This window comes from Paenibacillus sp. FSL H7-0690 (assembly GCF_037980415.1).
Classification (GTDB): Bacteria; Bacillota; Bacilli; order Paenibacillales; family Paenibacillaceae; genus Paenibacillus_AQ; species Paenibacillus_AQ odorifer.
The window spans coordinates 1,153,432-1,268,774 of sequence record NZ_CP150281.1; the positions used below are offsets into that span (position 1 = coordinate 1,153,432).

Annotated in this window: 102 protein-coding genes, 2 pseudogenes, 1 riboswitch and 2 other annotated features (2 of these 107 only partly in view); of the genes and pseudogenes, 63 read left to right on the top strand and 41 right to left on the bottom strand. The window is 45.2% G+C overall.

Annotated elements, in window-relative coordinates; translation table 11 throughout:
* The 6 genes from MHI32_RS05060 to MHI32_RS05085 form a co-directional block, all read left to right on the top strand.
* Positions 1-462: the 3' end of a glycosyltransferase gene (locus MHI32_RS05060; RefSeq protein ID WP_036676592.1), read on the top strand. It extends 639 nt beyond the left edge of the window; 462 of the gene's 1,101 nt are visible here — the last part of the coding sequence; the start codon falls outside the window, past its left edge; its stop codon occupies positions 460-462.
* Between the two features lie 4 nt (positions 463-466).
* On the top strand, positions 467-1,807 hold the full coding sequence (locus MHI32_RS05065) for a UDP-glucose/GDP-mannose dehydrogenase family protein (RefSeq protein ID WP_076129263.1): 1,341 nt from the start codon (positions 467-469) through the stop codon (positions 1,805-1,807).
* Between the two features lie 735 nt (positions 1,808-2,542).
* The gene (locus MHI32_RS05070; RefSeq protein WP_076129262.1) at positions 2,543-3,916 is read left to right on the top strand and encodes a sugar phosphate nucleotidyltransferase; all 1,374 of its coding nucleotides are present in this window, start codon (positions 2,543-2,545) and stop codon (positions 3,914-3,916) included.
* 136 nt (positions 3,917-4,052) lie between these two features.
* A riboswitch (cyclic di-GMP riboswitch) is annotated at positions 4,053-4,132 on the top strand.
* 12 nt (positions 4,133-4,144) lie between these two features.
* Positions 4,145-5,695: a glycosyl hydrolase gene (locus MHI32_RS05075; RefSeq protein ID WP_081387268.1), complete on the top strand. Its 1,551-nt coding sequence runs from the start codon at positions 4,145-4,147 to the stop codon at positions 5,693-5,695.
* A gap of 151 nt (positions 5,696-5,846) precedes the next feature.
* Positions 5,847-7,367 (top strand): glycosyl hydrolase, encoded by a 1,521-nt coding sequence (locus tag MHI32_RS05080; protein WP_340011986.1) that lies wholly within the window; start codon positions 5,847-5,849, stop codon positions 7,365-7,367.
* 51 nt (positions 7,368-7,418) lie between these two features.
* Entirely contained in the window at positions 7,419-10,124 is a 2,706-nt protein-coding gene (locus MHI32_RS05085; protein WP_340011987.1) for a discoidin domain-containing protein, read from the top strand.
* 87 nt (positions 10,125-10,211) lie between these two features.
* Here the strand turns inward: MHI32_RS05085 and MHI32_RS05090 are convergent, their stop codons facing one another.
* Complete coding sequence (locus MHI32_RS05090; RefSeq protein ID WP_340011988.1) at positions 10,212-11,276, bottom strand: GNAT family N-acetyltransferase; 1,065 nt, start codon at positions 11,274-11,276, stop codon at positions 10,212-10,214.
* Positions 11,277-11,470: 194 nt separating this feature from the next.
* Between MHI32_RS05090 and MHI32_RS05095 the strand changes: the two genes are divergently transcribed.
* Together MHI32_RS05095 and MHI32_RS05100 are read left to right on the top strand one after the other, a co-directional pair.
* Positions 11,471-12,949, top strand: coding sequence for a potassium/proton antiporter (locus tag MHI32_RS05095; RefSeq protein WP_076279908.1), 1,479 nt, complete (start codon positions 11,471-11,473; stop codon positions 12,947-12,949).
* A 187-nt stretch (positions 12,950-13,136) separates the two neighbouring features.
* Positions 13,137-13,592, top strand: a complete 456-nt coding sequence (locus tag MHI32_RS05100) for a Dps family protein (RefSeq protein WP_076129259.1) — start codon at positions 13,137-13,139, stop codon at positions 13,590-13,592.
* Between the two features lie 94 nt (positions 13,593-13,686).
* On the opposite strand, the gene MHI32_RS05105 is transcribed toward MHI32_RS05100, so the two are convergent.
* The gene (locus MHI32_RS05105) at positions 13,687-14,391 is read right to left on the bottom strand and encodes an AIM24 family protein (RefSeq protein ID WP_076129258.1); all 705 of its coding nucleotides are present in this window, start codon (positions 14,389-14,391) and stop codon (positions 13,687-13,689) included.
* A 49-nt stretch (positions 14,392-14,440) separates the two neighbouring features.
* Positions 14,441-14,908 (bottom strand): hypothetical protein, encoded by a 468-nt coding sequence (locus MHI32_RS05110; protein ID WP_076129257.1) that lies wholly within the window; start codon positions 14,906-14,908, stop codon positions 14,441-14,443.
* Positions 14,909-15,133: 225 nt separating this feature from the next.
* Here MHI32_RS05110 and MHI32_RS05115 point away from each other — a divergent pair, with 225 nt between their 5' ends.
* The 5 genes from MHI32_RS05115 (at position 15,134) to modB (ending at position 19,862) form a co-directional block, all read left to right on the top strand.
* Positions 15,134-15,820, top strand: coding sequence for a M50 family metallopeptidase (locus tag MHI32_RS05115; protein WP_076194197.1), 687 nt, complete (start codon positions 15,134-15,136; stop codon positions 15,818-15,820).
* A gap of 190 nt (positions 15,821-16,010) precedes the next feature.
* On the top strand, positions 16,011-16,697 hold the full coding sequence (locus MHI32_RS05120) for a hypothetical protein (RefSeq protein WP_076185039.1): 687 nt from the start codon (positions 16,011-16,013) through the stop codon (positions 16,695-16,697).
* A 199-nt stretch (positions 16,698-16,896) separates the two neighbouring features.
* Positions 16,897-17,862: a WYL domain-containing protein gene (locus MHI32_RS05125; RefSeq protein WP_340011989.1), complete on the top strand. Its 966-nt coding sequence runs from the start codon at positions 16,897-16,899 to the stop codon at positions 17,860-17,862.
* Between the two features lie 514 nt (positions 17,863-18,376).
* Positions 18,377-19,165: a molybdate ABC transporter substrate-binding protein gene (gene modA, locus MHI32_RS05130; protein ID WP_076279906.1), complete on the top strand. Its 789-nt coding sequence runs from the start codon at positions 18,377-18,379 to the stop codon at positions 19,163-19,165.
* A 40-nt stretch (positions 19,166-19,205) separates the two neighbouring features.
* The gene (gene modB / locus MHI32_RS05135; RefSeq protein WP_172628881.1) at positions 19,206-19,862 is read left to right on the top strand and encodes a molybdate ABC transporter permease subunit; all 657 of its coding nucleotides are present in this window, start codon (positions 19,206-19,208) and stop codon (positions 19,860-19,862) included.
* 377 nt (positions 19,863-20,239) lie between these two features.
* Here the strand turns inward: modB and MHI32_RS05140 are convergent, their stop codons facing one another.
* Positions 20,240-21,238 carry a helix-turn-helix transcriptional regulator gene (locus MHI32_RS05140; protein ID WP_076279905.1) on the bottom strand — a complete coding sequence of 333 codons (999 nt, stop codon included), beginning with the start codon at positions 21,236-21,238 and terminating at the stop codon, positions 20,240-20,242.
* Positions 21,239-21,304: 66 nt separating this feature from the next.
* Positions 21,305-22,057 carry a polysaccharide deacetylase family protein gene (locus tag MHI32_RS05145; RefSeq protein WP_340011990.1) on the bottom strand — a complete coding sequence of 251 codons (753 nt, stop codon included), beginning with the start codon at positions 22,055-22,057 and terminating at the stop codon, positions 21,305-21,307.
* A gap of 274 nt (positions 22,058-22,331) precedes the next feature.
* Here MHI32_RS05145 and dgt point away from each other — a divergent pair, with 274 nt between their 5' ends.
* Positions 22,332-23,741, top strand: coding sequence for a dGTP triphosphohydrolase (gene dgt / locus MHI32_RS05150; RefSeq protein ID WP_038568916.1), 1,410 nt, complete (start codon positions 22,332-22,334; stop codon positions 23,739-23,741).
* 158 nt (positions 23,742-23,899) lie between these two features.
* Here the strand turns inward: dgt and MHI32_RS05155 are convergent, their stop codons facing one another.
* Both MHI32_RS05155 and MHI32_RS05160 read right to left on the bottom strand, forming a co-directional pair.
* Positions 23,900-24,331, bottom strand: coding sequence for a GrpB family protein (locus tag MHI32_RS05155; RefSeq protein ID WP_340011991.1), 432 nt, complete (start codon positions 24,329-24,331; stop codon positions 23,900-23,902).
* A 78-nt stretch (positions 24,332-24,409) separates the two neighbouring features.
* A complete protein-coding gene (locus MHI32_RS05160; RefSeq protein ID WP_340011992.1) occupies positions 24,410-25,366 on the bottom strand; it encodes a D-2-hydroxyacid dehydrogenase in 957 nt (318 codons plus the stop codon).
* Positions 25,367-25,455: 89 nt separating this feature from the next.
* Between MHI32_RS05160 and thpR the strand changes: the two genes are divergently transcribed.
* The 3 genes from thpR (at position 25,456) to MHI32_RS05175 (ending at position 27,820) form a co-directional block, all read left to right on the top strand.
* Positions 25,456-26,058 (top strand): RNA 2',3'-cyclic phosphodiesterase, encoded by a 603-nt coding sequence (gene thpR, locus MHI32_RS05165; protein ID WP_076194205.1) that lies wholly within the window; start codon positions 25,456-25,458, stop codon positions 26,056-26,058.
* A gap of 77 nt (positions 26,059-26,135) precedes the next feature.
* Positions 26,136-27,062 carry a cell wall hydrolase gene (locus MHI32_RS05170; protein ID WP_340011993.1) on the top strand — a complete coding sequence of 309 codons (927 nt, stop codon included), beginning with the start codon at positions 26,136-26,138 and terminating at the stop codon, positions 27,060-27,062.
* Between the two features lie 74 nt (positions 27,063-27,136).
* Positions 27,137-27,820, top strand: coding sequence for a metal-dependent hydrolase (locus MHI32_RS05175; protein ID WP_076129245.1), 684 nt, complete (start codon positions 27,137-27,139; stop codon positions 27,818-27,820).
* A gap of 66 nt (positions 27,821-27,886) precedes the next feature.
* Here MHI32_RS05175 and MHI32_RS05180 read toward each other — a convergent pair whose 3' ends face one another.
* Entirely contained in the window at positions 27,887-29,074 is a 1,188-nt protein-coding gene (locus MHI32_RS05180) for a glycosyltransferase (protein WP_076129244.1), read from the bottom strand.
* 265 nt (positions 29,075-29,339) lie between these two features.
* On the opposite strand from MHI32_RS05180, the gene MHI32_RS05185 reads away from it, so the two are divergent.
* The 5 genes from MHI32_RS05185 (at position 29,340) to MHI32_RS05205 (ending at position 39,331) form a co-directional block, all read left to right on the top strand.
* The gene (locus tag MHI32_RS05185; RefSeq protein WP_076129243.1) at positions 29,340-29,915 is read left to right on the top strand and encodes a TetR/AcrR family transcriptional regulator; all 576 of its coding nucleotides are present in this window, start codon (positions 29,340-29,342) and stop codon (positions 29,913-29,915) included.
* Positions 29,916-30,127: 212 nt separating this feature from the next.
* Positions 30,128-32,482, top strand: coding sequence for a YhgE/Pip domain-containing protein (locus MHI32_RS05190; protein WP_076129242.1), 2,355 nt, complete (start codon positions 30,128-30,130; stop codon positions 32,480-32,482).
* Positions 32,483-32,858: 376 nt separating this feature from the next.
* Complete coding sequence (gene gltB / locus MHI32_RS05195; RefSeq protein ID WP_076129241.1) at positions 32,859-37,454, top strand: glutamate synthase large subunit; 4,596 nt, start codon at positions 32,859-32,861, stop codon at positions 37,452-37,454.
* A 169-nt stretch (positions 37,455-37,623) separates the two neighbouring features.
* Positions 37,624-38,550 (top strand): ABC transporter ATP-binding protein, encoded by a 927-nt coding sequence (locus tag MHI32_RS05200; protein ID WP_232061156.1) that lies wholly within the window; start codon positions 37,624-37,626, stop codon positions 38,548-38,550.
* Positions 38,543-39,331: an ABC transporter permease gene (locus MHI32_RS05205; RefSeq protein ID WP_076185050.1), complete on the top strand. Its 789-nt coding sequence runs from the start codon at positions 38,543-38,545 to the stop codon at positions 39,329-39,331. The genes MHI32_RS05200 and MHI32_RS05205 overlap by 8 nt, the downstream gene beginning before the upstream one ends.
* 8 nt (positions 39,332-39,339) lie before the next feature.
* On the opposite strand, the gene MHI32_RS05210 is transcribed toward MHI32_RS05205, so the two are convergent.
* Together MHI32_RS05210 and MHI32_RS05215 are read right to left on the bottom strand one after the other, a co-directional pair.
* On the bottom strand, positions 39,340-39,789 hold the full coding sequence (locus MHI32_RS05210; RefSeq protein WP_340011994.1) for a polymer-forming cytoskeletal protein: 450 nt from the start codon (positions 39,787-39,789) through the stop codon (positions 39,340-39,342).
* Positions 39,790-39,827: 38 nt separating this feature from the next.
* Positions 39,828-41,108 (bottom strand): M23 family metallopeptidase, encoded by a 1,281-nt coding sequence (locus MHI32_RS05215; protein WP_076185051.1) that lies wholly within the window; start codon positions 41,106-41,108, stop codon positions 39,828-39,830.
* Positions 41,109-41,269: 161 nt separating this feature from the next.
* On the opposite strand from MHI32_RS05215, the gene cls reads away from it, so the two are divergent.
* The gene (gene cls / locus MHI32_RS05220) at positions 41,270-42,700 is read left to right on the top strand and encodes a cardiolipin synthase (protein ID WP_076129238.1); all 1,431 of its coding nucleotides are present in this window, start codon (positions 41,270-41,272) and stop codon (positions 42,698-42,700) included.
* A gap of 240 nt (positions 42,701-42,940) precedes the next feature.
* On the top strand, positions 42,941-43,780 hold the full coding sequence (locus MHI32_RS05225; RefSeq protein WP_248547977.1) for a YitT family protein: 840 nt from the start codon (positions 42,941-42,943) through the stop codon (positions 43,778-43,780).
* 204 nt (positions 43,781-43,984) lie between these two features.
* On the opposite strand, the gene ligD is transcribed toward MHI32_RS05225, so the two are convergent.
* The gene (gene ligD, locus MHI32_RS05230; RefSeq protein ID WP_076276844.1) at positions 43,985-44,869 is read right to left on the bottom strand and encodes a non-homologous end-joining DNA ligase; all 885 of its coding nucleotides are present in this window, start codon (positions 44,867-44,869) and stop codon (positions 43,985-43,987) included.
* 123 nt (positions 44,870-44,992) lie between these two features.
* Here ligD and MHI32_RS05235 point away from each other — a divergent pair, with 123 nt between their 5' ends.
* The 4 genes from MHI32_RS05235 (at position 44,993) to MHI32_RS05250 (ending at position 49,096) form a co-directional block, all read left to right on the top strand.
* Positions 44,993-45,595 carry a sigma-70 family RNA polymerase sigma factor gene (locus MHI32_RS05235; RefSeq protein WP_254847714.1) on the top strand — a complete coding sequence of 201 codons (603 nt, stop codon included), beginning with the start codon at positions 44,993-44,995 and terminating at the stop codon, positions 45,593-45,595.
* Entirely contained in the window at positions 45,559-46,743 is a 1,185-nt protein-coding gene (locus MHI32_RS05240) for a hypothetical protein (RefSeq protein WP_340011995.1), read from the top strand. The genes MHI32_RS05235 and MHI32_RS05240 overlap by 37 nt, the downstream gene beginning before the upstream one ends.
* A gap of 704 nt (positions 46,744-47,447) precedes the next feature.
* Positions 47,448-48,263, top strand: a complete 816-nt coding sequence (locus MHI32_RS05245) for a hypothetical protein (RefSeq protein WP_076302847.1) — start codon at positions 47,448-47,450, stop codon at positions 48,261-48,263.
* Positions 48,264-48,292: 29 nt separating this feature from the next.
* Positions 48,293-49,096, top strand: a complete 804-nt coding sequence (locus MHI32_RS05250) for a hypothetical protein (RefSeq protein ID WP_340011996.1) — start codon at positions 48,293-48,295, stop codon at positions 49,094-49,096.
* Between the two features lie 37 nt (positions 49,097-49,133).
* Here the strand turns inward: MHI32_RS05250 and MHI32_RS05255 are convergent, their stop codons facing one another.
* Entirely contained in the window at positions 49,134-50,081 is a 948-nt protein-coding gene (locus MHI32_RS05255) for an RNA ligase family protein (protein WP_076279895.1), read from the bottom strand.
* A 12-nt stretch (positions 50,082-50,093) separates the two neighbouring features.
* Positions 50,094-51,065 (bottom strand): Ku protein, encoded by a 972-nt coding sequence (locus MHI32_RS05260; RefSeq protein WP_076185058.1) that lies wholly within the window; start codon positions 51,063-51,065, stop codon positions 50,094-50,096.
* A gap of 139 nt (positions 51,066-51,204) precedes the next feature.
* Between MHI32_RS05260 and MHI32_RS05265 the strand changes: the two genes are divergently transcribed.
* From MHI32_RS05265 to MHI32_RS05300, 8 genes and pseudogenes are all read left to right on the top strand, one after another.
* Positions 51,205-51,375 carry a hypothetical protein gene (locus MHI32_RS05265; RefSeq protein ID WP_175617343.1) on the top strand — a complete coding sequence of 57 codons (171 nt, stop codon included), beginning with the start codon at positions 51,205-51,207 and terminating at the stop codon, positions 51,373-51,375.
* A 31-nt stretch (positions 51,376-51,406) separates the two neighbouring features.
* Positions 51,407-51,592, top strand: a complete 186-nt coding sequence (locus tag MHI32_RS05270; RefSeq protein ID WP_036676525.1) for an H-type small acid-soluble spore protein — start codon at positions 51,407-51,409, stop codon at positions 51,590-51,592.
* Between the two features lie 148 nt (positions 51,593-51,740).
* A pseudogene (locus MHI32_RS05275) lies at positions 51,741-51,869 on the top strand (multidrug resistance efflux transporter family protein); the annotation flags it as partial.
* Positions 51,870-52,059: 190 nt separating this feature from the next.
* Positions 52,060-52,521 (top strand): tRNA (adenosine(37)-N6)-threonylcarbamoyltransferase complex ATPase subunit type 1 TsaE, encoded by a 462-nt coding sequence (gene tsaE / locus MHI32_RS05280; protein ID WP_254849004.1) that lies wholly within the window; start codon positions 52,060-52,062, stop codon positions 52,519-52,521.
* Between the two features lie 5 nt (positions 52,522-52,526).
* The gene (gene tsaB, locus MHI32_RS05285) at positions 52,527-53,357 is read left to right on the top strand and encodes a tRNA (adenosine(37)-N6)-threonylcarbamoyltransferase complex dimerization subunit type 1 TsaB (protein ID WP_076129228.1); all 831 of its coding nucleotides are present in this window, start codon (positions 52,527-52,529) and stop codon (positions 53,355-53,357) included.
* Positions 53,354-53,878: a ribosomal protein S18-alanine N-acetyltransferase gene (gene rimI, locus MHI32_RS05290; RefSeq protein WP_036676521.1), complete on the top strand. Its 525-nt coding sequence runs from the start codon at positions 53,354-53,356 to the stop codon at positions 53,876-53,878. The genes tsaB and rimI overlap by 4 nt, the downstream gene beginning before the upstream one ends.
* Entirely contained in the window at positions 53,875-54,924 is a 1,050-nt protein-coding gene (gene tsaD, locus MHI32_RS05295) for a tRNA (adenosine(37)-N6)-threonylcarbamoyltransferase complex transferase subunit TsaD (protein WP_076099403.1), read from the top strand. Before rimI ends, tsaD begins: the two co-directional genes overlap by 4 nt.
* Before the next feature lie 43 nt (positions 54,925-54,967).
* Positions 54,968-55,261 (top strand) — a binding site (T-box leader).
* A gap of 52 nt (positions 55,262-55,313) precedes the next feature.
* Positions 55,314-55,594: a binding site (T-box leader), on the top strand.
* Between the two features lie 236 nt (positions 55,595-55,830).
* A complete protein-coding gene (locus MHI32_RS05300) occupies positions 55,831-57,366 on the top strand; it encodes a 2-isopropylmalate synthase (protein ID WP_036676518.1) in 1,536 nt (511 codons plus the stop codon).
* 406 nt (positions 57,367-57,772) lie between these two features.
* Here MHI32_RS05300 and abc-f read toward each other — a convergent pair whose 3' ends face one another.
* Positions 57,773-59,713, bottom strand: coding sequence for an ABC-F type ribosomal protection protein (gene abc-f, locus MHI32_RS05305; RefSeq protein WP_339189725.1), 1,941 nt, complete (start codon positions 59,711-59,713; stop codon positions 57,773-57,775).
* Between the two features lie 244 nt (positions 59,714-59,957).
* On the opposite strand from abc-f, the gene MHI32_RS05310 reads away from it, so the two are divergent.
* The 7 genes from MHI32_RS05310 to groL all read left to right on the top strand — a co-directional run bounded on the left by MHI32_RS05310 (position 59,958) and on the right by groL (position 65,435).
* Entirely contained in the window at positions 59,958-60,593 is a 636-nt protein-coding gene (locus MHI32_RS05310) for a 5-formyltetrahydrofolate cyclo-ligase (RefSeq protein ID WP_076129225.1), read from the top strand.
* A 3-nt stretch (positions 60,594-60,596) separates the two neighbouring features.
* Positions 60,597-61,067, top strand: a complete 471-nt coding sequence (gene moaC, locus MHI32_RS05315; RefSeq protein ID WP_076129224.1) for a cyclic pyranopterin monophosphate synthase MoaC — start codon at positions 60,597-60,599, stop codon at positions 61,065-61,067.
* A gap of 85 nt (positions 61,068-61,152) precedes the next feature.
* On the top strand, positions 61,153-61,638 hold the full coding sequence (locus MHI32_RS05320) for a MogA/MoaB family molybdenum cofactor biosynthesis protein (protein ID WP_036676512.1): 486 nt from the start codon (positions 61,153-61,155) through the stop codon (positions 61,636-61,638).
* 139 nt (positions 61,639-61,777) lie between these two features.
* Positions 61,778-62,020: a twin-arginine translocase TatA/TatE family subunit gene (locus MHI32_RS05325; RefSeq protein ID WP_036676510.1), complete on the top strand. Its 243-nt coding sequence runs from the start codon at positions 61,778-61,780 to the stop codon at positions 62,018-62,020.
* Between the two features lie 143 nt (positions 62,021-62,163).
* Positions 62,164-62,931 carry a twin-arginine translocase subunit TatC gene (gene tatC / locus MHI32_RS05330; RefSeq protein WP_076129223.1) on the top strand — a complete coding sequence of 256 codons (768 nt, stop codon included), beginning with the start codon at positions 62,164-62,166 and terminating at the stop codon, positions 62,929-62,931.
* 512 nt (positions 62,932-63,443) lie between these two features.
* Entirely contained in the window at positions 63,444-63,725 is a 282-nt protein-coding gene (groES, locus tag MHI32_RS05335) for a co-chaperone GroES (protein WP_036676506.1), read from the top strand.
* A 78-nt stretch (positions 63,726-63,803) separates the two neighbouring features.
* The gene (gene groL, locus MHI32_RS05340) at positions 63,804-65,435 is read left to right on the top strand and encodes a chaperonin GroEL (protein ID WP_076129222.1); all 1,632 of its coding nucleotides are present in this window, start codon (positions 63,804-63,806) and stop codon (positions 65,433-65,435) included.
* A gap of 137 nt (positions 65,436-65,572) precedes the next feature.
* On the opposite strand, the gene MHI32_RS05345 is transcribed toward groL, so the two are convergent.
* On the bottom strand, positions 65,573-66,550 hold the full coding sequence (locus MHI32_RS05345) for a tRNA-dihydrouridine synthase (RefSeq protein ID WP_076129221.1): 978 nt from the start codon (positions 66,548-66,550) through the stop codon (positions 65,573-65,575).
* A 264-nt stretch (positions 66,551-66,814) separates the two neighbouring features.
* Here MHI32_RS05345 and MHI32_RS05350 point away from each other — a divergent pair, with 264 nt between their 5' ends.
* The 4 genes from MHI32_RS05350 (at position 66,815) to MHI32_RS05365 (ending at position 72,292) form a co-directional block, all read left to right on the top strand.
* Entirely contained in the window at positions 66,815-69,043 is a 2,229-nt protein-coding gene (locus MHI32_RS05350; RefSeq protein ID WP_340011997.1) for an S-layer homology domain-containing protein, read from the top strand.
* Between the two features lie 141 nt (positions 69,044-69,184).
* Positions 69,185-70,393: an MFS transporter gene (locus MHI32_RS05355; RefSeq protein WP_036676501.1), complete on the top strand. Its 1,209-nt coding sequence runs from the start codon at positions 69,185-69,187 to the stop codon at positions 70,391-70,393.
* A 298-nt stretch (positions 70,394-70,691) separates the two neighbouring features.
* Positions 70,692-71,669, top strand: a complete 978-nt coding sequence (locus MHI32_RS05360) for a ring-cleaving dioxygenase (RefSeq protein WP_076280468.1) — start codon at positions 70,692-70,694, stop codon at positions 71,667-71,669.
* Positions 71,670-71,686: 17 nt separating this feature from the next.
* Positions 71,687-72,292 (top strand): flavin reductase family protein, encoded by a 606-nt coding sequence (locus tag MHI32_RS05365; RefSeq protein ID WP_038568951.1) that lies wholly within the window; start codon positions 71,687-71,689, stop codon positions 72,290-72,292.
* 67 nt (positions 72,293-72,359) lie between these two features.
* Here MHI32_RS05365 and MHI32_RS05370 read toward each other — a convergent pair whose 3' ends face one another.
* Both MHI32_RS05370 and MHI32_RS05375 read right to left on the bottom strand, forming a co-directional pair.
* Positions 72,360-73,268 carry a DMT family transporter gene (locus MHI32_RS05370; protein ID WP_340011998.1) on the bottom strand — a complete coding sequence of 303 codons (909 nt, stop codon included), beginning with the start codon at positions 73,266-73,268 and terminating at the stop codon, positions 72,360-72,362.
* Positions 73,269-73,454: 186 nt separating this feature from the next.
* On the bottom strand, positions 73,455-73,994 hold the full coding sequence (locus tag MHI32_RS05375; protein ID WP_036676495.1) for an NADPH-dependent FMN reductase: 540 nt from the start codon (positions 73,992-73,994) through the stop codon (positions 73,455-73,457).
* Between the two features lie 281 nt (positions 73,995-74,275).
* Here MHI32_RS05375 and MHI32_RS05380 point away from each other — a divergent pair, with 281 nt between their 5' ends.
* The 3 genes from MHI32_RS05380 to MHI32_RS05390 all read left to right on the top strand — a co-directional run bounded on the left by MHI32_RS05380 (position 74,276) and on the right by MHI32_RS05390 (position 77,945).
* Positions 74,276-74,728 (top strand): MarR family transcriptional regulator, encoded by a 453-nt coding sequence (locus tag MHI32_RS05380; RefSeq protein ID WP_036676493.1) that lies wholly within the window; start codon positions 74,276-74,278, stop codon positions 74,726-74,728.
* Between the two features lie 11 nt (positions 74,729-74,739).
* Positions 74,740-75,951: an MFS transporter gene (locus MHI32_RS05385; protein ID WP_076130619.1), complete on the top strand. Its 1,212-nt coding sequence runs from the start codon at positions 74,740-74,742 to the stop codon at positions 75,949-75,951.
* A gap of 224 nt (positions 75,952-76,175) precedes the next feature.
* Positions 76,176-77,945, top strand: a complete 1,770-nt coding sequence (locus tag MHI32_RS05390) for a M3 family oligoendopeptidase (protein WP_340011999.1) — start codon at positions 76,176-76,178, stop codon at positions 77,943-77,945.
* Here MHI32_RS05390 and MHI32_RS05395 read toward each other — a convergent pair.
* The gene (locus MHI32_RS05395) at positions 77,942-79,516 is read right to left on the bottom strand and encodes a bifunctional UDP-sugar hydrolase/5'-nucleotidase (protein WP_076309560.1); all 1,575 of its coding nucleotides are present in this window, start codon (positions 79,514-79,516) and stop codon (positions 77,942-77,944) included. The genes MHI32_RS05390 and MHI32_RS05395 overlap by 4 nt on opposite strands.
* A 177-nt stretch (positions 79,517-79,693) precedes the next feature.
* Here MHI32_RS05395 and MHI32_RS05400 point away from each other — a divergent pair, with 177 nt between their 5' ends.
* The 5 genes from MHI32_RS05400 (at position 79,694) to MHI32_RS05420 (ending at position 84,089) form a co-directional block, all read left to right on the top strand.
* Positions 79,694-80,671, top strand: a complete 978-nt coding sequence (locus MHI32_RS05400; protein ID WP_038568963.1) for a phosphate/phosphite/phosphonate ABC transporter substrate-binding protein — start codon at positions 79,694-79,696, stop codon at positions 80,669-80,671.
* Between the two features lie 129 nt (positions 80,672-80,800).
* Complete coding sequence (gene phnC, locus MHI32_RS05405; RefSeq protein WP_038568965.1) at positions 80,801-81,583, top strand: phosphonate ABC transporter ATP-binding protein; 783 nt, start codon at positions 80,801-80,803, stop codon at positions 81,581-81,583.
* 1 nt (position 81,584) lies between these two features.
* Complete coding sequence (phnE, locus tag MHI32_RS05410) at positions 81,585-82,376, top strand: phosphonate ABC transporter, permease protein PhnE (protein WP_340012000.1); 792 nt, start codon at positions 81,585-81,587, stop codon at positions 82,374-82,376.
* A complete protein-coding gene (gene phnE / locus MHI32_RS05415; protein WP_036676480.1) occupies positions 82,373-83,176 on the top strand; it encodes a phosphonate ABC transporter, permease protein PhnE in 804 nt (267 codons plus the stop codon). The genes phnE (MHI32_RS05410) and phnE (MHI32_RS05415) overlap by 4 nt, the downstream gene beginning before the upstream one ends.
* Positions 83,177-83,357: 181 nt before the next feature.
* Positions 83,358-84,089 (top strand): ZIP family metal transporter, encoded by a 732-nt coding sequence (locus MHI32_RS05420; protein ID WP_036676473.1) that lies wholly within the window; start codon positions 83,358-83,360, stop codon positions 84,087-84,089.
* A 100-nt stretch (positions 84,090-84,189) separates the two neighbouring features.
* Here MHI32_RS05420 and MHI32_RS05425 read toward each other — a convergent pair whose 3' ends face one another.
* Positions 84,190-85,182 carry an aldo/keto reductase gene (locus tag MHI32_RS05425; RefSeq protein ID WP_076130623.1) on the bottom strand — a complete coding sequence of 331 codons (993 nt, stop codon included), beginning with the start codon at positions 85,180-85,182 and terminating at the stop codon, positions 84,190-84,192.
* Between the two features lie 91 nt (positions 85,183-85,273).
* Positions 85,274-86,122, bottom strand: a complete 849-nt coding sequence (locus tag MHI32_RS05430; RefSeq protein WP_076130624.1) for an AraC family transcriptional regulator — start codon at positions 86,120-86,122, stop codon at positions 85,274-85,276.
* Positions 86,123-86,322: 200 nt separating this feature from the next.
* Here MHI32_RS05430 and MHI32_RS05435 point away from each other — a divergent pair, with 200 nt between their 5' ends.
* Entirely contained in the window at positions 86,323-86,874 is a 552-nt protein-coding gene (locus MHI32_RS05435) for a general stress protein (protein WP_038568969.1), read from the top strand.
* Between the two features lie 89 nt (positions 86,875-86,963).
* Here MHI32_RS05435 and glpX read toward each other — a convergent pair whose 3' ends face one another.
* From glpX to MHI32_RS05455, 4 genes are all read right to left on the bottom strand, one after another.
* Positions 86,964-87,959, bottom strand: coding sequence for a class II fructose-bisphosphatase (glpX, locus tag MHI32_RS05440; protein WP_340012001.1), 996 nt, complete (start codon positions 87,957-87,959; stop codon positions 86,964-86,966).
* Positions 87,960-88,003: 44 nt separating this feature from the next.
* Positions 88,004-88,804 (bottom strand): pyruvate, water dikinase regulatory protein, encoded by an 801-nt coding sequence (locus MHI32_RS05445; RefSeq protein ID WP_080742671.1) that lies wholly within the window; start codon positions 88,802-88,804, stop codon positions 88,004-88,006.
* Between the two features lie 18 nt (positions 88,805-88,822).
* Positions 88,823-89,467 (bottom strand): helix-turn-helix transcriptional regulator, encoded by a 645-nt coding sequence (locus MHI32_RS05450; RefSeq protein WP_081383827.1) that lies wholly within the window; start codon positions 89,465-89,467, stop codon positions 88,823-88,825.
* Positions 89,468-89,622: 155 nt separating this feature from the next.
* Positions 89,623-90,555 carry an EamA family transporter gene (locus MHI32_RS05455; protein WP_076130627.1) on the bottom strand — a complete coding sequence of 311 codons (933 nt, stop codon included), beginning with the start codon at positions 90,553-90,555 and terminating at the stop codon, positions 89,623-89,625.
* A gap of 168 nt (positions 90,556-90,723) precedes the next feature.
* Here MHI32_RS05455 and MHI32_RS05460 point away from each other — a divergent pair, with 168 nt between their 5' ends.
* The gene (locus tag MHI32_RS05460; protein ID WP_076130628.1) at positions 90,724-92,133 is read left to right on the top strand and encodes a PLP-dependent aminotransferase family protein; all 1,410 of its coding nucleotides are present in this window, start codon (positions 90,724-90,726) and stop codon (positions 92,131-92,133) included.
* A 138-nt stretch (positions 92,134-92,271) separates the two neighbouring features.
* Entirely contained in the window at positions 92,272-92,967 is a 696-nt protein-coding gene (locus MHI32_RS05465; protein WP_076280461.1) for a hypothetical protein, read from the top strand.
* A gap of 871 nt (positions 92,968-93,838) precedes the next feature.
* Here MHI32_RS05465 and MHI32_RS05470 read toward each other — a convergent pair.
* The 8 genes and pseudogenes from MHI32_RS05470 to MHI32_RS05505 form a co-directional block, all read right to left on the bottom strand.
* Entirely contained in the window at positions 93,839-95,248 is a 1,410-nt protein-coding gene (locus tag MHI32_RS05470; RefSeq protein ID WP_076220490.1) for a nucleoside recognition domain-containing protein, read from the bottom strand.
* The gene (locus tag MHI32_RS05475) at positions 95,226-95,957 is read right to left on the bottom strand and encodes a FeoB small GTPase domain-containing protein (RefSeq protein WP_076130631.1); all 732 of its coding nucleotides are present in this window, start codon (positions 95,955-95,957) and stop codon (positions 95,226-95,228) included. Before MHI32_RS05475 ends, MHI32_RS05470 begins: the two co-directional genes overlap by 23 nt.
* Positions 95,954-96,208 carry a FeoA family protein gene (locus MHI32_RS05480; protein WP_036679839.1) on the bottom strand — a complete coding sequence of 85 codons (255 nt, stop codon included), beginning with the start codon at positions 96,206-96,208 and terminating at the stop codon, positions 95,954-95,956. Before MHI32_RS05480 ends, MHI32_RS05475 begins: the two co-directional genes overlap by 4 nt.
* Positions 96,209-96,434: 226 nt before the next feature.
* Positions 96,435-96,893, bottom strand: a complete 459-nt coding sequence (locus MHI32_RS05485; protein WP_340012002.1) for an SRPBCC domain-containing protein — start codon at positions 96,891-96,893, stop codon at positions 96,435-96,437.
* 105 nt (positions 96,894-96,998) lie between these two features.
* Positions 96,999-97,955 (bottom strand): YafY family protein, encoded by a 957-nt coding sequence (locus MHI32_RS05490; RefSeq protein ID WP_076280460.1) that lies wholly within the window; start codon positions 97,953-97,955, stop codon positions 96,999-97,001.
* 147 nt (positions 97,956-98,102) lie between these two features.
* Positions 98,103-98,888, bottom strand: coding sequence for a hypothetical protein (locus tag MHI32_RS05495; RefSeq protein ID WP_340012003.1), 786 nt, complete (start codon positions 98,886-98,888; stop codon positions 98,103-98,105).
* A 14-nt stretch (positions 98,889-98,902) separates the two neighbouring features.
* Positions 98,903-99,364 (bottom strand): annotated as a pseudogene (locus MHI32_RS05500) (response regulator transcription factor); the annotation flags it as partial.
* A 152-nt stretch (positions 99,365-99,516) separates the two neighbouring features.
* Complete coding sequence (locus tag MHI32_RS05505; protein ID WP_340012004.1) at positions 99,517-99,648, bottom strand: hypothetical protein; 132 nt, start codon at positions 99,646-99,648, stop codon at positions 99,517-99,519.
* Positions 99,649-100,846: 1,198 nt separating this feature from the next.
* Between MHI32_RS05505 and MHI32_RS05510 the strand changes: the two genes are divergently transcribed.
* The gene (locus tag MHI32_RS05510; protein WP_340012005.1) at positions 100,847-101,752 is read left to right on the top strand and encodes a GNAT family N-acetyltransferase; all 906 of its coding nucleotides are present in this window, start codon (positions 100,847-100,849) and stop codon (positions 101,750-101,752) included.
* Positions 101,753-102,116: 364 nt separating this feature from the next.
* Here the strand turns inward: MHI32_RS05510 and MHI32_RS05515 are convergent, their stop codons facing one another.
* Positions 102,117-103,271 carry a phosphodiester glycosidase family protein gene (locus tag MHI32_RS05515; RefSeq protein ID WP_076219736.1) on the bottom strand — a complete coding sequence of 385 codons (1,155 nt, stop codon included), beginning with the start codon at positions 103,269-103,271 and terminating at the stop codon, positions 102,117-102,119.
* Between the two features lie 235 nt (positions 103,272-103,506).
* Between MHI32_RS05515 and MHI32_RS05520 the strand changes: the two genes are divergently transcribed.
* The gene (locus tag MHI32_RS05520; RefSeq protein ID WP_038568983.1) at positions 103,507-104,094 is read left to right on the top strand and encodes a histidine phosphatase family protein; all 588 of its coding nucleotides are present in this window, start codon (positions 103,507-103,509) and stop codon (positions 104,092-104,094) included.
* Between the two features lie 77 nt (positions 104,095-104,171).
* Positions 104,172-104,990, top strand: coding sequence for a GGDEF domain-containing protein (locus MHI32_RS05525; RefSeq protein WP_081383526.1), 819 nt, complete (start codon positions 104,172-104,174; stop codon positions 104,988-104,990).
* A 67-nt stretch (positions 104,991-105,057) separates the two neighbouring features.
* Here the strand turns inward: MHI32_RS05525 and MHI32_RS05530 are convergent, their stop codons facing one another.
* The 7 genes from MHI32_RS05530 to MHI32_RS05560 form a co-directional block, all read right to left on the bottom strand.
* Positions 105,058-106,290, bottom strand: coding sequence for an SLC45 family MFS transporter (locus MHI32_RS05530; protein WP_340012006.1), 1,233 nt, complete (start codon positions 106,288-106,290; stop codon positions 105,058-105,060).
* Between the two features lie 4 nt (positions 106,291-106,294).
* Positions 106,295-107,032, bottom strand: coding sequence for a glycerophosphodiester phosphodiesterase (locus MHI32_RS05535; RefSeq protein WP_340012007.1), 738 nt, complete (start codon positions 107,030-107,032; stop codon positions 106,295-106,297).
* A gap of 102 nt (positions 107,033-107,134) precedes the next feature.
* Positions 107,135-108,001, bottom strand: coding sequence for an STM4011 family radical SAM protein (locus tag MHI32_RS05540; RefSeq protein ID WP_076195184.1), 867 nt, complete (start codon positions 107,999-108,001; stop codon positions 107,135-107,137).
* Positions 107,998-109,347 carry an STM4012 family radical SAM protein gene (locus MHI32_RS05545; RefSeq protein WP_076129568.1) on the bottom strand — a complete coding sequence of 450 codons (1,350 nt, stop codon included), beginning with the start codon at positions 109,345-109,347 and terminating at the stop codon, positions 107,998-108,000. The genes MHI32_RS05540 and MHI32_RS05545 overlap by 4 nt, the downstream gene beginning before the upstream one ends.
* Positions 109,348-109,379: 32 nt before the next feature.
* Positions 109,380-110,162 carry an STM4013/SEN3800 family hydrolase gene (locus MHI32_RS05550; protein ID WP_076129567.1) on the bottom strand — a complete coding sequence of 261 codons (783 nt, stop codon included), beginning with the start codon at positions 110,160-110,162 and terminating at the stop codon, positions 109,380-109,382.
* Positions 110,162-111,451 carry an STM4014 family protein gene (locus MHI32_RS05555; protein ID WP_340012008.1) on the bottom strand — a complete coding sequence of 430 codons (1,290 nt, stop codon included), beginning with the start codon at positions 111,449-111,451 and terminating at the stop codon, positions 110,162-110,164. Before MHI32_RS05555 ends, MHI32_RS05550 begins: the two co-directional genes overlap by 1 nt.
* A 7-nt stretch (positions 111,452-111,458) precedes the next feature.
* Complete coding sequence (locus MHI32_RS05560) at positions 111,459-112,304, bottom strand: STM4015 family protein (RefSeq protein ID WP_076129565.1); 846 nt, start codon at positions 112,302-112,304, stop codon at positions 111,459-111,461.
* Positions 112,305-112,473: 169 nt separating this feature from the next.
* On the opposite strand from MHI32_RS05560, the gene MHI32_RS05565 reads away from it, so the two are divergent.
* Both MHI32_RS05565 and MHI32_RS05570 read left to right on the top strand, forming a co-directional pair.
* Positions 112,474-113,949 (top strand): amidase family protein, encoded by a 1,476-nt coding sequence (locus MHI32_RS05565; protein WP_340012009.1) that lies wholly within the window; start codon positions 112,474-112,476, stop codon positions 113,947-113,949.
* Positions 113,950-113,985: 36 nt separating this feature from the next.
* On the top strand, positions 113,986-114,516 hold the full coding sequence (locus MHI32_RS05570) for an NUDIX domain-containing protein (protein ID WP_340012010.1): 531 nt from the start codon (positions 113,986-113,988) through the stop codon (positions 114,514-114,516).
* Between the two features lie 48 nt (positions 114,517-114,564).
* Here the strand turns inward: MHI32_RS05570 and MHI32_RS05575 are convergent, their stop codons facing one another.
* Positions 114,565-115,343: the 3' end of an alpha-glucosidase gene (locus tag MHI32_RS05575; RefSeq protein ID WP_076219686.1), read on the bottom strand. The gene runs 910 nt beyond the window's last position; 779 of the gene's 1,689 nt are visible here — the last part of the coding sequence; its start codon lies beyond the right edge, outside the window; it ends in the stop codon at positions 114,565-114,567.

Consider the following 115,343-nt stretch of genomic DNA (forward strand, 5'->3'; position numbering starts at 1 on the left):
CTGGCAGTAGAGGCTTTCAATCGTAACGGTCTTAAGCTTTATATCGTAGGGGATGGACCGGATCGCAAGCGTCTCGAAGGCATGGCTAAGGATAATGTATCGTTTCTGGGCCGGCTAGAAGATGAACAAGTAACTGGAATGATGGCACAGTGTAGAGCATTTATTTTTCCAGGAGAAGAGGACTTTGGAATTACACCGCTGGAAGCGAACGCTGCAGGAAGACCGGTAATTGCTTATCAAGCAGGTGGGGCACTAGATACTATTATTCCTTATGTAAATGGTGTGTTCTTTCAGCATCAAGAAGTGGAGGATCTACTTAAGGCTATTTATGAGGTAGAGTCCTACGCTTGGGATATCGATCAAATTATGGAGCATGCACGTAAATTCGATGAGCAGGCGTTTATGGTTAAGTTCAAGCAGTATGTTGAGCAGGCGTACGTCAATTTTCTAAAAGGAGGATGATTATATGAAGCTGACAGTAATCGGTACTGGGTATGTGGGTCTTGTATCTGGCGTGTGCTTTGCACTGGGCGGACATCATGTCATCTGTGTGGATAAGGACGAGGAAAAGATTAAGAAGCTGAAACAGATGGAATCGCCCATCTATGAGCCGGGAATCGAGGAACTGATTGAACTGAATCTTCGTGAGGAACGGTTATCTTTTTCTGCAGATCTTCAAGCGTCGGTGCGCCGTTCAGATATTATCATTCTTGCTGTAGGTACGCCATCATTGCCTAACGGTGAAGCAGACTTAACCTACATTGAGGGTGCAGCCGCTGAAATCGCCAAAGCGATGGAAGGGCACAAAATTATAATGACTAAATCTACAGTTCCAGTAGGAACAAATGAAAAAATCTCTCAAATGATCTCTAAGTATACCCAACATTCTTTTGATATCGTGTCTGCACCTGAGTTTTTACGTGAAGGGTCAGCGATTCGCGATACCCTCCATCCTGATAGAATTATCATTGGCCTTGATAATCCAGAGCTGGAACCAACAATGCGCGAGCTTCATAAGGGTTTCACAGAAAATGTATTTGTAACAGATATACGCAGTGCTGAAATGATCAAATATGCTTCGAATGCATTTTTGGCCACGAAGATTTCCTTTATTAATGAGATCGCCAATATTTGTGAAAAAGTGGGAGCTGATGTAACCGAGGTAGCACAAGGAATGGGGATGGACCAAAGAATCGGGTCATCCTTCCTGCAGGCTGGTATCGGTTATGGAGGCTCCTGTTTCCCGAAAGACACTAATGCGCTCATTCAAATTGCGGGCAACGTCGATTACGAATTCAAATTATTGAAATCTGTAGTCGAAGTGAACAAGGGACAACGGTTTATGATCATCTCCAAGCTGCATGAATCACTTGGCAGCCTGCGCGGTTCGACGATTGGGATATGGGGGCTTGCCTTTAAGCCTAATACTGATGATGTCCGCGAAGCTCCCGCCAGAGAGATTGTTGAGGCACTGGTGGCTGAAGGGGCAACAGTCAAACTATATGATCCAATCGCAGCTACAAATTTCAGGCAGCAATATGATCATCCGCAGCTTCGCTGGTGCAATCTGCCTGAGGAAGCGGCTGAGGGCAGCGATGCCGTATGCCTCTTGACCGATTGGAGCCTACTCAAGGATATTGATCTGCATCAGCTGGCGAAAAGCATGCGCAATGGGGTGCTGATCGATGGACGCAATGTGTATTCCAAGGAGCAAATTGAGGGTACCGGCCTCGTTTATCATTCTGTCGGTCGCCCGCAGATGGGTGGATTGAGCGGTTATTCTGCTAGTGTGGCTGGAGCGGTTTAATCTAAGTTATATTGATTGAACTTGTGTTTTTTCTATTTAGGGATGAGCCGTGACTCCAGAGAATGTTTGGACTTCCAGCCGCTGTTGTCTGCAGATTTCCTGATTTTACCGCTGATAGCGGTAGAAATCCGCAGACAAAGGCGGACGCTATCGCTCTTACAGTTCCAAAATTCCCCTCCGTCACTCCATTCCCTTATCTTAAGTTTCTAAGCAATTTATAAAGTTAGGTACTCTGATTATATACCGCAGTAGCAGTAGCATTTGTAGTTGTCATTGTCTCTGTGGTGGCAACTAGTCTTGCTCTTGTAGTTGCAGTTGTTCTTACAGTTGTTGCAGTTGCAGCTGCCTCCCCCGGAGCAGAAACAAATCTATAGAAAAACGTGCTTGCTTCCGGCTGGTACAGCCCGGTACGCACGGATCAAGTATTAAGAAGAAGTTGGTTAGGTTAAGAACGGAAAGGGAATTTGGAACTGTAGAAACGGAGTGTTCGCCCGAAAGATTTCCGTAGGAAAGCTAGCTTCGAAAGCATATGCTATCCTCGGATTTCTACCGCGAGAAGCGGTTCAATCAGGAAATCTGAGGATAACAGCGATCGGAAGTCCAAAATCCCTTGGAGTGGTTTCTACCTAACAAATTTTTTTAGTGCATCCGCTCGAAATAAGGCTAAGTGGAAGCTGACGTTTTGATAACAATTCAAATATGCTCGATTTCCATAATTCAAGGAGGGTTCATTCTATGAAAATGGTACTTCTATCAGGCGGTTCAGGTAAACGGTTATGGCCGTTGTCCAACGACTCACGTTCAAAGCAATTTCTAAAGGTACTTGAAAGCCCTCAAGGTGAACCAGAATCCATGGTACAACGTGTCTGGAGACAGCTGGAGGAAGCAGGGATGGCAGAATCATCTTATCTGGCCACCGGCCGTGGCCAAGTAGAAATGATACAAAGCCAACTGGGAAGTCATGTACCGATTATCGTTGAACCGGAGCGTCGGGATACTTTTCCGGCTATCGCCTTAACAGCTACCTATCTTTATTCAGTGGCAGGTGTTTCTCCAGCGGAGACGGTAGCAATATTGCCTGTTGACCCTTATGTAGAAGCATCTTTTTTCGATACCATAGCTATGCTTGAGGGGACCATGCTGGAAAGTGGAGCAAATCTGGCTCTAATGGGTGTTGTTCCTGAACATGCCTCAGAGAAATACGGATATATTATTCCTACCACCGAAGAGGCGGGGGAAAATGGTTTTATGAAGGTGAGTCACTTTCAAGAGAAACCTGACCGCATACAAGCAGAACAGCTCATCGAGCAAAATGCCTTGTGGAATTGCGGAGTGTTTGCCTTCCGCTTAGGGTACTTGTTAGATATTTTGCAGCGTAAAGGGTTGCCTTTAGGATATGAAGAATTGCAGAAGCAGTATAAGCTATTGTCATCCATCAGTTTTGATTATGAAGTGGTGGAGAAAGAAGAACATATTGTGGTGCAGCCGTATGATGGATTCTGGAAGGATCTTGGAACGTGGAATACGCTGACAGAGGAAATGAGCAGCAAGCATGTAGGAAAAGGTTTTGTGACGGCGGATTCTGAGGGGACTTGCTTGATTAATGAGCTGGACATTCCGATTACGGTAATTGGTGCGAAGGATCTGATCATTGCGGCTAGCCCGGATGGGATTCTAGTTACCCATAAAGCTGAGAGCCCACGGATTAAAGAAGTGCTGAAGACCTTTGAACAAAGACCGATGTACGAGGAACGCCGTTGGGGTCATTACAAAGTTATTGATTATGTGAAATATGATGAAGGCAATGAAGTGCTGACCAAACGGATTTTTATATCCGAGGGGAATAATATCAGCTATCAATTACATCGCAAGCGTAGTGAAATTTGGACAATCGTCAGCGGCGAAGCAAGTATTGTGCTGAATGAGAAAAAACATAATGTGAAGGCTGGGGACGTGGTACGTATACCGGAAGGAACGAAGCACGCGATCCTTGCTTTGACGGATGTTGAGTTTATAGAGGTACAGACGGGGTCTGAATTAGTAGAAGAAGATAACATACGTATTACTTTAGACTGGAATGATATAGAACTACAACAATTCATTTCATAGGTCTAACCTATCTATTTAACCAATTCAAAATTTCTTGAAACAGGTAAATTGACTCAATTATCAAAAAAAGTCATAAAAACACTAAATATATCATTAATTGTCGTCGATACTTACGGTAAGAGAGATTATTTCTCTTAAATTGAAAAGGCAAACCTATCGAAAGGTAGGGACGCAAAGCTATAGGGCCTTCGAAAGAGTGGCAGCCTGGCTACCGAAAGGGAGATTATTTTGAAAGCTTACCGTACGTATCGATTGTTTGGTGCATTTCTGTCACTCGTCCTGTTTCTGACTGCACTTCCGCTTGCTGTTGGAATTTCGCCGTCTGTTGTCATAGCTGCTTCAAATTCTGGAACGCCAGTTACCCCAGGTGCCTCACCTGAAGCCGTAAAGCTGCTTAACTATTTTTACTCGATCTCAGGAAAAGGTATTATTGCCGGTCAACATGACTATTTAGAAAGTCCAGATGAAATTAACAATATGCTGAAGGGAACCAGCGGACAATATGCGGCTCTTCACGGTTATGAAATGGGTGCGATCAGTGGCCAGTCCGAAGCAACGATGGCTTGGCAACGTCAAAATGTGGTGAACAGCGCCATCAACTGGAATAAAGCGGGCGGGATCGTAGCTATGACTTTTCATGCTAACCTGCCGGGCACCTCTTATGACTGGGATAATGTGAAAAAAACACTTAGCCAGAGTGAGTTCGATAGTTACGTTACACCGGGTACCAAGCAATATAACAATCTGATCGCTGAGCTTGATAAGGTGGCCGTCTCTTTAAAAAGCTTGCGCGATGCCAACGTTCCGGTGCTTTGGAGACCCTATCATGAAATGAACGGGAACTGGTTCTGGTGGGGGAAGAAAAATAACTTTTCTAAACTATGGAATATTATGTATGACCGTTTTGTTAACGTTCATAAATTAAATAATTTGTTATGGGTATGGAGTCCGAATGCTCCCAATGTTTGGTCAGATCCTTATGCGCTAACTTATCCAGGTGCTGATAAAGTAGATATTCTGGCAGCAGATATATACGAAAATGATTACCAGCAAAAATACTATGACAGCTTATTGAGTCTAGCCGCAGGCAAACCGATTGCGATCGGGGAGAATGGTGAAATGCCTAATCTGGAGAAGCTTCAGCAATCGCAAAGTAAATGGACGTATATGATGAGCTGGGGAAAAATGCTCTACGAGAATAACAGTGCAGACACAATCAAAACATTTATGAATAGCAACTATACCCTGACCAGAGATAAATTAAATACTGGTCTGGCACCGACACCTAGCGCCGCACCAGCGCCGGCACCTTCTGAAGAAGAGGGGGAGGCAGCAATTCCTCTCGCGAAGGGGCTTGCAGGAGAGTATTACAACAACATGCAATTGTCGGGAGCAGCAGCTCTTAACAGAACTGATGCAATAATCGATTTCAATTGGCGGCAAGGCTCCCCGGATGCCGCCCTCGGGATTGATCGGTTCTCCATACGTTGGAGCGGTAAAATTAAGCCATTATATAATGAGCAATATACATTTTACACTACCTCAGATGATGGTATCCGTGTCTGGGTGAATGGGGAATCCGTGATTGATAGTTGGACTAAGCAAAGTGGTACTGAGCGTAAGGGCACTATAACGCTGAAGGCTGGCCAGCTATATGATATCAAGGTGGAGTATTACGAGAATGAAGGCGATGCGAGAGTCCGCTTGATGTGGGAAAGTGCTAGTCAAGCTAAAGAGACAGTTCCAGCAAGTGCACTTTTTCTTCCGGATGTCTCCTGATTGATGAAAATTAAAGGTCGATCCTTAGTGGCTCTGCGTTATTGCAGAGCTACTAAGCTATAGTCCTCATTAGGTCAGAAGACGATTGTCCGATAACAGGTATGTTTTTAACACCTGTGGAGGCAGTACAGCTACCGAAAGGAGGATTTATTTGCGTAAATATTATAAGAAAAACAGATTGTTGTTTACTATGTTACCGGTCTTTATTATTTTTTCCTTGCTGCCTTGGGGAGAGGTTAAAAGTCTTCCGAAGGCTATGAGTGTATCTTCCTCCCTACCTCCGGCTATACCAAGTAATCCTTCGGCTTCTGAAGAAGCCAAGCAACTGCTAAGTAATTTGGTAAATCTACGTGGCAAAGGGCTCTTGTCCGGCCAGCATGATTATCTAGAAAGTCCAGATGAACTGGTTCATAAGCTGAAGAATACTTCGGGACAAAATGCTGTTCTACATGGTTATGAATTAGGGGCGATTAATAATCAATCCGAAGAGACGATCGCAGAACAGCGGCAAGCTGTTATAGACAGTGCAATTGAATGGCATCAAGAGGGTGGCATTGTAGCGATGACCTTCCATCAGAGCTTACCGGGAACCTCTCCAGAGTGGTCCAATGTAAACAGAAGTCTCAGTCAAGAGAAATTTAATGCTTATGTTACACCTGGGACAGCTCAGTATAAGAGGCTAATCTCAGATCTAGACGAGGTTGCTGGATATTTGGGTCAGCTGCGTGATGCCGGAGTTCCGGTCTTATGGCGACCTTACCATGAAATGAATGGTGGTTGGTTTTGGTGGGGGAAAAAGGACAATTTTTCAGAGCTGTGGAGTATTGTCTATGATCGTTTTGTAAACACACACAAGCTAAATAATCTACTGTGGGTGTGGAATCCGAATGCGCCGAATGAATGGTCAGATCCATATGCTGCATATTATCCCGGTGGGGATAAACTCGATGTTCTGGCTGCGGATATCTACAATAACGATTATAAACAGTCTTACTATGAGGATCTGCTCGCATTGGCCGAGGGTAAACCTATCGGAATCGGGGAGAGTGGGCAACTGCCGAACCCGGATGTATTAACTGAGAAACAAAATAAATGGGTCTATATGATGACCTGGGGAAAATTACTGACAGAAAATAATACGCTACAGTCAATTAAAAGCTTTATGAAAGACTCGTTTATAGTATCAAGAGAGGACTATGTTCTCACAACAGGAGATCCTTCGATAGCACCCGTAACTCCGGTAACCCTAACGGGTTTAACTGGAGAATACTATAACAATACTGATTTAGAGGGAGAAGCGGTACTTATCCGCAATGACCGTAAGATTGATTTTAATTGGCATGGCGGGTCTCCTGCCTCAGAGATAAATGAAGATCACTTTTCTGTACGCTGGAAAGGGAAACTCAAACCCAAATTCAGTGAAAAATATACGATTTCGGCATCCTCTGATGATGGAGTCCGTGTCTGGATTGACGGAAAGCTGATCATCGACAATTGGAAAAATCAAAGTGCAACCCTTCATAAAGGAAGTATCCCACTCACAGCCGGAACGCTTTATGATATCCAAATTGAATATTATGAGAATGAAGGAGATGCCAATCTTCGTTTGCTATGGGAGAGTTCCCGCCAGAAGCAGCAGGTAATTCCACAAGGGGCATTGTTCCTTCCTTAATCTAATGAAATGATAGGGTAAGACATTCCGGAAGAAAGAGAGGACCTATGGATGGGAATAACGAGGAGAATATCTAATAGAAAAAATAAGATATCTGCAAACAAACCATTACTGTTATTACTAAAATTCGCCGCATTAACCGTCTTGTTTCTGTTGTCTGTCTCTGTCTTCGGAACGAATAGGACAAACGATTATAAGGTAGGTGCCAATATACCGAGACTATCTGCAGGAACTGATGCTGCAGCAGAAATACCGGATGGTACTGTGATCTGGAATCTGGGACAACATGATGGCTCAGCAGCTGAATTCGCTGCGAGTGGCACTTCTGGCAGCAAGAAGGAATTTAATGTTACTTCTTCGGTACTCAAATCATCGGCTCTTCAGAGCTTGCCTGCAGGCTTGAATGGAAAGACCCAGCCGGAATTAACGATCACCTATCAGCTAAATAAGATCCCGGAGAATGGGGTCTTATTTAGCGTAGGTATTCTGGATGCTTATAAATCCGTGCCGCAAATGAGTGTGTTCTCCAATCATCAATTGTCGGGAATCATTCAAATTGCGGGCGTTGCTGGCACAGAAAGCGAATATAACTTTCAAAAGACCTATGAATTATATATTCCCAAGGAGCAATTGAAGATAGGAACGAATGAATTGAAGCTGCAAACGTTTCGCTGTTTATATTGCAGTGACAAAGAAGACGAATATTCCTGGTGGACTTGGGATAATCTCCGTTTAGAATCTCTTAACGCTCCAATTTCTGAGCCTATCCATGGCAGCTATACACTGACGGGAACAGTAGTGAATAATAAACAATTTTATTTCGATGAAGGTGCAGTTACGCACTTGCCTTATGTTATCAAATGGCTAGGGATGGCTTATAGCGGGAATGTGATGCGTACTAGCTGTGCCAGTGATGTCGGGAGATCCTGCTCGGATATGATGGAATATTACAAGGTATTACAGGATTACAACATGCAGGCGGTTGCTTTGTATTTGCATACTGGTGATATTAAGCTTAAGGCAGATGGATCGTTGCCTGCTGACGCGGAGAAAAAGCTGACAGATTATTTTGAGCAATATAGCCCCTATTTTCAATATTATGAGGTAGATAATGAGCCGGGATTATTCAATCGTTCTAAGGCAGTGAACCTGGCGATTGCGGACTGGCTGAATAAAAAGGGCAAGCAAATCGCGCCCCATTTACAAACTGTTGCTCCGGGCTGGGCATATTGGCCGAGCTACAGTGAGGATTCTTGCGGTAATCAGAAGGGAACTGGGAAGGAATGTGGAGATCCGGATGGCTGGGAACGTGATCCAGAGCAACGTATGGAGCTGGAGAAGGTTACGGATTTGACCAATGGACATTCCTACGGCGACTCTTATATTTTTAGTAATGGAGGAAGCTTTACTGAGAATTTGAAGACCTTCACTGGCGCAGACAATGGACTCGGCAAAAAAATGCTGACCACTGAATTTGGTACCTCGGACAGTCATGTGGATGCCTATCAATACGGGGCAACGGAGCGGACAGCGGCTGTATTCGACCGGATCATGCGTGCACATATTGGTTATGCGGATATGTTTGTGCAGCATGCTGCTTTTTTTAAGGATTTCAGTTTATTCAAATACGGGTTTAATTTAGAAGAGCATGATCCGGCGACCACAGAGATTTATTATACAAAAGAAAATGAGGATTCACGTGTCAGCATCATGAGAAGGCTCAGTCTTGCCTATGCTACACATGGAGCTCCGCTAACTTATCAAATTGCCAACAAAGATGTGTTAGCCGACAAGCTGGTATATGTTCGGGCCGTGGATACTTCTACATTGAAGCCTCTTGCGGGAAGCGGAGCGACCTCAAATAAGGTGCTGGTTAATTTCGTTAACTTTGAATCTACTCCACAAACTGTGAGTGTAAATGTGACTATGCCGAAAAACGGGGTGTATGAAGGGGAACGTTTTGGAAACGGGGATACGTATGAAAAAGCAAGAAGTTATGTAACAGGTAAAAAGGCTACTCCTACGTTAACCTTTACGGAGACCCTTGCTCCAGGAGAGGCTGTGCAGTATATTTTGCAGCCTTCCTCTGAAGTAAAGCCGTCGGCACCTAAAGGATTCAAAGCCGCAGCAACAAAAGGTTTAGCTGTAAAATTAAATTGGTTGGAGGCACCAGGAGCAAGCTATGAGCTGCTTCGCGCTGAAGGTAGCGGCGGGGAAATGAAGGTGGTGGCCACCGATGTGAAGCTTACAGAATATACGGATCATAATTTACGTGAAGGGACGTTATATACCTACGCGGTAAGGGTATCCGGCTCTAATTTACTGTCCGATAAAGTTCAGATTACAGCCACTGGACTGGTTCCTCTGGATCGTACTAAATGGAAGGTATCCTCAAATGTGAATACGGCAGCATCAGCTCCTAGTCTGGCTATCGATGGGGATCGGCGCACGCGCTGGGATACGGGGAAACATCAGGTATCCGGAGAGTATTTTCAGATTGATCTGGGTGAAGCACATGAAATTGAAAGAATAGATTTGGATAGCACGTTATCACCGTTTGATTATCCAAGAGACTATGTAGTCTATATTTCTGACGATGCTCAAAACTGGAAAAAACTCACGTCTGGAAAAGGTACGAAAGAGCTTACTAAGATATCCTTTTCTAAAGTGAAGACGAGGTATGTCAAAATTGTACAGAACGGAGCCGGCGGGAATTATTGGTCTATTCAAGAGCTACAGGTGTACTCCAGAGAATAAGCAATTATTTGAATTTATATAACTGTTAATAGAGCATACTAAATAACCTCAGCGGGATCCTTCTCCCGCTGAGGTTATTTTTGTGCTTTAAATAAAATGGAGGCCTGACATATAAGGTAAAGGAATTGCCTCTGATTCCTCCAAGGAATCAGAGGTGCGAAGCGGGCTCGCTGGATCAAACAGCAGCGAGATCAGCTCCTTGTCGTCCACGGACGACAAGTCGAGGCTACGCTTGCGGCATACTTCCGTCTGCCGCAAAAGCGCTTCCCGGTCTGCGATGCAGACCGTCCCGCTGTTCGCGCCGGCGCTTAAGGAGGCGCCGGCGTCCCGCAGAAGCGCGAGCAGGCTGCGCTCCTGCCACGGCACAGGCACTTGCAGCGTGCCAACGCCGCTGCACATAGCCGCCTTGGCCAGCAACGCCGCTACCGCTTGCGGCTGGCCGGCCCATTCCACCGCCGTCGCTGGGCTCGGCGCCGGCACATCCGCCGCGGGCACAGCCATCGCGGCGAACCCCTCGATGCTGCCGTCCCGCACGGCTACGAGTGTGCGCTGGGACAAGCCCAGCACACCCGCGTAAGCCTCGGCACCCAGCAGCAGCGCCAGCTCACCCGGACTGTACACCTGTCCGGCTTCGCGTTCATTCAGCAGCCGGTTGACGGCGAAGAAGTCGCCCGGCTGCATTGGCCGCAGCGTCCATTCTTCCCCTGCTGCGGCAGCAAGTGCGTGAGCCGAGCTTGCGTTCAGCTCGGCCAATTGCGTACCGCCGAACGGTACGCATCCCGCTCGGGTATACAGCGAGCGGTCACCCGAGACAAAGATAAGCGATGCGCCGGCATTCGCAGCATGGGTCTGGCATAGCTGTAGAAGCTGACCGGCTAGTCCCTGTCCGCGATAAGCAGGATCTGTGCAAACTGCGCCGATGGAGAACACGTTCAGGAGAGCTTCTCCAGTGCGGATCGTGGAGGGCACTAATCCCATAAAAGCAGCGATGTTACCGTCCTCGGCAACGGCTGCATAAGAGTGAGTGTAACCAGGGCTAAAAATCAGCGGAAACAGCTCTTTCATAGAAGTGTCGCCAGCTTTACGAAAGATGGAATGGGCTAGAAGAGCGGCTTGCTCCAGCTCCGCAGGTTTAATTAATCTCAATTGCATATACAGTCAGCCTCCTTATATGTAAATACGAGTAGGGTAGAAAGGAATTATTTTAAGTATAAGCCCCAGCGGATGAAATCTTCAATCTTGCTTATATTATTCAATGTCTCAAAAGGAGGTGGATAAGGGTAATAACGTACATAAATAAGGAAGCTTATATTTTAAGCTAGAAGCGAAAGGGAAGTGAATAAACGGTGACCCAACTTGCAGATAATATCATATTATTGCTGGCAGCTCTCTTACTTGTAGGTGTGTTTTCCACCAAATTCTCCACTAAATTTGGAATGCCAGCTCTAGTGCTTTTCCTTGCTGCGGGGATGGTACTGAGTCAATTTATCTTTTTTAACAATGCTTCCTTAACACAAATGGCTGGGATTTTTGCGCTGGTTGTTATCTTGTTCGAAGGTGGGATGCAGACCAGTATTAAGGATATCAAGCCTATTATTCGGCCGGCATTATCCTTATCCACGGTAGGCGTATTGTTAACGACAGCTATCGTTGGGGTGTTCGCTAAGCTGATTCTTGAGGTGTCATGGGCAGAAAGTTTTTTGTTCGGAGCTATCGTGGGTTCGACTGATGCGGCTGCGGTCTTTTCGGTATTAGGCGGTAAGAATATTGACAAACGACTGACCTCGACACTCGAAGCGGAATCAGGCAGCAACGATCCTATGGCGGTATTTTTGACAGTATCGCTGATCGAATGGATTCAGCATCCGGATATGGCGATATGGGGACTTGTGCTGTCCTTTATATGGGAGATGGCAGTTGGTTTGGTGATAGGGATTGTACTTGGTAAAGTCGCAGTATATCTTATCAATCGAATTAACCTGGATTCTACGGGACTTTACCCGGTATTGGCAATTGGATTTGCTGTCCTAACCTACGGCTTATCTGCACTCGTTCATAGCAGCGGCTTGCTGGCTGTCTATGTAATGGGTCTTACCCTTGGCAATTCCGAGCTGATGTATCATCGAACCATTATGAATTTTAGTCATGGCTTTGCTTGGATGATGCAAATATTTATGTTTATATTGCTGGGTCTACTGGTATTTCCACAGGAGCTGGCAGAGGTGGCTTGGCAAGGTATATTGCTGTCCGTCATTCTGATGGTTGTGGCAAGGCCAATAGGAGTGTTTATAAGCTTGCTCTTTTCCAGATTCTCTATTCGTGAAAAAACACTAATTTCTTGGGCCGGCCTGCGCGGAGCCGTTCCAATTGTGCTGGCAACCTATCCGCTGCTAGCTAATCTTCCCCACGGCCGACTGTTCTTCAATGTGGTATTCTTCGTCGTGCTGACCTCAGCAGTGATTCAAGGAACAAGCATTTCACCGCTGGCTTCCCGGTTGAAGCTGGTGGGGCAAGAGGATTCAGCACAGCCATCCCTGATGGAGCTGGTCGCCCTTGGCAAGACGGATTCCGAGTTCAACCACATAGGAATTGAACCTTACATGCCCATTGCCGGGCAGAAAATCTCCGATATCGGACTGCCAGATGATATCTTATTTACTGCTATTATCCGGAATAAAAGCATTGTCACCCCCCATGGCAGTACCGTCATTAAGCCAGGGGATACTGTATATGTCTTAAGTCCAAAGAGCAAACGCGATGAGATGAGGGCTTTTTTCCGGAGTCAGAAAGGGAAGACGGCGGAGGAAAATATATCTTTGATTTAAGTCTAGAAAGAGGACGTTATCCAGAGTGTGACAGAGATAATAGGCGTTATAACAAAAGTTATGCTAGAATCGGCAACATGCAAATCTTCAGAGTGGTTGCAAAAAGCAAAAGGATGTGTTAAATTGTATATAGATTTAGAACGAGTCTAAATACAATATAATAAATTAACCATAGGAGGTTTTATTAATGACTACACAACTAAAGAGCCAAACTGAACTGCACGCTGCTTTGAACCGCCAGACCGCGAACTGGTTCCTGCTTGGGGTAAAGCTTCATCATTATCACTGGTATGTTAGCGGATCCCAATTCTTCACGCTGCATGAGAAGTTTGAAGAACTCTACAATGAAGCTGCTGGTTATGCAGATGATTTGGCTGAGCGCCTGCTTGCTATTGGTGGACAACCTGCCTCCTCTATGAAACAATATCTGGAGCTTTCCGATTTACAGGAAGCTCGTGGCGGCGAAGATGCCAAGGGTATGGTAATGGAGCTGGTTAGAGACTTTACAACTGTTTCTAAAGAACTGCAGGCTGCGATTGCTACTGCAGAAGAACTGGCTGATCAACCCACTGCGGATCTGCTGATTGGTATTAGAAGCAGCATTGAGAAACATGCTTGGATGTTGAATGCTTTTATCGCCTAAGACAACATTCTTATAAAGGATAGAACCACAAAGAGCGCCTGCGTATAGGATACGCATGGCGCTCTTTGTTTTGTTGTTTTACTGCTGAACACAACTATTTAATAAACACACCCCCGAAGGGAACTACCTCGCGTAGAAATCGTTTAACAATTCCATCATCGTTGTTATCTCTTTCGAATCGGCGGTTCTGACGTCCTGCCTGAAACAGCACAGGCCCGTGACCTGTCATCTTCCAGTGATAGCTCATATGCTGGCTAGCCAAATGGTTGCCGTAAACGGTGAGCTCCAGCTTGGCATTCTCAGGGTAGGCAATAATGCTGCCTGCATCGACATAAAGGGGGTTGGTCGGGTGCAGTACAGCTTCACAGACCGTACCCTCCGTCAGTATGCCAATCATGCCATTGCCCGAGAATTTCACTTTTACAATGTCCCGTGTAACGAGCACATTCTTCATGCTTAGCACTCGGGTCTCCAGTGAAATACCTATACTGTAGAAGAAGAGATGCTTAAAGTCGTACAGCAGATCGCTTTTGCCATCGAGCTGCAGGATTTTTATGCGATAGCCTGGTGGAAGGGCGGCGACGAAATGGCAAGGACCTGCCATATCGGAACGAATCAACTTTCGCTTGCGGTATATGCCCTTCACATCCATAAATCTGTCCGCTCGTCCTGAGGAAGGACCTTGATAAGCGATAATTTGTTGTGGATGGAGTACATGAACCTCTTCCTTCTCCTCAAGGGAGAAGGCTACGGCTTGTCCGCTTCCACTGTCGCTTTCATCTTGGATATCGATGTTCATAGTTCATCTCCCTCATGCTGTGACTGTGATCTTCAATGAATACGTAAGACTAACGCAGACGGTCGCCTTTTCGCGAACGGTAAAGCATGCTGAAACGAATAAAACGGATCAGTATAAAATAACCTAGGATTAGTCCAATCCCTGTAAAAATAGTCACTTTGATTTTATGATAATATTCTTCGCGTGCCGTCCGGTCATTTTTTAATTCATCAACCATCTGCGTTAGTTGGCGATTCTGCTCTTGTAGGCTTTCGTTCTGTATCCGGTAAGCTTCTATCTCCTGCGTGGTATTCGCGAGCTTATCCTTTGCCTGCTGAAGCTCTTCAGCGGTTTGCTGAAAACCTTCCTTTAATTCATTCACTTCGTTTGGCAGCTCGGAGAAATTTTTAACTCCATTATAGATATCACTGAATATATTAGCTTTTGCTACAGGAGCTGGCAGGCATACAGTAAGCGTCAGCAAGAACAGGAGCGAATATAACAGCTGTAGATATGCTCGGGATTTATGTTGCTTCATCTATATAATCACCACCCAATTTAGGCTTGTAGTTCTTTTATTTTAACACAGCTTGACAGCTTCTGACAGCGTACGCCATGGGACTGGTAATGCTTATAATGAAAGTAATTTTTACCTCCTTAAGGTTTTCGTTTACTCATTATTAAACACGATCAGTCCGTGATTATCTCGATTGAGAAGAGGTACTATTTATCGTATACTTTGGACGAAAGGGGCTGCTGTCGATTGAACAAATGGCTTAAAACAATATTGCTTCTGATCGGATCTGCTTTTTTGACTAGATTGATCCCATTTTCATCTTTGTTTCGGAATTTAGACACGATGATTCATGAATTTGGTCATGCTCTGATGACCTTACTACTGTCGGGTAGTGTGCTGAGGATTGAATTATACGCAGATCATAGCGGTGTAACCTATTCAGCTATTCAAGAAGGGGGCAAGGCAATATTAGTTTCCCTCTCGGGTTATTTGCTAGCCTCCTTATTTGCACTTCTGCTCTTCTATTTATACAGTAAGGGACGCCATGATTGGGGCCTTATCTTAGCTACGGGTGTGGCGTTGATTATGCTCCTGCTATACGTGCGAGGAAGCTTTGGCATGATGTGGTTGGGCGGATTTATTGCGCTAAATATTCTAATGCTGGTGGTTTGGAAGAAGGCCAGCAAATATTATTATTTGTTATTGGCCTTTTTAACCTTGGAGGAGTCTGTAATGGGAAGTTTATTTCTGGTATACGCGGCTGCTGTATCACCGTCCCGTGCAGGAGATGCCAGCAATCTGGCAAGAATGACTCCCATACCCGCTATATTTTGGGCTACACTGTTTTTTATATTTTCTCTGTTGTGTGCCAAATGGGCACTGGGACTATTTTTCAAGCGAGAGCGAATGCAGACTAAATTAGGGAGTCGATGAGAAAAAAACATAAAATTTTCGTCATAAATAGACAAAAGGAGTTGTTTTTACAAGAGTCAGTCTACTAAGCATGTAGAATGACTCTTTTTTTGTCGATAATATAGAACCGAACATACATTCCATGACATGGAGTTGTCCGCCATTATTGGTACATTAATAGAAGACCCAAAAAAAGAAAGAGGTGGAAATAATGATAGAAAGTATTCATCCCGTATTCACATGGAGTCAAAATCGTATTTTTGCAGGCGGCAATCGTAAGGTTATTTTGCTTGTCGAATGGAAAGGGAATATACCTGCAGAGCACAGCAGACCCAGCAGTTATAAAGTGGTTGCGCGTGAAATTGAGCTGCGAGTTTGGCTTGAACCCCATGTAACTTTTAAGCGTTCGTATGGGTGTGAGTTTGAAGTCGGTGAGGGCAGATCGCTACTTCTTAAGCTTGGCAAAATAAAAACGGGGCAACGAAAGTTTATTGCTTTGGAATTCAATATCTCTACTACTATTGCAGGTAGATATGAAGCTCTTTCCTTACAGTGGAAATATAAAAAGCCAACCGTAGAGCGTGTTCAAGAGCTTCCAGTAAAGGTTCTTGAGCTAGAATACACCCATCATACTCAGGTTCTGAGTGAAACCTGCTGCTTTCACGTAGAGAAACATCTGGAATTGTTAAAAACAGCTGAAACGATTGAGGAGGCAACCACGTTGCAAAATGAAGGACAACATAGTCAAGCTCATGAAATGCTTTGCCGTCACGCAGATAAATTACTATTACTAGCCGTGCGTTCTGGAGATCCTTTACTACTTAAAGAGGCCGAAATGTTGTATAAACAGATTGGATTCGAGTATCAGAAGCGGGGGAAAACTGCTACTGGAAATTGATATAGGACATACAACTAGAAGATGCATATTGACGAAAAAAGACCTATACATAAATTTGTTTTGTCAGCGGGTTCGGCGGAAAATAATCAGAAGAATTGTAATATAAAATGTGGTAACATAGTAAAAAAGTTCTATCACACTATTACTTTTTTTCATAAAATAATGGGTCTATTTAACCATAAATCAAGGGGAACTGAATATGACAGACCGATTAATCCGACTGATGCGCATTATTACACTTGTTCAAGCCAAGCCAGGGATATTAGCCCGTGAATTGGCGGAACGCTGCGGCAACAGCGAGAGAACGATATACCGGGATATGGACGCGCTTAGCGCCATGCATATTCCTATAACCCACCTTGGACATGGAAAAGGCTATGCTTTTATTGGCAATTTTGCACTTTATCCTTTGGATTGGTCGGAAGAAGAGGCGTCTGCGTTTTCGCAACTACGCTATATTATGGAAGATATTAAACCCGTTCTGCCTATCGATTTTGAAGGCGCTTATGAAAAAGTAGTTGCAGCTGAATACAAGCGAAAGGCGGAGCGGGAAGAAACGATAGAACGTGCAAGAAGAGAAGCAGGTACAAGCTGGTTGGAAAGAAGCGGTGCACAGATGGAGCATCAATCTTTTTTAACACCTATATTGGAGGCTTTATTAAAGCAGAGGAGTATTCAAGCGAATTATTGTGAGAATGCAGTGGAGGAGAAAGAAATAACCATTGATCCTTATTGTTTAGTCCCACTGGAAAATCGTTATCATCTCATTGGATTTTGCCATCATCAGGGTGTTATTCGTACATATCATATCAACGATTTTTCAAACGTGAAGCCACTAAACCGCTGCTTCTCAAAGGAATCATTTGATTTGCAAGCTTTTATGAAGCAAAAATGGTCACTTGACCGCGACAGTTTGCAGGTAGAGTTTAAAGTGAAATTTTCGGAGCGAATCATGGAAGGGCTTAAGAGAGAGGATATGCCCTATAAGCCGAATAAAGTAGACCGTCAAGCTCGGTGTTGTTATTTTAAAGTCGCGTTGGAACAAGATATTGCGTTTGTCCGCTGGATTAAGAGATTCGAAGAGGATGCTGAAATCATAGAGCCGTTATATTATCGTGAAGTGCTCAGGCAGCAGTTGGAGAAATGGATATCACAATATAAATAAGATGGATTCTCACCTTCAAATGAAATATTCGTTTACATATATTGTTGCAAATCAAAAATTATAGAATATTTCTCTTGTTTGGTGAGTCTTTTTATAATATCATCATACATTAAATAACATAATTATAATTTACAGGGTTATTTTTATCCTCGAATTTGACCTTTGTTCAATTTTATATAGAAGAAAAGTATTCTCAAGATTCATTTGATTCTTAAAAATGAATATATTAATCCGGGTGAGGTTCCTGGGGGAGTGGATTATCCATTATGTTGAATGTACTGGGCTTTAACGTGAAGAATTAATATCATTCGTGTTAGGTGTCTTTGCAGCCCTATTTAGGGGTGTCAGAGGCATCTTTTTTGTGTGCAAAAAGCCAAAATCATCGTTGTATATTGTCTAATTATAACAATATATAACTAAACATATACAAACACAACTGTACTTATAGAAAAACGAAAAACTGTATGCTAGAATAGCATCTAAATATATACATACGAAATTGGGAGGAATGGAAATGTTTAAGAAATGGGCACTCTCCGTGATGGGGATATTGGCAATCCTTCTGGTTGTGAATTTATCTGCAGGTTCAGGTGTAGAGGTGCAAGCAGCCACCAAGAAGACCGAAATTATTGTTTCCGCAGCGGCTAGTTTGCAAGACAGCCTGGATAAGATTGCTCTCCTTTATGAAAAGAAACATCCCGATATTGATTTGGTTTTTAATTATGCAGCATCCGGCACTCTGCAAAAGCAGATTGAGCAAGGGGCCCCGGCGGACCTGTTCTTCTCTGCAGGTGATAAACAGATGAATGCACTGGTGGAAGGTGGACTTATCTCCGATCATAAGGTTCTGCTTAAGAATCAATTGGTTGTAGTTGTACCCTCAGATTCAAAGGTCAAATTAACTACGATTACTCAGCTTACGGATAAAGCTTTTAAGAAGGTGGCAGTGGGACAGCCTGAATCTGTGCCGGCGGGTCAATATGCTCAGCAATCGCTGGCAGCGAAAAAGGTATGGGATCCGCTGCAAAGTAAACTCGTATTCGCCAAGGATGTGCGTCAGGTTCTCTCTTATGTAGAAACAGGAAATGCCGATGCCGGTTTTGTCTATAAGACAGATGCGCTTACTTCAAAGAAAACTAAAATCGCTTTGACGGTCGGTCCACATGTACACAAAGTCATTAATTATCCGGCAGGCATCGTGAAGAGCTCGAAGAATCAAAAGGCAGCTAAGGAGTTGTATAGTTACCTTCAGAGCAAGGAAGCTAATGATATCTTTGTAAGTTATGGCTTCCTGCTTCCTTAAATAGAAATTAAGAGTAGAAGCGGGTGGAATAAGGTTGGAAATAAACTGGACTGATTTCTTCGCCCCGGTATGGCTTTCCGTAAAAATATCTGTGATTACCAGCATTATTGTATTCATTTTGGCAACAGCTGCTGCGAAGGCCATGGCAGGCCGGAAGTTTCCCGGCCACAGCTTGGTAGAGACTATAATGCTGCTTCCGCTCGTTTTGCCGCCGACGGTCGTAGGATTTGTGCTTTTAGTTATTTTAGGCCGACGAAGCTGGATCGGCAGATGGTATGAACAGATGACGGAGCAGACGATCCTGTTCACATGGGGGGCAGCGGTTATCGCTGCTGTAGTTGTAGCTTTTCCACTCGTATATCGCACAGTGAAGGCGGGTTTCGAAGGGATAGAAGCAGATCTTGAAGATGCAGCGCGGGCACAAGGGGCAAGTGAACTGCAGGTACTGCGCTATGTCACGCTGCCGCTTGCGGGCCGGTCGCTGGCAGCTGGTTATGTTCTTGGCTTTGCCCGCGGTCTTGGGGAGTTTGGCGCTACCATCATGGTAGCTGGCAATATTCCGGGCCGTACGCAAACCTTACCCACAGCGATCTATGTTGCGGTAGATGGAGGCAATATGACGCTCGCGTGGATGTGGGTATGCTCAATTATTGTTATTTCAGCCGCTATGCTGATGTTTGTGAATCGGCGTTCTTAAAAAACACCAGACAGCGATTCTCCGGTTATGGGAGAGTTGCTGTCTGGTGTTTTGGGTTTGAAGCGGGCGGTGGAGCAGATGCTGAGCAAGTGGAAACCCGGCGACTTTGATGCAGCTTTTAGCGCCGCCAAATTTTGATGGAGTCTGTGAGTTAACTGCATTCTATACAGTTATTCGGTCTGCATAAGGGAACGTTCTAACTTTAATTGTATTCTATACAACTAAAACGCGAAAAATCACCTATGAGGTAGTAAATCAAAAGAAATAGGTGTACCAAATACAGTTATATCTAATTTGCTAGTTGTTCGAAGTAATATAGTTGTACGAAATACAGTTAAACGCTTCTGCAGATTGCTTCCTTCTTCTGTCTGCGACCATTAAGTCTCATAAATAATCGTCCCAGTTTCCGTGAGATCATATCCGTGAATGGATCCAAGCTCACTCTGGAAGGCTGGTGAACGCAAAATATCAATCACGGCAGCGATCCATTGCTCATGCTCCGGTTTTTTTATCATCACCAGGTCGTAGCACTCCTGAATCATAGGAATAAAATCAACGCCGTCGACAATCTTGGCGGCTTTCTCGGTGCCGATGGCTACATCAGCTTCTCTCCGGGCCACTTTACCGGCAACTGCCAAATGGCTGTTCTCCTCGTTCATATAGCCTGATAGGCTGGCTGCTGGAATGCCATGCAATCGAAGCTGTTCATCCAATAATACGCGTGCACCTGAGCCTCGTTCTCTATTGATCAGCGTGAGTCCATCCTGCTCTAAGTGAGACCATTCCTGAATACCTCTGGGATTCCCTTTTTGTACGTATAAACCAGCACTTCGGGTTAGCAGGCGAACTACAACATAAGAACATCCGACGAGTATTTTACGGATATAGGGTAGGTTGTATTCTCCAGTATCCCCGTCGAGTAAATGTGTGCTGACAATGTCCGATTCCCCTTTATACATGGCAATCAGGCTGTCTAGACTTCCGGCATAAGAACGAAGAGGACGTTCAGTAGGCAGAGCCCGTTCTAAATAGGTAGCTAGAATATCCAGTGACATATCCTGACCTGTAATCACCAAGCTGTGTCCTACAGCTTTAAGGTGAGGAGATTGTGCTGGCATTTGAGCTGGATTTGTACCGGAAAAGGCCAAGGGGATTGCTGGTGGAGTCTGGCCCATTATAGTAGTAGGGTTAGCGGTAGACACCCCACTCCGTGTATTTTGTTTGTAGGCTTCTAAATCGGATTGATCCACGCGCATTTGTTTTCCTACACGGTAGGAGGGGAGCTCCCCTTTTTTTATTAGATCATATACTTTTAATTTTGATATTTTTAATAAGCGGGCAATTTCCTCTGTCGTATAGGATGTATTATCGGACATCACAAAAGCCTCCAGAACTTCATATTAGGACAAGACTACCCTATTTTGAAGTCCTGTGCAATTAGGCTATTGTTGTTTCCCAGCCTGCTGTGTACTGGATAATTTTATCAACTCAGAGACAGTGACAAATCGAAAGCCTTTCTTTTCTAATTCGGGCAAAATAATTTTAAGCGCTTCTCTAGTTTGTGACTGCCCGTGCACATGATCATGAAACAGAACGATGTCTCCATTACGTGCATTTCGAATGACCTTGTTCGAAATACTGTATACCCCTGGGCGATTCCAGTCACGTGTATCTTGATGCCAGGACCATAATATTGGCTTCAAGCCCATATTGTTAGACAGATCTACTAAGGTCTCGTCATACATGCCGCCTGGTGGTCTGAAGAGTGAACTATGTTTACCGGAGACTTTTATAATCTCTTCTTCGGTCAATTTTAGCTCCTGCTCAAATTGGGCTTCATTAATAGGTCTTTTAAAATAAACGTGATTGTAGGTATGGTTAGCTAATTCATGCCCCTCAGCAATCACTCGTTTCGCTACCTCTGGATAGGCTGCAATTCTTTTTCCTATCGCAAAAAAGGTGCATTTCGCATGGTATTGATTCAATACCTTTAAGATTTGATCGGTTTCAGTAGGGTCAGGACCGTCATCGAACGTCAATGCAATCACTTTTTGGTTAGTATGTACTTCCCAAATCATGTCTCCTCTTTTTTCGTAGTAGTCGCGGTTTTTGCTTGGACTGCCTAGAGCAGAGGTCGTGAAGCATAAAAAGAGTGTAAGGGTGATCATCATAATTTTGCTGCGAGTTTTCATCATTTCACCTGTTTTTTTTATTTTAGAGTGCTCCTTTTGGGGGTCGGTATATTCATAGTTTAAGTTTTGTATAGACAACCAGTCTTTTTTGGTGCTCTTTCTTCTTTCTACTATCCTTCATGTACAGGTTATGAGATTCATTTTGGCTTCTGATGATTACATAGTTATCGACATGCCCGTTTATAATTAAATTAGCTTTGTATTTTGATGTGAAAATAGTTATGAAAATGCCTTATAATGAAGTACTATATACAGACATTTGGTTAGGGGTGGGAATATGACACTTATTGAAAAAAGAGAACACCGGCAATATCCGGAGATTACCCGCCTTGAAACGTCGAGAGCTGCTTATGAGCGTGATTATTCACGCCTGATTCATTCGCCTACTTTCCGTAGGCTACAAGGTAAATCACAAGTATTCGGAGCAGGGACGGGTGATTATTACCGTACGCGTCTGACTCACTCACTTGAAGTTGCGCAGATTGCCCGTGAGGCGGCGAAAAGTCTGCTGCGATCGTATCCAGAAGTGGAAACCACTAAGGCGGAGAATCCGGGTCTTGTTATCGATCCAGAGGTAGTGGAATGCGCAGCTATCGCTCATGATTTTGGCCATCCTCCCTTTGGACATAAAGGGGAAGAAGTGCTGGATAATATTTTGGAACAGCTTATTGAAAAGAAAACTAACGAAGCTGCGCTGCAATCAGGCGCAACGGGTGTGGATCGGCTGCTGATCCATGAGCAGATGAAGCAACGTTATGAGCATTTCGAAGGCAATGCCCACAATTATCGGCTGATTATGTTTCTGGAGAAGCGTGAAAATATTGATGGCCTAAATCTGTCGGATGCTGTGCTGCTAGGCATAAATAAGTATCCTTTTCCCGGCACCTCGCTGAAGAAGGGGATGTACCTGCACGAATGGGGATATATTTCGGAGATCCGCAAAGAGTGGGGAATACCAGCAGGTAAGAAAACGTTGGAGGCTCAGCTTATGGACCTTTGTGACGATATCGCTTATTCTGCACATGATCTGGAGGATGGGATTAAAGCCGGAAAGATTGAAGTGCATGAACACTTTATGCATGATTCTTATATCCAACGGTTAATCGTGGAGAAAATCACCACGCTCGAGGATTTCTTCTGGAAGGGCTGGGAAGAGGAAGGCATTCGCGCGAAGGTCGAGGAAGTGCTCAGTTCATTTCTTCGGGTTTGGAAGGAAAAAATGCCAACCTGTGAAAACGACTATTCCCGCACTCGACGTGAAGTTAAGGCTTATTGGGTAAGTACCTTTGTCGCAAGCTTGGGAGTGATCCAAGATGGAGACTGGAAGAAGGTCACCTTTATAAAGGAAGGAAAAGAAGATGAAGATATGCTGCGGACCGTCAGTGTGTTGAAAAGCTTCGCATGGGTCACTATGATCCGTGATTTGCGTGTGCAGCGGCTGCAGAAACGTAGTGAGTGGATTTTGCGCCGACTATGGGGAGCATTTCTGGATCCACAGACCTCTAAAGCCATTATTCCATCGGATTGGCTGCAGCGCTTTGAGAAAGATCAGAAGCAGGCAAAGCCGATTTGGACTTGGGAGCATATGGTGATTGATTATATCGCAGGGATGACTGATGCTTTTGCAGAGAAAATATATAATGAGCTGTACGGACTGAAAGTCGGCTCGATTTATGATTTGGATTAGAGGCTCTTAGACAAGTAGTCCCTGCTGTTCATTTAGATCATCTAAATGAACAGCAGGGGCTATTTTTATAAGGATTATTGATTTAAATACCACTCATATGCAGTTTTTTCAAGATTAACCACAAATTCTTCTTTCCCGTCTATATAAGCTCCAATATCCTATGGGAATTGTTTGGCAAGAGTATCTTTTAAATCTCCGTACTGTTTAACCGCCTCCGGATATGATCGAAGGTAGTCTCTTACAGCCAGATGACGACCGATATCTATCTTATTATCCATTTGGAAGACATGAACATGATGGGTTCTGCTATTTCCGCCTTTTCTGAAATATCTTCTGCCACTGATACCGAACTCACCCATACATTCATAACCAAGTGCTGTCATTTGCTGGTTGAACTCATCTACAGCTTCGATATTTCGTACTACTGGCATTATATCTATGATTGGTTTCGCTTTGAGTCCGGAAACAGAAGTGCTGCCAATGTGGTGAATATCAACGAGGGCATCAGCAAAGATATCTTTAATCTTCTGAGCTTCTTCGTTGAACATTAGACTCCATTGTTCGTTAAATTCTGTGACCGTGACCTTCATTGCACTAACCCTCTCTTTATGGATAACTTTGGATTTTCTTATTATAGAACGGATGTTCCTGTTTTGTAAAGCTTATTATTAATATTGCCGGTCATAATGAACAAGATTTAGAGAAGGTGTGCCTGATGATAAGTAAGACTTCACATTTTCGGTAAAAATATTAACGATCCGGTCAGCGTATTGATCTGTAATTCCAGCGGAGTGTGGAGTGATAATAACCTGCTCCATAGACCAAAGCGGATGATCCTGCGGAAGGGGTTCGGTCTCAAAAACATCCAACCCAGCACCACGGAGTTGTCCGCGATTCAATGCGTCGATCAGCGCCTCTGTATCGGTAGTTGCGCCCCGGCCAATGTTAATGTAATAGGAGCCTTCTTTAAACGCGGAGAAGCTGGTGGCATTAAATAAATGCTTGGTCTCATCGGTAATAGGAAGGGTATTGATGATGAAATCGCCTTGACTTACAGCTTCGGATAAACGATCTGTTGTATAGATTTGATCAAAGTCTGCGACTGGCTTACCGGAACGGCTGACACCGATAGTCTTCATCCGGAAGGCTTTAGCAATTCTGGCGGTTTCACTGCCGATCGCTCCAGTTCCAGCTATTACGGCTGTTTTACCGAACAGCTCGCTTTCACTGCCATCAGATTTCCAAATCCGGTTCTGCTGATTGCGTACAGCTGTATGCAAATTACGGGTGAAGAGAAGAATGAACCCGAAGATTACCGCAGAAATAGGTTCGGCATGAACTCCGCTCCCACTGGTGAGCAGGATTCCTTGTTGCTTAAGACGATCGAGAGGAAGCTTCTCAATACCAGCAGACCAGGACTGAACCCAGCGAAGGGAGGACTCAGGGCGAAGGAGTGTATCCGAAATACCTTTTGCCCAGCCAATTACAATTTCTGCTTCTGCAAGCAGCTGCAAATCCGGATTTTTTGCGTCTCCTTGTGTAAATGTATAGCCTGGGGCAGCCGCTTTGATCCTTTCCTGCTGCTGAGATGTAAGTGGTTGTAGACATACTATAGACTTAGTCATGATGTGTTCCTCCTACTTTGTGGTTTAATGGATATGGATCATGTTATAGGTTAAGAATACCAAATCTATTGGAGAAGGTGAAATTGACCATGGATGCTAAAGCATCAGAGAACGAATCAGAACGGCTTTTTTTAGCTGTGAAATTACCTTCTGAGCTGCAAGAAATAGTGGCGCAGGCATGTTCAAAGCTATCTGAAAATTTTGATTTTGCTAAATGGACAAATCCGCAAGATTATCATATTACCCTGCAATTTTTAGGAGATACCCCAAAGGCCAAAATTCCAGATTTAGTGAAATCCTTGAGGAAGACTGCGGGTCAAGGCAGACCCTTCAATCTCTCTTTGGACAAATGGGACACATTTGGTCTTCCAGCTTCCCCAAGAGTCCTGTGGATAGGGGTTTCCGGCGAAATAGAGGCATTAAATCAATTAGCTGCCAGAGTGCATTCAGCGACGTTTCCACTAGGTTTTTCAGGCGAATCCAGGGCCTATAAACCGCATCTTACCGTGGCTCGAAAGTACCGGGGAAAAAATTCATATGATGATAAATTGCTGGAAAATTTACTGAAATTGGATGATGATTGGAACCTAAAAAACTATCAGAGAGACTGGACGATTGATAGTTTTGTGTTGTATGCTACCAGAATGTATGCCATTCCTATGTATGAAATTATTGAAAAGTTTACAGTTTAAAATCGATAATAAAGTTTTCAAAGCTTCCGTTTTCGGTTACATACAATAGGAATGTGCCGTGAAATAGGAGGAATATCATGTTAATTTTTAAACAAAACCGCTATATTGCGTTGCTCGTTGGCGTTATACTAGTGTGTTTCTCTGCCATAAGCTTATTGCAACCCGAACAAGTTGCGGAAGGGAAGATGGACAGGGTGCAGATGGATAAGTTGCAATCCACTAGCCGTGCATCCGTACTTTCTCTTTTGCAAGATGAATCGAAGTCTAGTATAACGAGTAGAATTACGAGGGGCATTACTGAAGTTACACAAGCCAATAAGCTTAATAACACATTCAGTCTTTTAAGTTCCGCTTGGAAACCGGCGAAGGGTGTGGAATGGCTTAGTGTAAAAAAATTAAAACAAAAAAACACAAAAAACACATCGAACGTTTCCATTATTCGGGTGAAGGCTGATGTAGTACAATCCAAGCCAGCTGCGCAAAAAGCGTCGCAATTGGCGGAAACAGCAACAAAGAGTAGTCAGGCGACAGCGAAGACAGTCTCGGCTTCTCAGAAACATCCCCTCACAACATTGTACTTCTCTCGGACAGAGCTATTAAGCCAGGAGCAGCAAAGTAAAGCAACCCGGCGCTACGCTGTATCCGAAGAAGAACTGCTTCTGCTACAAAAAATTGTAATGGCAGAGGCGGAAGGTGAACCGTACAAGGGCAAGGTGGCAGTTGCCAACGTTGTTCTGAATAGGCTGCGGTCAGCCAATTTCCCCGACACGATATATAAGGTTATTTATCAGAAGAGCCAGTTCAGCCCTGTAGCTAACGGGCGTCTTAACCGTGTGAAGCCTAACGATGATAGTATAAAAGCGGTGAATGCTGCACTCTCCGGAGTAAAGGAAGTTCCCGATAATACTTACTTTTTCTTGTCGCTAAAACTTGCACAGGATCTGACCGTACATCATACACAGACTTATGTTAAAACCATTGGCAATCATACTTTTTATAAATAAATTTGGTGGATCTGTGAACCTCAGCGCTATATAGGGTAAACTAAACTATATGAATCTGGAGGTGGAAGATAACCATGAAAATCACTTATTATGGACATTCAGCTTTGCTGGTAGAGACGGAGAACGTGAAGGTTATTATTGACCCTTTTTTGTCAGGCAATCCGAACTCCGGTATTTCACCTGCCAATATTTCAGTTGATGCCGTTCTGCTTACTCACGGCCACTCTGACCATTTTGGAGATGCTGTCGAAATTGCCAAGCAGAATGATTGTCCGATCTTTGCGGTGTTTGAGCTTGCCGAATATTGCCGGATGAAAGGTGCACAAGTAAAGCACATGAATATAGGTGGTAGTCATACCTATGCCGGGATGACTGTGAAATTTACGCAGGCATTTCATTCCTCATCCATTCAGGAGGGCGACTCTTGGATTTATGCTGGACAACCCGCGGGGATTTTGTTGACGATTGAGGGCAAGACGATTTTCCATGCGGGGGATACCGCGCTATTCAGCGATCTGCGCCTCATTGGAGAAAGGAACGCGATTGCCCTGGCAGCTCTGCCTATAGGCGATATGCTAACCATGGGACCGGATGACGCCTTGCTGGCCGCACGCTGGCTGCGGGCGGATAAGGTGATCCCGCTACATTACAATACATTTCCGGATATTGCTCAGGATGGAGCTGATTTCTGCGATCGCCTGCATCAAGAGGGAGTGGAAGGTTTCCCGCTTAAAGCTGGTGAGAGTGTAGAAATTTAAACCAATCCGATTTATATTAAAAAAAGCAGGTAGCCGGGGGAAATTCCCTGACTACCTGCTTATTCTTTAAGGTGTAATACATACAGGTTCTTCATTACGTGCTTGCGCTCTAGAGCCTCTGATTTCAGTTGCCTCGCTTACGGGGTTACCTAACATCTTCAGAACAGTAGTCGCACAGCTTTGCGGTTGATGTTTATCTGGAGCGAGACGTCGTCTGCGTTGCTCTTCCAGAACTGAATATTCACGAAGCATCATAGTGAACCATTTGTTCACTACTTCCGAGTCGAGCACCTCTGCCAGCCCAAGCTCTACGAAATATTGGCAGTTTTTCTCTTCCTGACCTGGAATAGCTTTATAGAAAAGCATCGGAATTCCTTTGGCCTGACCTTCTGTGCAGGTCATCCCTCCAGGCTTCGTGATCAGCAGGTCTGAGGCATCCATCAATTTATTGATTTCACTGCTATATCCCAGAATTTTAACATTGGGATGATTAAGCAGTGGATTGGACTTCATTTTGGCGATTAGCTTCTCATTGCTGCCCATACAGAAGACGAGCTGAATATCATCCATTCTGGCGGTGAGGGAATGCATAATCTCTTTGCCGAACATTAACCCCCAGCCTCCACCCATAATGAGTACGGTTGGGATATCAGCCAATCCCAGTTCCTTGCGCAGCAGCGTCTTGTTGGAGCGTTCCCAGAACTTTGGATGCACTGGGATGCCAGTGACGGTTACTAGCTCTGGAGCGATCCCACGGCCTGTCAGAATGGATTTGACGCGTGGGGTAGATACGAGATAACGATTGACCTCGGAATTTACCCAGCTCCCATGTGCATCATAATCTGTAATTAATGTATACAGAGGCACATTTAATCCACGACGCTTTAGTCTGGAAATGACCGCAGCCGGAATGGGATGAGTGCAGATAATCAAATCAGGCTTTAGCTGTTCGATCACCTGTGAAGCATGTGTATAAAAAATCCGGTGAAGCGCCATTTTAGTCAACGGGTTCAATGATTTATGATATTGTGTCTTATACATCATGCCGACCAGCTTAGGCTGGCTGCTAACTGTTTTGCGGTAAGCGGAAAGAATCCAAGGGGCGACCGTCGGGTTAAGAAATTTCCCCAGCTCGATGACTCGGCACTGGACATCCGGATTCAGCAGCTTTATTCCTTCGGCCAGAGCATAGGCTGCTCCTGTGTGGCCCGTACCGAAGCCTTCCGAAAACAGCAGTACTCTTTTCTTTCGCATAAGTTCACCTGCTACTTTCCTTTTCTATAGAAATGCTTTCCTTCTTCTAATTATACTAGGAAATCTATACTATACTCACATTATACAAGTAAGACGTAAATAGAAAGTTAAAACCCTGCAATAAATAAAAAAATAAAAGGTTCGCCCAAAGTATTGCAAACTAGAAAACAACATGATAAAGTAGTGAATGACCAATTGACCGGATTAGTAAAGTGGTCAGAAGTCAGCGGGAACGATATTTTCTGGAGAAAGGAAGTGTGCACAGGTGGCAGTGGTGGATCGAAGACAGCAGGTGCTTCAGGCCGCAGCGAAATCTTTTTCATTATTTGGCTATAAGGCAACTACAATGGATCAGGTTGCTAAGATTGCAAATGTCGGTAAGGGAACCATCTACACCTTTTTTACAAACAAAGAGCAATTGTTTGACGAGATCCTGCGCGATATGATGATGGAAATGAAGACGATAGCTGAACGGGAGATCAGGCGAGACAGACCTTTCTTTGATAACTTGCATCGTGTGCTGGATGCTCTGCTTGAGTTTCGAAGTGAGCAGGAGCTATTCATAAAACTTTCCCAGGAGAATCGCGAATTCGGTACGCCGCAGGCTGGAGAAGGACTCGAGAAGATCGAGAACGTAGTTTTAGAATATTTAGAACGGGAGGTGCAACAAGCGCTCCAACAGGGAGAAATCAAACCTTGCGATCCCAAAATCGTCTCGGTAGTCATGTTCAGATTATATATTGTATTGACTGCTGAACTGAATAAAACACATACTCCCTTGGACAAGGAACAGATCAAGATGTATTTTCATTTGTTTCTCGCCGAAGGATTGGCACAGTAAGGGTTGATTCAGGATAGGGATGGCGTTCTCAGCATCACTCGATTCGCTTTCCCTTAACAATTCTCAAGATGATTAGGCATTGAAGAAGAGCCGCAAGGCATTTTTTTATACCCTGAATTGACCGAATGGGGAAAACAGTCACTTAGTGTTACGTAATATTTCGCAAACAAAGCATTTTAAAGAGAGCATAAGCTCATAAGGAGAGAACCAGAATGAAATCATTATCCGTATTTACCAAGGATCTTGGCGCAGCCCTTAGAAATCCGAAGGTGCTGATTCCAATGATTGCTATCCTATTTATTCCGGTGATGTACAGCGGATTCTTCCTGAAGGCATTCTGGGATCCGTATGGCAAGATGAATGAACTTCCGGTTGCTGTGGTCAACCAGGATGTCGGCGCTAATTATGAAGGCAAGCAACTACAAGCCGGTAATGATCTTATAGAAGAGTTGAAGGTAACCGACGGCTTCCAGTGGAACTTCGTTTCCCTTGAAGAAGCGGAAGCAGGAATGAAGGACAATACTTATTATATGTCGATCATTGTTCCGGAAGACTTTTCTGCCAAAGCTACTACTCTTATGGATGATGAACCACAGCCGGCAAAAATTATTTATGAGCCAAATGAAGGTTATAACTTCTTGGCTGGTCAGATCGGTGGTACGGCTGTAGCAGAAATTAAAAATAAAGTATCTGCTAAAGTAACAGAAGCTTATGTGGAGTCTGTATTCAATCAGATTACAGAAGTATCTGATGGATTGGGCGAAGCCGGAGATGGTGCTTCCAAGATCGCTGATGGCGCTGGTAAGCTAGATGACGGAGCCTTGAAGCTGAAAGATAATCTACTTGTACTGACAGATGGTACAGGTAAACTTCAAAATGGTGTAGAACCCCTTACACAAGGCGTGACTGATTTGAATGCAGGTGCTACGGCGCTTAAAACAGGATCAACCACGTTGGCAAGCGGATTGCAACAATTGTCTACTGCACATACGCAACTTCAAGACGGTGTTGCCCAAAGTTCTGCCGGCAGTAAACAGCTTAGTGACGGCTTGAAACAAGCTGTAACCGGTGCTACACAGCTTCAGGCGGGAACACAGTCTGCTGTGGATGGTACTTCTAAACTACAAGCAGGAACACAATCTTTAGTTGATGGCAGCGCGAAGCTGGAAGCGGGCTTAACTTCTTCCGTAGATGGCAGCGCGAAACTGGAAGCGGGTTTGCAAGCTTCCGCCGCAGGCAGCACGAAGGTAACTGAGGGTGCTAAAGCGGTAGCTCAAGGATTGGAGCAATTGGCACAGGCTAGTCCTGAGCTGGCACAAAATCCAGCGGTACAGAAGCTGCTGGCAGCTAGTGCAGCCGTGGCACAAGGCAGTGAGCAACTGCAACAAAGCCAAGAGCAGCTGGCACAGGGTGCTACTGCACTCCACAGTGGGCAAGAGCAACTGGCACAAGGTGCAACTCAACTGCACTCGGGGTCACAGCAGTTAGCTGCTGGTGTAACTCAGTTGCATGATGGAGCTAAGCAATTAAATGCTGGTAGCACACAGCTGTTGACAGGACAACAAAAACTGGCACAAGGCGCATCTGCACTTGTAGCTGGTGGCGATAAGCTGAATGCAGGAATGCAACAATTTGGTGCGAAGCTTAAAGAAGCTGCAGCTGGAGGCAGCAAGCTGGCTGAAGGCGGTAAAGCACTTGGTGATGGTACCTCAAAACTGCTTAGCGGTGTAGGCGAACTAGGTTCCGGTATCAGTGCGGTAGCAGATGGTTCGAAAAAACTGGCTGATGGCGCAGGCGAGCTGAAAGATGGTATGGATGATCTGAAATCTGGATCAACAGAACTGGCAACTAAGCTTGGCGATGCTGCTGAAAAAACAGGCAGCGTGAACAAAACAGATGCAATGATGGAAATGTTCGCACAACCAGTTGTGGTTGAGGATAAAGTTGTGAATCATGTTCCGAACTATGGTACAGGTTTTGCTCCTTACTTCCTATCCCTTGGATTGTTTGTAGGTGCTTTGATTTCAACAATTGTTATTCCAATGCGTGATTCGGCTGTCCTTGGTGCTAGCCGTATGAACCGTTTCATCAGCCGTACGCTTACCTTCACAATCATGAGCTTCATCCAGTCTATGCTGGCTGCTGTGGTTGTATTGTACGGACTTGGACTGGAAGTACAAAGTAAACCGCTATTCTTCGTATTTACATTCTTAACAAGCTTAGTTTACACATGGGTAGTTCAAGCGATTGTTACTTGGATGGATCAACCGGGACGTTTCGTTGTTATCGTTATTCTGATTTTCCAATTAACAACTAGTGCCGGAACATTCCCACTTGAATTGATCCCTGACTGGATGAAATTCTTTAATCCACTGCTTCCAATGACTTACACAGTTAGTGGTCTCAAAGCAGTAATTTCTACAGGTGATTTCAGTGCAATGTGGGGAGATGTAGGTATCCTGGCAATCTTTGGTCTTGGATTCCTTGCTCTTACCTTCGCTTACTTCATGACACGTAGCCGTGAGAATGAAGTTGGAGTGAATAGTGAACAAGTTTTGACTGTATAAACTGATAAATTTTTTGAAAAAAAAGTATAAAAAAGCGTCTCCTCTGGGAGACGCTTTTTTTGATTTAAAATCATAAAAACCCTTTTTCTTGCAAACATATTAGAAGGAGTGAAAAATCTTGTAACGCTTTCATTGCATATGCACTTATGCGTTATTTATGTATAATTATGCAACATGAAGTTTTTTTAAACTTTTACTCGCTAAAGCTGTGATGCAAAAACAATTGTTAATCAGCATCATAAAAAAGTTTAAATTGCGCTGATGATACCTCGGTGATAAAATAATAGCACTAATCTGGATTGAATAATTATTAAGATTTTCATGTGAAAAATTTTCCTAACACATTGCATACTTTATAATAGAAAGGTTGCGTTCGATGAAACACACTGAACTGCCCGTAAAACAGGGCCTGTATGATCCCCAGTTCGAAAAAGATGCTTGCGGCATGGGATTTGTAGCTCATATTAAAGGCACACCGTCTCACAATATCGTAAGTAATGCTTTGACAATGCTCTTTAATATGGAGCATCGGGGAGGCCAAGGTAGCGAACCCAACTCTGGTGACGGAGCAGGTATCATGCTTCAAATTCCGCACCGTTTCTTTGCAAGCGAAGCTCAGAAGCTAGGCTTTGCTTTGCCGGAACAAGGCCATTATGGCGTGGGCATGATCTTTTTATCTCATAACGAAGAAGTTCGGGCGCAGCATGAAGCTCTCTTAAGCAATATTATTGCTGAAGAAGGTCAAATAGTACTCGGCTATCGTGATGTGCCTACCTATGATGAAATGCTTGGCAAGACAGCGAAAGCTGCTAAGCCTTTTGTGCGTCAAGTATTTATCGGCCGCTCGGCTTCGGTCACGAATGAGTTGTCTTTTGAACGTAAGCTTTATGTAATCCGCAAACGTGCAGAGCTTGCCATTCGTTACGGTGGTGCAGAAGAGGATGAATCCTTCTATATTCCAAGCTTGTCGTGCCGTAAGATTGTATACAAAGGCATGCTGACTACAGAACAAGTCGGACAATTCTACCTGGATTTGCAGAACGAAGAGCTGGAATCAGCGATCGCGTTAGTTCACTCCCGTTTCAGTACGAACACCTTCCCAAGCTGGGAACGTGCGCATCCCTACCGCTTTATGATCCACAACGGTGAGATCAATACCTTGCGTGGTAATGTGAACTGGATGCATGCGCGCCAGTCATTGTTTAAGAGCGAAGTGTTTGGTGAAGATCTGAACAAGATCAAGCCTGTTATTAACCCGGATGGATCGGACACTGCAATGTTCGATAACACCTTTGAGTTTCTCTATTTGAGCGGACGATCCCTGCCACAGGTAGCCATGATGATGGTTCCTGAACCATGGAGCAATCATGATAGTATGGACGCTGATAAAAAAGCATTTTATGAATATCACAGTACTCTAATGGAGCCATGGGACGGGCCTGCTGCAATGGGCTTTACCGATGGGATACAAATCGGCGCTATTCTGGACCGTAACGGCCTGCGTCCTGCTCGTTATTATGTAACGAAAGACGATATGATTATTTTATCCTCAGAAGCCGGTGTACTGGACATTCCAGCAGAGGACATCTTATATAAAGACCGCCTGAAGCCTGGACGCATGCTGCTCGTGGATACGAAGGAAGGCCGCATTATCTCCGATGAGGAAGTTAAATCGGCTATCGCCTCTGAGAAGCCTTATCGCCAGTGGCTGGATGAGCATTTGATCAGTCTTGATGAGCTTCCGGATGCACCTGAACTGCCAAATCCTAAGCATGATAATGTACAACAGCTACAGCAGGCTTTCGGCTATACTTTTGAAGACTTGCGTAAGGTGCTTGAGCCAATGGCATCTACTGGTGCTGAAGCTGTCGGTTCCATGGGTTATGATGCTCCGCTCGCCGTATTTTCGGACCGCCCGCAACGTCTCTATAACTATTTCAAACAAATGTTTGCTCAGGTAACGAATCCACCCATCGATGCCATTCGTGAAGAGCTGGTGACATCCACAACGACTACGATTGGACCAGAGCGTAATTTGCTTAAACCGGAACCGGAAAGCTGCCGCCAGATCTCGCTGCAAACGCCAATTCTTTCGAACGAAGATTTTGCTAAGATTCGCCATGTTCGCCGTGCAGGCTTCAAATCGATGTCTATTCCAATTCTTTTCCCGGCTGAGCTTGGGGCAGAAGGATTACGCATCGCGCTTGAGCGCATGAACGAGGCTGCTGACCGTGTTATGGCTAAAGGGCATAACATTCTGATTCTGACTGACCGCGGTGTGGACAGTGAGAATGCTGCGATTCCAGCTCTGCTTGCGGTATCGAGTCTGCATCACCATTTGATCCGCCAAGGAACACGGACGAAAGTTAGTATTTTGCTGGAATCCGGTGAACCACGTGAAGTCCATCATTATGCGCTGCTGCTCGGTTATGGTGTGAGTGCAGTAAATCCTTATCTGGCTTTTGAAAGCTTGGATGACATGATCGGCCAAGGCTTATTGCGGGGAATCTCGCATGAAAAAGCAGTGAAGAACTATATTAAAGCTGCGACTAAGAGCGTAGTTAAGATTCTTTCCAAAATGGGAATTTCGACGATTCAATCTTACCGCGGTGCGCAGATTTTTGAAGCTGTGGGTCTGAACTCTGAGTTCGTGGATCGTTACTTTACTTGGACACCTTCCCGGATTGGGGGGATTGGCCTGGAGGAAGTGGCAACTGAGGCGCTTATCCATCATAACCGTGCTTTTACAGAAAAAGACGGAAATGATAAGGTGCTTGACTCCGGGGGCGATTATCAATGGCGTAATGATGGGGAAGAGCATCTATTCAATCCACAGACGATTCATCTGCTTCAGCACTCTGTGCGTAGCGGGAATTATGATATGTACAAGAAATATGCTGCCCTTGTTCAAGGAGAAAGCGAGAAGCAATTGACGCTTCGTTCCTTGTTGCAATTCAAGTCAGCCTATGAACCGATTCCACTGGAAGAAGTAGAATCTGCATCGTCCATTATGAAACGGTTTAAGACGGGTGCAATGTCCTTTGGTTCCATTAGTAAGGAAGCACATGAGACACTGGCCATTGCGATGAACCGTATCGGTGGTAAGAGTAATACGGGGGAAGGCGGCGAAGATCCAGCCCGCTATATTCCGGATAGCAATGGTGATTCACGTCGCAGTGCGATTAAACAAGTAGCTTCTGGACGTTTTGGTGTTACCTCGAACTACCTAGTTAACGCTGATGAGATCCAGATTAAAATGGCTCAGGGCGCTAAACCAGGGGAAGGTGGACAGCTTCCGGGACGTAAAGTTTATCCTTGGGTCGCTGAAGTACGTGGCTCAACAGCAGGTGTCGGTCTGATCTCACCTCCACCGCATCATGATATTTACTCTATCGAGGATTTGGCAGAGCTGATCTATGATCTGAAAAATGCAAATCCACGTGCAAACATTAATGTTAAGCTCGTATCGGAAGTTGGAGTGGGTACGATTGCTGCGGGTGTAGCCAAAGGGCGCGCTGATATTATCTTGGTTAGTGGCTATGATGGAGGTACAGGGGCATCGCCGATGAACTCCATTCGTCATGCGGGTCTTCCGTGGGAGCTTGGCTTGGCTGAAACCCATCAGACATTGATGCTCAACAATCTGCGTGACCGTGTAGTTCTGGAAACAGATGGTAAAATGCTAAGCGGCCGCGATTTGGCTGTAGCTGTATTGCTTGGGGCCGAAGAGTATGGTTTTGCCACTGCTCCGCTAGTATCTGTTGGTTGTATTATGATGCGTGTCTGCCAAATGGATACTTGTCCGGTTGGTGTAGCTACACAGAATCCGGATCTTCGTAAGAATTTTACCGGTGATCCGCAGCATGTAGTTAACTTTATGACCTTCGTGGCACAGGATCTACGTGAAATTATGGCAAGTCTCGGCTTCCGTACAATTGAAGAGATGGTAGGCCGTACCGATTGTCTAGACGCAACTCAGGCGTCGAAGCATTGGAAGAAGAAAGGCATAGATTTGAGCAGCCTGCTGCATACACCGGAATTACCGGAAGGAAGCACACGCTTCCGCAGTAAATACCAGAATCATGGTCTGGAAGAGACACTGGATGTTTCGCAGCTGCTCGACCTGGCAGCACCTGCACTGGAATCAGGTACGGCTGTTGAGGCATCACTGCCAATCACGAACGTTAATCGTGCCGTCGGAACTATCCTTGGCAGCGAGCTGACCCGCAAGTATGGGGCCGCAGGTTTGCCGGATGATACGATTCGGCTTCATTTCACCGGTTCTGCTGGTCAAAGCTTGGGTGCATTCGTACCTAAGGGAATCACGCTTACGGTGGAAGGAGATTCCAATGACTATGTAGGTAAAGGATTGTCGGGTGGTAAGATTATTATCAAGCCATCTCCGAAAGCTACCTTTGCTGCTGAGGACAATATCATTATCGGAAATACTGCATTCTACGGTGCAACAGGTGGAGAAGCTTATATTAACGGTATCGCTGGTGAACGTTTTGCCGTCCGTAACTCCGGAGCGAAGGTTGTTGTAGAAGGCGTGGGTGACCACGGCTGTGAATACATGACTGGAGGCCGAGTGGTTGTCCTTGGTGAAACTGGCCGTAACTTTGCGGCAGGGATGTCAGGCGGTATCGCTTATGTCTACGACCCAGATAGAACCTTCATCGGCCGCTGCAATCTCGAAATGGTACTGCTCGAGAGAGTGGAAGAGTCTGAGGAGATCGAAGAGCTGCGTGAGCTGATTATCCGCCATACCGAGCTTACAGGTAGTGCGGCTGGCGCACGAGTACTGAATCAGTGGGCAGATAGCTTGCCGAACTTCGTTCGTGTCATTCCGAAGGATTACAAACGGATGATGGAGCAAATTCGCAAGGTAGAACAAACCGGATTGACCGGAGAAGCTGCGTTGATGGCTGCATTTGAAGCAAATATGCGCGAGCTTGCCCGTGTTGGCGGTTAAACTGTTGTACTTGAATGAAATAGGAACTAAATGAATAAGGGGACCTGACTCTTCCTAATACCGGAGAAGTCAGGTTCCTTTTTTAGCTGGCAGACTCTTATCCTCTAGTGATTTTCGGAAAAAAGGGTATATGTGGTAAACTAGGTTATAGATGAAAGGAAGTGAGACTATGTCGAATACAGAAATATTGATGGAGCCTGTTGCCCGCCTGCAGGGAGTCACCAAAAAAATCGGCTCGAAAACGCTGGTGAGCGATTTAACGCTGGACATCCCGCCTGGACAAATCTTCGGTTTTTTGGGACCCAACGGAGCAGGTAAGACTACTACAATACGGATGATGGTAGGGTTGATTTCCATTAGTCGTGGAGACATCTTGATCTGTGGCCGTAGTATTAAAAACCATTTTGAAGAGGCTATCGCAAATATAGGGGCCATTGTAGAAAATCCAGAGATGTACAAGTTCCTCACCGGTTATCAGAATCTGCGCCAATATGCACGGATGGTGCCAGGGGTAACAAAGCAACGGATAGATGAGGTTGTCGAGCTAGTCGGACTAGGTCAAAGAATTCATGACAAAGTTAAGACCTATTCGCTAGGTATGCGTCAGAGGCTGGGAGTGGCTCAAGCACTGCTGCACAGACCCAAGCTGCTGATTCTAGATGAGCCAACCAACGGGCTGGACCCACAAGGGATACGCGAGCTCCGAGACTATTTACGCCGTTTATGTCAGGAAGAAGGAACAACTGTATTCGTCTCCAGCCATTTACTTTCCGAGATGGAGCTCATGTGTGACAGCGTAGCGATTATCCAAAATGGACGACTGGTGGATGTGAAGCAGCTGAAAGGGGTAGGCAATACTGTAATGCCTCTGGGAGAAACCTTGTTCGAGGTTGATAATGCTGAGGCTGCGTTAGCCCTCATTGGACGTGGAGTATTTAAGAGTGGGGGACTTGTGCTTGAGGCAGAGCGTGAGGAGATTGCAGAATTAAATGCCAAGCTAGTGGCAGGTGGGATTAAGGTGTATAACATCAGAACCCTTGCCCGTACGCTGGAGGATCAATTCTTAGAGGTTACAGGAGGTGAAGGAATTGGGTGAGTTTACAGCTCTCATACATAATGAGAATATCAAAATATACAGCCGTGTCCGCACATGGATTATGCTGCTTATTCTTGCAGTGATGAGCGTGCTGCTTCCTGCGCTTATTTATTTCACAAGCGAAGGCGATTCATCGCTTATGGGGCTCTGGGACAACTTTCAGATGACGGTGAGTATTGCGTTCTTCTTGAATACAATCTTTACCGTTGTAGTGGCTTCTGACTCCGTAGCGGGCGAATTTACCTGGGGAACCATTAAGCTGCTGCTGATTCGCCCGTGGAGTCGCTCCAAGATCCTGCTCTCGAAATATATTTCCATGGTGTTATTCAGTTTGCTTAGCACCGCAGTATTGATTGCTTTTGGGTTTGGTGCTTCGTTAATCTTCTCCTCATCTTCGGGAGATACGATGTCATCCATTACGGCTTGGAGTCCAGCGGAATATTCCTTCCTAGATCTCCTATGTCGTTACATTGAGCTTTTCCTGACTGCTGCTCTGGCTTTCATGGTATCTAGCGTATTCCGCGCGAGTGGGCTGGCTATTGGATTATCCTTATTTATTATGTTTGCCAAGAGTATTTTTACGGTTATTTTTAGTCCAGAACGGTTTGAATGGGCCCAATACTTGATCTTCACACATATGGATCTAAGAGGCTACCTATTGTCGGATACGGGTCCGGGGGGCTCAACACTTGGTTTCTCCATAGCTGTATTAGCGGTGTACTATATCCTATTCCTGGCCATTTCCTGGATTGTCTTCCGTAAAAGGGACGTTGCTTCATAGAAATAAGTCTAGCCGGCTTCAAGTGTTCCTTGAGCTTTGGAGGAGCGCTTGGCTGCCTTGTCCTTTTTCATATTACTTTTGGGCTCACCTGCTTTTTCAGAGGTGGGCTGTTCTTGCATGGCAATGGAGCCATTCAGGAGGCTGCCTTCCATAATGCTAAGTGCTCCTGCTGAAATATTGCCATGCAATTCTCCGGTTCCGGTCATAATGAGTCTGCGATCAGCCGTAACATCACCGTATACTTTGCCGGCAATCACGATTTCTTCCGCTTTAATACTGGAGCGCACTGTTCCTTCTTCTCCTACAGTCACGACACCACTGCAAATAATCTCACCGCTAAAGGTACCCTCAATCCGCAGGTTTGTATCACATTGCACCTTACCCTCCAGTGTTCCTCCATGCCCAATTAGGGAATCGGTAGATTTAAAGGAGACACGCTGCTGCCGTTTGTTCCACATTTATAAATTCCTCCTATTTTGAAATTAAATGCAACCCTTTAGGGTTTGACATACGCCAAAGGGTTGACTGTTTTATTCTGCTTCACAACCTGAAAATGAAGATGAGGACCTGTGCTTCGGCCAGTGCTTCCAAGCAAGCCGATTTTCTGCCCTTTGCTAACCTTGTCTCCCGCAGATACGATCATTCCGTTCAAATGCATGTACCAGGTTTCCAATCCATTTGAATGCTTAATCACGATGTATTTTCCGCGTGCGCCCATTTGTTCCGCAGTAATAACCTCGCCATCTAAGGCAGCATATACAGGATCACCGATGTTCCCAGCAATATCGACACCGGAATGGAACGCAGACAAACCTTTGAATGGATCTGAGCGGTAGCCGAAGCTTGAAGAAATGACTTTGGACTCGGTAGGCCAGAGCGGTACAGCGTTAAGTTTAGCCTTTTCTGCACGGGCCTTTTGAGCTTGCAGATTTGCCTGTACGTTATTTTCATGCTCTGCCTGTGTGATCGTCTGTGTGATACTTTCCACCATTTCATCAAGCATCCCGTGAATCTCCTCAAAGTCATCCTTAGTTTCTTCCACCAAGCTCGTAGCGTCGTTCTGATACACCGCGATGTATTCTCCACCAACCTGCGGGGTGAGTGTTTTTGGAAGGGCTGCGGTGATGGCCCCAAAGCGGAAACTTATGGCGGATAGAGAAGTGGAAGATGAGTTCTCTTCTGTACTCTGCTTAAAGGAAGTCTCTTTAGGAACAGGAGAAGAAAGACGGTTCGATAAACCTAATGTTGAATTTGAAGTGGCCGATCCAGCTTTTGATTTTTCTGTTGCGGATTTCTCCGGTTGAGATTCATTCGTGTCTGTAGCGGCAGCAGCACCTTTGCTTTTGTTAATCAATGCTTGCAGCTCCTGTTCCAGTGCATTTACACTCTTCAGCTTGTCTTTAATGTTATCTGCCTCTTCCGAAAGTTCGCTGACCTGGCTACGAAGCTGTGTTAAATCTTTATCCTTGTCGGCGACCTTCATTTCCATGCGGAGATTGGTTAGCGATAGTGCGGCTGCCTCGGCTTCTAGCTGTGAGATGGACTGAGAGGCATGGAAATGCATAGAGGTGACCAGACTGGAGATAGACAGGGCTGCTGCTGCCGGTAAGGCGAACGCTAGCGGTTTGGAGATGTGGAGCTGTTTGACTGGACGTCCGGCATCCCTTACGACAAGCAGCGTAATCCGTTTATGATCTGGCTGACTCTTCATGGCTTCTCCTTTCTGCGGCTTATGGCAGCCGCTTGCGATACCTGAGGCTAACGACTTTTCTTCCATTAGGCTCATCCGAATTGTCCTACTACTCTATGTATTCCATATCTTTCAGGAACATGACAACGGTTTGTTTGAATAAAGAAGGAGAGTTACGGCAAAACCTGTACTAGAGTCATCGCAGAGAGTCTATTGCATCTGTTTTTATTAATTGAGGGGGTAGAGAATTGAAGATTTTCGCGATAATTCTAATTCTTTTTATCATACAGATTGCATTGATTGTATTTCTGGAGTACCGACGCCCGCAAAGGGCTATAGCATGGTTGTTTATTTCCTTCTGTTGTCCACCGCTCGGTCTGGCATTCTATTATTTTCTAGGTCGTGACTACAGACAGAATAGAAAATTGAACAAAAGATGTACTTCACTCTTCCGGGAAATCCGTTCGTATGTCACTGGTAAGATTAAGGTAGTAAAACAAGCGTCGGATACTGGAAACGCTCAGTTTGAGAATAACGAGGGTTTATTGGTTTTGCTTGCAAAGCTCTCGGAAGGGCCTATTACAGGCCATAACAAAAGCAGAGTGCTGTCAACTGCAAGAGAAGCTTACGACGCTATGCTGGAAGCCATGGAAGAGGCAAAAGAACATATCCACATGCAATTTTATATTTATCGTGATGATGAGATCGGAGAACAGTTTCAGGACGTTATGATTCGAAAGGCGCGGCAGGGAGTAAAGGTGCGTTTGCTTTGTGATGGACTGGGCAGTCATCGATTAAGCCGTAGGTTTATTCGAACCCTGAGAAATGCCGGGGTGGAGTTCCACTTTTTTTTACCTCCGATTAGTTCTTTACTGGATCGTCGGTTTAATTTCCGCAATCATCGGAAGATCCTAGTGGTGGACGGATTGATTGGTTTTACGGGGGGAATGAATATCGGTGATGATTACTTAGGAAAGGACGCCAAGATGGGTTACTGGCGCGATACCCATCTGCGTTTAGAAGGAGATTCTGTTTATTATATTCAGTATGTCTTCCTGAAGGATTGGAGACTGGCCTCTGGTGAAGGTATGAGTCATCCTCGTTTGTTCCCTGAGCACTCTTGCAAGGAGCAAGAGGCCGTGCAGATTGTAGGAAGTGGACCGGATGCTGCGATCGATGCTTCTCAGGAGATGTATTTTGCCGCTTTTTGCTCTGCTAGGGAACGGATCTGGATTACTTCACCGTATTTTATTCCGGATCCTGCGATTTGTCGTGCTTTGAAGAGTGCAGTCCTTCGTGGAGTGGATGTTAGAATCATCATTCCGGCGAAGCCTGATAATAAGCTTGTTTATCATGCTTCTTTGTCTTATCTGGAGAATTTACAAGATGCAGGCGTGAAGTTCTATCGCTACACCAAAGGATTTATGCATGCCAAAGTCATGATAGTGGATGATCTGCTGGGTACGGTGGGAAGTGCGAATCTGGATATGCGCAGCTTCTATTCTAATTTCGAAATGACAGCGGTTTTGCTGCATCCTGAGACGATAGCAGAGCTAGTCGCGGGGTTTGAAAAGGATCAAAAGAACAGTGAATTCATTGATCCTGTAAAATTTAAGGAGAGAGGGAGAATTGTCAAACTCGGTGAAGGGCTATGTCAGTTGTTATCACCGCTGTTATGACCGGAAAGAGGACTAAATCTGAATTTTTCGAAGGATAGTACGTGTTCCATTCATTATTAGAGCATATTTTGTGATATAATAATTGTATAAGAAGAAATGTAAGAAAGTATAGATTGTAGTTATACTTCCGAATGTTTCAAAACTATACTGTTAAATTGTAGGGGGAGTTCTATGAATGTGAGTCCACAAATGTTTACCAAAGAGGAGCAGAACAAACTGCAGAAGACCGGTGCCCATAAAATGGCTAAGTTCGCGCAGCGTATGATCATGTTATCCGTAGGGGCCGCCATGATGGCTGTTGCACTTGAGATATTCCTAGTACCTAATCAAATGATTGATGGCGGGATTACCGGTATCTCCATTATTTTATCACATTTATTTGACATTCCTCTGGGTATATTATTGACACTGCTCAACCTTCCGTTCCTGTTAATCGGTTATAAGCAAATCGGTAAGACATTTGCCTTATCTACCTTATATGCGATTTTACTTATGTCTATCGGCACTTCAATGCTGCATCATGTAGAGGCCTTTACAGTTGAACCGATGCTTGCTGCCGTGTTTGGCGGTATCATTCTAGGTGTAGGTGTTGGATTGGTTGTACGTTTCGGGGGATCTCTAGACGGTACAGAAATTGTTGCGATTTTGGTAGCCAAGAAGCTTCCCTTCTCTGTAGGTGAAGTAGTTATGTTCTTCAACCTGTTCATCTTGTCCGGAGCTGGATTTGTGTTCGGTTGGAATAACGCGATGTTCTCCCTGATTGCTTATTATATTGCATTTAAGGTTATTGACATCACCCTTGAGGGTCTGGATCAATCGAAATCAGTATGGATTATCAGTGATAAATTCCGCGATATCGGGGAAGCTCTGACAGAGCGTCTTGGACGTGGTGTTACTTATTTAGATGGAGAAGGCGGATTTTCCGGTGAGAACAAGAAAGTGATCTTTGTAGTTATCACCCGTCTGGAAGAAGCTAAGCTTAAAACCATTGTTGAAGATTGGGATTCTGATGCATTCATCGCAATAGGTAACATCCATGATGTTAAAGGTGGCCGCTTCAAGAAGAAATCCATCCACTAGCGTAGCTCTTAAGTATCATTAACTGAAAGAAGGTATTTTTACGGATAAAAAAGCAATAAATACGGTGAACAAAGCTCGGCCTGCCGTATTCTTATATAGTATACCTTCTGTCCTTGAGTGGGACGCCAAATAAGCTCGTAGCATGTAGTTGATGCTGCGGGCTTATTGCTGTTTTTAGGGTCTTTTTTCTATGGGATTGCTCCTTTATGGGAGCTTAGCAATGAGCTGTTCAACGGGCTGTGGGGGCACTTTCTCTAAAAGATCTCCCATACGCAGAAGGCGTTCCTCGATATTGAGCAGATGAAAATTAGAGGGAGATACATTTTGCTGAACCTCCTCCCAGAGCAAGGGTGTAGAAACTGTAGCAAATGGTCTTGCGCGTGGTGTGTAAGGTGCAGCTAATGTTTTGCCGCTATAATGCTGAAGGTAGTCAAAATAAATTTTATCTCCGCGATTCTTTTTTAGACGTTCCAGGGTGAACAGGTTGGGATGCTTTTCGGTGACATAACGACCCACAAAATGCCCGATTTTCCGCAATCCATCAAAAGTAACGCCAGTCTCGATAGGGACGATGATTTGCACCCCGGTAGCACCGGAGGTTTTGGGTACAGAGGAGAGGCCAAGAGAGGTTAAGACCGCCCCAACGATCGCAGTTGCTTCCATGATACGAGGTTCGATTTCAAGTGACGGATCAAGATCAATCATCCACTCACAGGGCAGCTCGCTGCCTACATAATGCAGGGAAGGGTGGAATTCCAAAGCGGCGAGATTTCCCAGCCAAATCAGCTCAGGTAAACCTTGCAGCTTGATATAGTTAATATTCTCGTGCACAGCGGTTTGGACAAAGGCCGGAAGCGGATCAGGCGCATTTTTCTGATAAAAGGACATTCCAGAGATGCCGTGCGGATAACGAATGACGGTAAGCAGCCGGTCTCGGCAATAACGCAGCAGATAGGGAGAGAGTGCAGCGAGCTTTTGCAGATAAATCCGTTTGGTAATGCCACATTCGGGCCACAGCAGCTTCTCTGGGTTAGTGATGATGATTTCTTCTCCGTCTATGGTAATTGTACCTTTGATCGCTGCCGGCATCGGGGAAACTCCTTTCTGTGATAGGAATGAAGGTATTATGTGTCAGTCTGCTCTTTTTCATGAAAAAAATATTCCCAAAGTGTCCCTTTTGGATGATCATAAGACTTATAAGGATATACGTTAATGAGAAAGGGGAGTTTGCTGATTTTGGACGGGATCGAGCACACTGTTGTTCGGGTACAGTCAGGCGAGGTAGATTCCTATGCCTTGATCGTCGAGGCTTTTCAAAAGCCGATTTACCGCTATTGCTGTCGGCTGCTTGGGAGCCGTACTGAAGCGGAGGATGCAGTACAGGAAATTCTGGTAAAGGCATATCAGCATATAGGCACATACCGCCCTATCGCGAGCTTCTCTTCATGGCTATATAAAATTGCCTACCATCATTGCCTCAGTCTGATCCGCAAACGTCAAAGCCAAATAAAGTTTATGGCGCTTTTTCAACCAGATCCGCCTGCAGAAAGCCCGGAACAGTTGATGGACCGTTACATATTTAACGAACATCTGACTTTTGCCCTCGCGAAGCTGAAGACAGAGGAGCGAAACCTGTTAGTACTTAGAATCTTTGAGGAACAGAGCTTCCCGGAGATTGCGGAGATTCTGGATAAGAATACTGATGCTGTGAAGAAGAAATACAGGCGAACGATTACGAAACTTGGTAAAATGCTGAATGCTCAGAAGGGGGGAACGGAATGGTGCGGCAACGAAGCTTTGTTGAAGAGAAAATGATCAAGAAAATGGATGCGGTAGGGAGCTGCGATGAGCTGGATGTAAAAGCAGCTGTTATGAAGCGGGTAAGAGCAATTCATGAACAACAGAATAGGGTTGGCGGTGAAAGGACGAGCATCGTTATCGAGCTGAAGCCGTTCCCAGAACCGGAAGATCCTATTATGCAGAAGCAAAAGGAGATGCCCCAACACCCGTCTAGGTTTAGAAAAAGAGTGCTCACAGGAGTCTCCGCGGCTGTATTGCTAGGGATTATCGGGTTGGGTGCTTTTCAGCTATCTGCTGATGGAGATTTATCGAAACAAGGTAGCCAGGTTACAATTGATATCTCAAAACCCCAAGGTGGTATTATTACACTAGTGAACAGCGGAGGGAAGGCTGTTGTGAAGACGGTGCATAATAATACGCCTGATCCGACAACCTCGCCTGCGATAGAAAAGTATCAGAGCTTATCTATGACTTATAAAGAGCAAGTGCTTGCTCGTTTAAACACTGGGGAAATGGCTGCTTATTATGTGAAGGATGCTGAATTAAATAAGCTGGAGTTAGGGTTAGGCTATGGAAATCAATTGCAGTTTGCTTTTATTTCGCCGGTGTATTCGAAATATCAAGACTTCGTAAAAGAATTAAAAACGGTTGGCGATTTCTGGCCAGGGTTGCCTTCCTCGTTAGCTGATGGTTATGAATTCGAGCAAGGAACTTTTAATGCAGCTCCCCTATACAAGTCGCTAGACACAGAATATGAAGAAATCCTTGAACAATTTCAAAAAAAGGCTACAACCGATAAAACTGGACAAAACTTGTTTATGGAGAAGATAGCTGCAAATTCCATAGATAATGCTGAGGTTACCTACCACAACGGAGATCAAAGAATTACACTATCCTTAAGGCAGAGTGTTTTTAAGGGTTATACCATGCAAGTGTCTATCTTGGAAGGCCAGACTGCTGAAAAATGGTCTGTGACAGGTACAGGTAAAGAGGCAATATTTATCGCGGCGGGTACTGGAAAAGGGAAGAATGCTTGGTCTTCTCAGAATCGATTGTATTGGTATGATGAAGTCACCCAGATGGTTTTTTCTCTAAGCGACAAGCAGGAGAGTAAACTGACTCGTGAGCAATGGCAAAAGATTGCCACCAGTTTTATTCACTAGCTACTGTTCTAACTGTACATTAGGAGAAGCTGTCTCAAAAGTAGTGAATTCTACTTGGGAGGCAGCTTTTTTATGGAATAGGGGAATAATGGATTTTACTGTGCCATGTGACGATATGCCACGCGTAGAGTTCTATGCTAATGGTTGGGACGGTGGGCGATGTGCGATGTGCTATGTATGATTTTCGTGCGGCTTGCAGTAGATGATTTGTGGAATTAGTGGTATATGTGACGGTGGACTATGGGCGATACGTTCTGTGTTTGTGCAATGTATAGAATGCTTTAAACTAATTAGGGAAAAACTCCCTGAAAATAGCCGCTATTTGCTCTAAATGAACGAAATCAGGGAATTCCTCCCTAATAATCAGGAGAATTGCTTTATTCGTTGCCGAATTGGCTGAATTTCAGGGAAGTTTTCCCTAATTATAGGTCCGATGAACAGAAATCTCTGAAGTTTAGGGAGAAATTCCCCAATTGTTCTATAAGTGCTTCACTTATTGCATCATTAGGAGCGTCACTTGATGCGGCACTTGTAATGTTAAGAACAAAAAAGAGGCTGTCCCAAGCAACTATTTCATGGCTTTTGGGACAGCCTCTTTTTTGTGAAAAAATGTCCCTTTTTCTAATGTTGGATTGTTATAGAAGTGTAGTTAAAAAACAGGGGTGAAAATACATTTACCTTATTGAAGGAGAGGATGTTAGAAATTGAAGCTCCATTCTGATTTCAAAAAAACAGTTATCGCGTTCTCTGCAGCAATCTTGCTGGGAACAGGAGTGGCCGGGGGTGTGGATGTACCCGGCTTGTCTCTTACAATTGCGGCGGCATCAGGAGCGCAGGTTGCATCACAAACCGATCAGAAGACCCAAAAGGAATTGCAGGCACTCGTAGCTGGAGTGAAGGAAGGTACGCTTTTGGCCTACTACGTAAGGGATAAAGTCTCCAATCCACAGGATGCGATCAGCTTCTCTGGCAAAGGGTTTGTTTTTAAAGACTATAAATCCTTTGCTGCGAAGTTTAAAGCGCTAAGGGGTCCGTCTATTCCGCAGCCCGGAAATCTTCCTAAAGGCTTCACTCTGGCGAGAGCCATCATCTATCCACCGGCTGTAGCTAATGATTCAGAGCTGTATTTGCAACTAGAGCAGGAATTGAAGGCAGCAGCGGTTGCTGGTAATTCTAATAAACAGTTGTTTAGTAAAATCATCAGCTGGAACCAGACGAATTTGTCTATGCAGCTGTATGCCAAAGGAAAAGCCAATTTTAGCATTGTAACTGGGTCGCCGCCCGCCAAACTTCCGGAAGGAGCGGTACCTTTTGTAAGAGCCTCGGAATCTAAGAAAGAATTAACGGTCAACGGCAGAAAAGTAGTACTTACAACTGATTCCGCTAAAGACGCAAGCTTTAACACAAAGCTAGTATGGCTGGATAACTCAGGCACGATACAATATACCCTTTCAGACAATCGGGCCAGTACGCTGACGACAAATGAAATGCTGGCGGTAGCTAAAACCATGATCAAATAACCAAGGGGCTAAAGGAGGATATTATAAGGATGATTAAGAAAAGCGCGGCGATTACAGCCTTAAGCTTATTAGTATTGATAAGTGCGGTGAGTGGAACAGCAGGCGCAGTGCCTGCGGGGAGTAATAATAAAAGTAAAGCTACCGCACCCGTTGAGCAGAATACGCCCATATCTTCAACGATTGAAGCTTTGATTGCCAAAGAAAATACAGTTCCCTTACAAGCAGGCGAACTTAAGATCCTGTATGTAAATGATAAGAAATCTAATCCACATGAAACCTTGAGTATAAGCTATATGCCATATAGATTCAGTTCTATAAACGAAGCGGCCCAGAAGTTACTTTCATTAAGCGGGAAGTCACTCCTGATACCTACTTCTCTACCAGAGGATTATAAGTTACAGGATGTCGTTTTAAATCCAGTGATTCCAATATTTTTTAGCTCAGAGTATAAAACCCTTAGGGATCAGTTAAAAGCTAAAGCCCAAGCTGGTGGTAAAAAGGTGATTTCGCAAAGCTTGAAGTGGAGCAATACAGAAACCTCTATCACCTATCTACGAAATGGAGAGAGGTTGAATTTAAGATCTGCACCTGCATACACGCTACCGGAAGGGGTGACTTTGGCCCAGCTGCCTGGGGATCAGGATGAGAGCTTGACCCTCAACGGGGTTGAGGCGATTTACACAGTTTTTGGGCCTCATCACGGTGATCTTAAAGTCCAGCTGGTATGGTCCAGTGCTGATGGAAGTGTCGATTATACACTTACGAGTACAAAAAATACTGCGCAGACAAAGGCAGAGCTTGAGGCCCTTGTAACAAGTTTTACAGCACAATAAGAAACGTCCTCCCATTTCAGATTGGGAGGACGTTCTTTTATCCTTTTTGCTCCATTGTGCATGCCTCCGGGGGAAGATTCACTTTAGCTTGAGTAACAGGCTGACGCAGAGTGCCCGAGGTGTTCCATTCCAGAAAATGAACTTTGAAGACGAGCTCCGGCTTTATCCAAAAAGCATCCTTACCTCGTTGTGGAACATCTGCAAAGGGCATCCGATCCAGCTTAAGGCGGTGTGCCTCCGCAGTTAAGTCGCGTTTATCCTGCACAGTCAATTTTCCCGGACCGGCATGTCCGATATAATGCAAATTTCCTTTATCATCATAAAGACCAAGAAGCAGTGCGTTGACGATACCGTCACGGAACGTCACACCCCCGGCTACAGCTGTAATATCAGAACTGATTTTGCGTTTCTGCCAACGTTTATCTTTTCCGCCCGGAGCATAAGTGCTGTTGATGTCCTTGCAGACGATTCCTTCCAAGCCCTGGTTCTGAGTGGCGGCGAACAGTTCTGTAGGATCGGTATAACTTGGCACAGCTTGAACATGGGGATGCGGCAGCAGAATGTCACTTAACAGCTGCTGCCGCAAGAATAATGGTTGATCCATCGTCGATTGGCCATTATAAAACAGAATATCAAAAATCATATAAATGACAGGAACCTGATGCCTAACGACGGAAATTGTGGAACCATTTTTCAAGCTGTCCCTCCGCATCACCTCATGAAATGAGGGTTTGCCGTCCTTGAGTGCGATAATCTCACCATCTAGAATCACGGAGTCAGCCTTGCAGTAAGCAGATACATCAGTAAGTTCTGGATATTGCGTGGTACGGTAATTGCCACGTCTGTTAATAAGCTGAGTAGTGCTTCCATCGTAATAGGACAACATCCGTACGCCGTCCCATTTAATTTGTGCGATCCACTGGTCACCTGCTGGAAGCTGCCCAGCCAGTATAGGTTCAAAAGGAATAATGGGCTGAAGCTTCATCCGCAGAGCCTCCTAAGATACGGTTGTTTTGCTTTTCGTGCTGCGGCGTTTCGGTTTTGGCGTGATGACTGGAGTCGGCCCGGAGACCTCGTTTTGCTGCTCCGCAGGTTCCGCGGCGGTTGTTTTGGTCTTGGCTGTTTTTCTTTTGGCAGCAGGAGCCGCTTTAGTTTTGGTTTTTGTGTTGCCTGTTAATGAAGGACCAGGGTCTGAAGGAATATGCTGCACAGCTTGAATACTAGCCTGCAAGGCAGCCATTAGATCAATCACATTGCTTTCCTGTTTAGCAGGAGCGATATGAAATTCCTCGCCTGCAATTTTATGTGAGATCAGATCAAGCATACGCTGGCGATAATCATCGGTATATTTTGCCGGATCAAAAGGAGTGGATAGCTGTGAGATCAGCAGCTTAGCCATTTCCAGCTCTTTATCGTTCACTGTCCCTGCTTCGGGCAGACCAGGCACTTGCGAGATCGGCCGCACCTCATCAGGATAAAAAATGGTCTCAATCGCAAGGCAATCCTCAAGCACACGGATCGCTGCCAGACTGCTTTTTGAGCGGATTGAAATTTTGGCGATACCAATTTTACCTGTCTGCTTCATGGCCTCCATAAGAAGTCGATAAGCATTTGAGCCTGCCTGATCCGGGGATAAATAATAGGTTTTTTGAAAATAAATCGGATCGATTTCCGTCAGGTCTACAAAGTCGAGAATGGAGATGCTTTTACTGGTCTCGTCGGATAGTTGATCCAATTCCTCTTTGTCGAAGAGCACAAACTTCCCTTTTTCATACTCATATCCTTTACCGATCTCTTCCCAAGCTACCTCTTTGTCACACACCGGGCATTTGCGTACATACGACAGCGGGCTGCCACACTCCTTATGGATATAACGCAGAGAAATGTCCTTGTCTTCCGTAGCGGAGAACATTTTAACCGGAACATGCACAAGCCCGAAGCTGATGGCTCCTTTCCAAACGGTATGCATGAGAAACACCTCCTGATCTAAGTTGATTTGCTTTGGGTTAGTATGAGGCAGGAAAGGCTTTTCTAGCCGGGTGCATTTTTTGAGAAGCTTGGGAAAAAATAAACTCGGACCTGTGAAGTTGAGGAGGAGAATCTAAGGTATGGAACCAAGAGATAACGAATGGAGCGATGCGCTGAGCGAGCAGGATATTCCGGCCACAGTTGTGGATTGGGAGAGCATTATTGCGTCCACGGAGGCCAGTCAGGTTTCCGATTCGGAAAAGCTGGATGCGGAACGAACCCTCGAAGATACGTCACCCTTAGAATCGTAAACTTTAGGAAAGATAAAGGAGGAGAACAGTTGTGGACGTCAAACGGGCACAGGATATTTATGCTTCTAAAGAAACTGTAAGTGTACATTTGGATGGGGAGCCTGTATGGATTGAACATGTGGATGAAGAGAACGGAATGGCTACGGTACAAGTTGGCTCTCGACCAACCAATACGCACACTGTGGGTGTTGAACGACTCGAAGAGCAAGAGCACTAACAAAGGTCTACTTAGAGCGTACGTTAAAGCTGAATTATAGTTTAAAAAAAAGAGACTTTTTATGCTTAAGTTTGCGTAAAGGTCTCTTTTTGATTTGGAGCATAACTGACGTCAAGGTTGACGGTGTAAGATTTAAACCAATATATTGGATCAGGCAGGACAGTCCATTATTGTTGCGCTGTGTTCAGGAGTTATTGCCACAGTATTATTCTTTCAAGCTACAGATATGGTAAGGAGCAGCATGAGCGGATTAGCGGCAGTCGAAGCCACCCATTCTCGCAGCGTTCGGTATCGAAATTCAGCTTAAACACGCAAGTGAAGAAGAGGGCCGTACTTCCTTAGGCTTAAACAATGGGCAGGGACAGTTGTTGCGGTGGATGGACCATACCGATATAATTGAATGTAATGGTTTTCGACAGGTATATTTTAAAAGGTGGTAGTTGTAGTTGGACAAAACAGTCGAAACGGTGTTCACTTACCGTTCTTACAATCTGCAGGATACGGAGCAACTGGCAAGTGCAATAGCTGCTGCTTCAACGGCAGGCATGGTTATCGGTTTGGACGGTGATCTAGGCGCAGGAAAAACGGCCTTCTCGCAAGGTTATGCTCGCCATCTTGGAGTGAAAGGGATCGTAAACAGTCCTACTTTTACTATTATTAAAGAGTACGAAGGTCGTCTGCCGTTATATCACATGGATGTATATCGGATTTCACTTCAGGAAGCAGATGAGCTTGGATTGGATGAGTATTTCTATGGTCAGGGTGTTTGTTTGGTAGAATGGAGCAGTATTATTACGGAGTTAATGCCGCCGCGGCATATGCATATATACATGGAAACAGTTGGACCGGAGGAAAGAATCATTACGGTGACCGCAATCGGGGAGCCTTATGGTGAGCTTTGCCGGGAGCTGATCAAGAAGTGGGGTTAATAAAAATGACGAACGAGAATACAGAGCCGCGCAAGCGGCTTTTAGCGCTGGATACATCAACTGCCGTATTGGGGGTTGCAGTGACCGAGAATGGAGAATTATTGCATGAAATTAATGCTTCCGGTGAACGGAATCATTCGGTGCATTTGCTGCCGATTATAGAGCAGGCGCTGCAAGCTTCGGGAACAACCGTTGCTAATCTGGGCGGGATTGCGGTTGGTGTGGGCCCGGGATCTTATACGGGAACACGGATCGCGGTTACCGCTGCCAAAACACTGGCTTGGGCATGGAATGTCCCGGTAGTTGGTATTTCGAGCCTGCATGCTGTGGCATGGGGTGGGTATGAAACAGCCCTTAAGAATAAGACGACAGCAGAGTCAGGACAAGCCACTGCGAACAGTGGCTACGGTCCAGACTGGATCATTCCACTGATGGATGCGCGTCGGGGACAGGTCTACACAGGATTATTCGCAGCGGATGGGAATAGTTCTCTTAGCCGCCTTGAACCAGATGCCATCCGGTTGATGGCCGACTGGGTGGAGTACTTGGCAGAACGTTTACAACAGGCTTCAGCTGAAGGAACTAAACCAGCTATTCTATGGTTTGTTGGAGAAACCGCTGTACATGGCAGCGAAGAATCACTACATCCGCTGGCGGAACTCGGCACTTCTGTAGCTATTCCATATGAGCTGGAGGGCCGCTGGACAGGCTTCCTTGGTGAAGCCCGGCTGCAAGTAGAGAATGATGATATTCATAGCTTGATCCCTAACTATACTCAGATTTCGGAAGCGGAGGCCAATCTGCGGTTAAGTAGTAAAGGAGGCTTAAAACGATGACGGAAGTGGAATCATTGAGAGCACAAGAGGCTGACCTTGTTTTTCGTCTGATGAAGCTGGAGGATATTCCGGACATTCTTATTATTGAGCGCGAAGCCTTTACCATGCCGTGGACGGAGGAAGCTTTCCGGAATGAGCTGACGCATAATCATTTTGCTAAATACATGGTCATGGAACTGGCAGGTCATATAATTGGCTATGCTGGAATGTGGGCTATCGTGGATGAGGCGCATGTGACGAATATTGCCTTACTCGAAGCTTATCGTGGACGTAAATGGGGGGAGCGCCTGTTGGAGGAGTTAATGAATACTGCCTCTTACGTAGGCATGAAATCCATTACGCTTGAGGTGCGGGTATCCAATGAGGTAGCTCAGAATTTATATCGTAAAAAAGGCTTTCGTTCTGCCGGTACGCGCAAAGGATATTATTCCGATAATCGCGAGGATGCACTCATTATGTGGGCGGATCTACCGGAGTATAAGGAGCATGGCTATTTGGAAGGAAGCGTGGACTTGAAATGAAGACAGAAACGGGCGCAGCTCAACCTGTACTAATACTTGCTATAGAGACCAGTTGTGATGAAACCTCGGTGGCCGTGGTCAAAAACGGATCAGAAGTGTTATCCAACATCATCTCGAGTCAAATAGAGACACATCGTGCTTTTGGGGGTGTGGTGCCAGAAGTGGCTTCCCGTAAACATGTGGAGGTAATTACGCTCGTAATCGAGGAAGCGCTCGCCAAGGCAGGCGTTACACCCGAACAATTGACTGCGGTAGCGGTGACTCAAGGCCCGGGTTTGGTGGGAGCTTTACTGGTCGGGGTAGTAGCGGCTAAAAGCCTTGCTCTTGCATGGGGCAAGCCGTTAATTGGCACGCATCATATTGCAGGCCACATCTATGCTAACCGCCTGGTTGCAGAGCTGCAGTATCCATGTATGACACTAGTGGTGTCAGGTGGACATACTGAACTGGTTCATATGGAGCGTGAGGGTGAATTTCGAATTATCGGCCGTACGCGTGATGATGCTGTAGGTGAGGCCTATGATAAAGTGGCTCGGGCGCTAGGGTTCCCTTATCCCGGCGGACCCCATGTAGATCGCCTGGCACGCGAAGCAACGGAAGTTGTTGCATTGCCGCGGGTATGGCTGGAGCCGAACTCTTATGATTTCAGCTTCAGCGGTCTAAAATCGGCGGTGCTGAATGTGGTGAATCAGAGCAAAATGAAAGGTCTTGAACCCAATGTCGCAGGCATCGCCCGGGGGTTCCAAGAATCCGTAGTAGAAGTGCTGGTGGAAAAGGCGGTACGCGCCGTTAAAGCCACTAACTCCAGACAGTTATTGCTCTGTGGGGGGGTCGCTGCTAATGGCGGACTTCGCTCGGCATTAATTTCGCGCTGTGAAACGGAGGGCATTGAACTTATTATTCCTCCACCGGTATATTGCACGGATAATGCGGCGATGATTGGAGCGGCTGCATACGTGAAGTGGCAGCATGACGGAGGAATACCGCTGGATATGGTTGCTGACCCTGGCTTCTCACTGGAACAATGGTCTGTATCTGCCTATTGACATCATTTGGAGCTAACGAGTATAATCAGTTCAATTAAACAAGACAAACGCGATGAGCGGAAGTAGTAAGGATACTCTGGGATAAGAGAACTGCGGGTGGGTGCAACGCAGTCGAAGGAGTCCTGAACTCGTCTGGGAGCGGAGCGGTGGAACATTACTGGCAATTGTCGCCGGAACGTTTGTACACCGTTTACGGGTAACCTCCGTAATAGGGTGGTCTAGTACCTAACATACTGGACCGTAGAGTGGATGTTCAATTGGAATCGGCAGGAACTTAGCTGATACAGAGCATCAACAAGAGTGGTACCGCGAAGGTTAACAGCCTGTCGTCTCTTGAATGAGATGGCAGGCTTTTTTGTATGGATTTAGAGTGGTGAATAATTTATATAATACACGCTAAGAACGGGAGTAGTAGAGTTTGACGGTGAACAGAGAGCTGCGGGTTGGTGCGACGCAGTCACCGGATTTCTTGAAGCTCGCCCGGGAGCGGAGCGGCGGAACAAGAGTACGCTGCCTACGGCTGTCCTCGTTATCGGACCTTTCCGGATTTAAGCTGGCACGCCAGCTTGAACCGGGAAGAAGAGCTGGACGCAGCTTTAAGGCTTGTTATTAAGACAGCCGATGCGTCAAAAAGAGTGGTACCGCGGAGGGGTAACCCGCCGTCTCTTTATTAGAGACGGCGGGTTTTTGCGTTCTTGTAGAAGAAGTCCGGGGAATGGACTCATCGCTACATAAGACGCCAAAAGTGAACACTCTGCACATTGTGCAGAGATTCATTTGTTTCAGCTGCCGGCAGCAGTGGGTGGGAAATGAGCAGAACCGCAAGTCGACGTGTGGTTCTGCGCCGAAGCATAGGATAGAGATAAGGCATCCAATTACATGAAAACAAAACTAGGAGGAATTCAGATGATTATTCCAGTTAAGAAACGTATTCAAATTTTCGATACGACCCTGCGTGACGGTGAGCAGGCCCCTGGGGCTAGTCTGACTCCTGAACAAAAAATATTACTGGCCTATAAGCTCGCTGATCTGGGTGTTGATGTAATGGAGCCGGGGTTCCCGGTATCGAGTCCTGGAGATTTTGCAGCGGTGCAGACGATTTCGCGCAAGGTGCGCAACGTGGAGATTTGTGGTTTCGCGCGGGCCGTAAAAGGAGACATCGATGCTGCAGTCCGGGCGACTCAAGATGCTGAACGTCGGCGGATTCACTTGTTCATTTCCTCTTCTGATATTCATTTGCAGCATCAACTGCGTATGAGCAGAGCTGAAGTCGTAGCTAAAGCGCGCGAGATGACGGCTTATGCGCGACAATTCTGTGATGTAGTTGAATTCACGGCCATGGACGCTGCGCGGACAGGGATTGATGATCTGATTGAAATGGTTGAAGCAGTTATAGAGGAAGGGGCCTCCATTATTAACCTGCCGGATACAGTAGGATACGCATTGCCACATGAATATGGCGAGATGTTCCGGAGAGTGCGGCAGGGAGCAAGAGGCGGCGGCAAGGTCAGCTATAGTGCCCACTGTCACAATGACTTGGGGCTGGCTGTAGCTAACAGTCTGGCAGCGATTGATGGAGGGGCGACTCAGATAGAAGTCACCGTGAATGGTGTAGGCGAGCGCACAGGGAACTGCGCACTGGAAGAGCTTGTTATGGCGCTCGAAACCCGCGGCGATGCAATCGGTGCAGAAACAGGCATCGTGCTCGATAAACTGTATGATACTTCACGGCTGATTAGTGGAGCGATGCATTTTCCAATCGCCTATAACAAGCCGGTCGTCGGAAGAAATGCCTTCCAGCATGAATCCGGGATTCATCAGGATGGCCTGCTCAAGGATCGTAGTACCTATGAGATTATGGATCCCGAACGGCTGGGCATCCCCCGCAGCATGATCATTCTGGGCAAACATTCTGGCAGACATGCGCTGAAGGATCGGGCTGCGAAGTATGGAATAACGCTGGAGCCTGCGGAGCTGGATGCACTTTATGAGTCCTTTAAAGAGACCGCTGACCGTCAAAAGGTCGTCAGTGATGACCAGCTGCTGCAAATGGTAAGCAGTACAACTGGACAACAAGCTCAGGTCTATGAGCTGGGTGAGGTTCAGGTATTGGCGGGCAGTGCCCAGCGCCGTGTAGCTGCAGTTACGGTACGCCATCTGCAGACTGGCCGGGAAACGTCACATACCAGCACTGGTGAAGGTCCGCTTGAAGCGATTATCGCCGCTATTGGGCAAGGGATTGCTGAGGAGATAGACTTTGCAGGACTCGAGCTTCATTCGCTTGGAAGCGGAGAGAATGCGCAAGCAGAAGCAGCGGTGATGGTGGAGTGGGAGGGCCTTAAATTCAGAGGCACGGCCACTCACCAAGATATAATTATGGCGGCAGGCATCGCTTATATCGCAGCCTGTAATGCTGCCCTGCTCTCTACACAGATTGTCTAAAATACGACGTGCCCGCTGTCAGTTTAGGAGATAGCGGGTTCTTTTTTAGCATAAAATCAGTCTTGTAAAATGGGGTTACGTCTTTTGTCAAGTTGTGGACAACGTTATCCACATATTCTGCCTGAGTTGTGTAAAAAGTGCGTAAAATCAGCAATAACGGCTTTTTTCAAAATGCTCTAATAAACAATTTTGTTGGCAATGAAACACTGTGAGAATTGTGGATAATGTGGATAGATCCGTGGATAATAATTCCTTTTCCTTGAAAATACCGATTTAACGCATAAAAAAGACCCCGAAGGGTCTTTTGAAGTAGGGAGTTATACACGGAACCTGTGTATAGAGCTGTGGATAACTATTTATGAACAAATCTAGAACGATGAAAAAATATTTATAAGGAGGATTTACATTATTCGTCAGCAAGGATTTCCCATTCGCTAAAGAAATCTGTCAGCTGAGATTTTTTGTTCTTCAGGTCCTCTTCATAACCTTGAAGTGCTAAATAATCCTGATAAACTTCAGGTTTAGTCATTTCGTGCTCTATAAATACGATTGATTCTTCAAGTGAGGCGATGTTCTCCTCAAGCTCTGCGATACGCCGTTTGCGGTTACGCTCTTCACGCTTAGCCTGCTTGTCTGCTTCAAAAGAGGTTACAGCGCTTTTTTCAGGTACAGCAGCGTCCTTATTGACGTTTTTAGTAGCTAGTTCAGCGGCATCTTTTGCAATCTCTTCTAATTCTCGTTTCTTCTCGACATAGTCATCGTAGTTACCGAGGTATTGGTCGATCCCTTCGGGATGCAGCTCCAGTACCCGTTCCGCCATTTTGTTCAAAAAATAACGGTCATGGGAGATGAACAGCAGGGTGCCTTCGAAATCAATTAAAGCAGATTCCAGAACTTCACGGCTGACCAGATCCAAATGGTTGGTAGGTTCATCGAGAATTAGCATATTTGCACCGCGGAGCATTAGTTTAGATAACGAAACCCGAGCTTTTTCGCCGCCGCTGAGTGCGGAAATCTTCTTAAGAACATCCTCTCCGCTAAAAAGGAAATTACCAAGGATCGTACGAATTCTGGCTTCCTCGATCATTGGATATTCACTCCACAGTTCTTCCATAACCGTATTTTGTGGATTAAGGCGGGTCTGTTCCTGATCATAATAAGCAATTTTTACTTTAGTGCCCCAATTCACCGTTCCAGCAGAAGGCTCACGGGTTCCGGTCATACACTGCAGCAGTGTGGATTTACCGATACCATTGGGACCGATCAGGGCAGTAGTCTCCCCACGACGAAGCTCAAAAGAAGCGTCCTTGAATAAAGGTGAACCTTCATTAAAGGCAACCGCAACATTGCGCACTTGAAGCACCTCTTTTCCAGACATGAAGTCTGGCTCAAAGGAGAAGCTAGCCTTCTTCAGATCGCCCATTGGACGATCTAGACGATCCATCTTCTCAAGCGCTTTGCGTCTGCTCTGCGCACGTTTTGTGGTGGAAGCCCGGACAATATTTTTCTGAACGAAATCCTCCATTCGAGAAATTTCATCCTGTTGCTTCTCATATTGCTTCATCCGTGCTTCATATTCGGCAGCCTTCAAATCTACATAACGACTGTAGTTACCCGTATAACGCCGGGACTGGTGCCGCTCGATCTCTACAATAGTGGTCACGAGACGGTCTAGGAAATAACGGTCATGGGATACAACCAGAATCCCGCCAGCATAGCTGCGGAGGTAATCCTCCAGCCACGTTAACGTTTCGATATCCAGATGGTTAGTAGGCTCATCCAGCATCAGAAGATCTGGAGCCTGAAGCAAAATACGGGCCAGCGCGAGCCGGGTCTTTTGGCCTCCACTAAGGGTAGAAATGGGTGTATCTGGTGGGAAATCACTGAAGCCCATGCCGTGTAGGACACTGCGAATCCGTGTATTCATTTCATAGCCGCCGTGGTCCTTGAACCAATCCGAGCGCCGCGCATATCGTTCAAGCAGTTCTTCGTACCGCTTGGGGTCTTCCGCGAGCTTAGGATCAGCAATACTTACTTCTAACTCTCTCAGCTCAGTTTCGGCTTCGATCAGCGGAGCGAAGACCGCCATCATTTCTTCATGAATGGTTTTGTCAGATTGCAGTCCGCTATTCTGAGCTAAATATCCGATTGTTGTTTCTTTTGATTTATGAATTTGACCGCTGTCATAAGACATCTCACCGGCCAGAATTTGTAGAAAAGTTGATTTGCCGGCACCATTCACACCCACTAGCCCGACACGTTCCTTTTCATTTACCTGTAGGCTTATGCCATCCAGTACGTTCTGTATACCATATGATTTAGTAATTCCTGTCGCTTGAAGAAGCATAACGATGAAACCTCCACCCTTGCATATTTCGCCTTGGTATTTATCCCTCAGCCGTATGAACAACTTATTCTATAGTTTACATGAAAAGCGTTTCCCAAGCGAGGGTTCGATCTAATGTAAGGAGGGAATAACGACCTAGTCCGATAACACAGTTCTATCCACCTTGGCGAACCGGGGAGAAGAGTGGTAAACTGGATTTACAAACAAGGATAAGCTAGGGATGAATAAGAGGGGGAGGCCGACAATGTCCAGCAAGGAGTCGGAGATCTCCAAAGTAAAGCAACAATTACGAACGGAGAAGACCATCGCCCGAAACGAGCTGTCTTCGGACCAGAGAAGTAAACTATCATCTGAAGTCTGCCACTATGCATTGGAGTGGCTGGAGACGAAGGGTATAACTTCACTAATGGCCTATGTGTCTTTTCGTTCAGAGCTTGATACCCGCCCACTTATCACACAGGCGTGGAAAGATCAGCGTAAGGTGCTGTTGCCGCGTGTAATTCCAGCAAGTGGTGAAATGAGTGTCCACGCGGTGAATGCATGGAGCGATTTAGAGCCGGGGGCTTATGGAATCCATGAACCTATTGTCTCCAGCAGAGATTTATTAGAGATTGAAGAGATTAAGCTACCTGCTGTTGTGTTCGTACCAGGGCTAGCATTTGATCTTCAAGGCGGCAGGCTTGGCTACGGTCGAGGATACTATGACCGGCTACGTGCGTCTTGGGAGAAAGCCGGGTACGTTAGCGCACAGCCCCCGATATGGATCGGGTTAGCTTACGGCATGCAGTTGGTTCCAAGGGTGCCGATGGATGAGCATGATGCTTTAATGGACATGCTGATTACTGAAAATGGTATAGTGCACTGCCGAAAAGGAGAGTGAGCCATGGAATTGACCCATTTCAACGAGCAGGGAAGAGCTCGTATGGTGGATGTGAGTGAGAAGGAGATTACGAAGCGGACAGCTGTCGCGCGGAGTATGATCAAGATGGCTGCTGGAACGCTGAGCGCCATTAAGAGTGGCAAGATCAGCAAAGGTGATGTCCTTGCTGTTGCACAGATCGCCGGGATTATGGCGGCTAAGAAGACGTCAGACTGGATTCCGATGTGCCACCCGCTGCCACTTACCGGTATTGATATCAGCTTCTCCGATAACAGCGAAGATGAACTTTATATAGAAGCAACAGTCCGTACTACAGGAAAAACCGGAGTAGAGATGGAAGCCTTAACCGCTGTTTCTGCCTCAGCACTAACGGTGTACGACATGTGTAAGGCTATTCAGAAGGATATGATTATCGGACCGACGCTTCTGGTATCTAAGAGCGGGGGCAAGAACGGAGATTATGCGCTCGAATAAGTATCAGCTGCTTTTGTTCGAAGCGCTGAGGCGAGCAGGCTGAACTGTACAGCCAACTATACATATAGAGAGGAAGGACAAACCTATGGCGTGGAAGACAGCAATCCTAACGGCCAGTGATAAAGGGGCCAGGGGCGAACGGGAAGACACGAGCGCCCAGGTTATTCGGGAGCTGGTGGAAGAGGAACTAGGTGGCGAGATCATTGAATATCGAATCGTTCCCGATGAACAAGATGAGATTATCGCAGCCTTGATTGAACTGACGGACTATTTTCAGGCAGATTTGGTACTGACCACCGGAGGCACAGATCTGGCAATTCGTGATGTAACTCCGGACGCTACTCGGCGAGTAGTAGAACGGGAAGTGCCTGGGCTCTCAGAAGCCATGCGAAGCACAGTGATGCAAAAAAACCGTGCAGCTATGCTTTTTCGTGGGATATGCGGCATTCGCGGTCGCACGTTGATTGTCAATTTACCTGGAACGCCGAAGGGTGTTCATGAGAATCTGGCAGCTATTATGGATCAATTACCGGAAGCACTGCTCATGGTAACTGGCCAATACCGTCAATAACCCTTTGTCATCTTCTTGTCACGTCACAATGATAATCTATTTATAGAAGAAAGTGGATGTAACTGTGACATAAGTTATGGTATTATTAAATTAAAGTAAACGATACCATGAACGGACAGGTGGACAAGGAGGAATAATAATGTTTAGTGGAATTGGTACTCCTGGTATTATTTTGTTGGTCATACTGGCACTTCTGCTCTTTGGCCCAAATAAACTGCCAGAGCTAGGCCGTGCAGTTGGACGAACCTTCCGTGAATTTAAGGAAGGCGCGCGTGAAATCATCGGGGATAATGAACCGGTGAAGAAGAGCGAAGCTCCTGTGCCGACGGCCCCGCAAACGGTCGCTGCAGATATTCCTCAGGACAAACGCCTGCCGGAATAATAGAAGATCTTTCAATGGGGCATTCTCAGGAGTCTACTAGACTTGAGGAGACGCCCCTTTTTCTTTGCTTTCCGCAGCAACGGACACTGCTTTGAAGAAAGTTAGTGTTATCTTTTTTACTCTTGTCATGGGATGGTGTCTGGATGTCTCTGAAATCGGAAGAAATGTCGGTGGTGGATCATCTCACCGAGCTGCGCAAACGGATTATTTATGTGTTAGTCGTATTTGTCCTTGGATTAATTGGCGGTTTATTTTGTGCAAAGCCCATTTACGATTATTTGATTAGCACGGACCTGGCGCAAGGTTTTGTTCTGCATGCATTCTCATTCTGGGATGGCATTGGGATGTACATGAAGATCGCGATGGCCGTTTCGCTAGTGATTTCTGTCCCGTTTATTGCCTACCAGCTGTGGGCATTTATCAGTCCGGGCCTGCGGCCGGAGGAGCGAAGTGCGACACTTCGTTATGTTCCCTATGTGTTTGTTCTTTTCCTTATCGGTCTTTCTTTTGCTTATTATATTGTTTTTCCAATGGCACTTTCGTTCACGATCTCAATTACCAGAAGCATGGGACTGGAAGAGACCTACGGGATTGCACAGTATTTTAACTTCATGTTCAGCCTGGTATTGCCGCTGGCATTGCTGTTTGAACTTCCATTGCTGGTGATGTTTCTGACCAAACTAAGAGTACTCAACCCGCTACGCTTGCGTAAAATGCGTCGGTACGCCTATTTCACGCTTGTTTTTATTGCTGTAGTTATCACGCCCCCGGATTTTATCTCAGACTTTCTGGTGACGATTCCACTGCTCATTTTGTATGAGTTCAGTGTATTTTTATCTGCATTTGTCTATCGCAAGCAACTTGCTGCGGACGCGGCACGGGATGAACGGTATGTTCAGAAGCAGGAGTGAGGAGAGAGGCTGCCGCTAAGTAGATTTTCTACGAATGTGGCAGCTTTTTTGCTATAAGTTGATTTCATTAGTTGGATTGAATACACTTAGTAAGTAATTGTTATCGATCGATCAGGATCATTAGATGCAAAGGTCTAACCATTCTAGCAACGTTCATATCTATAAGGGGTGAGAGGAAAGCGCTGGAATCCTACGCATATTTTCAAAACCCGTGGATACAATGTAATAGAGTGTGTGCTTGGACAAGCATTGAAACGTATTTTTTTGCGAAAACTAATACGAATTTGTGTAAAAAGACTTGAAATCCGGGCTCAAGTTGAGTATCATAAAAATTGTTGTTAGCACTGCACGCTGTTGAGTGCTAACGCTCTTGAAAAATAGGAGATGGGCTGGAGATTAGCAGGGTTCCATTGATATTTTTCAAGAACATCACAGCATTCTAAGCTTGACCGGTAAGTTCTAAACTATGTTTTGAAGCAAAATAACATAATTTTAAAGGAGGCTATTTTTTCATGATCAAACCATTAGGTGAACGCGTATTGGTGCTACCGAGCGAGCAGGAGGAAACAACTTCATTCGGGATTGTGCTTCCGGACTCCTCGAAAGAAAAGCCACAAGAAGGAACTATTATTGCAGTAGGCAGCGGAGCTTTGAAAGATGGAGTACGTGTAGCGCTTGAAGTTAAAGAAGGCGACCGTGTTCTTTTCTCAAAATATGCAGGAACAGAAATCAAATATGAAGGTAAAGAATATTTGATTATGAAAGAAAGCGACATTCACGCGATTCTTGACTAAGCAAGAGTCGATCATAAGCTAAATCTAAACTACTTAAAGTAATATGATATACAAAAAATTCTAGGAGGTAATTACACAATGGCTAAAGAAATTAAATTCAGTGAAGAAGCTCGCCGTTCTATGCTTCGTGGTGTAGATGCTCTGGCAAACGCGGTAAAAGTTACACTTGGACCAAAAGGCCGCAACGTGGTGCTTGAGAAGAAATTTGGTAGCCCACTCATCACTAACGATGGTGTAACGATCGCTAAAGAAATCGAACTTGAAGATGCATTCGAGAACATGGGTGCTCAACTGGTTAAAGAAGTTGCTACTAAGACTAATGATGTAGCCGGTGACGGTACTACAACTGCAACGGTTCTGGCTCAAGCTATGATCCGCGAAGGTCTGAAGAACGTAACTGCTGGTGCTAACCCAATGGTTATCCGTAAAGGTATCGACAAAGCGGTTCGTGCAGCTGTTGAAGAATTGCAAAAAATCGCTAAGCCTATCGAAGATTCCCAAGCTATCGCTCAAGTAGCTGCTATCTCTGCTGCTGACGATGAAGTAGGTCAATTGATCGCTGAAGCTATGGAAAAAGTAGGTAAAGACGGTGTTATCACTGTTGAAGAATCCCGTGGATTCGCTACTGAGCTTGAAGTAGTAGAAGGTATGCAATTCGACCGTGGTTACATTTCCCCATACATGATTACTGATACAGATAAAATGGAAGCTGTTTTGGAGAATCCATACATCTTGATCACTGATAAAAAAATCAGCAGCACTCAAGAAATTCTTCCATTGCTTGAAAAAATCGTTCAACAAGCTAGACCGCTTGTTATTATCGCTGAAGATATCGAAGGCGAAGCACAAGCTATGCTGATCGTGAACAAACTGCGTGGAACATTCAACGCTGTTGCTGTTAAAGCTCCTGGCTTTGGCGACCGTCGTGAAGCTATGCTGCAAGATATCGCTGCCCTGACTGGTGGCCAAGTGATCACTGAGAAGCTCGGTCTTGATCTGAAGAGCACTTCCATTGAACAACTGGGTAACGCACGTCAAGTACGCGTAACTAAAGAAAACACAACAATCGTAGACGGAAGCGGCGACAAAGCGGACATCAATGCACGCGTAAGCCAAATCCGTGCTCAACTGGAAGAAACAACTTCCGAGTTCGACAAAGAGAAATTGCAAGAGCGTCTGGCTAAATTGGCTGGCGGCGTAGCCGTTGTCAAAGTTGGCGCTGCAACTGAAACTGAACTTAAAGAGCGCAAACTTCGCATCGAAGATGCCCTGAACGCAACTCGCGCAGCGGTTGAAGAAGGTATCGTATCCGGTGGGGGTACAGCTCTTGTGAACGTATATAACGCTGTTGCTGCTGTAGACGTAACTGGCGACGAGAAAACAGGCGTTAACATCGTGCTTCGCGCGTTGGAAGAGCCAATTCGCACCATCGCAGCTAACGCTGGTCAAGAAGGTTCCGTAATTGTGGACCGCTTGAAAAAAGAAGAAGTAGGTATCGGCTACAACGCTGCTACTGGTGAATGGGTGAACATGTTCGAAGCGGGTATCGTTGACCCTGCTAAAGTAACTCGTTCCGCGCTGCAAAATGCTGCATCCGTAGCGGCTATGTTCTTGACTACTGAAGCAGTTATCGCTGACAAGCCTGAGCCTGAAAAAGGCGGCGGCATGCCTGATATGGGCGGCATGGGTGGAATGGGCGGCATGATGTAAGAAAATCATTATCGAAGCAATTCGATGATGAGTTTCCTTGAGAGGAAACACCATTTGACCACATAGTACAAAAATGAGAGACCTTTCATAAGTTCATTGAACTTTTGAGAGGTCTCTCATTTTTTTGTGGGTATAATTTAATCTAATTCTTGCTCTAAAACAGTTTTTACTAAACGACGTACTTCATCAGTTGATCTTGTATCCATTAATTGATTTCTTAGTTCGCCTGCGCCTCTAAATCCACGAACATAGATTTTGAAAAAGCGAAGAAGTGGTTTAAATAAACGTGGCTCGAGTTCATTTGAATATTTATCGTGAAGATCCAACTGTAAAAGAAGTAAATTGAGAAAATCCTTCGCGCTGTGTTCTTTAGGTTCTTTTTCAAAGGCAAATGGATTGGTGAAAATGCCGCGGCCAATCATGACTCCATCAACGCCGTATTGTTCTACTAATTTTAATCCTGTTGCGCGGTCAGGAATATCTCCATTAATAGTTAACAACGTATTTGGAGCAATTTCATCGCGTAATTTTTTTATTTCAGGGATTAGTTCCCAGTGTGCCTCTACTTTACTCATCTCTTTTTTTGTACGAAGGTGAATGGAAAGGTTCGCAATATCTTGTTTCAATATATGTCCTAGCCAGTCGCGCCACTCGTCAATATCAGAGTATCCTAATCTTGTTTTAACACTAACCGGCAATCCACCTGCTTTTGCTGCTTGAATAATTTCTGCTGCAACTTCAGGATGTTTTATTAATCCAGCACCTTTTCCATTCGATGCGACGTTTTGTGCTGGGCACCCCATGTTTAAATCGATACCACGAAAACCAAGTTTTTTCATATCAATGCTCATCTGTTCAAAAAATACGGGTTTATCACCCCAAATATGAGCGACAATCGGTTGCTCATCTTCTGTGAACGTTAATCGACCACGTACACTGTCTTTTCCTACAGGGTGACAATAGCTTTCTGTATTTGTGAATTCTGTGAAAAATACGTCGGGTTTCGCAGCTTCACTAACGACGTGCCGAAATACAACATCTGTGACATCTTCCATGGGCGCTAATATAAAAAACGGCTTCGGTAAATCAAGCCAAAAGTTTTGTTCGTTACTCATATTATCTCCTCTTGTTGTAATATATAAAAACGATATAAGGATAGCAAAGTCCTATACCCATCATACATAGTATCATTTTTTTTCGTTTGATGCACAGAATCAATGATATGAGAATGTTCATCCACGGCTATTTGTTTATAATCTGTTTATTGATACTTGTTATAATCCTGTAGATGAAAAGTTTGTAATATAAAGTCGAATCGTGTTAACGAATCGATTATAGACAAACGACATAACGCATCCAAAGAACAGGGGGATAAGCAAGTGAACAAAAAGCAATGGATAAGCTCTATATTGGCTGCTGCTGTATTATCAAGCCCTATCATTATGCCGACCAAAGGATCGGCAGCGGCTTCCTTTATTGATATTGATGGCTCATATGCAAAAAAAGCGATTGTTGAGCTATTCGATCAGGGGATAGTGACTGGTGTCGGAGAGAGTAAGTTCTATCCTACGTCGAATATTACAAGGCAGGATTTTGCAATTATTTTAGCAAAGACATTAAAGCTGGATGTTTCAAACCCTCCTGCACTGCCAACCTTTCTGGACGTTCCCACAAGCAACTATGCATACAGCTATGTAGAGGCAGCTGTCAAAGCCGGATTGATTAAGGGTACAGGCAGTAATCTTTTCGGTACGGGGCAAAATTTATCACGTCAGGATATGGTCGTCATGTTCGTGAGAGCATTGGGGGTCAATCCTACGGGTAAAGCTGGAACTTTGCAATTTGCTGATAGTAGCCAAATTGCTGATTATTCCAAAGATTTTATAGCTGCTGCTGTGGAATATGGATTGATTACCGGATATAATAATCTTTTTAATCCTGATGCCAAAGTAGATCGTCAGGCCGTAGCTCTAGTAGCCTCTAAGTTTCTGAAGTTTAAGGAGAACGGAAACACTGAGCAGCCCGCCTCCACCCCAACTGCTCAACCGAGTAAAGAGCCGGTAACAGTGCCTACTCCTGTTGTTGGAGGATCTTCCCCTTCGCAAAGTGAGCATAGCAGCAATTCAGATACAAATGCACCTATGGTTGAAAGTACCAAGTTCGAGGCGATCGACAACTACAACGGGACACAAGATCAGCTTCGCGGGTTAGCGGGAGCCATCGGGGAGCAAGGAGCAGCGGTACAAGCCTACCTGTGGACGGATGCGAATGAGAACGGTGAAGTAGATGCCGATGAGTTAGGAACAGCCCTCGCATTAGGCACTAGTGCAGCAGATGGATCTGTGAGTGCGGCCAATATTGGGGATCTGAACGCAGGAACGTATCGTTTCGTGATTACCGCTAAGGATTCATCCAATAATGAATCGGCGAAGGACGCTGCCCATGCGGTTACGGTGACCTTAAGCAAAAACGAAGTTCCGGATACGAGTGCACCGGTAGTGGACGCAACCAAGTTCGAAGCGATCGACAACTACAACGGGACACAAGATCAGCTTCGCGGGTTAGCGGGAGCCATCGGGGAGCAAGGAGCAGCAGTACAAGCCTACCTGTGGACGGATGCGAATGAGAACGGTGAAGTAGATGCCGATGAGTTAGGAACCGCCCTCGCATTAGGCACCAGTGAAGCAGACGGAGCTGTGAGTGCGGCCGATATTGGGGATCTGAACGCAGGAACGTATCGTTTCGTGATTACCGCTAAGGATTCATCCAATAATGAATCAGCGAAGAACGCTGCCCATGCGGTTACGGTGACCTTAAGCAAAAACGAAGTTCCGGATACGAGTGCACCGGTAGTGGACGCAACTAAGTTCGAAGCGATCGACAACTACAACGGGACACAAGATCAGCTTCGCGGGTTAGCGGGAGCCATCGGTGAGCAAGGAGCAGCGGTACAAGCCTACCTGTGGACGGATGCGAATGAGAACGGTGAAGTAGATGCCGACGAATTAGGAACAGCCCTTGCATTAGGCACTAGTGCAGCAGATGGATCTGTGAGTGCGGCCAATATTGGGGATCTGACCGTAGGAACGTATCGTTTCGTGATTACCGCTAAGGATTCATCCAATAATGAATCAGCGAAGAATGCTGTACATGCGGTTACGATTGAGCTTGTTAATGGTGTTCTGACCACACCTACGGTTACTAGCTCTATATATGGCTTTGACGGAGGCGGCGGTTCAAAAACAAAACAACTGATAACGGGTTCTACACAATCGCGCATTCGCTTCGACTTTTTCTCCGGAGAAAGCTTTACGAATGCTGAAATTCAGGTAACGCTGGAAGGCATTACCTTTACCACAAACGACTATTATACCATTAGTGGATGGACACATCCGACGAGTGATCAAATTAGCAATAATGGGCATACGTTAACTTTCACAGGAAGTAACATAGGTGTTTCGGATATCGCTTTTGAACTTCATAATAAAGTGATGCCGGCACCCGGGACCTATCTCATTAAGTTCAAAGCAGATGCGGATGGACCTGGAACAGCCAGATCTTATTCCGAGGAACAAGTCATTACCTTAATTATTTTGCCACCGGCTTAAACTAGAAGCTTCTCATGAGTTCTTTGAACTTGTGGGAAGCTTCTTTTTTATGAAAAATAGGATTGCTCAATATAGTCTAAATGAGTATTATGAGTAAGGTATGTTCATATAAAAATAGAGATAAACAGGATGGAGAGCACCATGAAAACAACACGTCAGAACGCATTGATTTTCTCGTTTACTTTTATGGCTTTTATTCTGGGTACGACGGAGTATATTATTGTTGGTTTACTCTCTGAAATATCCTCAAGCCTCGGAGTTACGCTTGCGACAGCCGGGGGATTGGTATCTGGCTTCGCGATTTCTTATGCCATTGGCACACCAATTATGATGTCCTTGTGCAGCCGTGTTCCGAAACGGATTACGATTCTTGTATCACTTGTATTGATTTTACTGCTAAATTTGTGGAGTGCTGTAACTGGAACTTACAGTATGCTGCTGGTGACTAGAATAGTTACTGCCATACTATGTGGCTTTGTTCTTTCTGTAGCTATTACGGTAGCGAATGAAGCGGTTGATCAGGAGAAGAGAGGCAAAGCGATTGCTACAATTTTGAGTGGTTTTGCTATTGCGAATGTTTTTGGTGTGCCGATCGGTACTTTCGTCGGGCAGTTTTTTAATTGGCCAGCAGCGTTTGTTCTGAATGGGATATTAGCTGGAGTTGCCATAGTCCTAAATTATATCTATATTCCACGCCAATTACCGAAACCTGTGCCTAGCTCACTCAAGGATCAGATCGGATTGCTCACAAACGGCCGCATTATTCTTGCATTTCTCATTCCGGTTACGGCAGTGGGAGCCGTATTTGTGATGTACACTTACATTACACCTATACTGGAGCAAGTCATGAACGTTCCTAAAAGCTCAGTTAGCGGTGTGCTGTTTGTATACGGAATTGCCACGATTGTCAGCAACTGGATTGGTGGCAAGGTTGCGACCGGGAATGCGGTTAGTAAGCTGAGATTCGTGTTCCTTATCCAAGCTGTGGTCTATGTTATCTTTAGTATGACCGCATCTGTTTCCATTCTAGGAATGATTGTGCTAATGGCTCTAGCCATGATGTCGAGTATTGTGAGCGCCCCTGCGCAGCTCTATTTGATTGACTTAGCTAAGCAGTTCTCACCAAAAACGAAGGATCTTGCTGCTTCATTGAATCCAGTAGCCTCAAACCTGGGAATTGCAGGCGGGTCCGCGATCGGTGGAGTGGTTGCCGGGCATGGAGGATTAATCTCTCTTCCTGTAGCTGCTGCCATCCTGGCGATATTGGCCTGTGTGATTACGTTGATATGTTATAAGATGGATCATCAAAGCCAAGCAGCGGTCATCACTCAGCATCATAACTTAACCTAATGAGATGATATAAAATATCCCGGCTTCATACGAGTTCATTGAACTTGTGTGGAGCCTTTTTTATATGGAAAGCTTCAAAGCGTTGACTTCCTACAGATTCAGTGCTAAACTTATCTTAAGTTAAAGATATTTAAAGTGAAGATAAAAAACTCGATGTTATCCACCAAAGAGCTTGTACAGTAGAAAAAGATCTTTTTTTTAAGTGATATCTTAATATTAAGATAATTAAACTAAACCTTTTTGTTCTTGGGAATTATATTAGGAGTCAAAATCAACTAAACATTAGGAGTGTATAACAATGAGAAACTTAAAAGGGATTCACCACGTTACAGCCATCACAAGCAGTGCAGAGAAAAATTACGAGTTTTTTACTTACGTGTTAGGTATGCGTCTAGTGAAGAAAACAGTTAATCAAGATGATATTCAGACGTATCATTTGTTTTTTGCAGATGATAAGGGCAGCGCCGGAACAGATATGACCTTCTTTGATTTTCCTAACATCCCTAAAGGGGTTCATGGAACTAACGAGATTGCGAAAACATCCTTCCGGGTACCAACAGATGCAGCATTAGACTACTGGGTTAAGCGTTTTGATCGGCTTGCAGTGAAGCATACCGGCATTAAAGAGCAATTCGGCAAAAAGACATTATCCTTCGTAGATTTCGATGATCAACAGTATCAACTTATTTCAGATGAATTGAATAAAGGTGTCGTATCAGGTACACCGTGGCAAAAAGGACCTATCCCTTTGGAGTATGCAATAACTGGCTTGGGACCGATCTTTGTACGAATTGCTGACTTGAACTACTTCAAAGAAGTATTGGAGAAAGTGATGTTGTTTAAAGAAATTGCTCAGGAAGAGACGTATCATTTATTTGAAGTTGGCGAAGGCGGAAACGGTGCACAAATTATTGTAGAGCATAATGAGTTCTTACCGAATTCACGCCAAGGTTTTGGGACTGTTCACCATGCTGCTTTCCGTGTAGAGGATCGTGCGATGCTGGACGAGTGGACAGAGCGTTTTGAAGGCTTTGGATTCCAAACTTCAGGATATGTAGATCGTCACTTCTTCGAGTCGTTGTATACACGTGTAGCACCACAAATATTGTTTGAGCTTGCCACTGACGGGCCAGGATTTATGGGAGATGAGGAATATGAGACCGTTGGCGAGAAGCTTTCTTTGCCACCTTTCTTGGAACCTAAACGTGAGCAAATTGAGAAGTTAGTCCGTCCTATTGATACCGTTAGAAGTACGATCGACTTTGTGAAAGAGTGAAGAAGGGGCTGAGGAAATTGATTTCAATTGATCCAAAGCACAACAGTGAGCGGGAAAATTACAAATTATTAATTGGCACTATTATTCCTAGGCCAATAGCCTTTGTCACAACACAATCAGAAGAGGGTCTCTTAAATGGTGCACCTTTTAGCTATTTTAATATCGTTTCGTCTAATCCTCCAATGGTTTCATTGGCAATTCAAAGACCAGCAGGGCGTTTAAAAGATACAGCCCGTAATATTTACGATAATCAACAGTTTGTTGTGCATATTGTAGATGAGGAGAATGTTGCGAAGATCAATCAGACTGCAGCCACATTACCTGCTTCTGAAAGTGAAATTGAACTGGCGAATCTTACACCGATTCAAAGTACAAGTGTTGCTGTGCCTGGCGTTTTGGAAGCGAAGGTGCGGATGGAGTGCAAGCTTGTTCAAGCAATTCCTCTAGGAGGCGAAGAACCTGGGAGTGACTTGTTTATTGGCGAAATTGTTCAATTCCATATCGATGAATCGATCTATCAGGAAGGGCATATTGACCCGAGAGTTCTAAACGCTGTGAGCCGTTTGGCGGGAAATAATTACGCAACCCTTGGAGAGATTTTTACAATAGATAGGCCGGAATAAGCAACTATAGAATAGACCTGCTAGTAAGCAATGAAGCCTACTTAGCAGGTCTTTTTGTGTACCGAAGCTACAGTTCGTCCGCAACCCCCAACAAAGCAATCCCTAGAATCACAACGATAATAACGGCATATTGTGCCTTGCTTAGTTTTTCTTTGAGGAAGATTCGCGATAATATTACGGAAAAAATGCTGTATGAAGCAATAAGTGGTGCCGCGATAATCGCGTTGCTGGACATAGCAAATACGTAGAAGAATTGTCCGGTCGTTTCCAGAATGGCTGCGAAGCCCTTATCCCGTTCTTTAAATAGGTTGAACTTTACCTTTTTAAAAAATTTCAGGTATATAAAAGACAAGATGGCACATATAAAGAAGGTGTATTCATACGCGAGCAGAGCTGCTTTTTCGCTAATCAGGCTGAGTTCATCCAAATAAATAGCATCGGCAAAGGTGCCAAGTCCATCGATTAGGCAGTATAGGATTGGAAAAATGATGGCGATCACGCCAATCTGATATTTTTTATCAATCTGTGTGGTGCTGTTTTGAAGCGCTTGGTGTTCTGCTCTCTTTTCCAAGATGGCGATCCCGATAATGCCCAAGGTGATAACGGCAACACCAACGATTTCAAGCGCCCCTAGCTCATGGGTGAAAAAGATAAATAATAATATCGTCGTTACAGCGCCAGATGAATTTTGTACGGGGGAGGCAATGGATAACTCAATATATCTGAGTCCAATATAACCAACTGCCATCGACAGGATATAGAGTGCAGACACAGGGAAATATCGGATTAAGTCCATAGGATCAAAGGTTAATCCTTGAATGAGCATATAAGCTGTTGCGTGAATACCCATGACTATCCCCACGATAATGACAATCTTAATATGGCTATACCGATCCTGACTATCGGTCCCCTTTTTATAAAATAAGTCAGCCCCTCCCCAAGCGAAGGCTGTTAATAATGCAAACATAAACCACATAATCATTGCTCCTTGCTGTAGATTAAAATCCCCGCCGATTATACCAGATTAGATTCTACACAGGGTGCTCATTTCGTCACACATAAAAAATACACCCTCTAGAATCGACCGGACAAACCAAAGGTTTATCAAATGTCTATTCTAAAGGGTGTACTTCATAACATAACAGAGGGGTAAGGCGTTATCTTAACGTAGAGTTTTCAATGCGCCACTCCAAGCCAAGACTTGATCCAGCATCCCATTAAGATTGGTAAGATGCAGATCCGCTGGTTTAAACACAGTTCCGTTCTCGAAATCAGTGAACAGTGACAATGCAGGGTGTACACGAACGTCTGCTACAGATAGTTCTCCCAAGATTCCGCGTAGATGTTCAGCTGCACGAGCGCCCCCTACGGAACCATAACTTACGATACCTGCTGCTTTATTATTCCAAGCTTCACGGGCATAATCGAGCGCATTTTTCAGTGATGCAGAAATACTGTGGTTATATTCTTGTACGATAAATACGAAACCGTCTAGTGTAGCAAGTTTAGTGTTCCATGCTGTTGCTTGTTCAGTTGCATCAGCCTCACCCAATAGTGGAAGCTTGAAATCTGCAATATCTATGATCTCATAATTAGCATCCCCGCGTGCATCCGCAATCTTTTTAACCCATTCTCCTACTTGCGGGCTTAAACGACCTTGACGAGTACTTCCGAGAATAATACCGATGTTTAATTTTGACATTGTTTGTTCCTCCTCAATTTTTGTTCTACCAAATAGTTTGTCTAGAAATCCCATGAAGTACACAACCTTTAAAAATTATTTATCTCAAGAGTAGTAAACTCTGGTTGTCTTTAAGTTAAGTATCTTTAAGATGAGATAATAATACCGCACATAGTGTGCTTTGTCAAGCAACTTTATAATAGTTAGTTCATAGCTTTGCTTCACCTTTACAAAATTAGTTGTTAGGAATATAATTGTTTAAGCAACTATTAAAACAGTGTTAATTGAGAAGGGATACGATCATGACGACAAAGCATAACCAATCCGAGCTTACGTTAGGATTTATGATGGGCACGACTTATCGTAAATTAAGCATGTTATTTCAAAGTGGGCTGAAAGAACATGATATAACACCAGAGCAATGGTCAGTCCTTTTTCATATTGACAGAACGGAAGGTTTGATTCAGAAGGACATTGCTAAGCGCTCTGGTAAGGATAAGCCAACTACAACGCGAATTCTGGATCATTTGGAAGGAAAGGGACTGATTTACAAAAGAACCGGCGAGAACGATCGGCGTTCTTTTAAAGTCTATATTACGGAAAAAGGAAGGTCTCTGGTGAAGGAAACCGTTCCTATTGAAGATAAGGTGACAGAAGAGATTATGAACTGTATTTCTAGTAAGGAATATGAGTTGCTCATGGAATTGCTGCTAAGAATAAACAATCATGTAGATCAAATAACAGATGGAGAGTAGGAAGGCAAGTTATGTTAGAACAACAAGAACTACGTACGAAATTATGGACCAAATCTTTTATTGCTTTAACGATTAGTGCTTTATTTTTATTTATGAATTTACAGATGTTGTTATCTTCATTTCCGTCTTACGTAAAAAGCGAATTTCAGGCCGGAGATATCATGGTCAGCCTCGTTACCAGCGTCTTTGCATTAACTGCGATCGCCTCACGTTTTATGACCGCTTTTCTGATGCGGAAGGTTAGCCGCAATGTATTATTATATATTGGCTTAGCAATTGCCGCCGCTATTACCGGCCTTTATGTTGTAGCAGATTCTATCGGATCACTGCTGCTGATGCGTGTGGGCTATGGGATTGGATTCGGGATTGCCAGCACGATTATCCCAACGATTGTTTCACAGATTATTCCAAGCAAAAGAATGGGTGAAGGGATAGGTTATTTCGGTTTATCCACCAGCCTGGCGATGTCGATCGGTCCAATGATTGGCTTGAATGTGATGAAACAATCAGGTTTTGGAACACTGGCTATGATCGGTATGGTAACTTTACTTCTTGCTTTTCCAGTACTTTTATTTTCTCGTTCACTTCCAGCGCAACCGAAAAAAAAGCCTACCCCAACTCAAAGCGAATCCACCAAACCTCTCAAGGTTCCGTTTAATACAAAGTTAGTATTGCCTGCCATTCTAAATGTCATGTTGGCAATTACCTACGGGGGATTGCTAAGCTTTATCGCTTTATTCGGCGAATCAGTTCATCTGGAGCAAGTGGGTTTGTTCTTTTTATTTAATGCGGTTACGATCATCATTATAAGACCTATCTCCGGCAGATTATTTGATAAAAGAGGACCAGCTTCTGTCCTAATCCCGGCGGCGGTTTGCGTCGTTGCAAGCTTAACTGTGCTTTCTTATACTACCTCTATGCCAATGCTCATCGTTTCTGCACTGCTATATGGACTTGGCTTCGGCGCTATTCAGCCAACGATCCAGGCTTGGATGCTTCGCACCTCAACTCCAGCACAATATGGTATGGCCAACAGTATGTTCTATAACTCAACGGATTTGGGTGTAGCCAGTGGAGCCATTATTCTGGGGGCAATCTCGGCAGCAACTGATTATGGGATAATGTATCGTTATTCGGCTGGGTTTATGGTGTTGTTCCTTATCGTGTATGTGGGAATTCAGATTAACAAGGCTAGAGTGAATCCATCAACCTTAAGTCAATAGGGTTCGGAGATTAAGCCAATCTTTATCTGCTATTCATATTATTTTAAGCTAAGAGGGTTATAGTAATCACATAACCCCCTTATAATATAGACTTTGACCCTGCCGGACGTTGGCAGGGTCCTTTTTTTGTGTATGAAGAGAAGAAGTACATTATGTCGATGCACTTTTCTGGCAGGATGGATTATGCTTAGAAGAATAGGAATCGAAGGGGGAGAGATTTGCGGATGAATATGACATGGAACTTAGATAGTTTATATCCTTCCTTTGAATCGGAGCAGTTAAAAAGGGATCGGAAGCTACTGAGCCAGCATATACAAGATTTAAAGCGGTGGGCTGAGCACCATTTGAAAGTAAAAGACGTTACAACCATGCCTGTGGAGGGCTTTTTAAGAATTTATAATGATTATAAAAGCATATATGTATGCTTGTTAGCTTATGCAGAGTTAACACTCAGCGCAGATCGTGGCTCCGAGGAAGCCATGAATCTTGCTGATGATATTGAGGAGGCCAATTCAGAAATCATCGGGGTAGTTGTGGCTTTTAAGCGCTGGTTTAGCACTTGTGATCATATGGATGAGCTTATCGTTAGCTCACCTTATCTAATGGAGCATCAATTTTATTTGCGAGAACTCCTGTTACAATCCCGCTATGAGTTAAGCGAAGAACTTGAAATGGCCATAGCCAAAATGCAGAGTACAGGATCCAAAGCATGGAGCAGACTGTATATGGAGAGGACTTCAAGTGCACTTGCAGATTTAGTGGTAGATGGGGAAACTAGACAAGTGACACTTGCGGAGCTAAGAAGTATGGCTTATGAGAATAATGCCAGCTTAAGAAAAGCTGCTTATGAAGCGGAGGCAGAAGCCTGTAGTCGTATTGCTGAGGTCTGCGCAGCCAGCTTAAATGGCATTAGTGGTGAGGCGCTGACGATTTATGGCATGCGGGGTTATCAATCTTCTCTGGAAAAAGTGTTAATCGCTTCGAGAATGGACAGTGAGACTTTAGCCGCTATGCTCACTGCTCTTCGGGAGAGCCTGCCAGCCTTTCATACCTATTATCAAAAGAAAGCCGAGCTGCTGGGACATCCGGCAAAGCTGCCTTTTTACGATATTTTTGCACCAGTCGGTGTAGAAAACGGGAAAATTACATACGCTAACGCCAAAGATACAATCTTCTCGAGCTTCGCAACCTTTAGTGAGGAACTGTCTTGTTTTGCTCAGAAGGCTTTTGATCAGCAATGGATTGATGCAGAACCTAGATCAGGCAAAGGGGGGTATGGACTTTGCATTGATATTTTTCCGATTGGCGAGAGCAGAATTATGACCCAGTTCACCGGAAATGCTATAGATATTAGTATCCTTGCCCATGAGCTCGGCCATGCCTATCATAGCTCCTGTCTGGCTAATGAAACGATGCTGAATACGGATTACCCGATTCCGATTGCTGAAACGGCTTCGATTTTTTGTGAGACGATAGTGAACCATGCCATAATTACAAATTCAACGGAGAAGGAAGCTCTGCTTATTCTGGAGAGAAGTATTTCTGATGCCGGTTATTATCTTGTAGACTTTTATGCCCGTTATTTATTTGAGATCAAATTATATGAGAGAAGAGCATTAGGCCCGCTGTCTGTTCAAGAGCTAAATGAATTGATGATTGCCTGTATGGTGGAAGCCTATGGTGAGGGCATTGACCCGGGTACAATCCATCCGTACATGTGGATGAACAAAGCTGGATATTTTATGGCTAGTAATGAATTTTTGAATTTCCCGTATTCCTTTGGTTTGTTATTCTCTAAAGGACTGTACGCGGAATATTTAAAGAGGGGCGAAGAGTTCGCCCCTAAGTATCGCCAGTTCCTTAGGGATACCAGCAAACATAATATTGTTGATGTAGCAAAAACAATGTATCTAGATGTTCACTCCGTCGACTTCTGGAGAAGTGCATTGAAGTTAATAGAGAGCGACATTGGGGTGTTCATCGCTAAAGCCTAAACAACTCTCCAATTATGGTCACAGGTAGCTTCAATTTGGCCATGCTTTTCAATGTAGTCCGTGACAATTTCAGATATGTCGATCATAATTTCTTGAACAATCGGTTTACCCTTATACATCTCATAATCTCCGCCACCGCTGGCTCTATAATTGTTCATAACAACCTCATATTCTTTAGAGTCCTCTATAGGCTGACCTTGGTACAGCAGATGGAGGACTCTTTCGCCTACAGGTCTAGCGGTATCAAGCTCGTATTGTATTCCTTCCCACATATCATAATTGTAATGCTGCGGTTTAGGCTCGATGTAGGCGGGGTTAACGATTATTCCGTTTTCGTCTTGTTGGAAATAGTTAGCGGTTTGTTCTAAGGCCTCTCTAATATCTTGTCCTGTCAGTCTTAGGACGGTTAAGGTGTTGGGATAAATGAAGTTCGATAAAATGTCTCTGCGTGTGATGGTTTCGCTGAAACCCTTGCAATCGTTACTGAGTAAGGCTGCTGTAGAAATATCTATGCCAGTAGCCTCCATTTGTACCTTATTCATAAATTCTATAAAAGGGTGGTCAGCTAAGCGGCATTCATCAGCACTGGAAATAGACAGGTCCCCGATAACCGTTCCTATTCTCTCATCCAGCCAAGTTTGTGTTTCTGATTCAAGAGTACTGCTCAGCTCTAGGATTATTTCATCTGCAGCTGTTGTCTCATTAACGTTAAGGAGCTCGGCATGTTTACGCTGAATCTTCCAGTGTGTATTTTCTTTTTGGAAAATAACCGAAATTTTACCGAGGGAAAGTCCATTACAACCAGGTTGTATGATTGTAACACCGTTCAACTCTCCAGCTATGGAGCGGTGCTGATGTCCGGTAATTAGCACATCTATGCCCTCTACCTCTGTACACATGGCGTAGGCTTGATTCTCCCCCGTTAGTCTTTCTACAGGTTCTCCACTGCTTAGATCGCGTTCGAATCCGCCGTGGTAAGCTACAACGAGCAGATCAGGCTGCTCTTCTGCCCGTATAATGGCACACCAATGTTTTACAGTCTCTAGCGAATCCTCAAATTGAAGCCCTTCAATATGGCTAGGGTTCTCCCAGTGGGGGATGTAATGCGTCGTAACCCCTAGAACGGCTACTTTGATTTTATCTACCCATTTGATGATATAGGGTTTACCAAAGGCGGGTTGATTTGTCGTGTTATCTATAATTCCAGCTGATAACCAAGGAAAGCAGGAATCCTGAACGGCTTTATTCAGCAGAGTTTTGCCAAAATTGAATTCATGGTTGCCAATAATTGCAGCGTCATATTTCAATTCATTTAGTGCAGCTATGCCCGGATTCAGCTCATTACTATAATGTGTAGCTGCATAATAAGTTAACGGTGTGCCTTGAATAAGATCACCGTTATCTATAAGGATCAGCTCAGGAGTATGGGATCTTTCTTGTTTAATGAGGGTAGCAATTGTTGCTAAGCCTGCTGGTCGTTTCTCCCCCGTGCGGTAATCGACGGGCCCAAAATGTCCATGTAGATCACTTGTTACGAGGATTTCACAGGTTATTGAATTCTCTTTATTCATAGGTAGCCCCTCCTGATAATAAGTTCAGACCTCATTCTAGCAGATAATTTGGTAACTTTAAGAGATTGGAATAAATTTTACATATATTTGATGCTTGGTTGCTATTGATTTAATAAAACACATCTATAGTTTAGAAGTACTCAAAAATAAAAATAGAAAACAGTGGAGGTCTTTCGTTTGAGAAAAATCAGTAAATTCGTATTGCCGCTAATGATGTCTATTACATTGCTTAGTGGTTGTGGCGCTAACAACACTACAAATAATGCAAACCAAGGATCGACGGACGGGGCAAATGCACCGAAGGAAACGGCAGCTCCTGTAGCAGAGGGTTATGTTCCAGAGAAGCTTACTGTACAATTTGTTCCTTCTCAAAATGCAGATACGCTCGAAGCTAAAGCGAAACCTCTTGAAAAATTACTGGGTGACAAGCTCGGTATTCCTGTAGAAGTAAGTGTCTCTACTGATTACAACACCGTTATCGAAGCTATGGCCTCTAAAAAAGTGGATGTAGGTTTCCTTCCTCCAACTGCTTACGTGTTAGCTAAAGAAAAAGGAGCAGCTGAGGTTATTCTTCAGGCTCAACGTTTTGGTGTAAATGATGAAACCGGTGGTCCAACAGATGAATTAGCGGATTTCTATAAATCTATGATTATCGTCAAGAAGGATTCTGCGATCAAATCGGTTGCCGATTTGAAAGGTAAAAAAATTGCCTATCAAAACGTTACATCCTCAGCAGGTTTTGTATGGCCGGCTGCAACACTAATGGATGCAGGACTTGATCCGTTGAAGGATGTACAAGCCATTACGGTTAAAGGTCATGATCAAGGCGTGCTTGCTGTGCTGAATGGTGACGTAGATGCAGCAGCTATTTTCCAAGATGCCCGGAACACGGTCGTTAAGGATTATCCAAAAGTATTTGAAGATACTCAAGTTCTCGCCTTTACTGATAAAATTCCTAACGATACGATTTCGGTCCGTTCAGATATGAATAAAGAATGGATAGAAAAAATCCAGCAGGCATTCATTGATATCGCAGCTGACACAGAAGGCCATGAGATTATCAAAGACATTTACTCTCATGAAGGTTATGTGAAATCACAAGACAGCAACTTTGACATTGTTCGCGAATACAACAGTAAAGTAAAAACAGAGTAGAACAGGCCGTTCAAGGATACAACGATGTTGGTGTATAACAGGCATTAAGGATAGCCAGCTCCGGATTCCCCCCCGGATCTGGCTATCTCTTTTATACGAATATACGAAAACACATAAAGGGATGATTTCATGATAGAGCTTCGTAATGTATCCAAAACGTATCTAAACGGAACCAAAGGATTAAACAACATTAACCTGACCATTCCAGCCGGAGAATTTGTAGCTATTGTTGGTCTTTCGGGAGCAGGGAAGTCGACCTTGCTGCGTTCCATTAACCGGCTTCATGATATTTCCGAAGGTAATATTCTTATTAACGGGCAGTCCATCACGAATGCAAAAGGAAGCCGGCTACGAATGATCCGTAGGAATATCGGAATGATCTTTCAAAGCTTCAACTTAGTGAAACGTACGACGGTGCTTCGTAATGTTTTGGCAGGACGGGTGGGCTATCATTCCACACTGCGGACGATACTTGGCAGATTCCCACAAAAGGATATCGATTTAGCCTTCGAATCCCTTGATCGGGTAAATATCGCCGAGAAGGCCTATACACGTGCAGATCAGCTATCTGGAGGTCAGCAGCAACGTGTAGCTATTGCCCGTGTTCTTGCGCAGGAGGCACAGATTATCCTCGCAGATGAACCTGTAGCTTCACTAGATCCGCTCACAACCAAGCAGGTTATGGATGATCTAAAGAAGATTAATATGGAACTCGGGATTACAACCATTGTGAATTTGCATTTTATTGATCTGGCTAGAGAATACGCTACCCGGATTATCGGGCTCCGGGCAGGAGAGGTTGTCTTCGATGGTCCTGTATCAGAGGCAACCGATGAGAGGTTTGCTGAGATTTACGGCAGACCGATTCATCAGGATGAGTTGTTAGGTGAGCCTGTACTCGGAGGCGTGTGAGATGAGTGTGAATGCAGAGAAGCTACATCCCAAACCGCCAAGGAAGATAAAACATTATTTCACAGCCATTATATTAGTAGTATTACTGTGGAGAAGTGCGGTCTTGACCGATTCATCCATTGGAGAGCTGATCTCCGGTCTGCCGAATATGCTTGATTTGCTTAAGGAAATGTTTCCCCCGAACTGGGGGTATTTTGACAACATTATAGATGCGATGCTGGAGACGATCCGGATGGCGCTGGTTGGCACAACGTTTGGTGCCATTCTTGCGGTTCCGGTTGCGCTGTTGTGTGCAAGCAATATTACGCAAAGCCGTTGGCTTCATTATCCGGTTCGTATGCTGCTGAACCTGATCCGTACGATTCCCGATCTGCTGTTGGCTTCTATCTTTGTGGCTATTTTCGGCCTCGGTGCGCTTCCTGGGATATTTGCATTGACGATATTTTCGTTGGGGCTGATCGCTAAGCTTACCTATGAAACGATGGAGACGATTGATCAAGGACCTTTGGAAGCAATGACTTCAGTGGGGGCTAATAAGATTCAACGCATTATGTTCGGAGTCATTCCACAGGTACAGGCTCATTTTATGTCTTATGTCCTATATGCCTTCGAGATTAATGTTCGTGCTGCGGCGGTTTTAGGTCTGGTAGGAGCGGGTGGGATCGGCCACTATTATGAAGTTACCCTAGGCTTTTTGGAATACGATAAGACTTGCACCATCATCTTGTTCACATTAGCAGTAGTACTGATTATTGATTATGTAAGCACTAAGCTGCGGGAGAAATTAATATGAGTAAATCATGGAATACCCTTGTCCCTAAACCCCGTAAAAATCGTTTTCGTTGGCTGATTTATGTAGCCCTAGCCGCGTTATATATTTGGGCTTTTTCGGGAGTGCCGTTTAATGGATTCAAAGAAACCGCCGGGATCATTACTAAAGCAATTTTTGCCGGGATATTCTCACCTGACTGGGCCTTCGTTTATTTACCAGATGGGGAGGATCTCCTGCGGGGATTGCTCGAGACGTTAGCTATTTCAATCCTAGGCACTTTTATCTCGACCTTTTTATGTATTCCTTTTGCATTTTGGGCTGCAGTTAACATGAGCAAGGGAAAGGTAATTTCAGGTTCCGGCAAGCTGATGTTGAGCTTTATACGAACCTTCCCTGAGATTATTATGGCTTTGTTATTTATCAAGGCTGTTGGACCGGGTTCTTTTGCAGGTGTGCTGGCTCTGGGACTACATTCGGTGGGCATGCTCGGCAAATTGTTCGCGGATGAGATTGAGAATATCGACAACGGTCCACTCGAAGCTTTAATTTCTTCTGGTGCCAGCCGCATGCAGGTATTGTGGTTTGCGGTGTTGCCGCAGGTGCTGCCGGGATTCTTATCCTATACCTTATATAGATTCGAAATTAACGTTCGTTCGGCTACGATTCTAGGTGTGATTGGAGCAGGGGGGATCGGCACACCGTTAATCTTCGCGCTCAGTTCACGGAATTGGGACCGCGTGGGGATTATACTGCTAGGTATCATTGCGATGATCACAATTATTGATTTGATTTCCGGCAAGATCCGGAAGAAGCTGGTGTAACCGAGTTGCATAATGATATGTGAGACAAAGACCTCCTTAGGGTATGAACCGAACCTAGGGGAGGTCTTTTATGATATGATCCATACTATATTGGACCATTCGAAAATGTATGAAAAAGTAATAATTATTTTTTCTGAAACATATGTTGGTCTATCCGACTTGTACCAAAGGAGTTGAAGGTTTGGAATCTGCGCTTATTGGCAGCTTTGTATCGGCAATGGCTACCGTTCTTGGAGCATTTCCGATCCTGTTCGTGAAGAGGTTATCCGAGAAGTGGAAAGATATCCTCGTAGCCTTCACTGCGGGGATTATGGTGTCCGCCTCCACGTTTGGACTCATGCCGCAATCGATCAAAGAATCGGGGATTATCGCTTTAACCTTGGGCTTGATTACCGGAGTGCTGCTGCTTGATTTAATTGAAAATAACATCCCGCATATCGATGTGGAGAATAAGCCCGGTTATACCAATATGGATTCAAAAGCGCTGCTTGTTATGATTGCGCTGTTCATCCACAACATACCAGAAGGCCTCAGTACAGGTTTCAGTTATGCCAGCGAACAGGCCAGTTTAGGTCCTACCGTGGCGATTGCCATTGGCGCACAGAATATGCCGGAAGGTTTGATTCTTGCGGTCTTTCTGATGAATTCGCGAACTAGCAAGCTAAAAGCCTTAGGAATCGTTACACTTACCGGCTTGATGGAGATGGTATCTGCGGTGATCGGGTATTTTACTGCTAGTTACCTGCATAATGTTGTGGGTTATGGTCTAGCTTTTGCAGCCGGGGCTATGCTCTTTATCGTTTACAAGGAGCTGATTCCGGAGAGTCATGGCCATGGTTATGAGCGGCCTTCGACGTATTCGTTTATTTTTGGATTATTGATCATGGTGTACATCACGCAGATATTTGGGTGAGCAAATAGAACTCTAATCTATAAAAAAGAAGACCAATGAAATGCCAGAGCAGCTTTAAGCTGCCTGACCTCATTGGTCTTTGTCTTGTTATAACTAAGCTTTATCCCCGCAGAATTGCCTCAATTTGCTCTAGTTCTTCAGCGCTAAGCTCTGGGGCATTTAAGGAAGCGACGGCATCTTCAATCTGGCTTACCTTACTTGCGCCGATCAATGCAGAAGTTACTTTGCCTCCACGGAGTACCCAAGATAACGCTAGCTGAGACATTTTTTGTCCACGTGCAGCAGCAACCTCGTTCAGTTTGCGAACCTTGCCGATCGCCTCTTCAGTAATGGCATTCTCAGACAGGAATACACTTGGACCAGCGGCACGGGAATCAGGAGCGATTCCGTTTAGATAGCGATCGGTCAGTATGCCCCCTTGTAGCGGGGAGAACACAATGGAGCCGATGCCTTCTTCAGACAATACATCCTGCAAGCCATCTTCAATCCAGCGGGACATCATGGAATAGTTTGGCTGATGAATCAGGCATGGCGTGCCTAGTCGACGCAGAATTTGTGCCGCTTCGCGTGTTTGTTCAGGTCCGTAATTCGAAATCCCGACATACAGCGCTTTACCTTGGCGTACCACGAGGTCCAGCGCAGCCATGGTTTCTTCCAGTGGTGTATTTGGATCTGGGCGGTGGTGATAGAAAATATCAACATAATCCAGTCCCATACGTTTTAAGCTTTGATCTAGGCTGGAGACGAGATATTTTTTGGAGCCCCATTCACCATAAGGACCAGCCCACATATAATAACCAGCTTTAGTAGAGATAACCATCTCATCACGATAAGGGGTCAGATCCTTTTTAAGAATTTGGCCAAAACTTTCTTCGGCGGAGCCTGCGGGTGGACCGTAATTATTGGCAAGGTCAAAATGAGTGATTCCTAGATCAAAAGCTCTTCTTACCATGGCGCGGCCATTCTCAAATAAGTCGTTGCCGCCAAAGTTATGCCATAGACCAAGCGAGATCGCTGGCAGGAGTAGACCGCTCTTTCCGGTGCGATTATATTTCATATTGTCATATCTGGTAGCGCTTGCGTTATACATGATTTATTCCTCCTATAAACACTTATTACTTAGTACGTTACGTCCTTATTGTAGCGAAAGATCGCGGACAAACGTATGTCAGCAAGGAAGAAGTTTATAGTACAATGTCATTTTCGAGATGACGGCTACGGTATTCTTTTGGCGAACAACCTTTCACCTTCTTGAACATCCGCGAAAAGAGTAAGGGGTCCTGATAGCCCACAGAACGTGAGATTTCACCAATCGTGCATAAGGTCTCTGTCAGCAGCTCGCACGCCTTAGCGATGCGGAAATTTAATAAATACTGCTGGGGTGGCATACCTATTGTCCGTTTGAACAAGGAGGATAAATATTTGCGATCCAGCTTGAGCGAAGAGGACATCATCTCAACCGAAATATTTTCACAATAATGTGTATGCAAAAAGTGCAGGCATTGCTCGACGTAAATACTCTTTTGACGTGGTAAAGGAAGTACATCTGGAACTGCTGGCACCGCTCGAAGTAACAGAGAAAAGAACTCATACATAATTGCTTTTAGAGGTAGATCCAGACTGTCCGAAGCTTCAGCTGCTTGTGTCAGGAGCTCGTATAAATTCGGCATAAGCTGTTCATCCATTGGAAAGATCGGGTGCTCAGGTGACAAGGCGGTTTTGGCCAAAATATAATCAACCTGCTCCCCGGTAAAAGCTACCCAAGAATAGGCCCATGGATTTGCTATGTCTGCTGTGTAGGCAGTTACGATATGCGGATAGGTGAGAAAAGCTTGTCCTGGCTTAAGATAATGGGTCTGTTCACCCACAGTAACTTCACCTGTTCCTGCATGGATAAAATGTATTTTATATACGTCACGGACCCCAGGTCCAAAAAAATGTCCGGGAAGACACTGCTCCCGCCCCCAGTAATGGAGATGCAGGTCGGGATTGCCTCGGAAGGGACGCTCAGAATTATAGTTAAATATCGCCATGGATGATTCCTTCTCTTTCTTCTATAGAGTTAATCAAGGTAGTTGTACCCGCTTACTTTTATTATACAGCATATTTTAGAAGGAATATTAACTCGGAATTGCAGACAATTCAAAGATCGTAGTTTATCCCTGTCCAGTTTGGTTAAGTAAGCTATGAAGCTGAACGTATGAGCTAACTACATCAATAGGAGGTAATGGAGATGAATAAGAGAATAGTGGGTGTCTTTGCTGCCGAATACGAAGCTTCGCGAGCTATTGAGGAGTTGAAGCGTCAGGGCTGTAGGACAGAGGATATTTCGATTATCGCGAGAAATAAAGCGGACGAGGAAACTCTTAGAGACGAGTCAGGAACCGTGGCCCCGGAGGGTATGGCTACAGGTGCAGCTACTGGTGGTCTGCTGGGTGGAGTAACGGGGCTGCTGATGGGAATTGGCGCTTTGGCTATTCCTGGTATTGGACCTATTATTGCAGCCGGACCTCTTGCGGCAACACTAGCCGGAGCGGCGATAGGCGCAGGCAGTGGCGGGTTAGTCGGCGGACTTATTGGCCTTGGCATCCCTGAAGAGGAAGCAGAGAGCTACGATAATTACGTGGATGAAGGTCATATTCTAGTAATGGTGGATGTGGAAGGCGAGCAGAAGGAGCAAGAAGTGAAACAAATCTTCGCAAAGTATAACAGCCTGAACGCAGAACGCTTTGAGAAAGTTGCTAATATAGATCCATTAGCGAGTGAACGTATTGGAAATAAATAAGAAGCAATTAGCATTCAGTGTAAAAAAACAAAACAGGCTATCTCACTAGCAAAGGATACTGCTAGTGAGATAGCCTGTTTTTTGCGGTTTTATAGAGAGACAGCATTTTGTCTAACAGTCTGCGCAGCCGGTATTTCTTTTCCTGGCAGGAAATGAATGCTGCGAATATAGCGGATTGTCCGGCTCTGTGCCCGCATGATTACCGAATGTGTCTCCGCGCGTTCTTTGCCGATAAAACGGACACCGTTCAGGAATTCACCTGACGTTACACCCGTGGCGGCAAAGAGGACGTCGCCCGTGCCAACCATGTCTTCCATGTGTAGCACTCGCGTTGGATTGGCAATTCCCATGCGTACACAGCGCTGTAGCTCTACTGGTCCATCCGGGAGCAATCTGCCCTGCATTTCACCACCAAGGCATTTCAGTGCAGCGGCAGCAAGAACACCTTCGGGTGCTCCACCGGAACCCATATATAAATCGACATCGCTGTCTGGCAGTGCAGCCGCAATAGCGCCAGCGACATCTCCGTGACCAAGCAGCTTTATTCGTACCCCGGCTTCACGCAGGCTATTAATCAGCTGCTCATGCCGTTTGCGATCCAGCACCATTACGGTTAACTCGGAGAGGGATTTGCCAGTGTAATGGCAGGCTTTTTGCAGAGTGATCTCTACAGGGTCCTCGAGTCTAAGCTTACCGGCAAGCTCGGGCCCGCAGGCTAACTTCTCCATATAAATGTCCGGGGCATGCAGCAGGCTGCCTTTATCTGCTATAGCAATAACAGATTGCGCATTATGCAGGCCGCAGGCAACAACCTCAGTTCCTTCGAGAGGATCGACGGCTACATCGACAGCGGGACCTTTTTGGTTCCCGACTTTCTCACCAATATAGAGCATTGGAGCATGATCCATCTCTCCTTCACCTATCACAACAGTTCCGTCGATGGACACAGAATCGAACATGGAACGGATCGCAGTCGTGGCTGCATCATCTGCCGCATTTTTATCGCCTCGCCCAATCCAACGAGCCGAGGATAAAGCACCTAGTTCAGTTACCCGTACAATCTCAAGGGCCAGTTCGCGCTCCATTCTAATTCCCTCCAGTGCATTCTATATATTTTGTATACTGAAATTTAGATATAACCCATAATAATACCAGCGGTTTCTTCTATAGCCTTGTCAGTAATATCAATTACAGGACAGCCCAGCTTGTTGAACAATGAAGCGGCGTATTCCATCTCTTCGGTGATCCGCTCCAGACTTGCATATTGGGAACCTGTTGGTAATCCGAGAACCTTAAGCCGCTCAGAGCGGACCTTCAGCATGTACTCGGGTTTCATGGTTAATCCGATAAGCCGGTTCGGCGGCAAGCTTAATAGTTCTTGCGGAGGACCAATCTCCGGGATAATTGGATAGTTAACGACTTTTTTTCCTCTATGGGCCAAAAAGATGCTAAGCGGTGTCTTTGAAGTACGGGACATGCCCAGCAGAACGATATCGGCTTTGAGCATGGCACCCAGATCACGGCCGTCATCACAGGCGACGGTGAATTCTATAGCTTCTATGCGGCGGAAATAATTCTCGTCGAGCTGGTGGAGAAGACCTGGCCGCTGCTGAGGAGCATCGTCGAAGGTATCAATGAAGGCCTGCATCATAGGGCCCATGATATCAACGATCCGCAAATCAAGACGTACCGCTTCCTCGCGGATCATTTCCCTTAATTCTGGCTGCACTAATGTATAGGCGACAAAACCTTGATGCTGAGCTGCTTCTTCCATAAGCTTGCGTAGCTCGTCTTCATGCCTAATATTGCCGTATCTTTTAATGGTGACCTGCTGATTCTGAAATTGGTGAATAACGGCCTGCACGACAGCTTCTGCCGTATCTCCTATAGAATCCGAGCATATCGTTATTAAGTTGGAAGATTGCTCGATGCTCATGGGTTCCTCCTGTTATCCTTTGGCTTCAAGTTCGAGGAGAAGTTTGATGATGGAGGTTTTTGTTAAACGTCCTACCACATCCAGTTTTGTACCGCCGTCTTCAGCGGCGCTGGGAACAACCACCGGCAAACTGTCTACCTCGTGAAAAATCATCTTATGTGCAGCTTCAAGCACCGGTTCATCCGGTGAAGTTGTGACCACTTTGGGCTGGCGCGTCATAACCATGCTTACGGGCATGGAGACTGCACCGGGGTTACCCAAGGTTACCTTTAAGAAATCCTTACGTGAAGCAACGCCCGTGAGTTTACCCTCTTCGTCACAGATAATAAGAGTACCTACATCCTGTAGAAAAAGCGTAACTACGGCATCTTGAATAGTTGTGGTCTCACGGATAACTATAGGTACACTTTGAATTTCTTTGACCATTGTTTCCTGCAGCAGATAACCGCTTCCCTGACGACTGGATGATTTCAATCCTGGGAAGTACCCGACCTTCGGCTTGGCGTCGATATATTTGAGCATAACCAAAACAGACAGATCCGAGCGAATTGTTGGCCGGGTAAGATTCAAACTTTCGGCAATCTGTTCGCCGGTAATCGGAGCTCTTTTGTTAACGATATCGATAATCTCTATTTGACGTGATGTCAGTTCGATCACAATTCCCTCCACTTCCGATAAAAAAGGCATTCCTCTTTAGAAAAGAAGCGCCGTTAAGCGAATCCTCCTTTCATATATGAGTCATATTTAGCTGTGTTTAATTTAACTTGTTTATATAATACGCAATAGTGGTCATAAATGCAATATATAGTACGTCATATATTTGATTTTTTTAACGCAACAGTGTTGATCTTCTTTTTTTGCAGTAATTGCTTTAAAGCATCAGCATTCACTAGGATCGTTCCGGCAATGATGGTGAACACTCCAAGAATTGTAATCCAAGATACGGACTCCTTGTAAAAGAAAAAGCCTACACCCACGGCAATCGGTGGAGAAATATAAAGCCAGGTAGAAGGAAACACTGGGTTGGTCTTAGCTACGAGCCAGTAGAACAAGGTATGGCCGACCATGGAGCCGATAACTGTGAGATAGAGCAGTGAACCTGCTGTCTCGAATGAGAAGAGAAATGCAGGATGTACTTTTTCCGTGGCAAAAGAAAGAATGAATAACAGCGCACCGCCATACATCATTTGAGCCGCATTCAGCGCAATCGGTGAGACCTCAGGCATACTGTTAATTACTTTTTTGGAGTAAATCGCACCTACAGCATAGCAACACTCTCCAATTAGGACTACGGCGCAACCGATGAGCCACAGTGGTGAAATATCAACGGCGAGATTGGGGAGAACCAGCAGCAGTACGCCAGTGAAGCCGATGATGCAGCCATATAGGGAGATGGCGGGTGCTTTTTGCCGAAGAATAGAGGTTTGGAGCAGCAGGATCATGATCGGTCCAGTGGCAGAGAGTACAGCTGCAAGCCCTGAAGAAACATATTGTTCAGCCCAGTAGAGACCCGCGAAGGTGCCGAAGGTTAGAGCAGACCCGGTGAACAACATTTCTTTGCGCAACAGCAAGGAGAAGCTGGCTTTTCGTTTCCAGACCATCCATAGGAATAGAACAGCGCCTGCGACAAAAAATCTTAAGCCCGCTGAAAAGAAAGGAGGCGCACCGGCATCTACGCCGATTTTGATAGCTAGAAAGGTCGTGCCGAAGATCAGACATACAAGTGCATAAGCAAATAAGATCATTTTGAAAGTCCCCTTTTGTGTGCTTTATAAAATATAAGAATTTATAAGCTGGCATTTTGTTAATCATATAGGGGAGAGGACAGAACAGATTGCCTTGTGTAGAACAGATTAATTCGGAAATCGTGTACAATATGATTACAAGGTTGTTCGGAGAGGAGTTGTAGCCAGATGAAAAAGGTTGTGGGAGCGGAGCATAATCATCCTTTGTTTCGGCAGGTCTATGAATTTCTATTAAATCGCATGGAGCGAGGGGAGTGGGTCGCACATGATAAGCTTCCTTCTATACGGCTGCTGGCGGAGGAGCTTAAGGTACATCGACTGACCGTATTCAAAGCGTACAGACGGTTGACGGAGGATGGAAAGGTTTATGTAAAAGATAAATCAGGATATTACGTGGCACCCATAATCTCGCTTCCTGCTATTGAAGTAGGAGCCGCAGTATCGGCTTATGCGCTCACTAATCCGCTGTCTGATATTCAGAGAGTGCCAGTTAAGTATCAGTTCTCGCAGGCGCTGATTGATCCGGGGCTGCTGCCGAATCTTTTTCTATCTGACTATGTCAAAAAAGTGTTCGATCTATATCCCAAGGTAATGGGAACGTATGCCTCGGTCCAGGGGGATAACGAGCTGCGTGAGACGTTAAGCCACCACTTTCGGAAGCAACATCGGCTGCAGTTAACTTCGGAAGAGCTGCTTATTACCTCGGGTGCGCAGCAGGCGATCAATCTGATTGCCCGGATTGTGCTTGGTCCTCTGGATACGGTGCTTGTGGAGCGGCCTACTTATAGTGTTGCTATGGATATTTTTCGCCGGGAGGGGGCACGGTTGGTTCCGGTAGAGATCACTCCGGAGGGATATGATCTGGAGGAAGTAGAAGCTTTGATGAAAAAGCATAAACCGCGTATGTTCTACATTAATCCAACGCATCACAATCCAACTGGATACACGGTGCCTGTGCAACAGCGCAAGCTGTTGGTAGAACTGGCCGAACGTTATCGCTGTTTACTGGTGGAGGATGACCCGTTCCGCGATATGTATTTTGATGAGGAGCCGCCGCCGCCCTTTTTTGCTTATGATACGGAGGGGTGGGTGATCTATATCAGCAGCTTCAGTAAATATGTAGCCCCTGGCTTACGAATCTGTGCGGTGGCCTGCCGATATCCATTTATGGAGCGTCTAATCACGGCTAAATCACTCGCAGACAATGGCACTCCGCTGCTGAATCAAAAAATATTTCTACATTACTACACCTCCCCACGCTTGCAACAGCATCTCGGTAAGCTGCGTATTGCGCTTCAAGTGCATAAGGAAATTGTAGAAGAGGAGCTGGCGGGGACTGGCTGGGAATGGACGACTCCGCAAGGCGGATTAAATCTATGGGTGAAACTACCGGAGCATCTTACGATGGATCGCCTGTTTGCTTCAAGTATGGCGCAGTCGATCGCTTTTGTTCCTGGGGAGTTATTTGATCCACTGGGGGAAATGAAGTCAAGGCTTCGCCTAAGTTATTCCTTTGCAAGCGAAGGGGTGCTGCGCGAAGGAATACAGCGTTTGATTGGGATCGCGCACAGTCTGTGAGTGGTACAGCAGGTATGGGGGATTAAAGAAGAGGATATGAGGAATTGCTACCGGATAAACTTGTATCACTTGTTTGGGAATTCCTGTAACACTTTCCACATTTGCTCCGTCTGTAAGGTAAAGAAGGGGGTTATCAAAGTGCGAAAGATCAATTTCCGAAAGATCAATTTCCGAAGTCCAATGATGATATTTCTAGGTGTCCTATTAATATTTACGGCTTTGCTGACGGTACGGCCCTCGGTCACTTACGCCTGTTCCTGTGTTATGCCTGCGGAGCCACTGGAAGCTCTTGAGAAAAGTACAGCTGTTTTTGTCGGGAAAGTAGTGGATATGAAGGAGCCGTCACAGGGGAACATAATTTCTTCTGCTGATCCAGTAAAGGTAACCTTTGAGGTGGATTCCAGCTGGAAAGGGGTCAAGGGGAATCAAGTTACATTAACTACGGCTTTATCTTCTGCAAGCTGCGGCTTTGAATTTGTGGAAGGGGAAAGTTACATTGTCTATGCTTATGCTAGAGACGGCGGAGACTCTGGTAATCTGGAGGCTAGTTTATGCAGTCGAACTAAGCGGCTAACCGCTGACTCAGTGGATCTAAAAGAGCTGGGACCGGGTATTTCGCCTACAACGCCTACCGCTTCTCCGGAGGTAACCCCGAATAATTCACCGGAGTCAGAAGCTGGGAATAATGAGCCTGATCAAACGGGGAACCCGGCTGGGGACAGTGATTCCTTTCCACTTGTTAATGTGGGGATTAGTGGAATAATTATCGTTCTAGTAGCTATAGCTGGGGCTGTTCTATACCGTCGTAGAAATGATGGAACGCGCAAAAAATGACTCTAACTGTAGAGTCACGTCATGTAATGTAATGGTGGGATCAAGTTAGGACGTAAGAATATATAAGGGGTTGTGATAAAATAAGCGGTCGCTCGGGATAAACATCCGAGCGACCGCTTATTTGTTTGAGATGACCTTGAGTAACTGGTGTTGGGCTGTGTTGGTGGACCAGTGGTGGAGTATGTTGGTGGGCGAAAAAGGTACTGATGCTAATGCTGGTGTGTGCTGAAGGGCGGCGTAGGTCTAGAGTTGGTATGTGTGAAAGGGCGATGCAGGTCTAGTGCTGGTGCTGGTGCTGGTGCTGGTGCTGGTGCTCAAGTGTAGCTCGGAATCATCTAGAATCAATAATTAGGGAAATCCTCCCTGATTTTATCGTGTTTTACTCATTAATAGCGATAATTGGGGAATTCCTCCCTAAAATTCTGCGGAAATTGCCCTTTTTGCCTATAATCGGCTAATTATTAGGGAGAAATTCCGCAATAAGTCCAATGTGTGCTTATAAAGTACGATTATTAGGGAGAAATTCCGCAAAAAGTTCAAGGTGCGCCTATAAAGTTCGAATTTGAGGGAGAATTTCCCTAAATATGAGTTCAAGGAGGGCGGAATTCTGTGAAGTAAACTCTAGTTATTGTAGGTGTTGCAAAGTGAAGCAAGATGAACTCTAGATATTGTAGGTGCTGCAAAGTGAAGCAAGTTGAACTTTAGATTGTAAGGTAAAGTAAGGTGAATTCCGTGTAGCAAGGTTAATTTGGGTGATGTGATTAAGGTGAATTTAGTGAGTTAATGATGAATTTTTGCGATGTAAGTTGAAATCAGTTGAAGTCAGTTGTGATGTCACTTGAGTTTAGATCGCAAGTCTACCTCGTCCTCGTCACACCCACCCAAATAACCGGGCAAGCTGAGCGACAGCAAAGGTTACTCCGATGGCGATACCCAGCGGAATGACTGCTGAGAGAACCGCCCATTTCATGCTTTTTGTTTCCTTGTAAATGTTCACGAGTGTTGTACCACAAGGATAGTGGAGCAGGGAGAACAGCATCATGTTGAGTGCGGTCAGCCAGGTCCAGCCATGTGAGAGAAAGACATCTTTGATACTGCCTAAGCTGTCGATATCAACCATAGCGCCTGAGGACATATAGCCCATAAGCAGGATAGGCAATACGATTTCATTCGCAGGAAGTCCAAGAATAAAGGCCATGATGATAAAGCCATCCATGCCAAGCAAATGTGCGAACGGATCAAAGAATGCAGCCATATGATTCAGTACAGAATCGCCGCCAATAAACAGATTGCCTAGAATCCAAGTGATAATCCCGGCAGGGGCAGCAACGACGATAGCCCGAGTAAGTACGTTAAGGGACTTATCTTTGGAGGAAATAAGTATGGTCTTCCAGATTTGTGGACGGCGGTAGGGAGGAAGCTCCAATGTGTAATGTGTGGGAACCCCACGCAGCGCAGTTTTGGACATGACCCAGGAAACGGTTAAGGTAACAATGATGCCGATTAGAACCATTCCCATTAGGACGGAGGCAGTGGTGAATGTACGAAGCGCGCCTGTCGTAGCGGCTCCTGCCATAAATAAGGAAGACAATAAAATCAGCGTGGGCCAGCGGCCGTTGCAAGGGACAAAATTGTTGGTCAGTATAGCCAGCATTCGTTCACGCGGCGATTCGATGATTCGTGTGGAGAGGATAGCGGCCGCGTTACAGCCGAAGCCCATGGACATGGTTAAAGCTTGCTTGCCATGACCACCTGATTTTTTGAACAGTCGGTCCATGTTAAAAGCAACGCGTGGCAGATACCCGAAATTCTCAAGCAGAGCGAATACGGGGAAAAAGATCATCATCGGTGGCAGCATGACACTGATTACCCATGAGGTGCCTCGATACAAGCCAAGCACAAGCACGCCGTGCAGCCAAGCTGGGGCATGGAGAGCCTCAAATCCCGCTGTCAGATATCCTTCGATGAAGCCAAAGAAGGAAGCGAGCCAGCTAGAAGGGTAGTTAGCCCCGGCAATCGTAATCCAGAATACGACACCGAGAATGGCGAGCATGATGGGAAAACCCCAAATTTTGGAGGTCACGATATTATCCAGCTTGTAAGTGCTGTTCAGTTTCTTCTTATCCCGATAAGTAACTGCATCTCCGCAGATGCCTGCGGATACGCCATATATACCACTGACAATCTCATCCCGAATGGCTCCGCCGTCAGCGAGCTTTTTTGCGGTGGACAATAGGGAATCTAGAGCGTCAGATCCCTTAGTGATAGGCAGTGACTCCATGGCCGATGACCTCCTTTGCTTCGGGTAAATCCTTGCTTTTCATATGCTCTTTAAGTGAAGTAAGCAGGCTGTCATCACCGTCCAATAAGCGCAGTGCAATCCAGCGAGCGGGATATTTGGTACCGATGGTTTGCTCTACCAATGGTGTAAGCTCGGCAATTCCCCGTTCGATCTCTTCGTTGTAACTAATCCGCAGCGGCTGCGCTGTGAATGAGCCTGTAGCCACTCGCTCCACTTGATCCAATAAGGCATCGATCCCTATTTTATTGCGTGCCGATATCGCAACGACGGGTACGCCGAGACGTTTGGAGATACTCTTCAGGTTGATGTCGATGCCCAGCTTACGTGCTTCATCAATGAGGTTGATGCAGACAACCGCCCGTCCGGTAATCTCCAGCACTTGCAAGGCAAGATTGAGATTACGTTCCAGCGAAGTAGCGTCAAGCACTACAAGTGTCACGTCTGGCTGTTCAAAAATAATATAATCTCTAGCCGCTTCTTCATCCGCGGAATTTGAGTATAGGGAGTACGTTCCTGGTAAATCTACCGCGAGGTATGAATGGTTATTGTGTTTGAATTCGCCTTCGGCAGTAATGACGGTTTTACCTGCCCAGTTTCCAGTATGCTGTCGCATGCCGGTTAGCAGGTTGAATAGTGTGCTTTTTCCGGTGTTAGGATTGCCTGCAAAAGCGACGGTGAACTGACTCATGCTTCTACACCTCCAATTAATTCTCCGAATATTAAAGAACTTTCTTCTCTACGCAATGCAATGGTCGTATTGCTTACCCGAAAAGCTATAGGATCTCCTAATGGACTACGCCGCAACACCTCTACGATATTCCCGACTACGAACCCGAGGTCCAGTAATCTTCTTCTAAGCACACCTTGAACTTCAATGTCGCTGATGCGCAGCGTGCTACCCTTTGCAGCCTCTGATAAAGGAATAGTTGTTCCAGTCATGAGATCCCTTCTTTCATTTATATTTTTACCGCCTATGGTTTTTATTTTGTGTATTAGAACATTTCTTGTAGTCTGGCACAACATTAGTATATGGCAACAACTTTGTCCCTGCAACAAGAATGTTTCCCTTAGGCAAAATAAAATTAAGCAAAAAAAGCCCCTGACGAAAGAGGGCTTGTACGCACTTTTCCGCAGGGTTGAGCTTAATTCCTAATTAACATTAAAATTACGACCAGCTGCCAAAATCAAGTGTACGTCCGGTCTCGACCAAGGTTTTAATATTACTCAGAACCTGCCACCAGGCGTTGATACTGCCAGCATATGAAGGATCATCAGGATGCCATTCATCGTGGATAAGCGTAAGTTTAGTAGTTCCACCCACCGGTTCAAGCAGCCAAGATATACGCGATTCATATCTTTCTGTACCCTTATGATAGGAGGGGCCGACCTTATGCGTGAAACGAAACGCTTTTTGTGGAGTGAACTCCAGCAGAGTCCCATATACATGTATCGTTTCATCGCCATCTGCACCGGGACCAACATATTCCAGCAATTCACCTTCTTTAAAAGTGGATTGGATTACGCTCCCGTAGTAAATCTGTTTAGTACCTTCGGGAGAGATCAAAGTCTCCCATACCTGCTCAGGTGTTCCGGCAATATAAAATTCATAGTGAAGTTCTTTCATTCCTTATTCCTCCTTGGTTTGTACAATCATTTATTCCCTTAGACTTATTTACACTATACAAAAGGATCACTGACAACTACGGTCAGTGATCCTAAAATAATCATTTTAAGTCTTATAATAAGCTGCCAGATCGGTAGCGATAGCGGACAGCTTTTGTTTCAGAGCTAAAGGCTCTAGGATTCGTAGTGTTGATCCATAAGGCAACAAGAAGTAAGGCGCATAAGTCAGTAAGGAGGTCTCATCGACTTGAAAACGGGCTTGTCCGTCAATGCGCTGCACCAGCGCATGTCCAAACAGCCAATGACTGCATAGATCGTTCAGGATTCCTTCATCGGCGGCGATGACTACTGCTATGAGTTTCTCTGGAGTATTTGGTGTGGGCAGCAAGCTTTTTAACAAAAAATCACGTGCAGAGAAGTCAGCAGGACGGGCAAACAGAGCTTCTGTGCGGTGCAGTTCAGTTATTCTATCGACTCGGAAAGACCGAATTTCTTGCCTCTGATGGCAATAAGCAACGGTGTACCATTGCCCTTTCCACAGGACAAGTCCATAAGGATCAATAGCGCGGGAAGAAATCGTCTCCCCGTTTCCCTTCCGATATTCCATCTGGAGGGTATGTCCGTTCGCCGTCGCTAATTCAAGCTCTTGCAGTAGGTGGGGAAGCGGCGCAGCAGGGGAGTGGATGGTTTCTATCCCGCTCTCATGACGCTCCATCTGTTCTAATTGCTGCGCATTGCTGTACCGTTTCAGTTTGGCGATTGCTTGATCTAGAGCTTCTACATAAGGATATCCAGTTCCCCGCGCAAAGGAGGCGGCTTGCAGGAGGGAACGTTGTTCGTCGGAGTCAAAGAATAACGGGACCTCGGAAAAATGCTCCGGAAGGCTATAGCCACCACCAGGTCCACTATCCGCGATAATGGGTACGCCACTGATGCATAACGCGTCGATGTAACGATAGACAGAGCGGACACTGATCTCTAGCGCTTCTGCTAGTTCCCCGGCGGTTCTTCCCCGTTGCTTGAGCATCCAGAGAATGGATAACATGTGATCAGCCTTGGACATAAATCAGGAACCTCCTTGCCTCATTAATTAGTAATAGTTTACTAACTATAGCAAATTGCCTATTGATCAGCTAGAGAACCTTTTGGTGCTGCCATAAGTTCCAAGCCGCGAAGTACATCCAGGGTTACGATTCTTTTCAACATGGTGTTACACCATTATTTTCTTGAGACTATGAATGTACCGTGATCTCGCAATAAGGAAATAGATAGTTTGCACAACCAGAAATACAGCAGATGTAGTAAGCACGGGCACAGTTACATTTGTGATATTAATCTGTTTCAGTATCGGGCGTATCACGACAAGGGTCTGAATGGTGGCAATAATAATCGGAATATAGAAAAGCACAGAAATCTGTTTGGTAGCAGAAGCTGACATTTCTTTAGTACTTAAACCGATTTTGGACAAAGCATTATACATTTGCTTATCTGTATTGAGCTCAGTATGAAGCTTAAAAAAGAGAAAGCTGGCTGATGAAAGCGAGAAGATCAGTGCGATAAAAATCCCTATAAAGCTAAGCATGGCGGCCCCTTGTTTGGTAGATAGATAGCTGTCTGCTCGCGATCCCAGTATAGAGCTGTATTGATGGTTAGCCTTGTTAGCGGCTTTATTCCATTGGATAAGGTCTCTGGTGACAACAGCTTCAGCTGAGCTGTCATTAGGTGTAGGACCGTCCCATGCAGGGATTTTGTATAGATATTTCACATAAGGTCTCGTGTACTTCTCTGTTGAATTAGAAATCTTATGATATAAGTTGTCATCTACGATTAGAAGTGAGGTGGCCATTGGATCTACTGGATGCACCTTTGGTGTTCGTAATTCTTTTAACATCAGTTCCTCATCTTTTTGAACCTTCAAATGAATCGCTCGATTAGCAGCATAATTCTGTGAATCCATATGTGGGTTCAGCAGTAATACAGCTTCTTTTTCAGACAAGGGTCCAACCTCGGATCACTCGTGTGCCCGTCGTAGTGGATCATATATCGTTCAGGATAGAGGATTAAACCTCCAGATTGGAGTTTATTCTCTTCTTGAGTCTGTGAGTATGAACCGTATGCTCTACGTATGTGGCTGCGGATTTTGGCAAGTACAACCTCATAGTGAAAAGGCTTAGTGATATAATCGTCCCCGCCATTCTCAAGCGCCATCACCTGATCCATTCCACTATCCCGTGCAGAAATGAACAGAATCGGGCAGAGTGAGAGGGAACGAATCTGGCGGCACCAGTAGAACCCATCGTATTTAGGCAGATTGACGTCCAGTAAGATAAGGTCAGCCGAGCTTTCATTAAAAGTCTCCAGCACCCTGTTGAAATCCTCTACAATAATTGTACGGAACCCATATTTTGATAGGTACGTGCTCAGCAAGCTTGCCAGCTTGGCATCGTCCTCTATGATTAGAATCGTCTCCATATTTTCACTCCTTTGTTCAGTTATACAGTAACATGGACAAGGAAAATTATGCTAAAAGAGTACTCTTATTCGTGGTCAACGTAAGAATCTAGCTAGATTTACCGAAGGGGAATTTAGCTGATCTAAGTCTAGCTGATCTAGCTCTAGCTTATCTAGCCTAGCTGGCCTAGCTGGCCTAGCTCTAGCTGATCTAGCTCTAGCTGACTTAGCTCTAGCTTATCTAGCTCTAAGCAATCCAGATTTCGCTCAAGCGGATTATCCAGACTTAATTGCACTTTGTACACTTATTTCTGCGTAGATAGTCCCTAGAAGCCATTTAATTGCACTTCGTGCAGCTAAAAAGGGTGAATACAGTGCAATGAAAGGAAAACCAGAAATTTAACTGCACGAAATACAACTAAACTAACTTTTGAATGAGCATTCTGAGGAATAGTTGCACTAAATGCAGTTAACGGATGCGTGGAGCTCATAATTATCGCTTGAAAAAGCTTGATCAGTGACTATTTCCTCCGGAAGAAGATCGCCCACTCCAAAGCTTTCTCTAATTGCACTTTGTACACTTATTTCTGAGTAGATAGTCCTTAGAAGCCATTTAATTGCACTTCGTGCAACTAAAAAGGGTGAATCTAGTGGAATTAAAGGAAAACCAGAAATTTAACTGCACGAAATACAACTAACTATCTTTTGAAGGAGCATTCTGAGGAATAGTTGCACTAAATGCAGTTAACGGATGCGTGGAGCTCATAATTATCGCTTGAAAAAGATTGATCAGTGACTATTTCCTCCGGAAGAAGACCGCCCACTCCAAAACTTTCTCTAATTGCACTTTGTACACTTATTTCTGCGTAGATCGTCCCTAGAAGCCATTTAATTGCACTTCGTGCAACTAAAAAGGGTGAATCTAGTGGAATTAAAGGAAAACCAGAAATTTAACTGCACGAAATACAACTAACTATCTTTTGAAGGAGCATTCTGAGGAAATAGTTGCACTAAATGCAGTTAACGGATGCGTGGAGCTCATAATTATCGCTTGAAAATAGTTGATCAGTGACTATTTCCTCCGGAAGAAGATCGCGCACTCCAAAGCTTTCTCTAATTGCACTTTGTACACTTATTTCTGATTAGATAGTCCATAGAAGTCATCTAAATGCACTTTGTACACTTATTCCTGCGTAGTTGGTCATTAGAAGCCATTTAATTGCACTCTGTGCAACTAAAAAGGGTGAATCTAGTGCAATTAAAGGAAAATCAGAAATTTAACTGCACGAAATACAACTAACTATCTTTTGAAGGAGCATTCTGAGGAATAGTTGCACTAAATGCAGTTAACGGATGCGTGGAGCTCATAATTTCCACTCGAGAAATGTTTGTTTTGTGAACGTACGGATCATATTAGGTAGTATAAAATAATAATAACTAATTATGATATATGCTTCATTTTGCATCCCCCTTAATATGAAATTAAAGAGAGGGGCGTGGAAAATGAACATTAATTTTAGAAGCTACCGTTCTGAAGATCTGCTAAAGGTACGTCATTTTCTTATACAAAGTTACAGTAAGCTAAAGACTCCAAATACCTGGCTTATAGACCGCTGGGAATTTGTTATTTTTTTTCAGGAGACGAGAAGTGGAACGCTGGAGCAGTGGGAACAAAAAGTGGGCTTATGGGAGTATGAGAATGGAGAGCTTGCAGCTGTAGTGTGCAGGGACGATGGGTTCTATTTTCAGTGTGCTGAGATGAATCCTCCGGAAAAATTACTTGAAGAAATGTTCGCTTTTGCTGAACAAAAAGCTGAGGAAGAGAACGGTGGTTACGTAGAGCTGTATGTGCCAATACCGGAGAATATGACTTCTGCGGCGGAGGTTGCTCGTAAGAGGGGGTATCATCAAACGGGTGGTAAGGAAAGCGTAAACTCCTTGCGATTGGATGAGGAATTCCCTGTGGAGCTCCCCTCTGGCTTTAGAATATGCAGCGGAGATGAGATCGAGGTTACTGCAAAAGCGCTCGGACATATCATGGCCTTCGACTATGCAGAAACGGCGGAGGCAGAGCTCACGCTGCTGCATTATGGGAATATGAGTAACGCTCCAAGCTATAATCCGCAGCTCGATCTTAGCGTTGTGAATGACACGGGCGAAGTGGTTTCCTTTTGTAATATTTTTTGGGACAGCAGCAATAGAATTGGTGCTCTGGAGCCTGTAGGCACATCCATTAACTATCGAAAGCTGGGACTGGGACGGGCGGTTCTACACGAAGGATTTAACCGTTTAAAACAACTCGGAGCTAGTAAAGTTTACGTAGGTTCTATGCAGCCTTTCTATGAGGAATTGGGCTTTACTACAGAAGTTTGGTTACAGGTGTGGGAATATTCAGGTCACACAGATTAAGTTGCACCGGCTGCCCCCGATATTGAATCTGTCAGCAGTACCTAAACTGGCAACGTACTATGAAAAATCCCCTTGATGGGTAAGTCATCAAGGGGATTTTTGGGTTTGAGCTCGGCAATCATATGCTGCACAGTAATCTCATACGTCGCACAGCAATCATACCGCCAGAGCAATTATGCGCTGCAAACTGCCTCTGATTGCACTTTGTACAATAGAATCATATATTCTTAGTAGCCGAAGCCGAAGCCGAAGCCGAAGCCGAAGCCGAAGCCGAAGCCGAAGCCGAAGCCGAAGCCGTAGCGTGGCTGAGCCAAGCCAAATCACGAAGCTCAGCACTCGCAACTAGCCGTCTGGCCAAGAGATTTTATTGATATTTGACTACAATCGCATTGCTGATCTGACGCCCAGGGGACGTAAGATATTTGCCGTTGTAGTAGAGCCCGCTGGATGCACCACCATCCAGATTCATGGCTTGATACGCTCCAGCTTGCTTCATCATTTCTGCCAGCTGTGGGATGGTGGCTCCACCAGTGGTCAGTAGAATGAGCTTATGGTCGCGTGTTAATCCGAGCGCGCTGCGTGCTCCGCCGCCGGTTAAGATTTTTGGATCTTTGAAGCCTTCTGCCGCGACATTTAGGGATACCTTGCCGTTCACAAGAAGACGCGGGCCGGCTTGAAGAGCTCCTTCCATAGAACCGGAAGCGAAGCGGCTTGTGAATTCCAGCCCAGGAATCAGTGACGCCAGATGGTTGCTGTCATAGGTAAAAATCGTCCGGCGATCCCCGGAGCTATTTTTAAGCATTTTTCCGCCGCTGACAATGTACCCGTATGGAGCTTTGTATGCTCCTTTTGTATAGGCATCAAAAAATGTTCCGTTAATCGCAACTACGGCATTATTACGTTTAGCCAGACTGCTTAGGTCCTCTACTTTTCCGACCGTATTTCCAGCCAGTACGACATCAAGTTTCACCTTAGGATGCAGCAGGGACACTGTAACCGTCTGGGCTTTGAAGGATCTGCCGCCAACTTTGAAGGTTTTACTAGCGCTGACAACTGGTGAAGAATCCGCTTTGATTAGTGCGCCGGACTGTACAGGAACAGTGGTTGCAATATCATTACTCTTAAGGGTTAATGAAGAGGCTTCCTTATCCCAGGTTAATTGAATGCCAAGCGTTGTGCTGATAAAAGACAACGGGATATATACCGTGCCATTATCACTGAAAGCAAGATCAGTTAGCGTAACCGACTTTTCATTGACGAGCGCAGCGGTTTGACCTAATGTAAGCGTTATGGTGGTGTCTGCATTCGTAATGCTTATACGTTTTTCGTTAGGATTCCATACAGACTGTATACCAGTGAAGCTATTTAAGAGACGCAGTGGTATGTATGAATGGTTATTCTTGTCCACATAGACGGTGTTTTTAGGAACTGGTGTTGCACCAACAGTGGATGGGCAAGTGGCGACAAGTGGAACGAGCAGTAAGAAGGTAAGAAACAGAGTGGACCCTAGCTTTTTCATCATAAACAATTACTCCTTATCTTGTAGCTGTTGTAAAAAACGACAAGGTTTATTATACCTCATGTTCAAAAACTTGGATAACCTTTATTTTTAAATGTTCATAGGGTGAATCTGATAGAATATAGATTATATTATTTATATTAGCACTGAAATTGCACTGAGATTAGCACTATAACTAGCACAATAACCAGTCATCACAATTGCCACTAGACTCAATAGCTAAAAGGAGATTTTTATGACTACGATAGGTTTAATTCGCCATGGAAGTACCGCGTGGAATAAAGAAGGCAGAGTGCAAGGGCATACGGATAATTCATTGGATGCTGAAGGCCTGCAACAGGCACAACTACTGGCTGAACGTCTTAGCACAGAACAATGGGATTACATATATTCAAGTGATTTACTCAGAGCGCGGCAAACGGCAGAGGTTATTGCAGAAAGATTAGGCCTTGAGATCACGGGTTTAGCGCCGGGCATTCGAGAGATGTATGCGGGACTTATTGAAGGAACTACGCAGCAAGAGCGGATTGAACGATGGGGAACCGATTGGAAGACGTTAGATTTGGGTTTGGAAACTCCAGAAGCCAGCGAGCTCAGAGGCAGCGAAGTGATTGAAGAAATTGCGGCGAGACATCCAGGCAGCCATATTCTGATCGTTAGCCATGGTGCAATTTTACGCAGTAGCCTTAGAAGACTACTTCCAGAACTGGACGGCACAGTATTATTGAACAATACGTCAATTACGCGAATAACAAAATCCGAATCGGATGGCTCCTGGAACTGCGAGTTATATAATTGTGCGCGGCATTTGGAGAAAGAGTAAGTGTTCAGATAATGTTCAGAGCTTTTTTATATATTGGTATCGCAGTACAGTAAGCTAATTATTTGTAGTTCAGAAGGATGTGCGAATTAAAGGTGGTAGAGGTTCAGATTTATTTACAAACGTTAATGTCCATTATCATCGCAGGGGTTGTAGGTTATTTAGTATTGAGATTTTACCGGGATGTTGCTAGTAAGGAACCAAAACAAAGAGCGGTTTATACGGGCCTTTCCATTATAACTATCGTCGTTGGATTGTGGGCAATGCATCAGCTAGGCAAAAAAACCTTAGAAGAAACTATAGAGGTCAATGGGGGGATTTTCACTCCGTTATTGATATACGCGCTTACGATAGCTGTTTTAATGTTTTTGCTTACACGGCTGAACCTTGTTTTGGCGGAAAGAGAGCAGCTTAAGGAACTTGCCTATAAGGATGGCTTAACGGGGCTCTTAAACAAGAATGGAATGGATCACTTTTGGGATCGCTGCAAAGTAAATGAGCAACTAGCCGTATTGTTTATGGATTTGAACCGGTTCAAATCAATCAATGACAGCTTAGGACATCATGTGGGCGATTTACTGCTGCAAGAGGTGGGAGGAAGGTTAAGTCAATTCTCCAGCAAAAGAAAACGCCATATTTTCCGCATAGGCGGCGATGAATTTGTGATTGTAGCTAAAGGCTGCAATCAGAAGGAAGCGGAGCAGTTAGCGGTGCAGATTCTGGAGAAGACGACCAGACATTATCAGCTGGGAGAGCATAACCTCTTTGTATCTGCGAGCATAGGCATCAGCATTAGTCATGGCAAGGTGGATCATTTCAGGCTGCTGCACGAAGCAGATACAGCGATGTACACCGCCAAACAGCTGGGTACAGGTCGTTATTCAGTTTATAAAAATTAGTTTGTTAAGTGTAAAATATAAGCGTCAGCCCTGGACATAAATAGATGTCTAAGGCTGACGCTTTTTTTTAGGCTCCCGGTGTGTGAAACTTGTGGGGGACTTGCTTGCGTCCCTTCATCAAGAAGAGGCAGAGCAGGGCAACCGCCATACTAATCGCTGCTACATAGAACAGGATGGAGTAATCAAAAATATCAATCATTAGCCCCAGCAAAGGTGGCGAGCTGATCGCTGCCAGTGAAGAGACCAAATAATACATCCCTGTTCGAGTACCGATACTCTCCTCAGTTCCCGTTGCAACAACATAAGGATAAGAGTTGATGTTGATACAAGCCCAGAAGATTCCTCCTGTCAGGAGTAACGCTCGAAGCACCAGCAGGTCCTGTGCAAACCCAACAAGCGCAAAGACCGTCATCAGGCCACATACGCCGATGATAATGATCTTCTTTTTCCCGAATCGCCCACCCAGCCAACCGCTCGGAATAGCGAACAGCACAAAGGCAAGGGAGAAGAAGGTAAGGGAGAAGGAGGCTGCTTGTTCACTGAGGCCCAGATGGTTTTTGCCATACAATGTAAACAAGGTTTCGACCCCTTGATAAGCTACAAACCAGAAGAAAATCGCTGCCAGTAGAAAGACTGTAGTACGATCCAGCTGGCCGCGAAAGGAGACTCTGGAAGGCTTAACTATCGTCGCAGAAGGGCTCCCCGCTGTATCGGATAGAAGCGTAGGGCTTATATTCACACCATCCCGTTTTTCTTTGATGAAGCGCGATACGATAAATAGACATAACAGGGTAATCAGTCCAGCAACGAGAAATGGCAGCGCAGGATTTGATTTATAGAGGATCGAACCCACGCCAAAAGCCAGAATTGATCCGAATCCACCCATGAAATTAATTAATCCGTTAGCCTTTGTACGCTGCTCTTCAGGTGTTATGTCGGGCATGAGAGCGACGGTAGGGGAACGGTATAAACTCATGGCTAGATTCATCAGCATCATAAATAAAAGCAGTGTAAATAGTCCGGTATGAAACGGAATCAGCATAGTCAGCACGGCAGCGAAGGGCATACCGATCATAAGATAAGGCATTCTGCGTCCAAAACGCGAGGTCGTGCGGTCACTCCAATTGCCGATCCAAGGCTGCAAGAATAAGGCGAAGTAATTATCAATCGTCATCATGAAGCTGATTAGGGCCACGCTATGTACATATTTTTCGAGGAAAAAAGGTACAAATGCGTTATACAGACTCCATGTAATGCTGATGCTGAAAAAGCCGAATCCGAGCAGCCAGACTTTTTTCACACCATCACACTCCCTTGTCAGCCAGAAGTCCAGCGAGTAGGTCTGGATGATCGGTAATAATGCCTGATACACCAGCTTCAATTAAATATTTCATCCGCTCGGGATCGTTAACGGTCCAAGGATGGTAGACAACGCCATGCTTCGCCGCTTCTTCGACGAATTCAGGCAGTACTGCAAAATGATACGCATGCAACGCAGTCGCTCCAAGTGTAGCTGCATAGTCCCAAGGACGATACAAGCCTTCCCCGTATAGAATTCCTGTTCTGATCTCCGGTGCCAGCGACTGACAGTAAGCTAGTGAATAATGGTTGAAGCTCGAAAAAATGACGCGATCGCTCATCTTGAAATCCCGTACGGCCGCGATCACTTTTTCCTCCATACCCGGATATAAAAAAGTGCCATTTTTAAGCTCGATATTTAGGGTGGTATCTCTACCTTGCAGCAGATCTAATAAATCTTCCAGCAATGGAAGGCGCTCATCTTTGAATTCAGGTCCGAACCATGAGCCTGCGTCCACTTCCAGCAGTTCTGCGAGTGTATGATCCTTCACATAGCCGGTTCCGCTTGTCGTGCGGTTTAGAGTTTCATCATGAATGAGGACTAGGCCGCCATCCTTGGTCATTTGTACATCAGTTTCTATTCCGGTTGCACCCAGCTCAAGACCTTTGCGAAATGCTGCCATAGTATTTTCTGGACACACTGCCGACGCTCCACGATGCGCAAAATTAATGATGTTGTTCATAAGTTATTGTCCCTCCAACTTTAGTGTTTGCTATGCCCCTATAGATGGGGGCTACTTGTCATATTCCACAGAGAGTAAAGAAACCCTGTCTGGAATTTTAAATCAGTTATTCATAGCGCCATACGGGATTCGTTCCAAAAGTCCAGCTTCATAGATGCTCCGCAGCTTCAGCTCGGGCATATGAATATAACCGATATAACAATCGCATACCTTCATTCGGCAGCTTCTAACCGCAGAGAGACCCTCTAGCCCATCACGGTAAAGATTGCCTATGACCCCTCTGTCCTTATAGCAGCGTTTCACAAGCCCAGCGCCCTGTACGTAAAAAACATCTTTTCCTGCATTGCAGGCTTGGCCAAGGCTTTCATAATCCATAGCATTCACAGAAAAATGTGGATCAATCTCGCTAAGGAAGACAAAATCCTCAGCTGTATAATAATCAGGTTTATCTTTGTAAGCATTGACCCATAAGTACACGTTCTCTGGTAACGCAGAACGAAGTGAAGCTATCGCTGAAAAAGCGCTGCGTATTCCAACGCTTCCCACACTAAATGGAACGTCGTTCTCATATAAAGTCAAACATTGCGCCAGAAATTTATCCTCCCGCACTTGTCCGGGGTGGTAGGTGGCCCAAAAGGCCACTTTTTTACGATTCAGCTGGGAGATGAAATCCAGGTTGGCAGATAGGTTGGTCTGAATCGCTACCTTCTCTACATGGTCCATATTGGAGAGGGCAATCATTGCTTCTTTGTACCAGCGATGAATTAGCCCTTCGCCATAGGGATTAAAAAATATAGAAAGCCGATGACCTGCCGCACCTTGCTCAGAGGCCCACGCCACAAAGGCTTCCAGCCCCTGGCGGTCCTTGGCGAGCGTAGCTGCGCTGTCTCTTGTTTTGCCAAAAGGACAATAGGGGCAATCATAGTTGCAGGACGTGAGGGAACCGCGGTAGTAGAGGACCGCATTCATGGCAATACGAACCTTTCCATCTGCTCTCGGATCTCCCCAGAAATAAACCAATCCCCAATCGAATCAGAGTAACCCATCCCTTCGGTGGTAAGGCGCAGGATGCCATCTTCCTCCTGCCCAAGACCGGAATGAAGCAGGTTGGACAGCTCAGGATAATCGCTCCAGAGCGATTGACCGAAACGCTGGCTGTAATCTTCAAGCTTCAGCCCTTCGCTATGTAGAATCGCCTTCAGAATAAAGCGGCGTTTCTGTTCTTCAAGACTCAGCACAATCCCGTAATCCGCAGTATCGTAACGATCCGTCGCAACGTAATCAGCAATAATGCTCTCGGTTGCTTTACGGCTTACCCCATAACGGGAAGCGTAATGCACATGGCGGGTGTAGGATCTTGCTCCGCAGCCCAATCCGACCATTCCTTCTTCTTGGCAGCTATAATCGAGAATGGGTTTAGCTGTTCCTGCGTCTTCCTTGGCGAAACGACGCATGGAGTATTGGCGATATCCTCTCGCTCTAAGCAGCTGCCCAGCGGCTTTGTAGCAATCTAGGCGAATATCGTCCTGACGCTGGATATCACCAGGCTTCACAATCGTATGCTCACGGGTGTAGAGCGGATAGATGAAAATTTCCTCTGGCTCAAAGCTGATCGCTTGATTGAGCGAATATAGCCAAGAGTCGACCGTCTGCCCCGGAAGCCCGTAGATCAGATCTAAATTCAGTATGGGAAAATCATATTTCCCCAGCAGCTCTAGTGCCCGATATACCTCATCCGGATTTTGTGGGCGATAGATGGCCGCCGATTCAGCAGCGACAAAACTTTGGATGCCCATGCTGACCCGATCCACCGTATACTCTTTTAGAATATTCAGCTTCTCTTCGGTAATCGTCTCCGGTGAAGTTTCGACTGAGATGGAGGCTGTATTTGTGTCCAGTCCCATCGTATCAACGGCAATGTGGAACAAGCGGCGGAGCTGATCTGCTGCCAGCAGGGTGGGAGTTCCACCGCCGATCGCAAAACGCGCATAAGGTTTATGTCTGGTGAATTCCGCCCATTGCTTTGCTTGGCGTTCCAGGGCATCCACGTATGTGGCATGAACATTTGCGCGTTTATCAGGCAGGGTAAATAGGTTGCAGAATCCGCAGCGTGCGCCACAAAACGGAATATGCATATATAGAAAGAAAGATTCCGCAGGCTCATCACGCCAGAGTGTTTCTAGCGGCATCGGAGGCTGCAAATCCCTGTAAGCCGTTTTGTGTGGATAGGAATACAGATAAGAACGGTAAGGGTGAGCAGTAATGCTGTCTTTCCACTTGTGAAGCTCTTCTAAAGAGAAGGACGATAACGTCATATCAGTTCTCCATCCTTTCCTTGTTATAAATATTATAAAATAAACTCCCGATAAGGGACGTTCCATACCGTCTCGTGGGCAAGGCGATGCCCCTGATAGCCATCTTCCCCATAAGCGGTTCCATGATCTGAAAAAGCCAGGCAGAAGACAGGATTGCCGCGTTCCCGGAACGCATCGAACAACCGGCCCAGTTCACCGTCCACATAACGAAGAGCGGCGCGCTGGCTGTCTACGGAGTCTTTTTTAGCACCAGGTACAAAATAATGATTTGGTCCGTGAATGGCAGAGACGTTGAGGAACATAAACAATCTTTGCTCGCTAGGAGTATCCTTTAGCAGCTTCAAGGCATGGTTCACCTGATGCTCTGTGGAACGCGGATTGGTCACACCGAAGGTCATCCGCCAGTAGCTTTGCTGGAAATAGCTTGGCAACACACGAGCGAGTGGATTTTTTTTGGTGAAAAAAATAACACCTCCAATACAAACCGTGCGATAGCCCTCGGCAGCAAGTCCTGACACGATATCCGGCGTATCGAACAGCCATGTATGAGGATGCGTCTTCATTCCGGTATTTCGGGAATGGAACATACGGATATGCTCAGTCTTATCCGTTGTAGCTGGAGTAGGCAAGAAGCCGCCGAAAAAAGCGTGATGGGCCGCATAAGTAAAGCTGCCGGGAGTATGTCTTTTCTCCCAGGATCCCGTTCCACACAGGTTCGGGCAGTTCGCTTCCTCCATAGTAGCTGCATCGTATCGAAGGGTATCAAGCGTGATCATTAGAATGTCATGGGTGCCAACGATAGTGTTCATATCCATTAAGAGGATCCTTCCTTTATAAGCGGTGTTGAGGGATGAGTAATATAGTCTCTGGCGGTCAATACCTTCATTTCCCATTCGTAGGTGCTGCAGCCACGGTATTTTACATCGTACAGCAAATCGCCAAATGGATTAACGTCGGCGACAAAACACTGTTGCGATCCTCCAGATATCAGCACGTCTATCCCGGCAACTCCAGAACGGGGAAATGCCGCCAGCGCTTGCAACGCGGTATTTCGTACCTGCTCCTGTATGAATTCTGATAAACCGGCTTCTGAAGGAGACATCCGCTGGCTACGTAAATGCAGATTCGTAATTGGGGTGGAACTTACACGAGCAATTGCATGACAGGCCTCGCGGAGAACCACGAGCTGGCGGATATCGAAGGCTTTGCCGTTATGGCCGATCTTAGGGATCCATTGCTCGGCATAACCACCATGCCGATAAATCCAGTTAATAATGCCGGAGATCGTGGCGGTATCTGTGTATCGCCGCAGTTTACCGGAATTATAGTAAATGGGCGGTCGGGTGATGTAATTCTCGACCCCCACTGTAGTTAAGGCAACTTCGGCACCTGTAACGGGATGGAGCTGATAGGCGATCACCCCGGAAGCGGCAGAGCCGAAGGCTAGCTTAATGAATACCCGGTGCATTCGCCGGGAGATCATCATCTCACGGAGAGAGGCATAGTCGGTAGGCTGCTGTTCCTCGCCTAATGGACGAGGAATAGTGATGCCTGCCCCACTCAGAATCTGTTGTGCCCGCCGTTTATCGGTCATGGCCGCAATATCAGCGGGGTCATTTAACCATAGCGAGCCTGGACAAACCTCTTTGGCTTCGCGCTGCAGTCTAGCCAGCATGCGGCAATAACCGCGGAACCATTGTGAAGGATGATGCAGGACACCCTGCATCTCCTTCAATTGATGGGCTACCTTCACACGGAGTGGGCGCGGATCAGGTCTTTCAGCGTAGGGATGCAGCGAATCGTCAACATCAACGGTATCAGGTGCGCCAAGAGCGATTAAGGCACGTTCTACTTCAAAGCTGCTGCCAGGCGATTCCAATCTCAGCAGCGGGGGAGCCGCACTGAGATCTATTCCGTTATAAACAGCCGGCTGACTGGATAACTGCTGCTTCTGCACTTCCAGCAGATCACCTAACGATTGGCCTTGCAGAAATTCAGCGTACGATAAAATGATGGCAGGTGGCATTCCGAGATCGGAACGTGCTTGCTGAATGCCGCTAGTCCGTTTATCCCCAGGAATACCGATAACGATCATCGGCCGCATAGGGGGCTCACTCTGTGATGGAAGGATAACGCCAGTCTTCCTCATCATCGCTTTCCTGTTTGTCGCTGACATCGACAGGTAATCCACTCTGCTGCCACCGGCTGATCATCTCGTCGGACATAAAATGATGGCTTAGATTCAATGCTTTTAGTCCCTTGATTCTCTCGCTGGCAAGAAGCAATTCAGCACCTTCGTCGCTGAGGGTACCCAGAGATAGATCTAGCGTATCCAGCTGATCTAAGATAGGCGCATTTGCTACTGCACCGGCGATTTCATCTTGTATTTCGCTATTTTTTAATCCCAGATAGGTAAGTTTAGGGAACTTTCCTACTTCTATAAGAGGTAGAATATCTGCGAGGCTTCCGTCAAAGCCGTAGTTATCTACGCCAAGATAGAGTTCCAGCTTGCGTAAATTCGGCAATTGGCTGGCTGCAATATTTTCAAGTACGGCTTTACTTAAGCCGCCGCTAATAATTATCAGTTCCTCCAGCTTGTCATGCTTTAGCTCTGAGAGGCTCAGCTCATTCCCGCCTTGAATCGTGAGTGATTGTAATTCTGGAAAAGCAGGGAGCAGCGGTGATAGATCGCTTTGGGTAATCCATGAAATCTCGCATTCCTCATAACCCATCTCACCAATAAAAAGCTTGCGTAAAGCAGGGAAGCTGGCGCTATGCGTAACCAGTGCCTCTACAACCTCTTCCGAGCTATTCTCGTAGGCTTGCCCCCAATCACCGATAATTAGGCTGGTCAGCGACGCACCTTCAGGGCTGCTGCTTAACTTCTCAATTGCTTCGCCAATTCTTTGACCTTCTTCGAATTCGTCGTATCCAATACTAAGCTTTACTTCCGTCATGGGTGTTCCCTCCCGGAAAAATTTAACTTCGAAAATACCCTATCATCTGTAGCCGAGGGAGTCAAATAGCTGAATATAACTATAGTTAAACTCTCCATATTATTGAGGTGAAATTTTGTGGTAGGTTTATACTAGAGGCAATTTTATTTTTTTGGAAGGAGTTATTCGTATGAAGAATAAACTTCAGGAATGGATTATTGAGACGGATATAATTAAAATGCAAGAGGCTCTGGAAGCAGGTTTAATTACCTCAGAGGATATAGTTCAAGTATATCTGGAGCGGATCCAAAAATACGATATAGACATAAACTCTATTTTAGAAATAAATCCAGAGGTTATACAAATCGCGCGAGCACGCGATAAAGAACGAGCAGAAAAAGGGAGCCGCGGGAGCCTGCACGGTATTCCTATTGTATTGAAGGATAATATAGACACCGCGGATAAGATGCATACGAGTGCCGGTTCTGTAGCTTTAGCTGGATCAATTGCGGCAAAAGATTCATTTGTAGCGGCCAAGCTTCGATTGGCGGGGGCTATTTTACTTGGGAAGGCGAATATGTCGGAGTGGTCTAATTTTATGTCTAGTACAATGCCTGCGGGATATAGCTCGCGGGGAGGGCTTGTACTGAATCTGTATGGACCTGGGACGGTATTTGTCAGTGGTTCCAGCTCCGGGCCTGCGGCAGCCGTAGCAGCGAATCTGGCAGCAGCAGCGATCGGAACGGAAACCGCAGGATCTATTGTCGGTCCAGCCAGCCAACATGCTCTTGTCGGAATCAAACCTACGGTGGGATTAGTGAGCCGTTCTGGAGTCATTCCCATTTCAGTAAGCCAGGATACCCCTGGGCCTATAGCTAGAACGGTTACAGATGCGGCAATTATTTTAGGGGCGTTAACCGGAGTGGACGACAACGATTCAGCAACATTTTCAAGCGAAAAATACGCTTATACAGACTATACTTCAAGTTTAGATAAAAGCTTTATACGACAAGCAAGAATAGGTATTCCACGGCATTATTATAAGCATTTAGACGCTGAGAGGCTTGCAATTATGGAAGCGGCTATCTTGACCTTGAAGAATGAAGGGGCTACCCTTATAGATCCTGTCACAGTACATGTTGAACAACAGAATTGGAATAATGATGTGATTTGTTATGAATTTAAAAAAGGGCTCAACCAGTATTTAGCACAAGTAGATGATTCCGTTCCGATTCACTCTTTGCAAGAATTGATAGCCTATAATGAAAGACATGCTGAGATTGCCTTGCAATATGGGCAAGACACCCTGACAAGATCAGAAGAAGTAACATTAACTGAAGAGGCCTATGAAGAGAAGAGACAAGAATACAAGGAATTAGCGCTTGAGCAAGGAATAGATTATGTGTTGGAACAATATAGTTTAGACGCGTTATTGCTGCCTGGTGATGTAGATGGCATGTATATTGCGGCACGCTTAGGTTATCCATTAGTTACTGTTCCGGCGGGATATGTATCTCAAGGCATTATTGATGCGGATGGGGATTCGACCAGGGGACCTTTTGGTGTTGTTTTTTCCGGAAAAGCTTATAGCGAGCCTACGCTCATAGCCTTAGCATACGGGTTTGAACAAGCTACGTATCACCGGATTCCACCTCAATTGGAGTAGAATTAGGCTAACTTAGAATAGAAGGAAGCGATCAGTTTGAAGTATTGCCTGGAATGTGGGACAGAGTTAGTAATGAAAGAAAGTGAAGGGGAAGGGCAGGTACCTTATTGTAATGCGTGTGAAATGTTCCGATTCCCTATTTTCAGCACGGCGATTAGTACAGTAGTATTAAACAGGGAGAAAAACAAGATTTTATTAATTCAGCAATATAATCGGCCAGACTACATATTACTCGCAGGATACGTGAACAAAGGTGAAGATGCGGAAACGACTCTCGTACGTGAGGTAAAAGAAGAGGTAGGACTTGATATTGTCGCTTATGAATATATGCGCAGCTTGTACTTCGCACCATCCAATACGCTAATGCTGAATTTTATAGGTGTTGCAGATTCGGAGGACTTGAGCCAGGTGAGTACTGAGGTTGATCATGCTGAATGGTTTACTTTGGAAGAAGCCGCCAGAGCGATTAAAAAGAACAGCCTAGCCGAAACCTTCTTACTGGCGATTATTGAGAAATTGAACGCGGGACAGGTACAGGTCAATCCGGTAGCTGTTGGAGGAAAGTAAAAAGGAGCCGTGAGGCTCCTTTTTATTGTTTCATGTAGGGGGTCTAGTTTATTTAAGCTTATACACACGAGCTTCATAAGGACGAAGCTGAATTGTGTTTAGTTCTTCTTCTGGATTTACTTCGTAATTGGCAATAAGCAATGCCTTCGCTTGGAACTTCACAGTAGAAGGAAGTTCGAAGGTCGCAGGCTCTCCGAAGAAATTCAATACAACCAGTAGCTGTTCTTCTCCAAGAGTACGCAGATAAGCATATACCTGTTCATTCTCCTCAGCCAGAATTGTATAATTTCCGTATACGATAATTTCATGCTGCTTGCGCAGCTCAATAAGTCTCTTATAATAGTAAAAAATAGAATCAGGATCAGCCAGCGCCTGCTCCACATTAATTTCCTTGTAATTAGGATTTACGGCTAGCCAAGGAGAGCCCGTCGTGAAGCCTGCCTGCGGCTCGGCGTTCCATTGCATCGGCGTACGGCCATTGTCCCGGCCTTTAATGTAAATGGAGTTCATGATTGCTTCTTCCGAATGTCCGGCAGCCAAGTATTCTTTATACATATTCAAGATTTCAATGTCTTTGTAATCGTTGATGGAATCAAACTGTACATTCGTCATGCCGATTTCTTCGCCTTGATAGATGTAAGGTGTGCCTTGGAGCGTGTGCAGCAGTGTTGCCAGCATCTTGGCAGACTCTTTCGGATATAACTTATCATCTCCGAAGCGGGATAACATACGCGGCTGATCGTGGTTGTTCATATACAGACTGTTCCAACCTTTACCGTCCAGCGCGATTTGCCATTTGGAAATGATGGACTTGATGTCCGCCAGCT

Excerpts from the sequence above, each read along its gene's own strand:
- MHI32_RS05520 (WP_038568983.1), top strand. The coding sequence starts at position 103,507 with ATGACTACGATAGGTTTAATTCGCCATGGAAGTACCGCGTGGAATAAA.
- MHI32_RS05345 (WP_076129221.1), bottom strand. The coding sequence starts at position 66,550 with ATGAGTAACGAACAAAACTTTTGGCTTGATTTACCGAAGCCGTTTTTT.
- MHI32_RS05470 (WP_076220490.1), bottom strand. The coding sequence starts at position 95,248 with ATGGAGTCACTGCCTATCACTAAGGGATCTGACGCTCTAGATTCCCTA.
- ligD (WP_076276844.1), bottom strand. The coding sequence starts at position 44,869 with ATGCCGGCAGCGATCAAAGGTACAATTACCATAGACGGAGAAGAAATC.
- MHI32_RS05250 (WP_340011996.1), top strand. The coding sequence starts at position 48,293 with ATGATTAAGAAAAGCGCGGCGATTACAGCCTTAAGCTTATTAGTATTG.
- MHI32_RS05430 (WP_076130624.1), bottom strand. The coding sequence starts at position 86,122 with ATGGCGATATTTAACTATAATTCTGAGCGTCCCTTCCGAGGCAATCCC.
- MHI32_RS05475 (WP_076130631.1), bottom strand. The coding sequence starts at position 95,957 with ATGAGTCAGTTCACCGTCGCTTTTGCAGGCAATCCTAACACCGGAAAA.
- dgt (WP_038568916.1), top strand. The coding sequence starts at position 22,332 with ATGACACTTATTGAAAAAAGAGAACACCGGCAATATCCGGAGATTACC.
- MHI32_RS05480 (WP_036679839.1), bottom strand. The coding sequence starts at position 96,208 with ATGACTGGAACAACTATTCCTTTATCAGAGGCTGCAAAGGGTAGCACG.
- MHI32_RS05490 (WP_076280460.1), bottom strand. The coding sequence starts at position 97,955 with ATGTCCAAGGCTGATCACATGTTATCCATTCTCTGGATGCTCAAGCAA.
- MHI32_RS05155 (WP_340011991.1), bottom strand. The coding sequence starts at position 24,331 with ATGAAGGTCACGGTCACAGAATTTAACGAACAATGGAGTCTAATGTTC.
- MHI32_RS05070 (WP_076129262.1), top strand. The coding sequence starts at position 2,543 with ATGAAAATGGTACTTCTATCAGGCGGTTCAGGTAAACGGTTATGGCCG.
- MHI32_RS05395 (WP_076309560.1), bottom strand. The coding sequence starts at position 79,516 with ATGAATAAAGAGAATTCAATAACCTGTGAAATCCTCGTAACAAGTGAT.
- MHI32_RS05240 (WP_340011995.1), top strand. The coding sequence starts at position 45,559 with ATGGTGCGGCAACGAAGCTTTGTTGAAGAGAAAATGATCAAGAAAATG.
- MHI32_RS05535 (WP_340012007.1), bottom strand. The coding sequence starts at position 107,032 with ATGAACAACATCATTAATTTTGCGCATCGTGGAGCGTCGGCAGTGTGT.
- MHI32_RS05460 (WP_076130628.1), top strand. The coding sequence starts at position 90,724 with ATGAAAAAGGTTGTGGGAGCGGAGCATAATCATCCTTTGTTTCGGCAG.
- MHI32_RS05565 (WP_340012009.1), top strand. The coding sequence starts at position 112,474 with ATGAAGAATAAACTTCAGGAATGGATTATTGAGACGGATATAATTAAA.
- glpX (WP_340012001.1), bottom strand. The coding sequence starts at position 87,959 with ATGGAGCGCGAACTGGCCCTTGAGATTGTACGGGTAACTGAACTAGGT.
- MHI32_RS05110 (WP_076129257.1), bottom strand. The coding sequence starts at position 14,908 with ATGAAGCAACATAAATCCCGAGCATATCTACAGCTGTTATATTCGCTC.
- MHI32_RS05265 (WP_175617343.1), top strand. The coding sequence starts at position 51,205 with ATGGAACCAAGAGATAACGAATGGAGCGATGCGCTGAGCGAGCAGGAT.
- phnE (WP_036676480.1), top strand. The coding sequence starts at position 82,373 with ATGAGTAAATCATGGAATACCCTTGTCCCTAAACCCCGTAAAAATCGT.
- MHI32_RS05300 (WP_036676518.1), top strand. The coding sequence starts at position 55,831 with ATGATTATTCCAGTTAAGAAACGTATTCAAATTTTCGATACGACCCTG.
- MHI32_RS05090 (WP_340011988.1), bottom strand. The coding sequence starts at position 11,276 with ATGCAATTGAGATTAATTAAACCTGCGGAGCTGGAGCAAGCCGCTCTT.
- tsaD (WP_076099403.1), top strand. The coding sequence starts at position 53,875 with ATGAAGACAGAAACGGGCGCAGCTCAACCTGTACTAATACTTGCTATA.
- MHI32_RS05325 (WP_036676510.1), top strand. The coding sequence starts at position 61,778 with ATGTTTAGTGGAATTGGTACTCCTGGTATTATTTTGTTGGTCATACTG.
- MHI32_RS05375 (WP_036676495.1), bottom strand. The coding sequence starts at position 73,994 with ATGTCAAAATTAAACATCGGTATTATTCTCGGAAGTACTCGTCAAGGT.
- MHI32_RS05385 (WP_076130619.1), top strand. The coding sequence starts at position 74,740 with ATGTTAGAACAACAAGAACTACGTACGAAATTATGGACCAAATCTTTT.
- modA (WP_076279906.1), top strand. The coding sequence starts at position 18,377 with ATGTTTAAGAAATGGGCACTCTCCGTGATGGGGATATTGGCAATCCTT.
- phnC (WP_038568965.1), top strand. The coding sequence starts at position 80,801 with ATGATAGAGCTTCGTAATGTATCCAAAACGTATCTAAACGGAACCAAA.
- MHI32_RS05160 (WP_340011992.1), bottom strand. The coding sequence starts at position 25,366 with ATGACTAAGTCTATAGTATGTCTACAACCACTTACATCTCAGCAGCAG.
- MHI32_RS05540 (WP_076195184.1), bottom strand. The coding sequence starts at position 108,001 with ATGAATGCGGTCCTCTACTACCGCGGTTCCCTCACGTCCTGCAACTAT.
- tsaB (WP_076129228.1), top strand. The coding sequence starts at position 52,527 with ATGACGAACGAGAATACAGAGCCGCGCAAGCGGCTTTTAGCGCTGGAT.
- MHI32_RS05120 (WP_076185039.1), top strand. The coding sequence starts at position 16,011 with ATGATAGAAAGTATTCATCCCGTATTCACATGGAGTCAAAATCGTATT.
- MHI32_RS05125 (WP_340011989.1), top strand. The coding sequence starts at position 16,897 with ATGACAGACCGATTAATCCGACTGATGCGCATTATTACACTTGTTCAA.
- MHI32_RS05525 (WP_081383526.1), top strand. The coding sequence starts at position 104,172 with ATGTGCGAATTAAAGGTGGTAGAGGTTCAGATTTATTTACAAACGTTA.
- MHI32_RS05485 (WP_340012002.1), bottom strand. The coding sequence starts at position 96,893 with ATGAAAGAACTTCACTATGAATTTTATATTGCCGGAACACCTGAGCAG.
- MHI32_RS05145 (WP_340011990.1), bottom strand. The coding sequence starts at position 22,057 with ATGATGAAAACTCGCAGCAAAATTATGATGATCACCCTTACACTCTTT.
- MHI32_RS05260 (WP_076185058.1), bottom strand. The coding sequence starts at position 51,065 with ATGCATACCGTTTGGAAAGGAGCCATCAGCTTCGGGCTTGTGCATGTT.
- MHI32_RS05380 (WP_036676493.1), top strand. The coding sequence starts at position 74,276 with ATGACGACAAAGCATAACCAATCCGAGCTTACGTTAGGATTTATGATG.
- MHI32_RS05545 (WP_076129568.1), bottom strand. The coding sequence starts at position 109,347 with ATGACGTTATCGTCCTTCTCTTTAGAAGAGCTTCACAAGTGGAAAGAC.
- MHI32_RS05310 (WP_076129225.1), top strand. The coding sequence starts at position 59,958 with ATGTCCAGCAAGGAGTCGGAGATCTCCAAAGTAAAGCAACAATTACGA.
- MHI32_RS05170 (WP_340011993.1), top strand. The coding sequence starts at position 26,136 with ATGTTAATTTTTAAACAAAACCGCTATATTGCGTTGCTCGTTGGCGTT.
- MHI32_RS05215 (WP_076185051.1), bottom strand. The coding sequence starts at position 41,108 with ATGGAAGAAAAGTCGTTAGCCTCAGGTATCGCAAGCGGCTGCCATAAG.
- MHI32_RS05210 (WP_340011994.1), bottom strand. The coding sequence starts at position 39,789 with ATGTGGAACAAACGGCAGCAGCGTGTCTCCTTTAAATCTACCGATTCC.
- MHI32_RS05455 (WP_076130627.1), bottom strand. The coding sequence starts at position 90,555 with ATGATCTTATTTGCTTATGCACTTGTATGTCTGATCTTCGGCACGACC.
- groL (WP_076129222.1), top strand. The coding sequence starts at position 63,804 with ATGGCTAAAGAAATTAAATTCAGTGAAGAAGCTCGCCGTTCTATGCTT.
- MHI32_RS05370 (WP_340011998.1), bottom strand. The coding sequence starts at position 73,268 with ATGTGGTTTATGTTTGCATTATTAACAGCCTTCGCTTGGGGAGGGGCT.
- MHI32_RS05100 (WP_076129259.1), top strand. The coding sequence starts at position 13,137 with ATGACTACACAACTAAAGAGCCAAACTGAACTGCACGCTGCTTTGAAC.
- MHI32_RS05200 (WP_232061156.1), top strand. The coding sequence starts at position 37,624 with ATGTCGAATACAGAAATATTGATGGAGCCTGTTGCCCGCCTGCAGGGA.
- MHI32_RS05320 (WP_036676512.1), top strand. The coding sequence starts at position 61,153 with ATGGCGTGGAAGACAGCAATCCTAACGGCCAGTGATAAAGGGGCCAGG.
- abc-f (WP_339189725.1), bottom strand. The coding sequence starts at position 59,713 with ATGCTTCTTCAAGCGACAGGAATTACTAAATCATATGGTATACAGAAC.
- MHI32_RS05235 (WP_254847714.1), top strand. The coding sequence starts at position 44,993 with ATGAGAAAGGGGAGTTTGCTGATTTTGGACGGGATCGAGCACACTGTT.
- MHI32_RS05225 (WP_248547977.1), top strand. The coding sequence starts at position 42,941 with ATGGCTAAGTTCGCGCAGCGTATGATCATGTTATCCGTAGGGGCCGCC.
- MHI32_RS05175 (WP_076129245.1), top strand. The coding sequence starts at position 27,137 with ATGAAAATCACTTATTATGGACATTCAGCTTTGCTGGTAGAGACGGAG.
- moaC (WP_076129224.1), top strand. The coding sequence starts at position 60,597 with ATGGAATTGACCCATTTCAACGAGCAGGGAAGAGCTCGTATGGTGGAT.
- MHI32_RS05555 (WP_340012008.1), bottom strand. The coding sequence starts at position 111,451 with ATGCGGCCGATGATCGTTATCGGTATTCCTGGGGATAAACGGACTAGC.
- MHI32_RS05190 (WP_076129242.1), top strand. The coding sequence starts at position 30,128 with ATGAAATCATTATCCGTATTTACCAAGGATCTTGGCGCAGCCCTTAGA.
- phnE (WP_340012000.1), top strand. The coding sequence starts at position 81,585 with ATGAGTGTGAATGCAGAGAAGCTACATCCCAAACCGCCAAGGAAGATA.
- MHI32_RS05550 (WP_076129567.1), bottom strand. The coding sequence starts at position 110,162 with ATGGATATGAACACTATCGTTGGCACCCATGACATTCTAATGATCACG.
- MHI32_RS05180 (WP_076129244.1), bottom strand. The coding sequence starts at position 29,074 with ATGCGAAAGAAAAGAGTACTGCTGTTTTCGGAAGGCTTCGGTACGGGC.
- MHI32_RS05560 (WP_076129565.1), bottom strand. The coding sequence starts at position 112,304 with ATGACGGAAGTAAAGCTTAGTATTGGATACGACGAATTCGAAGAAGGT.
- MHI32_RS05105 (WP_076129258.1), bottom strand. The coding sequence starts at position 14,391 with ATGAACATCGATATCCAAGATGAAAGCGACAGTGGAAGCGGACAAGCC.
- MHI32_RS05140 (WP_076279905.1), bottom strand. The coding sequence starts at position 21,238 with ATGTCCGATAATACATCCTATACGACAGAGGAAATTGCCCGCTTATTA.
- MHI32_RS05435 (WP_038568969.1), top strand. The coding sequence starts at position 86,323 with ATGAATAAGAGAATAGTGGGTGTCTTTGCTGCCGAATACGAAGCTTCG.
- MHI32_RS05065 (WP_076129263.1), top strand. The coding sequence starts at position 467 with ATGAAGCTGACAGTAATCGGTACTGGGTATGTGGGTCTTGTATCTGGC.
- MHI32_RS05390 (WP_340011999.1), top strand. The coding sequence starts at position 76,176 with ATGAATATGACATGGAACTTAGATAGTTTATATCCTTCCTTTGAATCG.
- MHI32_RS05515 (WP_076219736.1), bottom strand. The coding sequence starts at position 103,271 with ATGAAAAAGCTAGGGTCCACTCTGTTTCTTACCTTCTTACTGCTCGTT.
- MHI32_RS05355 (WP_036676501.1), top strand. The coding sequence starts at position 69,185 with ATGAAAACAACACGTCAGAACGCATTGATTTTCTCGTTTACTTTTATG.
- groES (WP_036676506.1), top strand. The coding sequence starts at position 63,444 with ATGATCAAACCATTAGGTGAACGCGTATTGGTGCTACCGAGCGAGCAG.
- rimI (WP_036676521.1), top strand. The coding sequence starts at position 53,354 with ATGACGGAAGTGGAATCATTGAGAGCACAAGAGGCTGACCTTGTTTTT.
- MHI32_RS05510 (WP_340012005.1), top strand. The coding sequence starts at position 100,847 with ATGAACATTAATTTTAGAAGCTACCGTTCTGAAGATCTGCTAAAGGTA.
- MHI32_RS05360 (WP_076280468.1), top strand. The coding sequence starts at position 70,692 with ATGAGAAACTTAAAAGGGATTCACCACGTTACAGCCATCACAAGCAGT.
- thpR (WP_076194205.1), top strand. The coding sequence starts at position 25,456 with ATGGATGCTAAAGCATCAGAGAACGAATCAGAACGGCTTTTTTTAGCT.
- gltB (WP_076129241.1), top strand. The coding sequence starts at position 32,859 with ATGAAACACACTGAACTGCCCGTAAAACAGGGCCTGTATGATCCCCAG.
- MHI32_RS05085 (WP_340011987.1), top strand. The coding sequence starts at position 7,419 with ATGGGAATAACGAGGAGAATATCTAATAGAAAAAATAAGATATCTGCA.
- tatC (WP_076129223.1), top strand. The coding sequence starts at position 62,164 with ATGTCTCTGAAATCGGAAGAAATGTCGGTGGTGGATCATCTCACCGAG.
- MHI32_RS05255 (WP_076279895.1), bottom strand. The coding sequence starts at position 50,081 with ATGAAGCTTCAGCCCATTATTCCTTTTGAACCTATACTGGCTGGGCAG.